The organism is Ruegeria sp. AF2 (genome assembly GCF_056542025.1).
The window spans coordinates 1,084,042-1,195,783 of sequence record NZ_JBQFZC010000001.1 but is presented as its reverse complement, the minus strand read 5'-3'; the positions used below and the strand labels follow the sequence as shown (position 1 = coordinate 1,195,783).

The following is a 111,742-nucleotide window of genomic DNA, read 5'->3' as shown; positions in this document are numbered from 1 at the left end:
GCAAAGCTCTGACGGAAGGTCTCGGTCAGTTCTGCCAAAGGAGCTTCGGAATTGCCGATCTTCACGCTGTCACCGGTAAATCGACCAACCGAGACCAGCGGGACACCGGCCTGACCGGCAGCGATCATCAGCGCCTCGGCTTGATCGAAGTTGCACGCCACAAGATAACGGGCCTGGTCTTCGCCGAATAGGAACTCGGATGATGCATCATCCAGGCAAACGCCGACGCCTGCAGCTTCAGCAAGTTCAAACGCAGCCAGTGCAAGGCCGCCATCGCTAAGATCAGTACATGCTTTGATCATCTCGCGATTGGCACGGATGAATTCCCCGTTGCGCGCCTCTGCAGCCAGATCAACATGCGGCGCGTCTCCGTCCTCGCGGTTGAATACCTCGGCCAGCAGGGCGGACTGACCCATATGGCCGTTGGTTTCGCCGATGACCAGCGCAACATGGCCATCCCGAACTTCGTTTCCGATTATCTCGTCGCTATGAGCAAGAAGACCAACCGCGCCGATGGTGGGGGTTGGCAGGATCGCCTGGCCGTCAGTCTCGTTATAAAGCGAGACGTTGCCCGACACGATGGGCATATCCAGCGCACCAACGGCGGCACCGATACCTTGGATCGCGCCGACGAACTGACCCATGATCTCGGGCTTTTCGGGGTTCCCGAAGTTCAGGTTGTCTGTGGTGGCAAGTGGTTTGGCCCCCACGGCGGTCAGGTTGCGATAGGCCTCGGCCACCGCTTGTTTGCCGCCTTCCACCGGGTTTGCACGGACATAGCGTGGGGTTACGTCGCTGGTAAAGGCTAGCACCTTGTCGGTGCCATGTACGCGGACCATGCCAGCGCCCAGACCCGGCGTGCGAGTTGAATCCGCCATGACCATGGTGTCGTATTGCTCATAGACCCATTGTTTGCCTGCGTAATTGGGTGAAGAGAGCAGGGCGCGCAGACCGTCGATCGGATCGATCTGTGGTACGTCTTCCAGTGGCGCGGACTCAGGGGTCGGTTCCCACGGGCGGTCGTATTCAGGCGCGGTCGAGGACAGTTTAGACAGGACCAGATCGGCTTTGATCTCACCATTGTGCATGATCAGGAAACGGTCTTCGGCAATGGTTTCGCCTACGATGGCAAAATCGAGGTCCCATTTTTCGAACACGGCGCGGGCCTCGGCCTCAAGCTCAGGTTTGAGGACCATCAGCATCCGTTCCTGAGATTCCGACAGCATCATTTCATAGGCTGTCATGTTCTCTTCGCGCTGCGGGACATTCTCGAGGTCCAAACGCACGCCCAGACCACCTTTGTCGCCCATCTCTACAGCCGAGCAGGTCAAGCCCGCTGCGCCCATGTCCTGGATCGAGATCACGGCACCGGTCTGCATCAGTTCCAGCGTTGCTTCCATCAGGCGCTTTTCGGTGAAGGGGTCGCCGACCTGAACGGTGGGGCGTTTTTCTTCGATGGTGTCATCGAATTCGGCCGATGCCATGGTTGCTCCGCCCACACCGTCACGACCGGTTTTTGCGCCCAGATAGACGACGGGCATCCCAACGCCCGAAGCGGCCGAGTAGAAAATCTTGTCACTGTCAGCCAGACCAGCGGCAAACGCGTTCACAAGGCAGTTGCCGTTATAGGCCGGGTGGAACCGAACTTCGCCACCCACGCAAGGCACACCGAAGCAGTTGCCGTAGCCGCCAATACCCTCGACCACTCCGTTCACCAATTGGCGCGTCTTATGGTGGCCTGGCTCGCCAAAGGACAGTGCGTTCATCGAGGCGATGGGCCGTGCGCCCATGGTAAAAACATCCCGCAGGATGCCGCCCACGCCGGTCGCCGCGCCCTGATAGGGTTCGATATACGAGGGGTGGTTGTGGCTTTCCATCTTGAACACCACGGCTTGACCGTCGCCGATATCGACGACACCCGCATTCTCGCCTGGGCCGCAGATAACCTGAGGGCCAGAGGTTGGAAGGGTGCGCAACCATTTCTTGGATGACTTATAAGAACAATGCTCGTTCCACATCGCCGAAAAGATGCCAAGCTCGGTAAAGGTCGGCTCACGCCCGATGATCTCAAGGATCATGTCGTATTCCTCGGGCTTGAGCCCATGTGCGGCAATCAGATCGGGTGTGATGGCGGGCTCTTGCATCTTCTGTCCTGTGTCCAAGTGGGCCGAGATTGCGGGCCTTTTAGGGCAATGGGCCGCTTGAGGAAAGAGCCAAACCCGCACAGGGGTCATCGGGCAATAAAAAACGGAACCGGCCATAAGACCGGTTCCGATTTTAGAGGCGTGCTGATTTGGTTCAGCCAGCGGCTGAAACGTGTCGAAGCCTAAGTGTCAGGCGGGGTTTTGCCCTTTGTTGACCGCATCTGCGGCGGCTGCGCCGGCGGCAGCTTTTTGTTCTTCAGTTATGTTCTCAGCCTCATCCAACCCCGGGATGGCGACGCGCACCTCGCGGCGGGCGAAGTCGATACCATTTGCGTTGAATTCGGCCTTCACGCGGTTAAAGATTTCCTTACGCAGTGTGAATTGCTTACCGGGCTTGGCCATGAACTTGCCTCGGATGATCATACCGACATCGTCGAAGTCGAACACACCCTGAGATTTGAAGGGCTGCAGGAAGCCATCTTTGTGAACCTCGTCCTGCATCATCTCGGCACCGATCTTCTTGAAGATCTTCTTGACCTTGTTGGGGTCGGTGTCGAACGGCACAGTAAATTTCAACTTCATGATCACCCAGTCACGGCTGAAGTTGGTGAGCTTTTGAATCTCGCCATAAGGTATAGTGTGTACCGGACCACGATGGTGGCGAAGCTGCATTGAGCGGATCGAAATTTTCTCGACCGTTCCCATGGTCCCGCCGACATCGACATATTCGCCGACGCGGAAGGCGTCATCGATCAGGAAGAAGATGCCGCCAACGATATCGGCCACCAGTTTCTGCGCACCAAAGCCGATGGCCAGACCCAAAACACCAGCACCAGCCAGCAGCGGCGTGATGTTGATGCCCAGAGCGCTCAGGGCCAGTAGGCCGAAGATCACCGAGATGGTGACTTGTGCGGTAATCCGCAACAAGGGCAGGACGGTCGCCAGACGCGAACCACCCGCGCCGCCACCTTCTCCGCCGGCTTCTTCATCCAGCTCCTCGGCCGCTGTCTGTTCCTTGGCCAGACGACGGTTAATCCACAGAGAGACGATCTCGTTCAGGATGTAGCCGACAGCGATGATCAGCAGGAACTCGATGATTGCGCCGCCAACTTCGGCACCGATACCTGCGGACGCAACATGGCGCAGATCAAGCTGCCAAACACGGGAAATCATGAAGACGACGAAGAGGCCAGCAATCACCCGACCGATGCGAATATAACTGCGCTTGGCCGATCGATAGGCGCGTTCTGCTAATGGCCCTTCGCCCGACATTGGCGGCTGCAGGTGACGCACCAAACCACGTATCAATGTATCAAGTGCAGGTGCAATCAACAGCCAGAACATGGTTGTGAAATGCGCTCCACCGGACAGCACGCGGATCAGCGCCGGGTTGCGTTGTGCCACCAGGAATTCGACCAGCAGCCAAATCACAACCGAAACGCCGATTGCAAAATACGGGTAATACCGCGCGACTTCTTCGTCGAACTGGGTGTGGTCTGGGTCGGTACCCAGCATCATCTGTGACAAACCTTCGCGCGCAGTCCAGGCGATTACGCCAATATAGACGTGGATTGCAGCGTTCAGCCAGAAACCGATGCGCGTCTGATCGCCGGTTACCCCGTTGAGCGCGTTGAACCTTAGTACGAACAAGGTAAAGCCGATAAGGATCAGCAGACCGATCAGGTTGCGATGCAGGTATTTTGCCCAGTGGTCGTCAATGTTTACCAATCGGAATTGTGGCTTTTGCGGCGCAAGAACAAAGCGCGAGACTGCTGCCCCCAGACGCGGCACCCAGATTAGGTAGAATACAAATGGGGCTGCATAGATGATCTGCTCGGGGCTCAGCAATCCTCGGCCAATCGCCCGAATGATGACGTAGAATACGATAAGCCCTGCAATTTCGCGGCAAAATCGGCGGAACAGGTAGTTCACAGCGCCTCTGAGATCAGCGTCACCCGAGGGCTCGGTTGCCTCATGCCAGCGGCGGGTCAGGAAAATGAATAGCTTCTCAGCAATGAAGCCGACTATCAGGACCGAGAGCACCAGCCCCATTAGCGTCAGAACACCAGCGCCCCCCAATTTGTCAGAGAAATTGCTAAATGCAGTGATTTGCGCACTGATGATATTGGGAACTGTGGTCAGAACATGTGTCCAGGATGCAACCATTTCTGCCCAGATCTCATTGAGCTCGGTCAGCGGGTCTTCCTGACCTTCCTTTTCCGCCGCTTGCTTTTCGGCAACAGCGTCAAGGCGTTCCAGAAGGATTGCCCGTACCTGGTCGTCAGACATGCGCGCAACCAGATCATCAACCTGTTCTGGCGTCAGATCTTCGGGAATTTCAACTGTAGCGGTTGTGCTTGTGTCTTGTGCATGAAGTGGCACGGCCAGGAACAAGACTGAAATCATCGCCAACAATAGGCGGAATGAGTGGAACATGAATTAGCCCTCGAACACGAAATTTAGGTGTTTTTTCGGGATCATAGGCCTACGAATTGGATTTTCCCAGTGCTTTCCACTGAATTGCATCAGCCTCGCGCAAAAAAAAGGCCGAGCACTAAGCTCGGCCGTAGTCCAACAGGGAGGTATGAAGATGATGAGCGTTTCAGCATCACCGCCTTCATGTGCTCATTTAGGGATCAGTTTATTAACGATCAAGGTCTATTAGCAGACCCCGGCGTCATGCCCGCTATGCTCTGAGTGCATGGCTACAGCTTGCCCAATTGCCTCAGCTGTTTGCGATGGGCGATTATCTCATCCTGCACAAAGTCCCGAAATGCCGCTATCCGTTTGGAATGACGCAATTCTTCGGGGTAGGCGAGGTAAACCGGGACATCAGCACTTTCGATGTCTGACATGACGGGGACCAGATCCGGGAAGTCCTCAGTCACATAATCAGGAAGTACTCCGATACCCAGATCATGCAGCACGCCCTGAAGAACGCCGAAATAGTTGTTCACGGTCAGCAACGAGCCGGGATTGTATGTCATAAGGTGACGAACCATCGACGCGCTTGCCCCAACCTGAGGGGCTGCGGGCGTTTGGCAGATCAATCGGTGCTTGGAAATGTCTTCCAGCGTTTCAGGCGCCCCACCATGAGCATCCAAATAGCTGCGCGTTGCATAGAGCAGCATCTGCACAGTCATCAGCCGTTTGCGCACGAGATCGGCCTGGCTGGGCTCTTTCATGCGGATGGCCACATCGGCTTCACGCATTGGCAGATCCAACACCCGCTCTTCAAGCATGAGGTCGATATTGAGGTCGGGATACTGTTCATAGAGCTTCGGTAGGCGCGGGGCGAGCCACAGCGTGCCGAACCCGAAGGTGGTGGTCACCCTCAGTACGCCAAATACCTCATCTTCACTATCCCGGATACGCGCTGCAGCGGCATCCAGACGTTTCAGCATAGCTGTCGTAGCATCGAACAACAATTCGCCTTGTTCTGTCAGAATCAGGCCGCGTGCATGGCGGTGGAACAAGGTTGCATCGAGTGATTCTTCAAGCGCGCGGATCTGACGGCTCACCGCGGATTGAGATAAATTGAGCTTGTCTCCCGCGTGTGTGAGGCTGCCAGCGTCTGCAACCGCGTGAAATATTCTGAGCTTGTCCCAATCCATCGCCGCAACTTTCGTTATCCTCGCGCAGCCCTATATGAAACAGGTAACAAATTCCACAATGAAACCCGGAAATCGTTACGGAATAGAGTAAAATCACTATACAGGTCAGTATTTATGACCTAATATGCACGAGAATAAAGCACACTAATCCGACGAGGGGAGACGTCAGATGAGTCAGCCGAAAATTTCACTCAACGACCGGTTCGACCTGTCCAAAAGCCCGGTTCTTCTGAACGGCACGCAGGCACTGGTGCGTTTGATGCTGATGCAAAAAGTACGAGACACTGCGGCGGGATTGAACACAGCAGGTCTGGTCACAGGCTATCGGGGGTCTCCGCTTGGGGCTGTAGACCTTCAGATGTCTCGTGCAGAAAAACAACTTGCCGAAAAGGATGTCACCTTTCAATTCGGATTGAACGAAGATCTGGCCGCAACCGCATTATGGGGCAGCCAACAGGCGGGGCTGCGTGGCGACGGAAAATTCGATGGTGTTTTTGGGCTCTGGTATGGCAAGGGGCCGGGCGTAGATCGATCCGGTGATGTGATGCGCCATGCCAATATGGCGGGCACGGCGCAATATGGCGGTGTATTGATGGCCATGGGCGATGATCACACGGGTGAAAGCTCGACCGTTTTACATCAGTCGGAATGGTCACTGGTGGACATGTATATGCCCGTGGTCAGCCCGGCAGGTGTGCAAGAAATTCTGGACTATGGCATCTATGGATTTGCGCTCAGCCGCTTCGCCGGGGTCTGGGTCGGGCTGAAAACGATGAAAGATACGATCGAAGTGACTTCCGTCGTAGATGGCCGCCCTGACCGGATGCAGCTGGTCACCCCTCAGTTCGATATGCCAGAGGGTGGGCTGAATATTCGGCTAGGTGATACACCGCATCTGCAGGAAGCGCGCGTAATCGACCACAAGCGCTTTGCGGCAGAGGTCTTTTCGCACGCCAACAAGCTAGACAAGAGGGTCTGGGGAAAACCGGGTGCCAAGATTGGGTTTGTGGCGGCGGGTAAGAACTGGCTTGATCTGACTCATGCCATGTCGCTGCTGAACATCAACGCGGATGAGGCCGAACGGCTAGGCATTACCACCTATAAGATCGGGCAGACTTTCCCCTTGGATATGAAGGGCTTCCACGATTGGGCTGAGGGGCTGGACCTGATCGTGATCGTCGAGGAAAAGCGCAAGCTGATCGAAGTTCAGGTCAAAGAGGCTATCTTTGACGACCGTCGTGGGCGTCGCGTTTATGGCTGGTACAAAGGCGGCGCGGGGACGCTGCACCGCGAAGAACTGTTCCCGACCCGAGGGGCGCTTGACCCGATCATGATTGCCGAGAAGCTGGGTGAGATCCTAATCGAAGAGGGGCGCGATACAGATGGCGTTCGTGCCGGACTGGAGGCGCTGTCCGAAGCGCGCCGGGCTGACAATGCGCAGGAAATCGCGGCGCGTTTACCATACTTCTGTTCAGGATGTCCGCATAACAGTTCAACCAAGCTGCCTGATGGCAGCCGAGCCTATGCCGGGATTGGCTGTCACTACATGGTGCAGTGGATGGATCGCGAAACCACCGGTTTCACCCAGATGGGCGGCGAAGGGGCAAACTGGATTGGCGAGGCTCCGTTTTCGACCACACAACATGTTTTCCAAAACCTCGGCGATGGCACCTATAACCATTCCGGCGTGCAGGCGATCCGGGCGGCACTGGCTGCGGGCACAAATATCACCTTTAAGATCCTCTATAACGACGCCGTTGCGATGACCGGAGGTCAGGAGAACGAAGGTGGGCTAAGTGCCGAACGCATCGTCGCCGAGGTCCGCGCGATGGGAGTCAGCAACGTTGCTGTCGTTTACGACGAAAAAGAAGATGTGAATTTTGGTGCGTTGCCTTCGGGCGTTGAGACGTTCGAGCGTTCAAAACTGATGCAGGTTCAGGAAAAATTCCGCGAAATCGAGGGTGTATCGGTCATTGTTTATGTTCAGACCTGCGCAGCTGAAAAGCGCAGGAGACGCAAGCGCGGCACGTTCCCCGACCCGGATAAGCGAGTGTTCATAAATACTGATATCTGTGAGGGTTGCGGAGATTGCGGCGTTCAGTCGAACTGTGTTTCCATCGTACCGAAAGAGACCGAACTTGGCCGCAAGCGTGCGATTGATCAGTCAAGCTGCAACAAGGATTTTTCCTGCTTGAACGGGTTCTGCCCGTCTTTTGTAACCGTTGAAGGGGCGAAAATCCGCAAAGAGGCGACGACCGACCTCGACTTGCCCGATCTACCGGACCCCGTTTTGCCACAGATCAATGGCACTCATAACGTTGTAATTACCGGAGTTGGCGGCACAGGCGTTGTCACAATCGGGGCGGTTCTGGCGCAAGCCGCACAAATCGACGGCAAGGGTGCCGGTATGATGGAAATGGCCGGCCTCGCACAGAAGGGTGGCGCCGTACATATCCATTGCCGTCTGGCCAACCGGCCCGAAGATATCAGCGCGATCCGTGTTGCCACTGGCGAGGCGCATGCGCTGATAGGCGGTGATCTGGTGGTTTCGGCCGGGGCCAAGACGCTTGGCCTCACGCAAACCGGCCAGACCGGCGCTGTTGTGAACAGTCATGAGATTATCACCGGTGACTTCACGCGCGATACAGAATTCACAATCCCCAGCGATCAATTGCAGCTTGCGCTGCAGGCGCGGTTGAAAGACGGGGTGGCCCTTTTCGATGCCACCGATCTGGCGCGAGCCGTGATGGGCGACTCGATCTATTCCAATATGATGGTCTTTGGCGCAGCCTGGCAGCGTGGTCTGCTACCGATCAGTCACCAAGCGATAATAGGTGCTATTGAGTTGAATGGTGCGGCGGTCGAGCGCAACAAACGCGCCTTTGAAGTTGGTCGCTGGGCGGTGACCCACCCCGACGACGTGGCCAATATTTTGCGCCCCAACGTAGCAGAGTTGCCAAAGACCCTCGATCAAGTGATCGATTTCCGCGCTGCGCACCTGATCGACTATCAGAACAAGCGGTTGGCGAAACGTTATCGCAAGCTGGTCGACAGCGTCGAAGATCAACACGTTCGTGAGGCTATTGCCAAAGGCTACCATAAGCTTTTGTCATATAAGGATGAATATGAAGTCGCCCGATTGCTGCTCGACAGTCGCCAGAAGGCGGAGGCCGAGTTTGATGGTGACTTTAAGATGACCTTCCATCTTGCGCCGCCAACCCTGGGGACGAAGGGTGACAATGGACGCCCGGCCAAGAAAGCGTTCGGAGAGTGGTTTCTTGGTCCGTTAAAGGTTCTAGCCAAGCTGAAAGGTTTGCGCGGCACTCCGCTAGATATCTTTGGCTACACGACAGAGCGCAAAATGGAGCGTGCTCTGATCCGCCAGTATGAAAAGGACATGAAAGAGGTTTTGCCCAGCCTGACACCCGAAACCAGTGATGCGATCGCGGCCCTTGCGGCTCTGCCATTGGACATTCGCGGTTTCGGTCCGGTTTTGGTCGCGAATGAAGCCAAGGCTGCGAAACGTCGCGAGGAATTGTTGGCTGTTATTCGCGATGGCGGGCCTCAGATGAAAGCTGCGGCAGAGTGAGGCTTTACAAGCTTGTCATCAAACCTATGCAAAATGGCTACCCGGCCTTATCTAAGCGGCAGCAAACCGGAGTAGCCAATGCCCTCGCGCCATCACGTCGCTCGTGACATCTCTTACGCCCATTCCGCAGAAACGCGGAGCGGGCGTATAGTGATCAAGCTGATGGAAAACACGACCGGTCGTCTGCGTCTTATCCGCCGCGCTGACGGGTATGAGCAGGAGGTCGCACAGGGGCGTGATTTTTGGTCCGTAATGGTGGATCGATATGGGCTGACATTAGATGTGGTGGGTGGTGCGTTGTCGAACATCCCAAAAGATGGGCCATTGATCCTGATTGCGAACCATCCTTATGGCATTCTAGACGGGCTAATGATGGGACACATCCTGTCTCAGACTCGGACAGACTTTCGCATTCTCGCCAATCATGTTTTTCGCAAAGCTGAAGACCTGAACAGCATCGTGCTGCCAATTTCGTTTGATGCCACAAAAGATGCGATGAAGCTGAATCTTGCGACCCGCAAAACCGCTCTGAACTACCTAAGCGATGGTGGTGCAATCGGGATCTTCCCGGGTGGCACCGTCAGCACTGCGGCCAAGCCATTTTCTCATCCGATGGATCCAGGGTGGCGCGGATTTACAGCGCGGATGGTTGCCAAATCCAATGCGACCGTTGTGCCGGTTTTCTTCGATGGACACACCTCGCGTTTGTTCCAGATTGCCAGCCATCTACACAACACTCTGCGGATGGGGTTGCTGATCAAAGAGTTCAAGAAACGTGTCGATACCCCTGTCCGCGTGGTTGTAGGAGACCCCATTGGGCGCGACATTCTGGACCCGCTGGGCAAGGATACGCGCAAGATGATGGATTTCCTGCGCAAAGCCACGTATGAGCTGTCTCCAGAGCCATTGAAGTCTTATGACTATGGCTATGAATTCGAGGAACGGCATCGCGCCTGAAGGGGCAAATGGCAGTAGGTATCTTTGATTCCGGATTGGGTGGTTTGACCGTCCTGAACGCCGCGCAGAAACGTCTGCCCGACGTTGATTTCCTTTATTTCGCGGACAGCGCGCATGCGCCTTATGGTGTGCGCGATGCCGAGGATATCTTTAACCTGACACGAAACGCTGTGCAGGACCTTTGGGATCGAGGCTGCAATCTGGTGATTCTCGCCTGCAATACCGCAAGCGCCGCCGCCCTGCGTCGGATGCAAGAAGCGGGCGTGCCAGAAGGAAAGCGTGTACTGGGCGTATTTGTGCCTTTGATTGAGGCGCTGACTGAACGGCAATGGGGCGACAACTCTCCGCCGCGTGAGGTTCAGGTGCAGCATGTTGCGCTGTTTGCGACGCCCGCGACTGTGTCGAGCCGTGCGTTTCAGCGGGAGCTGGCGTTTCGGGCGATCGGGGTTGATGTCGAGGCGCAAGCCTGCGGCGGGGTGGTGGACGCCATCGAAGAGGGCGACATGATCTTGGCCGAGGCCTTGGTACGCAGCCATGTGGATGCTCTGAAGCGCAAGATGCCGGAACCGCAAGCAGCCATTCTGGGCTGTACGCATTACCCGCTGATGGCAGAGACGTTTCAGCAGGCGCTCGGACCGGATGTGAAAGTCTATAGCCAGGGTGATCTGGTTGCGGAAAGCCTTGCAGACTACTTGCAACGGCATCCGAATATGCTGGGTGAGGGCACTGATGGCTTCCTGACAACGGGTAAGCCGGGCGTTGTGACGGATCGCGCGACTCAGTTCCTCCGACGACAAATCACCTTTGAAGCCGCCTGACCTAGGTCAAGGACGGCGCTTTTCTGATTCCGTAATTCGTTGACCGTCACAGCGGCGGTCACCCCATGTGACACATGAATGAAAGAGGTCTGACATGACCCACAAAATCGCAATTCTTGGCGCTTCTGGTTACACCGGCGCGGAACTCGTGCGGCTGATCGCCGGGCATCCGAGTATGGAAATCAAATCTCTGGCCGCCGAGCGGAAGGCTGGACAGACAATGGCGCAGGTATTTCCGCATCTGCGCCATATGGATTTGCCGGCGCTTTGCAAGATTTCCGAGATCGACTTTAGCCAAATCGACCTGTGTTTCTGCGCTTTGCCGCACAAGACCAGTCAGGAAGTCATTCGCGAACTGCCCAACACCTTGAAAATTGTTGACCTGTCAGCAGATTTTCGACTTCGCGATGGCGACGAATACAAGAAGTGGTATGGGAATTCACATGCCGCGCTTGGGCATCAGGAAGAGGCGGTTTATGGTCTGACCGAGTTCTACCGTGACGAAATCCGCGGCGCTCGGCTGGTTGCCGGGACCGGATGCAATGCCGCGACGGGTCAGTATGTGCTGCGTCCGCTGATATCGGCGGGTGTGATTGATCTGGATGACATTATTCTGGACCTGAAATGCGCGGTCTCGGGCGCAGGTCGGGCGCTGAAAGAGAATCTATTGCACGCAGAACTCAGTGAAGGGGCGAACGCATATGCCGTTGGCGGGACGCACCGGCATCTGGGCGAGTTCGATCAGGAATTCACGGAACTGGCTGGACGGACGGTGCATGTGCAGTTCACACCGCACCTGATCCCAGCCAACCGGGGTATTCTGGCCACAACCTATGTAAAGGGTGACCCGCAGAGCGTGTATGAGACACTTCAATCGGCCTATGAAGCCGAGCCCTTCATTGAGATGCTGCCATTTGGCGAGACGCCCTCGACCCACCATGTGCGGGGGTCGAACTTCTGCCATATCGGTGTCGTTGGAGATCGGATCGAACGCCGTGCAATCGTGGTGGCAGCATTGGATAACCTGACAAAAGGTAGCAGTGGGCAAGCCTTGCAGAACGCCAACCTGATGTTAGGTGAGGATGAAACCCTGGGTCTGATGATGGCCCCCTTGTTCCCGTGAGGACGGTATGAAAACGCTTAAGAAACGTCGTCGTGTACAAGTCATTCTAGTGGCTGTTGCGGCCCTGATACTGGCGACGGGTCTGATCGGATATGCGATGCGTGATGGCATCAACTTTTTCCGCTCACCCAGTCAGGTGATTGCAGAACCGCCGAAACCGACCGAGGTGTTCCGTATAGGTGGATTGGTCGAAGAAGGTTCGATCATTCGCGGGCAGGGTGAGACTGTGCACTTCGTCGTGACCGACGGCGGTGAAAGCGTAAAGGTCGCTTTTACCGGTGTTCTGCCTGATTTGTTCTCGGAAAATCAGGGTATGGTGGGCACCGGAAGTTATGTGAACGGAGTCTTTGAAGCCACTGAAATCCTTGCGAAACATGATGAAACCTACATGCCCAAAGAGGTTGTGGACGCATTAAAAGAGCAAGGCGTTTATCAGGAATCAGGCGATAGCTGAATGCAGCATCGCTGAATGCCATCGGCGCTAAAAATTCTAAACAGAAGAAGCGGGGCGTTGCGTGCGAGAGGTAGGCAGCGCCCTTTGTTTTGCAGTGGTGTTAACGAAATTGTCCGACCGTTTACCAAAGTTTGGCAGAGGGGGCGGCAATGCGGACAGTGCGGCAGATTGCAAAAGGGATCGTGGCGCGGGAAGGTGGTTTTGTGGATGACCCCGATGATCCCGGCGGTGCCACGAAATACGGGGTGACGATCCATACCATGCGCCGATTGGGTCTCGATCTGGACCGAGATGGTTCGGTGACGCAACAAGACGTGCGCATGCTTAGCAAAGCGCAGGCCGTCGATATTTTTCTGGAACACTATTTTGAGAAACCACGCCTTCAGGTGCTGCCGGAAGCCGTACAGGCATCCGTGTTCGACATGTACGTCAATGCAGGAGCTCAAGCGGTGAAAATCCTGCAGAACCTGCTGCGGCAGATGGAGTATGACATTACGGTTGACGGGGTCATCGGCCCTCAGACTGCGCAGGCGAGCCGGGAGGCGGCTAGTCCAAAGCCTCTGGTGTTTCGTGATGCCTATGGGGTCGCAAGACGAAACTATTACTTCCGTTTAGCAGACCGGCGGATGGCTCTTCGTAAATATGCCAGAACACGCGCGGGCGGCAAAGGCGGATGGATCAAGCGTGCGGAAGAGTTTTTATCGCCCAAGTATCATCTGAGCGAGGACGCGTTTCGGAAAAGGGTTTCGGGATGGGTTTGATCTCGGGTTTGTTGGCGCTCTTGTTTGGCGGAGGTCGCAATGTGGTTCGCGAAACTGCGGAAGTGTTTCGCGAAAATGTAGAAAGCGGTGCCGAGCGTTCTGTCGAACTGCGCAGTGCGGCCATGGCGCAATTCGGCACTGAATTCCAAGCCCCAAGCAAAACCAGATTTGATCGGTTCATGGACGGGCTGAATCGCCTTCCGCGACCGGCGCTGGCTTTGGGAACATTGGGTTTGTTTCTGGCCGCCATGATCGATCCGCTGTGGTTCGCAGCACGTATGCAGGGAATTGCGCTGGTGCCAGAGCCACTGTGGTGGCTGTTAGGGGTGATCGTGTCGTTTTACTTTGGCGCGCGGCATCAGATCAAAGCGCAGGATTTTCAAAGAGAAATCAGCGCGACAATGCTGAGGGCGCCTGAGGTGATCGCAAATCTTGAAACGATCCGCGGGTTGCGCGATGACAGTCCGGGTGTCGCCGATACTGGCTCGGACGCATCGTTGGCCGAAGCAGTCAACCAGCCGGATTCGAACCCTGCATTGGAGGACTGGAAGCGGCTACGAAAGACCTGAGGCGCGACATTATGTGCGGTGATCCGAGGCGAATGTGAATGGCACTTGCACCGGTGCCGCAGTATAAGCAGGCCATGATTACAGAACTCGGCCATTTCGCACTTATCTTAGCCTTCCTCGTTGCCATCGTCCAAACTGTGGTGCCGTTGATCGGGGCTGCCAACCGTTGGAACGGGTGGATGGTTTTCGCTGAACCGGCCGCCATCACGCAGTTCATCTTGGCCGCCTTTTCCTTCGGTGCGCTGGTCTGGGCGTTTACCACGTCTGACTTCTCGTTACGGATCGTGGTGGAGAATAGCCATTCGGCAAAACCGATGCTCTACAAGATTACCGGGACCTGGGGAAACCATGAAGGTTCGATGCTGTTATGGGTCCTGATTGTAGCGATATTCGGCGCGATGGCCGCCATATTCGGCGCTGGCTTGCCTCCGACCTTAAAGGCGCGGGTGCTGGCCGTTCAGGCCGCGATCGGAGTGGCTTTCTATGCCTTTATCCTCTTCACATCGAACCCGTTTGACCGACTGCCTGTTCCTCCGTTCGATGGACGGGACCTGAACCCGCTGCTGCAGGACCCCGGTTTGGCCTTCCATCCGCCATTCCTGTATCTGGGCTATGTCGGCCTCAGCATGGCGTTCAGTTTTGCCGTTGCTGCATTGATCGAGGGCCGGGTGGACGCGGCTTGGGGGCGTTGGGTACGGCCTTGGACATTGGCGGCTTGGGTCTTCCTGACGATCGGTATCGCGCTTGGATCCTGGTGGGCCTACTACGAATTGGGCTGGGGCGGGTTCTGGTTCTGGGATCCTGTTGAGAACGCCAGCTTTATGCCTTGGCTACTGGCGGCCGCTCTATTGCATTCCTCCATCGTGGTGGAAAAACGCGAGGCGTTGAAAAGCTGGACGATCTTGCTTGCGATTATCGCGTTTGGGTTTTCTCTGATCGGGACCTTTATCGTGAGATCGGGGCTGCTGACTTCTGTCCATGCTTTTGCCAATGATCCTGAGCGTGGGGTGTTTATCCTGTTCATCCTGATCATCTTTACCGGCGGTGCGTTGACCCTGTTTGCTGCACGCGCGCAGGCGATGGAGGCGAAGGGTGTCTTCGGAATGGTCAGCCGCGAAAGTGCTTTGGTTCTGAACAACATCTTGTTGGCAGTTAGCTGCTTTGTCGTATTCTTTGGCACAATGTGGCCAATGGTGGCCGAGATGGCGTTCGATAGAAAACTCTCGGTGGGCGCGCCGTTCTTCAATGCTGCATTTACACCATTCATGGTCGCACTCGGAATCGTTCTTCCCGTCGGCGCAATGCTGCCGTGGAAGCGGGGCAAGCTAAGCCGGGCGGCATGGTCTTTGCGCTATGCATTTGTACTGGCGGTCACGATCGCGATACTGGTCTGGGTGATGCAGACCGGACGCAGCGCATTGGGACCCGTGGGCTTGTTCCTGGGGGCGTGGATCACCTTCGGCGCCATCGTCGATCTTTGGAGCCGCACTGGCCGCAAAGGTAGTTTTGGACGCCTATTTCGACTGCCCGGCGCAGACTGGGGTAAGGCGGTGGCCCATAGTGGTTTGGGCGTCACCATGTTTGCCATCGCAGGCCTAACCGCTTGGGAAGTAGAGGATATTCGTGTCGCTCAACCGGGTCAGCCTTTTGAAGTGGGGCAGTTTACGTTGACGTTGCAAGATGTGCGTCAGGTACAGGGGCCGAACTATTTCTCAACCATGGCGGATGTGCTTGTTGAGAAGGACGGGCGCTATATCGCGACCCTTAACCCGGAAAAGCGCGACTACCCTGTGGCACGGATGCCGACAACTGAGGCTGCAATCGACTACCGCTTTCTGCGCGATCTATATGTTGTGATCGGGGATCAACAAGCTGATGGCGGCTGGGTGATGCGAACCTATATCAAACCTCTGGCCAACTGGATTTGGGGCGGATGTATCCTCATGGCTCTGGGCGGTGTGCTCAGCCTGTCGGATCGCCGTTTCCGTGTAGCAGCCGGTGCACGGAAAACGCCTGCAAGCGGGGTTCCTGCCGAATGAAGCGCCTGCTTGTTATCCTTCTGCTGATTGCATCCCCCATCATGGCTATTCAGCCGGATGAAGTGCTTGACGACCCGGCGCTCGAGACACGAGCACGGGATATCAGTACCGGTCTGCGCTGCTTGGTGTGCCGGAACGAAAGCATTGACGAAAGCAATGCTGAACTTGCGCGTGATCTGCGTATCTTGGTGCGAGAACGTCTGGTTGCGGGGGATACTGATCAAGAAGTTGTGGACTTCATCGTTGATCGCTATGGCGAATATGTGCTGCTGAAACCTACCGCGACCGGCGCCAATCTGTTGTTATGGCTGTCGGCTCCTGTCATGCTGCTGATAGCGGCCGGCATGGGGTGGAACTTTTTGCGCAAGCGTGCGCAGCATCAGGAAGTAGCGCATTCAGAAGGCCTTAGTGAGGAAGAACAAGAGCGTCTGCGCCGAATTCTGGAAGACTGACGCGCGGTTCTTCTTTTCCTTTTTCCGCATTTGCGTCAGTGTTTTGCAGAACGCTGCGCAGCTGAGGTTTTGCATGGAATACGAAGCGGTCCTTCTGGACATTACTGATAATTTGGCGGTTTTGACATTGAACCGGCCGGATAAGATGAATGCGTTGACGACGCAGATGCGGGCCGAGATCACCTACGCAATGAAAGATGCCACGCAACACGCTCGCGCGATCGTCCTGACCGGTGCTGGACCTGCCTTTTGTTCGGGGCAAGATCTTGGCGACGCGTCGAGCACAGGAAAGATCGACCTCGAACGCGCGCTTCGGGACGAATATGAACCGATGCTTGAGGCTGTCTATGATTGCCCCGTGCCAACTATAGCGGCAGTTAACGGGCCAGCAGCGGGGGCAGGGGCTAACCTGGCACTTTGTGCCGATGTGGTGATAGCAACCGAGAGTGCCTATTTCCTGCAAGCTTTCGCTCGGATCGGTCTGCTGCCCGATGCAGGCGGCACCTGGTTCATGCCGCGTCAGATGGGGTTTGCCAAAGCGATGGGTGCAGCGTTGTTTGCAGACAAGATCAGCGCGCGCCAGGCGGATGAATGGGGATTGATCTGGGAAGCGGTCGCGGATGATGAGTTCGACGCTCATTGGCGCAAGAGAGCTGCGTATTTGGCGAATGGCCCAACCTCTGGGTTTCGCGCGATCAAACAAGCGATCCGGGGAACTTACGATAGAACATTACCTCAGCAACTTGCAGCCGAAGCCCACCTGCAGGGCGAATGCGGACGTACCCGAGACTTTGCCGAAGGCGTCGTAGCCTTTCTGGAAAAGCGCCCTGCGAAATTCGAAGGGCGCTGATCATTCAATCAGGCCCGGCGGCGGCGACGAGTGCGCCGTTCTGGAACGGCCTCGTCCCCAGTGCCATCTGAGGCTGAGGTAAACGGACCAAGCGCCGATACGATCTGATCCAGGGTCGGGCGCTCGCCGCGCGGGCCGTTGTCTAACGCCTCGCGCATTTTGCGCAAATGCGCAGGCATAGTGCCACAGCAACCGCCAATGATCGTTGCACCTGCATCGCGCGCCATGGCGGCGTACTGGCCCATCAGTTCAGGCGTTCCGTCATAATGGATATGACCGTCCACATATTTCGGGATCCCTGCGTTGCCCTTGGAAATCAGTGGACGTTCGTTTCCTTGGGCAGCGAACCCAAGCACCGTCCGCAGTATATCCGAGGCACCAGTGCCGCAATTCGCCCCGAACGCAACCGGAGGATTGGGCAGAGTTTCCACGATCATTGCCAGATCAGAAGATGTAACACCCATCATTGTGCGGCCAGCCGTGTCAAAACTCATGGTGCCGCACCACGGCATATCTGCCAGAGCGAACGCTTCTGCTGCAGCCCGGAATTCTTCCGGCGCGCTTATGGTCTCAAGCCACAGAACATCTGCGCCTCCAGCCTTTAGCGCTTCAGCCTGTTCATGAAACATCTCGACGGCTTCGGCGTGCGAAAGGCTGCCGACAGGTTCCATGATCTCGCCGGTCGGGCCAACAGAGCCGGCCACGATGATCGGGCGACCTGCCTTGTCAGCGACTTCGCGACCCAGTTCAGCGCCAGTACGGTTCAGCTCGGCCACGCGGTTCTGGGCGTCGTGTAACTTCAAACGCGCGGCTGTTCCACCAAATGTGTTTGTCAAAAACAGATCACTGCCGGCATCGACCGAGCCCTGATACAGAGCACGAATCTTGTCAGGCGCATCGACGTTCCACAATTCCGGCGCATCGCCTGATTGCAGGCCCATGTTGAACAGGTTCGTCCCGGTTGCGCCATCCGCCAGAATGACGTCTACGGTTTCCAGAAGGTTGCTGAGCGCGTTTGTCATTGGAGTATTCCAAAATTGGGGCCACAGCCCGTCAAAATATGAGACGCCCCGTGTCTCACGACCGGGGCGTCAAATCAAATTCATAAAACTCATGAAGATCATGAGTTTTGCAGCTCAGGCATCAGGACTCGGCTTCTGCCATCACCTGCTCTTTGGCTTCGACCAGAAGTTCGACCATCTTCTCGCGGATTTTAGCCTCATCGGCGAGATCACCGAGGTATCCTTTGACCGCCTCGACAACATCGTCTTCGCTGACATTTTGCAGGTCCGTGTGGACCAGTTCCTGCCCGTATTTACGCGCCTGTTCCACAGTCTCGCCTTTCAGCGCCGAGGCCCATACAGCCATAAATCGGTTGCGGCGCATCCGAGCGATGAACTGCATCTTTTCGTCATGAGCGAATTTGTTTTCAAACGCGGCTTCACGTTCGTCGAATGTGGTCATTGGTTGGGGACCTCTTGGGTTAGATGTTCTTTTCTGATGATATGACTATACGACGCCCTGTGCGCAAGGTATTTGCGCTGCGTCAAAGCCTCTCGGGGTTGCGAACTTGCGGGAAAGCGGGGCTTGCACTATGAGGGCGCCAACGTGAAGGGACTCATTCCCTTTCCCCAGACTGGAAAGGTCGCTCATGGCGCGTCGCAAGAAGATTTACGAAGGTAAAGCCAAGATCCTGTATGAAGGTCCCGAGCCGGGCACCATCGTGCAGTACTTCAAGGATGACGCCACAGCTTTCAACGCCGAGAAGAAAGACGTGATCGATGGAAAGGGCGTTCTGAACAACCGGTTGAGCGAATTCTTCATGACCGGTCTGGCCCAGATCGGAGTTCCGACGCACTTTATTCGCCGTCTGAACATGCGGGAGCAACTTGTGCGGAATTGTGAGATCATTCCACTGGAAGTGATCGTCCGCAACTATGCCGCCGGATCGATGTCCAAACGCCTCGGTATCGCCGAGGGTACTCAACTGCCGCGCCCGATTGTTGAATACTGCTACAAGGACGATGCGCTGGGTGATCCGTTGGTGACCGAAGAGCACATTGCGGCATTCGGCTGGGCGAGCCAGCAGGATATGGACGATATCCTGAGCCTTGCACTGCGCGTTAATGATTTCATGAGCGGCGTGATGCTGGCGGTTGGTATTCGTCTGGTCGATTTCAAAATCGAGATCGGGCGTGTGTTCGAAGGCGATTTCCAACGACTGATCATTGCGGACGAAATCAGCCCCGATAGCTGCCGTCTATGGGATATCGAAACCGGTCAGAAGCTGGACAAGGATGTGTTCCGCCGTGATCTGGGTAGTCTGACTGATGCATATTCTGAGGTCGCCCGCCGTCTTGGCGTTCTGCCTAAAAGCAATGTCACAAAACCAACGCTGATCAACTGATCCTGTCTCATATCGACAGGGTTGTCCGACAAGCCCAAGCGGGGTATCCCGCGCCCAACGAAACGGATCGATGCGCGGTCCATCAGTGGAGTTCTCGAAAATGAAAGCACGTGTGCATGTGATGCTCAAGAACGGGGTTCTGGACCCGCAGGGCGAGGCTGTGCGTCACGCATTGGGTGCGATGGGCTTTGATCAGGTCGAAGGTGTCCGTCAGGGCAAGGTGATCGATCTGGAACTGGCAGACGGCGCGACCGAGGCGGACGTAACCAAGATGTGCGAAAAGCTGTTGGCCAACACGGTCATCGAACGCTTCGAGATCGAACTGCTCTGAGTTTTCCGACCTAGGAGGGTCCGCCATGCGCGCAGCCGTCATCGTTTTTCCTGGTTCCAACTGTGATCGGGACCTTGCCGTCGCCTTCGAGCAGGCCGGTTTTTCCGTCGATATGGTCTGGCACAAGGATGCCGCGCTGCCCGAGGGTATAGATATCGTCGGTGTGCCGGGTGGGTTTTCTTACGGCGACTATCTGCGCTGCGGCGCGATTGCGGCCCAGTCGCCCATTTGCAAAGCGCTGGCCGCGCATACCGAGCGTGGTGGCTATGCCGTCGGTATCTGCAACGGTTTTCAGGTTCTGACCGAAACCGGAATTCTGCCTGGCGCGCTGTTGCGCAACGCCGGTCTGAAATACATCTGCAAAACGATCGGACTGAAGGTCGAAACCAGCGATAGCGCCTTTACTGAAGGGTACAATGCCGGGGATGTGATCGATATCCCGATTGCGCATCACGATGGCAATTATTTCGCAGACGATGAGACCTTGGCCGAGTTGAAAGATCAGGATCGCATTGCGTTCACATATGCCGAAAATCCCAATGGTTCGCGCGACGATATTGCAGGGATTTTATCGCACAACCGGCGCGTGTTAGGTATGATGCCCCACCCAGAACGGGCGGCGGATTCAGGCCACGGAGGCACCGACGGGACGGCGCTCTTCCGCGCATTGGCCGGGGTGCTGACGCCCGCGTGACTTGAGGTCATCAGTCGGGACGCGTAGCGTCAGTACATGAGCGCGGAAGATCAAGCAGACAGCAAAGGGTTTCTGAACCGGTTTCGCGGCGCGCCTATGGGCTGGCGGCTGCGTCTTGCCGTGTTTTTGTTGCTGCTTGCTACTGTCGCCACAGTGTGGATCACCAACAGTCTGCTAACCAGTCGCTTCACCGAATCGACCAAAAACCGCGCCGAACTGCGGTTAGCCTTGTATTCCGGCAACCTGCTGAGTGAGTTGCGACGCAACGCCATAGTGCCGCAGTTGCTTGCCCGTGACCCCACCCTGATTTCGGCCCTGCAATCCAGCGATTACACGCTGTCGAGCCAGCGCCTGATCTCTTTCGTTGAAGAAATCGGGGCGGCCTCGCTGGTTTTGCTGGATGGGGATGGCCTGACACGTGCTGCAACCGACCGGAACCGGTTGCAGGAAAGCCACCGGAACTCGCCTTACTTCATCGATGCTATCCGGTCGAATGCCACTATATTCTCGGTTATTCCACGTGAGTCCGGCGGTTACAGCTTTGTGTACTCGCGGCGAATCGAGGCGAATGCAGAGATTCTTGGCGTGATCGTAGTCGAAGTTGATTTGCAGAAATTTGAACGCGCCTGGGCTGGTATTTCTGACGCGGTGATGGTCACAGACAGCACTGGTACGATCATCCTCTCGACCGAGCCTCAGTGGCGAGGTCTGGATGAAAGCGGTGCCATGTTGCGCCAACCCCCTCAGAACGCGATCCAGCGCGCAATCCGGGCCACAACCGATTGGAGCGCTTTGCCCCCCGATGCCTATCTTCAGGGCGAGGCTGTGATGCGGATGGAGACCCGCATTCCGTTCCGGGGCTGGCAAATGACTTCGTTCACCACCTATTCATCGATCCGCGAGCGGGTGAACAGCGTTCTGGCGCTTGAGATCATGGCATTTGCGATTCTTCTGGCGCTGACCTTCTATGCGCTCAGCCGCAGAGCAACGTTGCGCATGACCTTGTTCCAGCGCGAGTCGGCGGAGCTTCGCGCATTGAACGTAAGGCTGCAGCGGGAAATCGCTGAGCGTGAACGTGTTGAAAAGACGCTGGAAGTTGCCGAACAAACCCTTGCCCAGAGCTCAAAACTGGCAGCACTTGGAGAGATGTCTGCGGCAGTCAGTCACGAGTTAAATCAACCTCTGGCTGCGATGAAAACTTATCTGGCCGGCGCGCGTCTGCTTTTGCGTCGAAACCGACCCGAAGAGGCGTTAGCCAGCTTTGGGCGGATCGACGGATTGATCGAGCGGATGGGAGCGATCACGCGCCAGCTCAAATCCTATGCGCGCAAAGGTGCAGATGCGTTTTCGCCAGTAAATCTTGGCGAAGCGCTGGCCTCGTCCCTGTCGATGATGGAACCGCAGCTGCGTCAGCGGCATGTGAAGATAACCCAGATTTTGCCCGAAGAACCTGTTATAGTGATGGGTGATCGGATGCGGATCGAACAGGTTATGGTCAATCTCTTGCGCAATGCGCTGGATGCGACCAAGTCTGTGGATGAGCCGGATGTCGAGATCATTCTCGCTGCAGGTGAAACTGCGGTACTGACCGTGCGGGACAATGGCCACGGGATCGAGGATATCGAAAACCTGTTCGAGCCGTTTTATACGACCAAACGCCCGGGGGACGGCGTTGGTCTGGGGCTTGCCATCTCGTCCGGGATCGTGAACGACCATGGCGGACGGCTGACCGCGCGCAACGGCCAACAGGGTGGCGCGGTGTTTGAGATGCAATTGCCCATATTGGGAAGCGACGGCCTTGAGGCCGCGGAATAGAGGAAGTGACTATGGCACAGGCCATGAAAATCGCCATCGTGGATGATGAACAGGACATGCGCCAGTCGATCAGCCAGTGGCTGGCTTTGTCGGGGTACGACACCGAAACCTTTTCAAGCGCCGAGGATGCGCTCAAGGTCTTGGGGCCAGAATACCCCGGGATCGTGATTTCTGACATCAAGATGCCTGGAATGGATGGCATTCAACTGCTGAAAAAGCTGATGGGGGCCGATAGCACGCTTCCGGTGATCATGATCACGGGACATGGCGACGTGCCAATGGCCGTAGAGGCGATGCGTGTCGGGGCGTTCGATTTCCTTGAAAAGCCGTTTAACCCCGATCGCATGTCCGAACTGGCCAAACGCGCCAGCAATGCGCGTCGTCTGACGCTCGACAACCGAGCCCTGCGGCGTGAGCTGTCTGGCGGTACGCAGATCATGAACAAGCTGATCGGTGCCAGCCCCGTCATGGAGCGGTTGCGTGAAGATATTCTGGATCTGGGGCAGGCGGATGGTCATGTCCTGATCGATGGGGAAACCGGAACCGGAAAGACTTTGGTGGCGCATGCATTGCACGCGGTTGGTAGCCGGGCGGGTAAGAAATTCGTCCTGGTTTCTTGCGCAGCACTTGAGGAAGAAGCGCTGTCGAAACGCCTGTTTGGCCCGATGTTGCCCGAGGACACGCAGTTGCCCGCCATCGAAGAGGCCCGCGGCGGTACGCTGGTTCTCGAGGATGTCGAAGCCCTGAGTGATACGCTGCAGGCCCGTCTCTTGAGCGTTATGAATGAGCAGGGCACCCCTGCGGAAACGCGGATCGTTGCGATTTCGAACCTGCAGGAAGCGGGCAAAACCTCAGAAGATGTATTGCGTCCCGATCTGTTCTATCGGTTGGCGGCGCTGCGCATCACCATGCCTCCGCTGCGACAGCGGGGTGAGGACATCCTGACGCTGTTCACCCGTCTGAGCGAACAGTTCGCAGAGGAATATGGCTGCGACGCGCCTCAGGTCAGTGCGCAGGAAGCGGCTCAGCTGCTTCAGGCCCCGTGGCCCGGGAATGTGAGGCAGTTGATCAACATTGCTGAGCGTGCGGTGCTGCAGTCGCGGCGCGGGTCGGGGACAATTGCTTCGCTGCTGATGTCGGATCACGAAGAGATGCAGCCTGTGATGACAACTGAAGGCAAGCCGCTGAAGGAATATGTTGAAGCCTTCGAGCGGATGCTGATCGACAATACGATGCGCCGTCACAAGGGATCGATCGCCTCGGTGATGGAAGAACTCTGCCTGCCACGCCGGACACTGAACGAAAAGATGGCGAAGTACGGGTTGCAGCGTTCGGATTACCTGTGAAAGCGGAGGAGGGGGCTGGCCCCCTCTTGAGCCTGCGGTTCAATTCAACCCCTGGATATTTCTGAACAGATGAAGGGACTCTTCGGCGCGTTCTTGGGTCGCGATGCAGTTTGCCCATTGTCTTTTCCACAGGACTGCTTTTATTGTGATCGAACGGGCCGGGTATTTTGTGCCTGCAAGCTCCGTGTTTTGAGTTTCGCTGCTGAGCTGATGGTGAGGATAGATCCCGCGCGGCGCGGCAGACCGATTATGCCCCAATGGGGCAGATGAACGCCTGAACCCGTCTATGCGGGTGAAAGGAATAAATGGGCGGGCCGCATTTAGACGCGCCTGTCGGAGAAGAACCGCGATGACGCGCGCGCAACGATTGAGTATACGGGCAGGGGGCCAAAGCGCCAGACCCTGCCGCGCGCCGTCCGATATCGCCCGTACAAGACACCTCCCCAAAAGCGCCTGTCCGCCTGGACGGGTCAGGACAACGCGTTTGGCGCGGTGCACCAAGGACACATGGCTAAGAAAATGCTTATCGATGCCACCCACGCGGAGGAAACCCGCGTTGTGGTGGTCGACGGAAACAAGGTTGAGGAATTTGACTTTGAATCCGAAAACAAACGCCAGCTTGCTGGCAACATCTATCTTGCAAAAGTAACACGGGTTGAGCCGTCGCTACAGGCGGCATTTGTGGACTACGGCGGGAACCGGCACGGGTTTCTGGCGTTTTCTGAAATACATCCCGACTATTACCAGATCCCCGTCGCCGACCGTGAGGCGCTGATGGAGGAAGAGCGCGCCTATGCCGAGGCGATGAAGGCGCGGGATGAGGCCGAGGAAACAAAGCCCAAGAAGCGCCGGTCGCGTTCGCGCTCGAAGGCCGCTGACGTCAAGACGGACGATCCGGTTGAGACGCTGGAGGTTTCCTCAGAGCCGACCGGAATGGAAACCATCGATCTGGATGACGGTGAAGAGACGGAGGTGCCCGAAGGGACGTCTCCGATGGAAATCGTTGCCGAGACGCCGGTGGAAGAGCCAGAGGATGCCGCCGAGCCTGTTGCTGAAGAAGCTCCGACCGAAGAAGCTAAGTCCGAAGATGTAGATCAGCAGGCGGAAGCGCCAGAAGAGACTGCTGAGGTAGCGGAAGACGCGCCTGTCGAAGCAACTGATACCGACCAAGAAGAACCTTCGGATGAGGTCGAAGCCAAGTCTGACGAAGAAGAGGCGGAAGCTTCTGGTGACGAGCCCGAGGCGGATGGCGAGACAGAAAGCAAAAGCGCTGACGCGGCTTCGAAAGACGATACCATCGAGTCGGTCGCAGACGAAGACGATAGCGAGGATATCCGTCCTCCGCGCAAGCCACGCCCGCGCCGCTACAAGATTCAGGAAGTTATCAAGGTGCGTCAGGTCCTGCTGGTGCAGGTGGTCAAGGAAGAGCGCGGCAACAAGGGTGCGGCACTTACCACGTATCTGTCTTTGGCGGGTCGGTACTGCGTACTGATGCCCAATACCGCACGGGGCGGCGGAATTAGCCGCAAGATCACCAATGCCGCTGACCGGAAGAAACTGAAAGACATTGCCGCTGAAATCGACGTGCCCACGGGCGCGGGTCTGATCGTGCGCACGGCCGGAGCCAAACGGACAAAATCAGAGATCAAGCGCGACTATGAATACCTGCAACGACTGTGGGAGCAGATCCGCGAGCTGACGTTGCAATCCATTGCGCCTGCGAAAATTTATGAAGAAGGCGACCTAATCAAACGCTCGATCCGCGACTTGTATAATCGCGACATCGATGAGGTTCTGGTTGAAGGCGAGGGCGGGTATCGCATCGCCAAAGACTTCATGAAGATGATCATGCCGTCGCACGCCAAGAACGTGAAGCGATACGAAGACGCGCTGCCGCTATTCGCGCGATATCAGGTGGAAAGCTATCTGGCCGGGATGTTCAACCCGACGGTTCAGCTGAAATCCGGTGGCTATATCGTGATCGGGGTGACCGAAGCGCTGGTGGCGATCGATGTGAACTCGGGTCGGGCGACCAAAGAAGGTTCGATCGAGGAAACCGCGTTGAAGACCAATCTGGAGGCCGCCGAAGAAGTGGCGCGCCAATTGCGTCTGCGCGATCTGGCCGGTCTGATCGTGATCGATTTCATCGATATGGACGAGCGCAAAAACAACTCGGCCGTTGAGAAGCGACTGAAGGACAAGCTGAAAACGGATCGTGCCCGTATTCAGGTGGGCCGGATTTCGGGCTTTGGACTGCTCGAAATGAGCCGTCAGCGTCTGCGTCCTGGAATGCTTGAGGCGACGACCCAGCCATGCCCGTCTTGCCATGGTACCGGCCTGATCCGGTCGGACGACAATATGGCACTGTCAATCCTTCGCCAGATTGAAGAGGAAGGCACTCGCCGCCGTTCGCGTGAGGTATTGGTGCGTTGCCCGGTTAGCATCGCCAACTTCCTGATGAACCAGAAACGCGAACACATCGCGCAGATCGAAGCGCGGTATGGTTTGTCGGTTCGGATCGAAGGGGACGTTCATTTGGTCAGCCCCGACTTCTCGATGGAGAAGTTCAAGACCGCTAGCCGCGTTGTTCCTGAAGCAACTGCGCCGGTGGTATCGGTTGATGCGTCGCTGATGGATATGGTCGACGCCACGGATGAGGACGAAAACGAAGAAGAAACTGCGGTTCAGACCGAGGAAGAGACTAAGCCCAAGCGTAAACGGCGTCGGCGCCGGCGCAAGAAGAGTTCGGGCAATGGTGACGCGCCGGATGGCAATGCAGACGAGTCTGACGCAGACAGTGTAACCGACTCGAGCAACGAAGCTGAGAGCGTCGAGGCCAAGCAGACCGAGGCTGAGCCTGTTGCTGAGGAAGATGCTGAGAAAGCGGCCAAACCCAAAAAGCGCCGGGCACCGCGTCGACGCAAAAAGGATACTGAGGCCACAGTCGAAGCAAGCGAGACGCAGACCGAAGCGGATAATGCGAACTCCGATCCGCAGAAAGAGCCGGTCAATGCTGAGGCCGCCGAGGCTGAACAGCAAGAGCCAGCCGATGAGTCTGAAAGCATCGAACCAGCCGCTGAGCCCGATAGTGCTGATGCACCATCAGAGCTTGAGATCGCCGAAGCAACGTCGGCTTCTGAAGTCGCCAAAGAAGTGCCAGAGGAACCTGCTGAAGCGCCTGAACCGGTTGCCGAAGAATCGACCGTGGCAGCAGAACCCGAAGTCATTGAGGCTGCCACCCCAGAGCCGGTCTTGGAGGCAGTGGCGGACGAACCCGAACCCGCGCCGGCCAAGCCAAAGCGCCGAGGGTGGTGGTCATTGGGACAGTAAGAAAAAGGCGGGCCAACTGGCCCGCCTTTTTGCATTAGCGTGCGTTCCAAAGAAACCTCAGGCCGATTTTTGGATCACATATATCTGATGACCATCCACTGTTTCTTGCGAGACAAGTGTGTGGCCAGATTCGGTGCAGAAATGCGGTACGTCGATAATCGCGGCTGGATCATCGGCCAGCACGCGCAGCATACCCCCCGCAGGCAAGGATTTCAGGCGCTTCCGAGCCTTCAAAACAGGCAGGGGGCACAACAATCCCAACGCATCCAGTGTTTCAATCTCATTGGTCATGGGGCTGAGATATTTCTAACGAGCGATACTGTCCAGCGCGCAACCACGAGGATGTGACCGAATGGCCTCGTGACGAAACCCGCGCGATACCATATGTGCTGAGTCATGTTCGGAATTGAGATCATAGACGCGGGCCTTCTGCCTGCCATGTTTATCGCCATGCTGGGCGGGTTGATAAGTTTTCTGTCTCCCTGCGTGCTGCCGATTGTGCCACCGTACCTCGCGTATATGAGCGGTGTGACTATCAACGAGATGCAGGATGAGGCGCGCGCGCGGCGCAAGGCGACCTTGGCGGCACTGTTTTTTGTTTTGGGTCTATCGACAGTGTTCCTGCTGCTAGGCTTCACAGCCTCGGTCTTTGGGGCGTTTGTACTTCAGAATCAGGTGCTTTTCGCCAAACTCTCGGGCGCTGTCGTCATTGTCTTTGGCCTGCACTTTCTGAACGTGTTCCGTATTCCTTTGTTGGATCGTGAGGCACGCGTTGATACGGGTGACTCCAGCGGATCTGTGTTCGGGGCATATATTCTGGGACTGGCCTTCGCCTTCGGTTGGACGCCGTGTATCGGCCCACAATTAGGTGCAATCTTGTCGCTGGCCGCCTCCGAAGCATCAGTCACGCGTGGCACCGTATTGCTTGGCGTATATGCGGCAGGCCTGGGCATTCCATTCTTGCTGGCTGCGATGTTCCTGAACCGCTCGATGGCGGTTATGAACCGCATCAAACCGCATATGGGCACAATCGAGAAGGTGATGGGCGGGCTGCTGCTTTTTGTCGGCATCATGCTTGTCACCGGTTTGTTCACCGAATTCAGCTGGTGGCTGCTGGAAACATTTCCGGCTTTGGCAAACCTCGGTTAACCCTCTGGCTTTAAACACGGATGGATAGACGCCAGGTCTTACCTTGGCGTCAACGCTGCGCTAATCTTTGGCGCAGAGGGCCGGGTAATGAGCAGTCAGCAATCCAATCCGCAGGTGCGCAAACGCCGGGTGTTTTACATTCCCGGCTACGACCCGATTCATCCGCGCCGATATCGAGAGCTCTACCGCAAAGAGGGGGGCGCCCAGGCTGAGATATCGGGATACCAGATCGATATTAGCGCTAGGACGGGCGAAGGTCCCTACGGCTGGCAGGTGACTTCTCAGCAGGACGGCAGTCCTGTTGATGCAGATGTTCAGGTTCTGGTCTGGTCGGATATCGTGCGTGACAGCATGGCTCAATCGATACCGGCAACCTATCTGCAACTGGCGAGAACCGCCTGGATATATATCTCGACCGGTACGCTTTGGCGGCTGATGCAGCTGCGCAAGGGGCCCGTAATTGCGGCGCTATACCCGGTGGCAATGCTGCTGCTGCAGCTTTTGGCATCGTTGTTGATTGCTTGGGGTTTAGTCGCTGTATTGAAACCACTCGTTGGGTGGTGGTCTTTGGTACCTGCTGCCGGAGCAATCTATGCTCTGATGCAATGGTTCCGAAAGATCGATAATCGTCTGTTCGCTTATTACCTTATGCATGACTATGCCCACTCGGCGAAGCTATACGGCGCGTATTCGCAAGATCTGCAATCGAGGCTGCGGGAGTTTTCTGACCTGATCACCGAGACGCTGGACACAGACACCGATGAGGTGCTGGTCGTAGGTCACAGCTCTGGCGCCCATCTTGGTGTGTCAGTGTTGGCAGATGTTTTACGACGACGGGGCGGTGTACTGGATAAGACAGTCGTATCCTTTCTGACCTTGGGACAGGTGGTGCCAATGGTTTCGTTTCTACCGCAGGCACACACGCTTCGCGCTGATCTTAAATATCTATCCGAACGCGCGGATATGACTTGGATCGATGTCTCTGCACCGGGGGATGGCTGCGCGTTTGCGTTGTGCGATCCGGTCGCGGTCAGCGGCGTCGCTGGCCCCAAAAAGTGCGGGCCGCTGGTTCTTTCTGCGGCCTTCACCCAAACACTGTCCCCCGCGCGATGGCAGCAATTGCGTTGGCGCTTTTTTCGCCTGCACTTTCAATATCTTTGTGCGTTCGATCAACCTGGACTTTATGACTATTTCCGCATCACCGCAGGTCCTGAAACATTGAAGCAGCGGTTTGAAGGGCGCGCGCCATCTCGGTCGCGCATTGAACGGGCGGTTTCGAAATACATTGCGGTGGAAGCATGACGCCCCCAAAGCCCGAAGCACGACCGGATAAAGTCTCGCTGTGGCGGTATCTGCGTCTGTTTCGTCAAGACTTGCTGTCTGCTCAGCCCCAGCGTCTATATCGAGCGTGGATGGCTGAATTCCGAACGCCGTTCTTTCGCTCGTATATGGTCAACCAACCCAATCTGATCCGCGCAGTTCTGAAAGAGCGCCCGGATGCGTTTCCAAAATCAAATCGCATCAGCGAAGGCTTACGCCCCTTATTGGGCCGGTCCGTGTTCCTGACCAATGGCGAAGTCTGGAAACGGCAGCGCAGGATCATTGATCCCGCCTTTGAAGGCGGACGTTTGAAAGATACGTTTCCCGCGATGTTAAATGCGGCGCAGGCTTGTGCGGATCGGCTTTCTGGCAGGGTTGGGCAGAAGGTGGAATGTGAAGAAATCACAAGCCATGTCGCGGCGGATGTGATTTTCCGCACCCTGTTTTCGGTTCCCATCGAACATGAGGTTGCTGCGCAGGTCTTCGATAAATTCAGAATCTATCAGCGCGAACAGCCCTTGCTGAACCTGGCCGCATTCGTTCCGGTTCCAAGCTGGATGCCCCGATTTCATTCTCGCAAAACTCGCCAAACCGCCAGCGAGATTCGGGATCTGATCAGCCGATTGACGGATGAACGCGCTATAGCAATCGAAAACGGGTCGGCCCCCGATGATCTGGCCACCAAGATAATGACGACAACAGACCCGGAAACCGGAGACCGGTTTGATGCGCAGGAAATGGTCGATCAGGTCGCCATCTTCTTTTTGGCGGGGCATGAAACCAGCGCGTCTGCACTGGCTTGGACGCTCTACCTGATGGCGATGCATCCGGACTGGCAGGAAAAGCTGGCTGAGGAAGCGAAAGCTCTGGACATGCCCAAGTTTTCTACCATGTCCCAATTGAAACTTAGCCGCGATGTGTTTCGTGAAGCTTTGCGCCTGTATCCACCAGTTCCAATGATGGTGCGCGAGGCGACATGTCCTGAACGCTTCCGTGATCGGGATATTTCGCAGGGTTCTCAGATCGTTGTAAGCCCCTGGCACTTGCATCGGCACGAAAGGCTTTGGGACCGGCCGGACGATTTCGACCCCACGCGATGGACGACGGAAAACGGAAAGAAATGCCAGCGCGAGGCCTATATTCCCTTTTCGGCTGGCCCCCGGGTCTGCACGGGCGCAGGGTTCGCGATGGTAGAAGGTCCTTTGATCTTATCGATGCTCTTGCGTCGTTACCGATTCGAAACAATACCAGACGAAACGCCGGTACCGGTCGCGCATTTGACCGTCAGATCGAAAGACGGAATTTGGTTGCGCTTGGTTGAGCGCTAACAAACTACCATCGCTCTTCGGCATGCTGTATGCGGATTGAAAATGCGGAATCATATTGAACGGGATTGAGTTATGTCGAAAGCAGAACAGCGCGCGCAGATGTCCGAAGGCGCAGGATTTATCGCAGCACTGGACCAAAGCGGCGGTTCAACCCCGAAAGCGCTGGCTTTGTACGGCGTTGAAGCATCGGACTACGGATCAGACGAAGAGATGTTCGGCGAGATTCAGAAGATGCGCGCGCGGATCATTCTGGCTGACGATTTCACCAAGGATAAAGTGATTGGTGCGATCCTGTTCGAACGGACCTTGGGCGAAGAAATCGACGGCAAGAAGGTCGCGGATTACCTGTGGTCCGAAAAAGGTATCGTGCCATTTCTGAAAATCGACAAAGGGCTTGAGGATGAGGCAAACGGTGTTCAGATGATGAAGCCAATTCCGGGGCTGGCTGAGACGTTGGCCAAGGCAGATGGTGTTTTTGGCACCAAGGAACGTTCAGTTATCCACGAAGCCAATGCTCAGGGCATTGCCGACGTTGTCGCGCAGCAGTTCCAGGTCGCACGCGTGGTCACTGATGCGGGAATGGTCCCAATTGTCGAGCCTGAGGTAAACATCCACTCGGAAACCAAGGCCGAGGCTGAGGACATTCTGAAATCAGAAATTCTGAAGAACCTGGATCAATTGGTCGAGGGTCAGGAAGTGATGCTGAAGCTGACCATACCCAGCCAGGCCAACCTGTATGATGAGGTGGCGGATCACCCGCGCGTCCTGCGTGTTGTGGCGCTTTCCGGCGGATACTCGACCGAGCAGGCCTGCGACCTGCTTGGCCAAAACAGCAAGATGATCGCGTCGTTTTCGCGCGCACTGACCGAAGGGCTGTCCAAACAGCAATCTGACGCAGAATTCAACGCAGCGCTCGGCGGGAATATCGACAATATCTACCGCGCCTCGATCTGATCGCGGGGTAATCTATTCGGGCTTGATGAAATCGCGGCGTAATTGCGCCGCTTTTTCGCGCATGAAACATCCGTTGGCGTGATCATTGATCAACCCCATGGCCTGCATAAAGGCAAAGATCGTGGTGGGGCCTACGAATTTCCAACCGCGTTTCTTCAGATCTTTCGACATCGCGATGGATTCTTTCGATGTGGAAGCGCTTTGCGGGGCGGGTGGCGCCGTAGGCTCGTACCTCCAGACATAAGCGGCCAATGATCCCTCGTCAGCGATTAGGTCCTGCACGCGGCGGGCGTTGTTGATCACGGCTTCAATCTTGCCGCGGTGTCGCACGATGCCTTTATCGTCCAGAAGTCGATTGATATCTGCATCAGAAAATTCTGCTATCTTGTTGAAATCAAAGTTTCTAAACGCTGCCCTGAAATTCTCGCGTTTTGACAGAATGGTGCGCCAACTCAAGCCTGACTGAAAGCTCTCGAGGCACAGTTTCTCAAACAGTCGTCTGTCATCGGAAACCGGATATCCCCATTCGTTATCATGATAGTCAAAGAATTCGGGGGCGGCGTTGCACCACGAACACCGAGGCTTTCCATCTGGGCCTGTTGCCAAATCGTTCATGAATGTACCCTTTTTGTTCTCCGCGAAGATAAGCGACGCGATTGTTTGAAATCAAGTACTCAATCGGTTTGACGATACCAATTCAGAATGAAGACACGAATGGCCGAAGCCAGTCCGGTTTCCGGGTCGCGCTCAGCATCAATATTTGCCGCCAGGACATTGATTGGGATATCTTTTTCCCGCGCGATATCACGGAAGGCTTGCCAGAACTCATCCTCAAGCGAAACGGATGTTCGATGACCTTGCAAGGTCAGGGAGCGTTTGACAGGACGTCCACTCATTCGTCGACCTTGTGACCGTCAAGGTCCCGGCGCTGCCGGTCTTGCTGCAGCTTTACAACGGTCCTGTCGGCTTTGGATTGTCCGTGTTTCGCAGCGTTTGCATCCGCGCGGGCCTTTTTTTCAGCCCGCGCTTTTTCTTTTCGAAACCGGTTCAGGTTAACCGGTTTACCCATCAGTCCTTGGGTCCAATCATATGCTCGGGCCGCACAACCGCATCAAACGTCGCCTCATCCACAAAGCCCAACGCAATCGCTTCTTCCTTAAGTGTTGTGCCGTTCTTGTGCGCTGTTTTGGCGACGGTCGTGGCGTTGTCATACCCGATTGTCGGTGCCAGAGCAGTCACCAGCATCAGGGATTCCTTCATCAGCTTGTCGATGCGTGGCTCGTTGGCTTTGATGCCCAACAGCATCCGCTCGGTAAAGCTGTCGGCTGCATCGCCGAGCAGCTGGATCGACTGCAGCAGGTTATAGGACATCATCGGGTTGTAGACGTTCAACTGGAAATGGCCCTGCGAGCCTGCAAACTTCATTGCTGCGTCGTTGCCCATCACATGTGCGGCCACCTGAGTCAGCGCCTCGGCCTGTGTCGGGTTCACCTTTCCGGGCATGATGGAGGAACCGGGCTCGTTTTCGGGCAGGATAAGCTCACCCAATCCTGAGCGGGGCCCCGAACCCAACAGACGGATATCGTTGGCAATCTTGTAGCAGGAACCGGCGATCGTGGCCAACGCGCCCGACAGGAAGACCATGGCATCATGTGCGGCCAGAGCTTCGAATTTGTTCGGCGCGGTCACAAAGGGCAGGCCGGTGATATCGGCCATATTCTTGGCGACAGCCTCATCCCAGCCGCCATGCGTGTTCAAACCGGTACCCACAGCAGTACCGCCTTGAGCCAGTTCATAGATACCGGGCATTGCAGCTTCTACGCGCGCAATGCCCTGACGGATTTGGTGCGCATACCCGCCGAATTCCTGTTCCAACGTCAACGGCGTGGCATCCTGCGTATGGGTACGGCCGATCTTGATGATACCGGCAAACTCTTTTGCCTTGGCTTCCAGCGCCGAGGCGAACTTCTCAAGCCCGGGCATCAACACATCGCGCACACTCATCGCTGTGGCGATGTGCATCGCGGTGGGGAAAGTATCGTTCGAGGATTGACCCATATTGCAGTGATCATTCGGGTGAACGGGATCTTTCGAGCCAATCTCGCCGCCCATAATCTCAATCGCGCGGTTGGCAATGACCTCGTTCGAGTTCATATTGGATTGCGTGCCCGAGCCGGTTTGCCATACGACCAGAGGAAAGTTGTCGTCAAACTTGCCTTCGAACACTTCACTGGCCGCTTGTATGATCGCGTCGGCGATCTTGGTGTCCAGCTTGCCGATGGCTTTGTTTTCAATTGCACAGGCCTTTTTGATCACACCCAGCGCGCGCACGATGGCGACGGGCTGCTTTTCCCAGCCGATGGGGAAGTTCATGATCGAACGCTGCGTTTGCGCGCCCCAGTACTTATCGGCAGGCACCTCAAGCGGGCCAAAGCTGTCGGATTCAGTGCGGGTTTGAGACATCGGTCGCTCCGGTCTGGTATGCAGTCGTATGCCGTTTACCCGCAGCAAGGCTGTGGCGCAATCGGCCAGTTGAGCGCACCTTAAACTTGGGCCGCGAAAAGGTATAGACGCGGCACAGCTACAAATAATTTCTGTTAGCGAAAACAGTGCCATTGTACGTCGGCGGGCTAAAGTTAAGATGGGACAATAACCCTGACGGAGGCAACCATGCGCGTGTCACTTCTCAAAAGCCCTTTGTATACGCTTGCGTTATTGTTTGCCGCGAGTTTTTGGCTGGCAGTATTTGTGCAACACGCTCAGGCGACGGGAATCGAGCCGTTCGTGGGCGACTATACCGGTTCGGCCGACGTTGTTGATGCGGATGGTACGGCGACCCCTCGGGATATGAGCGTTTCGATTCAGGAAATCAGAGGGGGCTTCAACGTGAGTTGGACCACCACGACTTACAAAGCCGACGGTCGCATCAAGGATGAGAAATACTCGGTTGATTTTCAAAGCTCGGATCGGCCCGATGTTTATTCTGCGGCCATGAAGCGAAATGTGTTTGGCCATGAGGTGCCGCTTGACCCGATGAAAGGGGAACCCTTTGTTTGGGGGCGGATCGAAGGAGATACTCTGACGGTGTTTTCGTTGTTCATAGCCGAAAACGGTGGCTATGAGCTTCAGCAATTTGACCGGACACTAGCTGATGGCGGGCTCGACCTGTCATTTTCCCGGTTTCGCGATGGGGTTAAGTCGCGCTCGGTCGAGACATTCCTTCAAAAAAAATAAACCCCGCATCAAGCGGGGTTTTCTGGGTCATTTCCGGAAGCTGTCCAGCGAGACCACATCCGCATCATGCTGAGGTTCTGCCTCTTCGGCCTCAAGCTCAATCGGGGCTTCTTCCGTCACATGGATCTCTTCGTCCTCGTCTTCTGGGCTTTCAAAGCGCAAGCCAAACTCAACCGAAGGATCCACGAAGGTCTTGATCGCCAGATAGGGGATGTAAAGGGGTTCCGGCGCATCCCCGAAATTCAGCGTAATCGAAAAGCCATCGTCACCGACTTCGAGGTTTTCAAACCAGTGCTGCATGACAATCGTCATCTCGCCTGGATAGCGCTCACGCAGCCAATCGGCCAACTCAACGCCCTCATGCCGTGTATCAAAAGTGATAAAGAAATGATGCGAACCGGGCAGGCCGATTTCGGACACGTCGGTCAGGACGGTCTTGATCAGGCCTCGCATGGCCGTGTGCATCAGATTCCCGTAGTCGATGTCTTGCGACATGGTTGATCCTCGAAAGTGGTTAATCCCAGCATAGTTCATTCGGACGGAAACGAAAGGCTGTGCTGGGCTGTATTGATTACAAAATCTGCATGCCTAGTCCGGCCAGAACCATGATACCAAGTGTGGTTGCTAAACCGGATTTCATACGAAAAATCAACAGGCCAGCCAGAACGGTCAGCACAAGTGCGCTGAATTCAAGCGACGAAGGGTCGGGTAGGGGGAGAGAAACTGGTCCCCAATGCCACCCCGGAATTGAGGTGAACAAGACGTTTAGCCCGAACCACACGGAGAGGTTGAGAATCACTCCGACGACCGCAGCTGTGATTCCGTGCATCGCGGCCCCAAGACGCGGACGCTCGGCGATTCTGTCCAGATGCGGGGCTGCAAGAAAAATCCACAGAAAACACGGTACAAACGTCGCCCATAGAGCGACAATGCCCGCCGCAAACGCTAGCGAGGCGCCTCCGGCAATCTGACCGCTAAGCATGGCCACAAATTGAGTCACCAGAATCAGCGGCCCAGGCGTGGTTTCGGCCAGACCTAGCGCGTCGATCATCTGGTCCGTGCTGATCCATTGGTAGGTTTCGACCACGGTCTGGGTCATATAGGCCAGCACCGCATAGGCACCGCCAAAAGTTACAACCGCAAGGCGGGCAAAGAACCAGCCCAGATCGCTGAGCAGTTCCTGACCGCTCAAAGACAGAACAAACAACGGCCCCAGCCAAAGAATAAGCCAGAAAACCGCTGTGCGAACAGGATTGGCAAGTGTTGGGCTGGTTTGAACGGCAACGGGCTTGTCGTCTTTCGAAGTCACGAATCCCCAAACGGCAGCGCACAGTATGATTAGCGGGAAGGGCAGGTTGAAGACAAAGATCCCCAAAAAGGCTAGGCCCGCGATAACCCGGTGCTCGACGTCTGTAAGCGCTTTCCTCGATAGGTTCCGTAATGCTTGCAGGACGATGATGATCACCGTGGCCTTGATGCCCAAGAATCCGGCTTGAACCAAAGGCAATGTACCATAGGCCGCATAAAGCAATACCAGCAGCGCGATCACCAGAGCACCTGGCAGTACAAACAAACAGCCCGCGATTAACCCTCCGGCCACGCCGCGCAGCCGCCAACCTGCATAAGTGGCAAGCTGCATGGCCTCGGGACCTGGCAACAGCATGCATAAGGAAAGCGCGCGCAGATAGGTCTGTTCGTCCAACCAGGGGCGCTTTTCGACCAGCTCCTGATGCATCAGTGAAATTTGGGCGGCGGGGCCGCCGAAGGACAGCAGCCCGATGCGCCCAAACACCCTGATCAACTCTTGATATGAAGGGGTCATCTGCCGTGACCCGCGGGCCAGTCATGCGTCTCGCCAGACCCATCGCGCGCCCAGCGATAAAGAGCATCATAGATATGCAATCCAGCCTGCAATTGCTGCTGGTCATCCCGATACTGGCGCGACAAGCCGACCGAAAGGGCGAGCAATCCGGCAGCCTCAGGCGCTAGATCGTGCTTGTTTGTATCGGCTGCACGTATGATCGTGGCCATGCGGTTCAGGGGTTCAGAGCGCAGGTTGAACGCTTCCAGCATCATGTCAAAGGTGCATTTGTCGCCGCGATGGCTCCAATCAGTGCCTTCAACATCAAAGGGTGTAGCGTCAAAGCGTTCGGCAACACCTTGTATTTCGGTTGGAGCGACAAAGAGAAACCGCGCATGTGTATCGACAAACCTTCGGATGAACCACGGGCAGGCGATACGGTCGATTTTGGGGCGGTGCCGGGTGACCCAAAGCGTGCTGCCGTTTACAAGCGCGGGCAGGGCCGAGACCGGCACGAATTGCGCCCCCGGAGTATCACGCCAGGCGAACGTTCCACCTTCCAGATACTCGGCCTGAATCCCGTCAGCCTGCAGCCATGAAACGACGCCCTGACTTATTTTTTTGCCCTTCTGACAAATCACGACACAAGGCCTGTCTCCGATCAGTTGTTGGATGCCATCGATATTGTCATAGGGATGGCGAACCGCAGCCGGGATAAGTCTGGGGTCGTCGTGGAAATCGGCGTCTGTACGCACGTCGACAAGCACAGGCGACTGCGGCGTACCGATCAGACGCAAGAGTTGACGGGGTGTAATTGCATTGGGGGCAGCCATTGCATGTTTCCTTGTTGCTTTGGATACATGCGAACTTGGGCTGCCGCCTCACGGGGTGTTCGCAAGCTTACCCCTTGATCCTCTGCTAGCGCGCAAACGCGGGATGGGTCAAGCTTGCGGTCAAGTTTATCAGGCCCAGTCCAACCTTTGCCCGGTCATGCAAACCGGAAGGGTATCCTGTGGGAACTGCCCCAGTTGTTCAAAAAGTGTAATGAAATCAAACTGATTATAGGCCTCGACCATCTTGTCCCCTTTGAAGCGCGCCATGACTTGTCCGGTAACTTCAAGCGGGGCACCGTTATCGGCCCGGAAGGTGCGGACATGCAGAATACCCGAGACCCAATCACCATTTTCGATGATCTTCGGCAGTTCGACTGTGATCTCGCCCAGAACATGACGAAACGCCATGACCAGATCGCGAAAGTCGTCCGCGCCAACCTGCATTTCGGGTATCAACCCTTCGGCCATCGTATCCGGGGCAAAAAACTGATCGATTGCATCGGTATTGCCTTGTTCCCAGACCTCTGAATACCACGCCCTAAGCCTGTCAGAATTCGTCATCTCAGCCCTCCTGTCGCTTGTTCAGGAAGATGGATCAGAGAAATGAATAAACCCTGAATCCCAGGTGAGTTATGGGCATGGAGCAGACATAATCGGTAAAATGCAGGTTTCTGTTGCCAGGTACCTGCGAACCCCGCCTTACGCGGCTAGGCGCAAGGGCTTAAGTTTCGGTCTTGCTACTGCTTACGCAGCAACTGCAACCGGAGCACGATTGTCGTTTGCAATTGTACTAGTTTCGCCGGTAACGGTGGCAGACAGCCGAGACAAAGCTAACCCCTTTAGACGTTCGTCGATCCTATTTCGGCCCCATGATCCTCAAACGAAGGATGTTGGTGGAGCCGCCGGGTACCGCCCCCGGGTCCGATCCGCTTATTACGAGCGCGTTTATGTCCATAGTCCCGAAGGACCCCTCATATATAGGTTAGGACGTGGTCGGATGCAAACCCGGAATGCTAAGGTTGACTTATATCAAATTCAATAAGTTAAGCAGCTCTGTTCATGTTGGCGAGAATAAGCCAAAGGGCCAGAACAAGCTCGATTCCACCAAAAGTCAGCGCCTTGACGAACGGGGGATTATCCAGCGCCAAAGACACAAACCGGCCCAACGCCGCCCCTGCATAGACAACGCCCAGCATGGCATATGCCATCGGTGTGTTGAGCCAGAGAACCACGGCACCTGTCACCACGAACAACCCGCCAACCGAGGCTCGCATCTCACTAAATCCCATGGTGCTTTTGGTGGGGGCTAGGTCCAGCGCGTTGGCTGTGTAGGCCGGGGCCAGAAATCCGAACAAACCAAAGCCGATGGTCAGCAAGGCGGCAATCACGTTAAGGGCTGTGATCATGGACTTTTTTCCCTTTTTGCTCTGCCCGCAGAGTCTAGCGCAGCACTATGTAAAGAAAAGCATCTAAATCGCTGACCACAAGCCTATAACTCCGACCGCGATCAGGCTGAGAGCCCAGACAAGTTCCAGATTGAACCAACTGCGTGACAGAAATTGAAGGCCCAGCCAGCGATAGACGGCGAAGGCCAGAATGCCTCCGCCAAGGATCATGGCGGCTGTGTGAAGTGCAGCGACCGTCAGTACGAGCAGGCCATTGCTCGCCATGATCTGAGAGACTGCGATCTGGCCCGTTTCCAGCTCGTCTGATCCACACAATCCAAGATAAATCGGAACCAACATCAACGCCGCGCCGTGTGCCAGCGCAACGAGGAACGACCAAAGTGCCAATTTGCTTGGCGGTACGCGCGACAACATCCGAGGATGCCGGCGTGTTATCGCGATGTAAACACCCATTGTGATCACAATCAGCGCAGCGCCGATACGAATTTCGCGTTGATATTCAACCAGAACTGCCATCATAGCAAATGGCAGTAGGACCCCCAGCATGGCGACGAAATGACCACCAGCCAGGGCGGTCAATGCACGCCACAAAGCTGATGGCCGTTGTTCCATCAGCGCCGAAGATACCGCAAGCGGCCAGCCCATTCCGGGATTCAGGCCATGATATGCGCCGCTAAGCACAACGGCCAGCCAGAGACCAGCCGTTGATGTCATCAGAGTTTCCAACTCAGACCGATGGGTAGCAGAAACTATCGGTAGAACAGTCTCCACCCTCAAGCCGGATTTGGTGGGCCCGATATCCGTCGGGGAAGTCGACCCAGAACTTCGGATCCAATGTCAGGCCTCCGTTTTCGCCAACATCCGCCTTGACCATCGCAGCCCCGCGTTCACCGGGATAGAACTGATCATCCCAAGTGGAATAAAGCGAATTGGTCCAATATACCCGCTTTCCATCGCGGCTGATTTCAACCATCTGCGGCCCGTAACCAAAGTCTTGCCCGTTGGGATGTTTTGTTTTCTTGACGATCCCCCCGATCTCGACTTTGCCCGCAAGGGTCGGGTTCATCGGATCAGAGACATCGTATTGATGCATCTCACCCGTGCCCCAACAGGCCACATAAAGGTATTTATCGTCCAAGCTGAGATCGATATCCGTGACCAGTGGCGGAACGGCAGAGAAGCCTTTCAGCAATTCAGGCAAGTCATCTGGATCAGCGGGCTGCGGATCGATCGTGATAGTCTTCTTGGCCTCGAAGGTGCCATCATCATTACGCCACCAAGTAAAGATCGCGCCCTGCAGGTTGGTCGTGTCAACCACCACACCACAGAACCCATATTGTTTGACCGGATCGTGAGCGGGCCGGATTTCCAGGGCCATCTGGTGATTTTCACCTAGATCGATGGTCTGAATATTGGTCCGGCTGCGTAGGTTCCAGAAATGGATGCTGTGCCCGTATTTGTTCGAAAGCAGATCCTCGGCCACGATGCCGTTTTCGAATTGCGGAGGCAGTCCCCATTCCGAACTGACCATATAGTCGCGTGGCAGGTTCCACCAGAAATCGTAGTGTTTGTCTTGGATACCTCGCTCGATCTCGTAGCGCCCAATGATCTCGAAGCTCTCGCAATCCATGATGAAAATGCCCGGAGGACCGTCCGTGCCGTCTTCGCCACCGCCTCCAAGCGTGCTCACGTAGATCCCCTCCGGTCCGCAATGGATCGTGTGCGGGCGGGAATATCCAGTTTTTGCAAAAACTTCTTCGGGTTCGATGATCTTGTGTATCTTGGCCTCAAGCGGGTTCTTGACGTCGATAATGTAGATCCGGCTTGATCGTATGCCAGGAACAATGAGGTAGCGGCGTTCCAGAAACGCATGGCCACTAAGCGGTGACAGCGCAGAGGAACAAGCGTTCCACCCAAAATGGTGAAACTCATCGCCTTTCTCTGGCATGATCACTTGATGGACAATTTTTCCGTAATCATCCGAAGTCGGATCCACGTTCACGACGGCCAAACCGTCTGGTTGGGAAAAATCAGGGCTTAGCATCAACGTGAATGCAAGCGTTTCAGTGGGGCCCTCCATCGCCAGTTTGGCTGATGGGTAAAAGGTTGGGTCCGGTCTTTGGTTCATAACGTCCTCCCGTAAGTCATTGATCTTCAATACATGTTGGAAGTTCCGGTCTTAACGCCGGATGTCATGCTGCCTGCTCGGGCACCTCGCCGTCCTTCGTTCCTTTTTGCCTGTGGTCAGGCGGGTTTGCGTCGTCTTTCGGCCACGTCCTGCGCCAGTTGCCGTGTATAGGCCTCAAGTTTGATCAATGCCGCATCGACCGGGCCGGCATCACGCGCTTCCAGTGCGTCTGTGATGTCACTGTGGAGGGCGATGATCTCTTCGCGGGATCGAGCCGTGAACGTAATCATGTTCATCAGAGGTTGCATAGCCTCGACCGCACCGGCCAATTGGTAGGACAGAACGGGGTTGCCCGCGCCATCCACAAGCGCGCGATGAAAGGCGACGTCGGACGCGCAGAAAGCCTCATCTGTGAGACCTGGTTGCGCCTGACGAAAAATCTCGGCCCGCATGGTGGCGAGTTGATCCGCGGTACGACGTTGTGCCGACAAAGCAGCGCATGCACGTTCGAGCGCATAACGCGCTTCGCATGCGGTGTCGAAACTGACTGCGTTCATCGACAGCAGCAGTGTCGAGGTTGTGACTTGTTGGGAATAGGCGTCCTCAAAACTCAGTCGGTTCACAAACGCACCACCCGATGCCCCGCGTTGCGTGCGGATAAGGGACTGCGCTGCCAGGCGTTTCAGTGCTTCGCGAACCGTAGGCCGTGATACTTTGAACTGATCGGCCAACTCAGATTCTGAGGGCAGACGCTCATCTACGATCAGCCGACCCGAGATAATTGCGTCCCGGATCGCCTGAGCAATTTGAGCGGATAGATCTGCAGTACTCTGAGGGTCGATTTTCATGGTTGTTTTCGGCGATGCGTAATTTTTATTTGTCTGACATTTAAAAGTCTGACATTTGAAAAGCAAGAGAGTTGAGTCGGGAGGAGCAAGTGAGTCGCTCAATTTTCCGCAGCGCGCTTTGGTTGGGCTTCTACATCACGATCCTTTGGTCGTGGTGGATGATGGTCTCGATGAGCCGCGATATGGACGTGGACTGGATCGGTCGACCTGGACCGATGGGTCAGGCGATGGCGGCCATGGATCCGCGTATGGACATGTATATGCCCATGGCCGAGTTCGGCCCACTTTTCTGGATGTGGGCGATCATGATGGCGGCCATGATGCTGCCGACTTTGGTGCCCACGTTGCGCAGTTATGATGATCTGATCCGCAGCGCGAACGGTACGCGGGCAGGGTGGCTGGGCGTTCTATCCGGATACTTCATAGTTTGGGTGGGCTTCGCTGCGCTGATCACTGGCCTGCAATTGGCGCTGCTGTTTGGCGGCGCGGTTGATATGTTGGGAATCGCTAAATCGCCATATCTGGCCGCCGGCCTGTTGATCGCCGTGGGTGCCTTTCAGTTTTCTCGGGCGAAAGAAGTCTGCCACGGTGTTTGCCATGCACCGATGACGTATTTTCTGGGCCACTGGAAAACCGGATTCGGCGGCGGTGTACGCATGGGCGTTGGACTGGGTGCGTTCTGTGTCGGTTGCTGCTGGGGCTTCATGGCGTTGGGCTTTGTCGGCGGCGTCATGAGCCTGCTCTGGATGGGGCTGGCGACCCTGTTCATGGTATTGGAAAAACTTCCCCAGATCGGGCACGCCGTGACCCGTCCTATGGGATTCGTCTTGATTGCGGGTGGTTTTGCACTGCTCGCTCATCACATTGTTTACGGAGGATAAGTCGATGGCTAAAAATAGAAAACCGGATGCAGACAAGCTGCCGGTCAGTCAAAGAATTGACAGCCGGATGCCAAATCCCAAGCGGCGTGAGATGAGCCCGACCGATTGGGCGGTTAAGGGTGAACTGATCCTGAATTGTTCGTGCGACGTATTCTGCCCATGCGTGGTTTCGCTGGGTGCACACCCTCCGACCGAAGGGCATTGCCACGCGTGGATGGGTATCGCGATCGACGAAGGCCATTACGAAGGCGAAGATTTGTCCGGTCTGAATGTAGGTCTGCTGGTTGATATCCCCGGACGCATGGGCGAAGGCCAGTGGAAAGTCGCGGCTTATGTGGATGAACGTGCCAGCGGCAAGGCTTATAATGGACTGTTGCAGATATTCAGCGGTCAGGCAGGTGGCACAACCGGGCTGTTCACTATGTTGGTCAGCGAGATCATAGGGGCTGAACGTGCACCGGTTCAGATCGAAAGGGACGGCACCAAACGCCGGATCATGATAGGGCGCAAGATTCAGGGTGAGATCGAAATGCTGGCGGGCAAAGACCCAGAGCACCCGGTGATGGTTTCAAATTCGAAATACTGGATGGGGCCGGACATCATTGTAGCAAAAGGCACGAAATCCAAGGTGCGCGACTATGGTCGCGTATGGGACTTCGGCGGCAAGTCAGCCGAGATCTGCCCGATTGACTGGCACGGGCCTAAGTAATGATAACCGGTGCCTATGCCCGTGAAATGGCGCGATATAACCACTGGCAAAACAACCAGTTAAAGGGCTTTCTCGAAGCTCTTTCAGACGAAGAATTGGCACGGGATCGCGGCGCTTTTTTCGGGTCGATCATGGGAACTGCCAATCATCTGCTTTGGGGGGATTGGATCTGGATTTCCCGGTTTGACAAGGGACCGGGGCCAGGTGGTGGCATTCCTAAGAGTGTCTCGATCTGCACTGGCATGGCCGACTGGCTGCCGCTGCGCGATACGATTGACGCCCGTATTGCGAGATGGGCCAATACGTTGGGGGATGATGTCCTGAGCGGTTCGTTCACGTGGTACTCGGCTGCAAAAGAGAACGACGTAACAAAGCCTTACGGGCAATGCGTCATTCATATGTTCAATCATCAGACGCATCATCGCGGACAATTGCACCAAATGCTGACCGAGGCTGGTTCGCAGGCACCTGTCAGCGATCTTGTCTTTCTGCCAGAGGATTTCTGACATGGCAGTCATCTCACCGAACCGGCGCGTGCGCAAAACCCCATTCACTCCGGGCGTCGAGGCCGAAGGCGTCACAGGGTATACCGTTTATAATCACATGCTGCTTGCGACGGTTTTTGAAAGCATCGAGGCTGATGCGGCGCATCTGAAACAGCATGTTCAGGTCTGGGATGTCTCGTGTGAGCGGCAGGTACAGATCAAAGGTCCGGATGCGTTGCGGCTGATGAAGATGCTCAGCCCGCGCGATATGGACAAAATGCAGGCGAACCAGTGCTATTATGTGCCGATAGTAGATCACAATGGCGGCATGCTGAATGATCCTGTTGCGATCAAACTGGCGGATGATCACTATTGGTTGTCGGTTGCCGATGGTGACCTTTGGCAGTTTGCTCTGGGAATCGTGATTGCGCTGGGGCTGGATGTCGATATTTCTGAGCCGGATGTGTCGCCCTTGGCGGTACAAGGCCCCAAGGCGGACGAGCTGATGACGCGCGTCTTTGGTGATGAAGTCAGGGATATAAAGTTCTTTCGATATAAACGGTTGGCGTTTGAAGATACATCATTCGTCGTCGCCCGGTCTGGCTGGTCAAAACAAGGCGGGTTCGAGATATACGTCGAAGGGACGGATTATGGCATGCCACTATGGGACACGCTGTTTTCTAATGGCCGAGACCTGAACGTGCGGGCAGGTTGCCCAAACGGGATTGAGCGTGTTGAAAGCGGTCTGTTGAGTTTCGGGTCGGACATGCGGCGCGAGAATACGCCCTATGAATGCGGGCTAGCACGGTTCTGCAATTCTCCGCTGGATTACATCGGCAAAGCCGCTTTGGCGGATCAGGCGAAAAACGGTCCACCCCGGCAGATCCGTCCGCTTGTCATTGAAGGTGAGATCGGACCGTGCACCGAATCTTGGCCGCTGATGGCCGGGGGCCGGCAGGTCGGGCAGGTGGCTTCGGCTGCGTATTCACCCGAGTTTGGAGTGAATGTAGCCATTGGAATGGTCGACCGGTCCCATTGGGCGCCAGGTACGCGGATTGAATTGATGACCGAACATGGAATGCGATGGGCCGAAGTGCAGGAAAAATTCTGGCGCTAAGCCCTTGTTTCAGGAACACAGCCGATTGAGGCAATAGAAGGAGTAAGTTCATGTTTAATGCACTTGTCGTTGAAAAAGATGAAGAAAGTGGCCTCGCAAGCGCTTCGGTGAAGCAGATTTCTCTGGATACGCTACCGGATGGAGAAGTGACGATCGCCGTTGAATATTCAACGGTGAACTACAAGGACGGCCTGTGCATGTCGCCCAAAGGCGGTGGTCTGGTGCGTAGCTATCCTCATATTCCGGGCATCGATTATGCGGGCACGGTCGAGCAGTCCTCGGATGCACGCTACAAACCTGGCGACAAGGTCGTGCTGACGGGCTGGCGCGTAGGTGAAGCGCATTGGGGCGGCTATTCACAAAAAGCAAACGCGCGGGCAGATTGGCTGGTGCCGTTGCCGGATGGGTTGGATACACGGCAGGCGATGGCCGTTGGCACTGCCGGGTTCACCGCTATGCTGGCCGTCATGGCGCTGGAGGATCAAGGTTTGCAGCCGGGTCATGGCCCGGTGTTGGTCACAGGTGCCGCAGGAGGTGTCGGCTCGGTCGCGACGGCCATTTTGGCCCATCTGGGCTATGAGGTTGCAGCTGTGACCGGGCGTCCTGAAACCGAAGAATACCTGAAATCACTGGGTGCAACCACAATTGTCCCGCGTGACGAGTTGAACGAGACCACCAAGCGTCCGCTGGAAAGTGAAACTTGGTCCGGATGTGTTGATGCGGTGGGCGGAGCGATGCTTGCCCGCGTGCTGGGGCAGATGAAGTATGGGGCCTCGGTAGCTGCGGTTGGCCTTGCCGGTGGTGCGGCGCTGCCCGCAACCGTGATCCCATTCCTGCTGCGCGGTGTTAATCTGTTGGGCATCGACAGCGTGATGCAGCCATACGACAACCGGGTCCGAGCCTGGAAGCGTATCGCGACCGATTTGCCCATGGATAAGCTTGAGGCGATGGTCCACGCAGCAACCCTTTCTGATCTGCCCCAGTTGGGAGCGGACATCCTGCAAGGTCAGGTAAAAGGGCGCGTCGTGGTAAACGTGAACGCTTGATAGACAAAACAGACAACGGATCGGCCGGAGCATGCATCCGGCCGACCCAATTGTCGGGAATGAGGCCGAAATGCCGGAAACAGTTCTGGCCATTGCCACATTTCGTGACCATGATTGCTATACATCCCATTTGTGATGGCTTAAGACCCATCCGAACATCACCTGAAGACGGGGAGTGAGCAGCATGTCTGATGATTTCGAACTCGATACCGATGATCTGAAACGCCGCATGGACGGTGCCATGGCCAACCTCAGAACCGAATTCGCTTCGCTGCGGACCGGTCGTGCATCGGCTTCAATGCTTGAGCCCGTCATGGTCGATGCTTACGGCGCGATGACTCCGATCAATCAGGTTGGTACCGTGAACGTCCCTGAACCGCGCATGGTAACCGTGAATGTTTGGGACAAGGGCCTCGTCGGCAAAGTTGAAAAGGCCATTCGGGAAAGCGGTTTGGGTATTAACCCGCAACTGAATGGTACCATCATCATGCTGCCGATTCCCGAACTGAACGAAGAACGCCGTCGCGAGCTCGGCAAGGTCGCGGGTCAATATGCAGAAAGCGCACGGGTTTCGATCAGGAATGTGCGCCGTGATGGCATGGACCAGATCAAAAAGGCCAAGGCAGACGGCATGTCCGAGGACGATCAGAAATTCTGGGAAACCGAGGTTCAGGAGCTGACGGATACCATGATCAAATCCGTCGATGATGCGCTCGAGACCAAACAAGCCGAGATCATGCAGGTCTGAGCCTCGGATATGCCAAAGGATCCCGATACCTCTCCGATTGCAGGGCCGCGCCACGTTGCTATCATCATGGACGGCAACGGTCGCTGGGCACAGTCGCGCGGGCGGCCTCGATTGTTTGGCCATCATGCAGGTGCGCGCCGCGTCCGTGAGGTGGTCGAGGCCTGCCCAGGTTTAGGGATCAAGTATCTGACAGTATTTGCGTTTTCGACTGAAAACTGGAAACGCACTCAGGTCGAAGTTGCAGGCCTGATGAGCTTGTTCCGCCGTTACATCGTCAAAGAGACCAAGACCTTGAAAGATAACGGCATTCGGGTCCGTTTCATTGGGGATAGAGTTCGGCTGGATACCAAGCTGACCGAGCTGATGGATACGCTTGAACGCGAAACACAGAACAATGACCTGGTTCATCTAACCGTTGCCTTGAACTATGGCGGTCGTGACGAGGTGGCGCGCGCGACCAGACGTTTGGCACGTGACGTTGCCGATGGCACTCTGCGCCCCGAGGACGTGGACGAGGAAACTCTGCCCAAATATCTGGACACGCGCGTTCTGCCAGACCCCGATTTGGTGATCCGTACCAGTGGTGAAGCGCGGATTTCTAATTTCCTGCTGTGGCAGTCTGCCTATTCCGAGTACGAATTCATCGATACTCTGTGGCCTGATTTCACCGCTGCAGAACTGGAACGGCTGTGCCGCAACTATGGATCGCGTGAACGGCGGTTTGGAGCGGTCCCGGCATGAGTGATGGCCGATGGTCTGATCTGACTGCCCGGGTTTTGTCGGCTTCGGTTCTTGTGACTATTGCGGCAGTCGAAGTTTGGCTAGGCGGCCTGTGGTTTGAGATATTTATCGGCACCGTCTGCGGTCTGATGATATGGGAACTGATCCGGATGATCGACCCAGAACGTCAGGGTGTCGCGATTCAGCTGGCGATACTGACCGGGTTCGCCGTGGTCCTAAGCTATCATCTACCACCGCTATACAAGCTTCCATGTTTGGTGGCCCCGGCATTGGTAGGAGCAGGACAGATCAACCGTGCGCGCGGGATATACGTCCTGTTTGCCCTTTGGATCGCGATGTCGGGGCTGGGATTCATATCGATCCGAGAAAACCTAGGATTTGGATGGATGGTTTGGCTGATCCTTGTGGTCGTGGCCACGGATGTCGCCGGGTATTTTGTGGGCAAAACGCTTGGCGGACCTAAGTTTTGGCCCAGAGTTAGCCCCAAGAAGACATGGTCCGGTACGGTTGGAGGCTGGGTTGCTGCCGCGCTGGTCGGAACAGTTTTTGCGCACTATGCCGGTTTCGGCATTGCTTTTATCGTTGTCTCGGTTCTTGCCTCTATGGCCAGCCAGATCGGTGATATTGTTGAAAGCGCGACAAAACGTGGCTTTGGCGTTAAGGACAGCTCAAACCTTATACCCGGTCATGGCGGGTTTCTGGATCGGTTCGATGGGATGATGGGCGCGTCTGTCTTTGTGCTGCTCGCAGGGCTCATATACGCGCCCGGAGGTATGTGATGCGGAAAGTATCCATATTTGGTGCAACCGGATCAATCGGCCAGAATACGATTGATCTGATCGCGAGACATCCGAATGCCTATGACGTGGTCGCGCTGACCGGTGGTCGCAACATCACGCAGCTCGCACGCGATGCGATGCGCCTGGATGCAGATGTGGCGGTGACTGCGTTTGATGACAAACTGGACGACCTGCGTGACGCATTGGCTGGCAGCGGAGTGCGGGCGGCTGCGGGGCAGGCGGCACTGATCGAGGCCGGGGCGCGACCGGTGGATTGGGTAATGTCCGCAATTGTCGGCTCCGCAGGGCTGGCTCCGGGGATTGAAGCCTTGAAACAAGGGGCGACACTGGCGCTTGCCAACAAGGAAACGTTGGTGTGTGCCGGGCCGCTGGTTCTGGAAACAGCCCGGGCGCATGGTGCAACGCTATTGCCTGTTGATAGCGAACATTCGGCCGTCTTTCAGGCGCTTGTGGGCGAGGATATGGCAAGCGTCGAACGGATTATCATCACCGCAAGCGGTGGGGCGTTCCGGGATTGGCCGCTTGGCGATCTGGCAAAGGCGACTGTTGAACAGGCGTCGAACCATCCGAACTGGAACATGGGACAGCGGATTACCATCGACAGCGCGTCGATGTTCAACAAAGCGTTGGAAGTCATAGAAACCAAAGAATATTTTGGTGTTCATCCATCGAAGATCGAAGTCCTCGTACACCCAGAATCCATCGTTCACGCATTGGTCGGATTTCAGGACGGCGCTTTGATGGCGCATCTGGGGGCCCCGGATATGCGCCATGCCATCGGATACGCGCTGCATTGGCCCGAACGGCGCGATTTGCCGGTTGCGCGTCTGGATTTGGCGCAACTGGGTCAGTTGCGTTTTAATGACCCGGATGAGGCACGCTATCCGGCCTTGCGTCTGGCCCGCGAAGTGATGCAGCGCGGCGGCTTGTCCGGCGCGATCTTCAACGCCGCCAAAGAACGCGCATTGGACCATTTTATCGAAAACCGGATACGATTTCTGGATATGGCTGACACAGTGTCGGCCGTGTTGGAGCGTTTTGAGGCCTCGGACAGCCTGATTGATGCACCATTGACCCTTGATAATGTACAGCAAACGGACCATCTCGCACGGCAGTGGGTCGATGAAACCGTATTGGAACGAGCAGGATAGAACTTTTGGACATACTTTCTTTGATCCCGCAATTTGGCAATCTACTCTATACCATCATTGCCTTTGTTATTGCGCTTTCAGTGATTGTCGCGGTGCATGAATACGGCCACTACATCGTTGGCCGGTGGTCTGGCATCCATGCCGAAGTGTTCTCGATCGGGTTCGGTCCGGTTCTGTGGAGCCGTGTCGATAAGCGCGGCACCCGCTGGCAGGTCGCGCTGCTGCCCTTTGGCGGTTATGTCAAATTCCTGGGGGATGCCAATGCCGCGTCCGGCAAGGACGAAGACGCGATGAGTGAGATCGCCGAACGAACCCCCGAAGAACTGCGCCGTACCATGCACGGCGCCCCGCTTTGGGCGCGTGCGGCGACTGTTGCGGCTGGGCCGGTCTTTAATTTCGTGATGTCGATTCTGGTGTTTGGCCTGATTTTCTGGTCGCAAGGCGTTTCGCGTGAACCTCTGACAGTTGGGGCGTTGCAACCGTTGCCCGGTACGATACAGGGCTTGCAGGAGGGGGATGAGATCATCGCCATCGCAGGCATTCCAACGCCGGATTTCGATGACGCAAGCAACTGGTCAGATTTCATCAATTCACTGCCTGTAGAACCCGAGCTGGACTATACGGTTATCCGCGATGGCGAGACCATTGATGTCGCCGCCCCTTGGCTCTTTCCGCCGCTGATCCAACAGGTTACGCCGCGCAGCGCGGCGATGGATATTCAGTTGCAACAAGGCGACGTGATCACCGCCGTAAACGGTGATCCGATCTTTGCCTTCGAACAGCTCAAGGAACATGTCGAGGGTTCGAACGGGCGCGTATTGCTGTTGGACGTATGGCGCGACGGGGCGGATTTGGAGTTTGCGCTGGCACCCCGGCGCACGGACGAGCCGAAGTCCGATGGTGGATTCATCACCCATTGGCGCATCGGTATCGTCAGCGGCATGATGATCGAGCCCGAGACCGTTCCAGCGGGAATTTGGGATTCGATCAAAGGTGGCGTGAACCAAACCAAGCGCATCATCGAAGGCTCACTGTCGGGAATGTGGCACATGATCACCGGAGCGATCAGCACCTGCAATATTTCCGGGCCGATCGGTATTGCCGAAACCTCGGGCGCTATGGCCAGCCAGGGGGCACAGAACTTCATCTTCTTCATCGCCGTATTGTCAACGGCGGTCGGGTTGCTGAACCTGTTCCCGATCCCGGCCCTGGATGGGGGGCATTTGCTGTTCTATGCGTATGAAGCCGTGTCCGGCAGACCGCCCAGTGACAAGGCGCTGAGGGTGTTGATGGGGGTCGGAATCACACTGATCCTGTCATTGATGCTTTTCTCGGTCAGTAATGATCTGTTCTGCTGATTAAGGCGATCTTGGCACCGTTCCGACGCAAAATTGCCGCAATTCAAGCCTATCTTATTGGGGTGCATCGATAAGTGTAGGCTTGAGTTCAATGACCAAGGCGTTTCAAAAATCCTATCAGAGTGTCAGCGTCCTGTTCCAGTTGAACTGGGATATGCTGCTTAGCTTTGCCGTGACCGCACTGGCCCTAGCTGTTGGTGGTTATCTGCTCGGTTTGTGATTCTCCTGAACATGTCTGACTTACGTGCAACGGCCTTATGGGCCGTTTTTGCTTTTTCGTCTTTTGACATGGCCTCACAATCGGGCTACTCAGCAGCTAAAGGCTGAAAATTCTGGGTAGTGATAAAAATGACTGACAGCAGGCGCACGGGCACATACTGCGGCTCGCGGGGGCGGAAAAGCAACATTTTGTGGCAGGCACTAACGTTCTTTTTCCTTTTTGCTACACCGGGTTTACTGGTTCTGACGCAGCCCGCGCAGGCGCAATCCTACACCATCAACAGCTTCGAAGTTGAGGGCAATCGACGGATCGAGACTTCGACGATTATCGCCCGCACCGGGATCGAACCGGGGCAGACTGTTACGGCAGGACAATTGAATGATGCCTTCCAGCGTTTGCTTGACAGTGGTGTTTTTGAAACAGTCGAACTTACACCGCGTGGCAGTACGTTGGTCATCGCGGTCGAGGAATACCCGACCATCAACCAGATCAGCATCGAGGGCAATCGCCGCGTAAAAGATGATCTCCTGCTCGAAGCGATATCGTCCCAAACCCGCCGCGTATTCACGCCTCAACAGGCCGAAGCGGACGCTGACCTGATTGCCGAAGTATATTCGGCGCAGGGCCGCGTATCCGCGACGGTTATCCCGCGCATCATTCGTCGCAGCGATAACCGTGTCGATCTGGTGTTCGAAGTCGCCGAGGGAACGACAATCGAGGTCGAGCGCGTCAGTTTTGTAGGAAACCGCGCGTTTTCGGACCGTCGCCTGCGCCGCGTGCTTGAAACAAAGCAGGCGAACATTCTGCGGACCTTCCTTCGCGGCGACACCTTCATTGCCGACAGAATTGAATTCGACAAACAGGTGATCCGTGATTTCTACCTGTCACGCGGTTATATCGATTTTCGCGTCAATAGTGCCAATGTCGAATTCACCCGCGAACGGGATGCATTCTTTCTGGTTATGAACGTCACAGAAGGACAGCGGTTCTCGTTCGGTCAGATTACGACCGTCAGTGAGATCCCGGGTGTGGACCCAGCGCCTTATCAGGCGGCTCTGAAAGTCAAACCAGGTGTAATTTACTCTCCGACGGTGCTTGAGAACTCGATCGCGCGGATGGAGCGTCTGGGGCTGAAAAACGGCGTTGATTTCCTGCGGGTCGAGCCCCGGGTAACGCGTAATCCCCGCGATCTGACGTTGGATGTCCAGTTCGTGCTGACCCGTGGCCCGCGTATCTTTGTGGAACGCATCGATATCGAGGGGAACACAACCACCCTGGACCGTGTGATCCGCCGCCAATTCGATACCGTTGAAGGCGACCCCTTCAATCCCCGCGAAATCCGCCAGAGCGCCGAACGTATTCGCGCCTTGGGTTTCTTCTCGGTCGCTGATGTGGAAACCCGCGAGGGATCGTCGCCAAGCCAGGTTATCGTGGACGTGGATGTCGAAGAACAACCAACCGGTTCGTTGAGCCTGGGTGGTAGCTACTCGGTCTCGGACGGTTTCGGGATCGCAATCGGATTGAATGAATCGAACTTCCTCGGCCGCGGGCAAAACCTGGGTATCACGTTGTCGACAGCTCAGGATTCTGAGCAGTACGTTATCAACTTTACCGAGCCTTATCTGCTGGGCCGTAAGCTACGCTTTGATCTTGGGCTTGGTCTGGCCAGCACCAATTCGAGCTTTGCCAGCTACGACACAAAAACAGTGTTCTTCCGCCCACAGCTGAGCTACGCGATCGGTGAACTGTCGGCGCTGCGTCTTCGCTATGGTTGGGATCGCAGCGAAATGACCCAACAGAGCAATGAGCGGAACGGCGCTGTCATCTCATCAGAGATCGATCAGGGGAAACGAACCAGCAGTTCTCTGGGTGTGTCCTACGTATACGATAGCCGTATTGGTGGCCTGAACCCCACAGCGGGCGTCCTGTTCGAAGTCGGCGTGGATGCTGCTGGTCTTGGCGGGGACAATGAATTCTTCAAAACCACGGCACGGGCGATAGCCCAGAAACGCGTCCTCAACGAAGAAGTCGTATTGCGCGCGACGCTTGAATTGGGTGCACTGAACTGGACCGGGGACGATTTCAGCCGCACGCTCGACCGGTTTGTTCTAGGTCCTAGCACATTCCGCGGGTTTGAGCCTGCTGGTATCGGGCCGCGTGACCTTTCGAACGGGCAGGACGATGCCATCGGTGGCAACTACTACTGGGTTGCTCGTTTCGAATCGGACTTCCCGCTGGGGTTGCCCGAAGAACTGGGGCTGCGTGGCGGCGTCTTCTACGATGTTGGCAACCTCTACAATCTCAACAACGTCAACACCGCTGGCGCTGATATTGTTGGTGAAAGCGGTTCGATCCGGCATGTTGTAGGGGTATCCGTACTGTGGGAAACACCGTTTGGTCCGCTTCGCTTCAACTTCTCGCAGGCCCTCAAGAAAGAGGACTTCGATAAAGAGCAAAGCTTTGACCTGACCGTTCAAGCCAGGTTCTGATCGCGAATGATCACCGAAGTTAAGAACATCCTGCAGGGCCCGCTAAGGGCCCTGTGCGTTTTGGTACTGCTAGCTGTAGCAATGCCGCTGGGTGCGCAGCAATTGGGCGTGCCACAAACAGACGTTCTGACAATCTCCAGTGAGCGTTTGTTTGCAGATTCCGCCTTTGGGCAGCGCGTCTTTCGCGAGATTGAAGCCGAAAGCACCCTTTTGGCTGAAGAAAACGAACGGATTGTGGCGCAGTTGAGCAAGGAAGAAAAAGATTTGACCGAAAAGAGGTCAGATCTTTCGGGGGACGAGTTTCGCCCGCTTGCCGAAGCTTTTGACGAGAAAGTTCAATCACACCGTGACGGCCAGCGCGCCAAACTGGACGCATTAGCGCGGCGCGGCGAAGAGGCGCGTGGTCAGTTTTTTGAAATGGCGCAACCGGTGCTGATCGAATTGCTGCGCGAATTTGGCGCCTCGATTGTGATCGAGCGGTCCAATGTGGTTCTAAGCACGGACGCCTCAGATATTACCAACGCTGCGATCGCCAGGATCGATGCCGCAATCGGCGACGGCGCTACACTTGAAAACAATAACAACGAATAGGCTGGCTTGCCCTTGGGTACGGGTATTGCTAACCACGCTTGAAAGAGACATCCAGAACAGGACATCCGCACCATGACCACGGAAACCAAGAGCGCCGACATTCAGCTGATTCAGCGTATATTGCCGCATCGCTATCCGTTTTTGCTGGTCGACAAGGTTGTGGATATCGATGGCTATCAATCAGCGGTGGGCATCAAGAATGTCACCATGAACGAGCCGCACTTTCAGGGCCATTTCCCCGGAACTCCGATCATGCCTGGCGTGACCATTGTCGAGGCGATGGCGCAGACTGCAGGGGTTATGCTGGGTGTCGGCATGGATGTAATCGACAGCGAGTTGCTGATCTATTTCATGAATATCGACAAATGCAAATTTCGCCGCAAGGTCGTACCAGGCGATGTTCTCGAAATGCATGTCGAAACTGTACGCGGTAAGAAAGGTGGCAAGATCTTCAAGTTCAGCGGCCGCGCGACAGTCGAGGGCGAGGTTGCTGCCGAAGCTGAATTTTCGGCCTATGTCGACTGGGACATGGAAAAAACAACATGAGCGGTATTCATCCCAGCGCCATTATCGAAGACGGTGCGCAGATCGGGCAGGGTTGTACGATTGGTCCATTCTGCCATATCGGTCCGCAGGTCCGTCTGGGCGATCGGGTCGAATTGAAATCCCATGTCGTAGTCACCGGCGATACGTCAATTGGTGATGACACAGTGATTTTTAGCTTCGCAGTAGTCGGTGAAATCCCACAAGATAAGAAATTCGGTGGTGAGAACACACGCCTTGAAATCGGTGAACGCAATCGCATTCGCGAGCATGTGACCATCAACACCGGCACGGATGGCGGCGGTGGTATCACCCGGATTGGCGATGACTGCTTACTGATGGCCGGTGTCCACGTGGCGCATGATGTACAAATCGGCAACCGGGTCATTCTGGTGAATCACGCTGGCGCGGCTGGTCACTGTATTATCGAGGATGACGTCATCGTTGGTGGAATTTCGGGCTTGCATCAGTTCGTGCGCGTTGGTCGCGGTGCCATCATTGGCGCGCTTACGATGGTCCCGAATGATGTGATTCCATATGGGCTTGTTCAGGCGCCTCGGGGCGAGCTGGATGGCTTGAATCTGGTCGGTTTGAAACGGCGTGGTGTAACGCGTGAGGATATCTCGGCATTGCGCGCGGCCTTCAAGGAACTTTCAGAAGGAGACGGCACCTTCATGGATCGCGCCACCCGGCTGGGCGAGGATGCAGACAACGAATATGTGCGCCAGATCGTCGAATTTGTGACGGGGCAAACAGACCGTTCGTTCCTGACCCCGAGGAAGTAGGCCAATGCTGGCATTGATCGCAGGAACTGGCGCTTTACCAGACGAGGTGGTCAATTGTCTGCCAAACCGCCCGCTGATCTGCGCTCTGGAAGGGTTTGAGCCCGATACACTGACCACCGACTTGGTTTTTCCATTGGAGCAACTGGGTAGCTTCGTCGCCGATCTCAAAGCCCGCGGCGTGACCGAGATTTGCATGGCAGGGGCAGTGCGTCGTCCGACTGTCAATCCAGCTCGCATTGATGCGGCGACGATGCCGCTGGTGCCGATCCTGCAAAAGGCCATCATGGCCGGTGACGACGGCGCATTGCGCGCGGTCATTGGTATATTTGAGGATGCCGGTTTGACGGTCCGTGCGGCGCATGAGATCGCACCGGATTTGCTGCCGCCTCTTGGCTCATTGACCGAAGCCCAACCTTCTGAAGCTGATCACGCCGACGCAGATCGAGCGGCAGGAATCCTGCGCAACATGGGGACGGCGGATATCGGTCAGGCTTGCGTAGTACTGAAATCCCAAGCGTTGGCGATCGAGGGCATCTATGGCACCGCATGGATGCTGCAATCCTTGACTCAGCGCCCCGACGCGGGCGGTGGCATTCTGTACAAGGGTCCAAAACCAGATCAGGATCGCCGCGCAGATATGCCTGCCATCGGACCCGACACCGTTTCGGGGGCTGTCGCGGCGGGCCTGTCGGGCATTGTCATCGAAAAGGGCGGCGTCATTGTTTTGCAGCGCGACCGCGTGATTGATGAATGCAATCGCCTTGGTTTGTTTCTTTATGTCCGCGAGCGCACGGTCTGATGCGCGTATTTCTGGTCGCCGGTGAACCCTCGGGCGACCGTTTGGGGGCCGCGTTGATGGAAGGTCTGCGTACCCTTTTGCCAGAGGTGCAGTTTGATGGGGTTGGCGGGCCGCTAATGCAGGCGCAGGGGCTGACCAGCCGATTTCCCATGTCCGAACTCAGCATTATGGGGTTGGTCGAGGTTCTGCCCAAGTTCTTTCACCTAAAACGCCGTATCGCTGAGACTGCTCAGGCAGTTCTAGACACGAAGCCTGATGTACTGATCACTATCGACAGCCCGGATTTCTCGTTGCGTGTGGCTAAGCTGGTAAAGGCCTCCAGCGAGATTCGCACGGTCCACTACGTTGCCCCCAGCGTCTGGGCCTGGAGACCGGGGCGCGCAGACAAGATGGCGAAAGTAATCGATCACGTCCTTGCGCTGTTACCCTTTGAACCGCCTTATATGGAGCGGGCAGGGATGGAGTGTGACTTTGTCGGCCATCCGGTTGTGAACGAACCCATTGCGTCCGATCAGGATATCCAGCGATTCCGCGCGGCTCACCATCTGGGCGACGCGCCCATCGTGCTGGCATTGCCCGGCTCCCGACGGGGTGAGGTCGAGCGGCTGGCTCCGATCTTTGGCGCTGCTTTGCAGGAATTTCTGAGAGACCGTCCCGGTATGCGCGTGGTCGTGCCCGCAGTTGCACATATGGTTGATGCGGTCGCCGAACAGGTTCGGAACTGGCCGGGGAATCCGATAGTTGTTGATCCGCAGGAATTGCCCTCGGACGACGCGCAAGCGCAGAAACGGGTAGCGTTTGCCGCAGCTGATCTTGCATTGGCTGCATCCGGCACGGTCTCATTGGAACTGGCCGCGCAGGCAACACCGATGGTGATCGCCTATAACCTCAACTGGCTGACCACGCTGATCGCAAAACGAATGGTTAAGCTGGACACCGTCACACTGGTCAATCTGGTCTCGGAGACACACGCAGTACCCGAATGTCTGCTGGATGAATGCCAACCGGACAAGATCGCTTCGGCGTTGGAACAGGTGGCCGCCACCCCCAACGCCCAACATCAAGCCATGGCGACGACGATGGAGCGTCTTGGTCGCGGTGGCGAAGCACCGGGTTTGCGTGCGGCAAGGGCCGTTTTGGACAGAATGAAATCGTGATGCTGGATCACACGATCTTCGCTGCTTCGGCCTTCATGGCGCAGGTTTTGACCAATCTCGACAACCTCGCAGCGCTTGTTGCGCTGATGATGGTGTCTGGCCCGCGCCGGACCGTTGCGGGCTTCCTGCTGGCGCAGATGTTAATCATCGCGGCCGCCTTATTGTTGGCCTTGGGTGTCGATGATGTTGTGCCACATTGGGCTGGATATCTGGGCGTGATACCACTTGGCCTCGGGCTAATCGGAGTTGTCCGCCAGTTCCGGGGACCGGAGACCGAGGAGGCCCCTCAAATATCCACGGGTGCTTCGACATTCGTCACCATGCTGCTGTTCATAAGCCTGTCGATGGACACGTTCGCTGTGCTTGCGCCGCTATTGGCAGACTCGGCCCCCAGCTATCGGATTGCGGGTGTCACCGGCGCGGTGGCAGCAGCGCTGACGCTGACCATGCTGGGGCTTTGGGGTGCACAATCCCCGATCATGACCGGCGGTTTCGCACGTCGGCTTGAGAAACTGGTGCCTTATGTAATGATTTGTGCCGGGATCTATATCCTCAGCAACTCGTGGACTGACGCGATTTAGTAACCGCGCCAGATCCAGCCGCCGCCAAAGATACGGCTGCCATCGGTTTCGTAGAACACACAAGCCTGACCCGGAGAGATACCTTCTTCGGGCGTCAGCAATTCAACCTCGGCTGTTGTTTCCGATAGGGGGCGAATAATCGCCTCACGCGGGGGGCGGGTCGAGCGGACTTTGACCGAAACATGCCATTCGTTCTTTGACGTGAACGGTTCGTCACCCAGCCAATTGATCTCGCGCACGGGAACGGTTCTTGTGGCCAACATCTCTTTGGGGCCGACAACAACCTGTTTCTTGTCCACATCCAGCTTGACCACATACAAAGGTTCGCTGAGACCACCGATACCGAGCCCACGACGCTGACCGATCGTATAGTGAATCACCCCGTTATGCTGCGCCAGAACGCGGCCATCGGCGTGTACGATCTCACCGGGTTCTGCGGCTCCGGGGCGCAGTTTTTCGATCACGCTGGCATAGTTTCCGTTGGGCACAAAACAGATGTCCTGGCTGTCCGGCTTGTCTGCCACCGCCAGCCCGTATTGCGCGGCCATTTCGCGCGTGGCGTCCTTGGAGGGCAGGTGGCCTAGCGGGAAACGCAGGAAATCCAACTGTTCCGGTGTGGTCGAAAATAGGAAATAGGACTGATCGCGATTTGCATCCTCAGCACTATGCAATTCGGCCCCGTTTGCGCCCATCTTGCGCTGAATATAATGGCCCGTGGCCATGCAGTCGGCCTCAAGGTCCTTGGCGGTCTCAAGCAAGTCCTTGAACTTCACCCGTTCATTGCAACGGATGCAGGGCACCGGAGTCGCGCCGGCAAGATAGCTGTCGGCGAATTCGTCGATTACAGCGTCCTTGAAGATATTTTCATAGTCCAAGACGTAGTGAGGGAACCCGCGTTCTTCCGCCACGCGACGCGCATCGTGGATGTCGATCCCCGCACAGCACGCGCCTTTCTTGGCCAACGCCGCACCGTGATCGTAAAGCTGCAGAGTAACACCTACGACATCATAGCCTTGATCAGCGAGATGGGCCGCCACAACAGAGCTGTCCACACCGCCGGACATGGCCACGACAACCCGCGTTTCCGAGGGTGGTTTGGCAAAGCCAAGCGAGTTCAGCGGGGTCTCGGTATCGAGGGCCATAGGCGGTTCCTGTCCGGGTTAAGAAAGACCGGCAGAATATAAGAAAATTCTAGACACTCTCAAGGGGCGGTTTCACGCCCTTTTAAGTAAGCTGGGTGCAGCTTTGTCGCAGCAGCAGAAGGTATGAGAGATGTATTTGCACAAAGTGGAAGGTCCAAGGTCGGTCACCCTGCCGGACGGGAGCGTGCTGACACGCGCCGATTTGCCTCCTGCGGATACGCGGCGCTGGGTGGCGTCGCGCAAGGTGATCGTCGTGCGCGGTGTACTTTATGGGTTGATTTCATTGTCTGAAGCCAAAAAGCGCTATGGCATCAGCGATGAAGAGTTCAACTCGTGGGTCTCAGCAGTTGCTGAACACGGGATCGATGCGTTGAAGGTGACGGCCTTAAAAAAATATCGACAACTTAAAGGTGAAAGTGAATAAGTGATTCAACGGTAACGTCAGATTAACCATTTTTATTCAGGCTCAAATCAGTTGAAGAATTTGACCTAAATTGGAGCAGTGAACATGCGCATACTTCTTGTCGAGGATGATCCAACCACGTCCAAAAGCATCGAACTGATGCTGACACACGCCAATCTCAACGTGTATGCGACGGACCTTGGCGAAGAAGGCATCGATCTGGCCAAGCTATATGATTACGACCTCATCCTGTTGGACTTGAATCTGCCGGATATGAACGGCCATGAAGTATTGCGCCAACTGCGCATAGCACGGGTAGAGACACCGATCCTGATTCTGTCGGGCGCTGATGACACCGAAAGCAAGATCAAGGGATTCGGATTTGGAGCAGACGATTATCTGACCAAGCCTTTCCATCGCGAAGAGCTGGTGGCGCGCATTCATGCGATTATCCGCCGCTCTAAGGGGCATTCTCAATCCGTGATTCACACCGGGCAGGTCGCCGTAAATCTGGATGCCAAAACCGTAGAGGTGAACGGAAAAACCGTACACCTGACAGGCAAGGAATATCAGATGCTGGAACTTCTGAGCCTGCGGAAAGGAACAACACTGACCAAAGAAATGTTCCTGAACCATCTCTACGGCGGCATGGATGAGCCCGAGCTCAAGATTATCGACGTCTTCATCTGCAAGTTACGCAAGAAACTCAGCAATGCGACCGGTGGTGAGAATTATATCGAGACGGTCTGGGGCCGTGGATATGTCCTGCGTGATCCGCAAGCCAACAACATGGGTGAAACCCGCATGGCCGTGGGTGCCTAATCTGATCTGATTGCTACCGTCGATGGTCCGGGGCGGTAAATCCACTCGCGTGTCAGCACAACACTAGACCTGACCATGGCCTCGTCCTATCACTGGTTTTCAAGACGACGTGACAGGGCGGGGCCATGAGCGATACCACAGCAATCGCAGATCTGACAGAAGATGAAGCTCGGGAAGAATTGGCCCGGCTCGCCAAGGAATTGCTGCGGGCAAACCAGCTTTATCACACTGAAGATGCTCCAGAAATTTCGGATGCCGACTATGATGCTCTCAAGCGTCGCAATGCCGAGATCGAGGCGCGATTCCCCGAACTGAAACGCTCCGACAGCCCTACTGAACAAGTGGGCGCACGCGTTTCAGATGGGTTTGCAAAAGTGACCCACGCCGTGCGTATGATGTCACTGGGCAATGCGTTTGATGACACGGATGTTGCCGATTTTGACCGCTCGATCCGCAAATATCTGGGACTGGGAGATGAGGCACCGCTCGCCTATACAGCTGAGCCCAAAATCGACGGCCTGTCATTATCCCTACGGTATGAGCAGGGTGAACTGATGCAGGCTGCAACACGTGGTGATGGTGAGACCGGTGAAAACGTTACCGCAAATGCGCGTACGCTTTCCGATATTCCACACCGAATTGAGGGTGCACCAGACGTTCTTGAGGTTCGCGGCGAGGTATACATGTCTCACCATGATTTCGAGGCTTTGAACGCACGTCAGGTCGAAACAGGTGGAAAGACCTTTGCAAATCCGCGCAATGCTGCGGCTGGTTCGCTCCGTCAACTGGATTCCGAAATAACACGATCTCGCCCGCTGAAATTCTTTGCCTACGCCTGGGGTGAATTGTCTGCACCGCTGGCTGAGACTCAGTTGGGCGCAATTGATCGCCTCAAAACCTTGGGGTTCAAGGTCAATGCGCTGACAAGGCGTTGCTCAACGACCTATGAGATGTTGAAACATTACCGTCAGATTGAAGCTCAGCGCGCGACCTTGGGCTATGACATTGATGGGGTCGTATACAAGGTCGATGATCTGAGTCTGCAGGCCCGGCTGGGTTTCCGATCTACCACGCCCCGCTGGGCAATTGCGCACAAGTTTCCTGCCGAACTGGCTTGGACGCGGCTTGAAGCCATCGACATTCAGGTGGGTCGTACAGGCGCGCTTAGCCCGGTAGCGCGGCTGCATCCGGTAACCGTTGGCGGGGTAGTTGTCTCGAACGCGACCCTACACAATGAAGATTATATTGCAGGGCGGGACGCCAAAGGCGGAGTCATTCGTGAGGGCAAGGATATTCGCGTTGGAGATTGGGTTCAGGTCTATCGGGCCGGGGATGTGATCCCGAAAATCTCGGATGTTGATCTGTCGAAACGACCCGATGATGCGCGGCCCTTTGCTTTCCCGACGAAATGCCCGGAATGTGACAGCGACGCGATCCGGGAAGAGGGGGATGCGGTCCGCCGCTGCACAGGGGGGCTGATATGTCCCGCGCAGGCGGTTGAAAAACTCAAACATTTCGTATCGCGCAAGGCGTTCGATATCGAAGGGCTTGGCGCAAAACAAATCGAGATGTTTTATGGCGATCCTCTTCTGCCAATAAACACACCCGCTGATATATTTACATTGAAAGATCGCGACGCCGAAAACCTGGCCCGATTGAAAAACCGCGACGGCTGGGGCGAGACATCGGCCAGCAACCTGTTTGCAGCGATCGATGACAAGCGAACCATACCGTTTGCCCGTCTGTTGTTCGCTCTGGGGATTCGTCATGTGGGCGAAGTTGGTGCACGAGATTTGGCGTTGTTTTATCGGGAATGGGATGTAATGGCGGCCTCCATTGATACGGCCCGGCCTGCCGCGCTTGCGCAGCGTGCAGCCGATGAAGCGGAAGACGCCGAGAGAATCGCGGCTACTGCAGAAGCGAGACGCGCGAAAGTTAAAGAAGTTCGGGATGCGGCTTTCGTGCGAATGGATGTTTCGACAGATGCCGCCAGCGCCTGGGCTGATCTGATTGGTATCGACGGAATCGGCGCCACGCTCGGGTTGTCACTATCTGATGCGTTTGCCAATTCGGAGGAACGCCAAGCATTTGATGATCTGCGTAAACATCTGACGGTTGTTCCACCAGAGGCTCCTGCGTCAGACAGTCCGGTCGCAGGAAAAACCGTCGTGTTTACGGGAACGCTTGAAAAGATGACACGCGCCGAGGCCAAGGCCCGCGCCGAAGCGCTGGGGGCCAAGGTATCCGGCTCGGTCAGTCAGAAAACTGATTTGCTCGTGGCGGGCCCGGGCGCAGGGTCCAAGGCGAAAAAAGCGGCTGATCTGGGCATCGAAACCTTGGATGAAGATAGCTGGCTTCAACTGATTGGCGATCTATGAGCGGCAGGCCTGAACAGCTCTTTCCGCTGTTTGCGGGTCTTGAAACACTAGATGGTGTGGGGCCGAAGACCGCGCAGCTTCTGTGCCAATTAGGGATCGATTCACCGCGCGATGTATTGTTTTCGCTACCCTATGCGGTGATTGACCGGCGGCGACGCGATACGATTCAGGGCGCCGACCTTCCGACGACTCTGACTGTTGAGGTGACGATCGGCGCGCATCGAGCACCGCGGAACAAAGGGGGCGCATATCGCATTCATGTTGAAGACAGTCAGGCGGATTTCCAACTGGTGTTTTTTCATGCCCGAGGAGACTATCTGAAGAAGCTGTTGCCGGAGGGCGCACGCCGGGTGGTATCGGGAAAGCTTGAGCTGTTCGATGGCATGGCTCAGATGGTACACCCCGATCATATGGTCGCGCCTGAAAACGCAGGCGAATTGCCCGAGTTTGAGCCGGTTTATCATCTGACGCAGGGTGTAACGCAAAAAACTGCCTATAAAGCTGCTCAAAGTGCGTTGGCGCGAGTACCTGCATTGGCCGAATGGGCCGACCCCGCTCAGGTGGCACAACAGAATTGGCCAGATTGGACAACTGCTATTCACGCGGCGCATCACCCACAAGGGGCGGACGACGTAGCACCTTTTGCGCCTGCGCGGGAACGTCTGGCTTACGATGAGCTGCTCGCACATCAACTGACGCTGGCCCTGGCACGACAGCGTGAGCGTAAAGCGCGAGGGATCGTCAGTCTCGGCACCGGTGCTTTGCAATCCAAGGTGCTGGCAAGCCTTCCATATCGACCAACCGGAGCGCAGACACGCGCGATCGAGGAAATCTCGGCAGATATGGCCGCTGAGACGCGGATGAACCGGTTGCTTCAGGGCGATGTGGGGGCAGGAAAGACTCTGGTAGCATTTGTTTCGCTGCTTATAGCCGTCGAAGCTGGCGGGCAGGGGGTGATGATGGCCCCTACCGAAATCCTTGCCCGGCAGCATCTTGAAGGGCTGCGACCATTGGCAGAAGAAGCCGGAGTTGTGCTGGAAATCCTGACAGGGCGCGACAAGGGGGCTGAGCGTCGAGCGAAGCTGGCTGCGCTGAAGCAGGGAGATATTCAGATATTGGTCGGAACCCACGCGGTGTTTCAGGACGATGTTGAATTCAAAGCCCTAAGGCTGGCCATCGTTGATGAGCAGCACCGTTTTGGCGTCCGCCAACGCATGGAGCTGTCCGAAAAGGGCCAACGCGCGGATGTGCTGGTGATGACCGCTACGCCCATCCCGCGCAGTTTGGCGCTTGCGCAGTACGGCGATATGGACGTCTCGGTGCTGGATGAAAAGCCGCCGGGTCGTAAACCGATCAAGACCGCAGTCGTCAGCACGCAACGCATGGACGAAGTTGTGGCCCATCTGCGCGGTGCGATTGATGCAGGCAAACAATGCTATTGGGTGTGCCCATTAGTCGATGAATCCGAGGTCTCGGACCTGACTGCAGCTGAAGAGCGTTTCAAACGGTTGCGCGCGATCGTGGGGGACGATGTGGTGGGTCTGGTACACGGCCAAATGCCGCCCGCCGATAAAGACGCCGCAATGGCGGCGTTTCAGAGTGGTAAGACCAAAGTCCTTGTCGCTACTACGGTGATCGAGGTTGGGGTGAACGTGCCCAACGCCACGATCATGGTGATTGAGCGGGCAGAGATTTTTGGTCTGGCGCAGTTGCATCAGCTTAGGGGCCGAGTTGGACGTGGTGAAGATGCCTCAACCTGTTTGTTGATGTATCAGCCACCGCTTAGCGAGGGTGGTCGCAAACGGCTGGAGGTACTCCGAGAAACTGAAGACGGCTTCCGCATTGCCGAGACCGATCTGCAGATGCGCGGTGCGGGTGACTTGATCGGAACCGCACAGTCTGGCCTGCCAAAGTTCCGGATAGCTGATCTTGAAAGGCAAGCTGGGCTGATGGCGGTGGCGCAATCAGATGCGCGCGCTTTGCTGTCCGCAGACCCCAAATTGACCTCGGATCGGGGGCAGGCTGCGCGTGTTCTTCTGTGGCTTATGAAGCAGGATCAGGCGATCCGTTTGATATCAGTGGGTTAGACCGAAAATCCCACTAAGTTCACAAATGTTCTCAAAAAGTTCTTTACCGACTCGTTAAAATATGAGAACAAAAGGTCAACAAAGGATTAAACCTGACCGGAGGTGAGACCATGCTGAGCCAGATCAAAACTGCCTTTACCCGTTCACAATCCACGATTTTGCAGGATGCAGCGGGCGCGGTTTCACTGGTTGTGATGCTGGTGGTTGCCCTTCACCTGCCAACCGGGTTCTAAGCCTTTCTGCCTGCGATCTCGTGCCGATCACACCGCGCTTGTCTCCCCGTCATAGTCAAGGGTGACCTGCCTGTCCCATTTCCCTTGAAGGGGCCTGCCTCGGCCCCGTGCGGTGATCCGGACCCTACATGAGAAACGCATGACTTGCCGCCGCCCTTTCCGCCCGGAAGGTGCGGCGGTTCTTTTTACAGCTGTCCGGTTTTGATGATTTCGATCGTGGCGGATAGAACTGAATTTACGGCGACAGATGCAAGGATCATCCCCATCACGCGGCTGATGATCGCTGCGCCGGAATGCCCGATCATCCGAATGATCGGCTCGGCCAGCAGCATCAGCACAAACGCTATGGCAATAACGACCAGCATAACCAGTGCAGTGATGCTCTGATCGGCAACGCTGTATCGGTTGTTGTCCGTTAGAACCACTATCGCCAGCATCGCGCCCGGTGACGCAAGCGAAGGGACGGCCAAAGGGAATATGGCCGGATTGGTCTTGTGCATTTTGTCGTCCAAGTCTTCTTCGGCCTGGCGCTGCTCGATCACCTGTTTGCTTTCGCCAAAGATCATGGTCAGAGCGAAGAGAAACAGAATAATTCCGCCTGCAACCTGAAACGAGTTTAGGCCGATATCCAAAGCCTCGATCACAAGTTGCCCGAAGATCAGAAAGAACAGCAGAATGCCTGCGCTGACCAACGCGGCCAGTAAAGCGGTTTTACGACGCGCACCCGTCGCGATCCCAGCAGTGACAGCGATAAAGACGGGGATGGTGCCGATCGGGTCGATCACGACCCAGAGCGTCACAAAATGTTCCAGCAAATTGTTCACGTTAGCCCCCCCAATCATTGGGGGCACCCTATACGGCTTTGTATGGAAAAGCCAATCAGGCGCAGTTGGCTTGTTCGGCCTGCTCCATCGCCTCGGCGGTCGCGTCAAGCGCCAGCAGGATTGACGCGTGGCGGTTCTTGTAGTCCCGCGCGGGCATCAGAACTTCGAGCCCGTCAAAGGGCGCCTCGGGGGCAGGGCCGTCTTTCTTCAGCATTGCGGAAAGCTGATCACGTGCGGTTTCGACCTGCGACCGCGTCGCTCCGATCACGGAACTGCCCACGACAGAGGCCGAGGCCTGACCCAGCGCACAGGCTTTTACGTCCTGCCCAAAGTCCGCGATCCGCCCGTCTTCAAGCTTGACGTCAACAGTTACAGTCGATCCACACAAAGGGGCCCGTTTCTTCACCGTCGCATCGGGATTATCCAAGCGATCCAGATGCGGAATATCCGCAGCTAGCGCCAAGATGCGCCCGGAGTAGAGCTTGATCAGATCGGTTTCGCCGCTCATGGCTTTCCCTCGTTGTCCATTCCCCATACATAATGGCGGGATTCTAGGATGCAAAAGGTTTTTGCGATGGCTGACGCAGTCTTGTTCGATCCGTCGACACTGAAATTTAACGAGGCGGGTTTGATCCCCGCGATCGCACAGGACGAAGCGACGGGCGAGGTTCTGATGATGGCCTGGATGAATGTCCAATCCATCGAGCGCACGTTGGGAACCGGACGGGTTACGTATTGGTCGCGGTCGCGACAGGCGTTCTGGATCAAGGGCGAAAGCTCAGGCCACTTTCAGGCCCTGGTGGATTTTCGCGTCGATTGCGACAGGGATTGCCTGCTGGTCGTGGTAAACCAAACGGGGCCAGCCTGTCACACCAATCGGCGAAGTTGTTTCTACACGGCCGTCCGCGATGGGACCGAAGTCGAGCTCATGAAGCCGATGGAATAGTGGGGCCTCTGATGGTGGTCAGGTCAAATGCCCACCATCTCTCTGATTTCAGCAGGAGATGCTCCTTGTTCGCGATAAAGCGAGATGGCGCGTGCGTCGTCACGTTTTGCGAGGCGTTTGCCGTTGTTGTCCCGGATCAGACGGTGATGATGATAAACAGGTGTCGGCAACCCAAGCAGCCCTTGTAAAAGGACATGTATCTGCGTGGCATCGAACAAATCCTCGCCCCGGACCACATGGGAGATGTTCTGATCCGCATCATCAACCACGACGGACAGGTGATACGAACTGCCCATATTGCGCCGAACGAGAATGATATCGCCAACCGCGTTCATGAGGTTGTGCGCATCAAGCTCATGCGTTCCCAAATACTTCGCACCAGTTTCACAAAATCCACGAAGTTCGGATGCCTTGATTGCCTTGTGCATGTTCAGGCGCAGAACATCACCAGCTGAAGCATCCGACAAAGGGCGGTCGCGGCACGTGCCTGGATAGATGCGCCCGTCAGGTCCGAACTGGGGTACACCTTCCTGCGGAGCACCGGCCGCAGATTCGATATCGGCACGATTGCAGCTGCAAGGGTAGACCAGGCCCGTGTTTTTGAGAATCTCCAATGCCTCTCTGTATCGCGGCAGCCTGTCCGACTGGCGCATCACCGGGTGCGGCCAGTGCAGTCCAAGCCAGTGCAGGTCGTCGTAGATCTGGGTTTCCCAACGAGACCTGGATCGCGATTGATCAATATCTTCGATCCGCAAAAGAAATGATCCACCCGCAGCCCGTGCCTGATCAAACGCAAGAAGCGCGGAATAGGCATGCCCTAGATGCAGCGGACCTGTTGGAGATGGTGCGAAACGCGTTGTGAATGTCACGTTTTTTCAACAACATAAACGTCAGATTTCATGTCCATACCCGGTAGGTGCGGACCGTATTCGCGGAATAACAGCCTTGCGTGACCCATGTCCAGCCAGTCGTTCAGCCGCCCGGTGTAAGTGCGGTCAGCCAAAGTGTGATCGTTGAAGGAAAACGCCAGATATCCGCCACGTGGTAGCGCGTTCATAAGTAGATCAAAGGTTTCAGGCGGCGCGGCACCAACACCGATGACGCCAATGCATGTTATGGCTGAGTAAGCTTCGGCCTCAATGGGGTTGGGATCAGTAACTTCGAAGTTTATCAAGTTGCGATAAACCCCCTTGGCAGCGGCACCTTCCAGCATCTTTGGTGTTGGATCCATCCCATCGATGACACGAAAACCCGCCTTGCGAAGTGCTAAACCCGACAACCCGGTACCGCATCCGTAGTCCAGCACCGGCACATCAGCATCTGAGACAAAGGATTTCAATGCTGCCGCAACACGGTCCGGGGTGACATATCCGTGCTCACCGACTTCATCATCGTATGAGGCCGCCCATTTTTGGTAGTGATCGTGCGTTTCCTGGGCAGAATTCAGATTGTATGTGTCTTTCAGAAACTTATCGCTCATACCTTACATGTTAGGCGCAGGCTGGGGGCGACGTCCAGTCAACACTGCTTTACCCAATCGCTCCAGACTTCCTTTGCGCGATCGGTATAGGCCTTGTAGCGGTCCTTGCGGCCTCGGCGCCCCCCCTTCAGGCCGTCGACCGGGCGAAACAGACCGAAATTCACGTTCATCGGCTGGAAGGTCTTGGCTTCGGCGCCGCCCGTGATGTGGTGAATCAATGCGCCCATCGCACTGTCTTGCGGTACGTCGGGAAGGGATCGGCCCAGTATTTCGGCAGCGGCCAAACGGCCTGCCAAAAGGCCCATCGCTGCGCTTTCAACATAGCCTTCCACCCCCGTGATTTGCCCCGCAAAACGAATATTTGGCCTAGACTTGAGCCGCATCTGCGCGTCCAGCAAAGTCGGAGAGTTGATGAAAGTGTTGCGGTGAATGCCACCCAATCGCGCAAAGCTGGCATTTTCCAGACCCGGTATCATACGAAATACCTCGGTCTGCGCTCCGTATTTCATCTTGGTTTGAAAACCGACGATATTGAACAACGTGCCCAAGGCATTGTCGCGCCGCAATTGGACGACGGCATAAGGTTTTACGTCCGGTTGATGCGGATTTGTCAGGCCAACAGGTTTCATCGGGCCATGGCGTAAAGTTTCACGACCGCGCTCGGCCATAACCTCGATCGGCAGACAGCCGTCGAAATAACCAGCGGTCTCTCCCTCGTGGAATTCGGTCTTATCTGCAGCCAGCAGCGCATCAATGAAGGCTTCGTGCTGGTCACGATCCATCGGACAGTTGAGGTAGGCGGTGCGCTCTTCCTCAGTCTCGCCCTTATCGTAGCGTGACTGCATCCAGGCTTTGCTCATATCAATGCTGTCTGCATAGACGATGGGGGCGATCGCGTCGAAAAAGGCCAGCGCCTCGGCACCAGTTTCTGCGCGAATGGCTTCCCCCAATGCGGGCGAGGTCAACGGCCCGGTTGCAAAGATCCACTTTCCGTCTTGGGGTAGACTGGTAACTTCTTCCGCTGAGACCGAGACCCGTGGATGGGCCTTCAGCTTGGCAGTTACGGCTTCGGCAAAAGGATCACGGTCAACCGCAAGCGCGCCACCCGCAGGCAGGCGATGGCTATCTGCGGTCGTCATGATCAACCCGTTTGCCGCGCGCATTTCCCAATGCAGCAAGCCGACTGCGTTCTGTTCATCATCATCCGATCGGAATGAGTTCGAACACACCATCTCGGCCAGATTGCCGGTCTGGTGTGCAAACGTGCCCACATTAGGACGCATTTCGTGGATCACAACATCCACGCCCATTTCCGCTGCCTGCCAGGCGGCCTCGGACCCGGCCATGCCGCCGCCCACGATATGCAATGTCTCTGTCATGTGCTGCCAAATAGGGCAGAGCAGCGCCATGCGCAATGCGCAGTAATCGCTTTAGTTCTGAGGGGGATTCTTGGGGTCGCCGCTGCGGGAATGTCAACGCCGGTGAGAGAAACCAGCTTGGAGGGACCTTCCGCCCACGGCGACCCAAAAGTATGGTCAGGCCTTGGCCTTGACCCAGCTTTGCCACAGTGTCGCCCTTTTGAAAAGTGAAAAAATGCGAACAGTCGGCAAAAATGTATTAAATAATTGCGTTACTGGTGCCAATCAGGCGGGCGCTTTTCGATAAAGGCACTAATCCCTTCCTCAGTATTCCGGTCCATCATATTCTGTGCCATTACCTCGGCGGTATAATCGTATGCCTGATCAGTCCGCATTGTAATCTGTTGATAAAAAGCGGTTTTACCGATTTTCACGGCACTGCTGAGCTTGCCTGCCAACTTCTCGGCCAACGCATTGGTTTCATCTTCCAACAAGTTCTCGGGAACCGCTCGATTGATCAGACCCAGCTCAGCCGCGCGTTCGGCGGTGATAAAATCACCGGTCGTGAGCATTTCAAACGCCTGTTTCCGCGGTATATTCCGGCTGAGAGCCACCATCGGAGTGGAGCAGAACAAGCCGATATTGACACCATTTACGCCGAACCGTGTGCCCTCGGCCGCGATTGCCAGGTCACAGGTTGCTACAAGCTGACACCCTGCGGCAGTGGCGATCCCGTGCGCTTGGGCGATCACGGGTTGGGGCAGGGACTGAATGGACATCATCATCTTGGCACATCGGTCGAACAGATCCTGAAAATAGGAAAGCCCACCATCGGGTGCCTGCCGCCCTTGGGTCATCTGTTTCAGATCGTGCCCCGCGCAAAACGCTTTCCCCGCACCGGAAAGAACAACAACACGAATCGACTTGTCTTCGCGCAGCGCATCGAACTCTGCCTGCAGGGCCGCCAGCATTTCATCGCTGAGGGCGTTCAACCGCTCAGGCGCGTTCATTCGAAGCCGTGCGATCGCACCTGTATCGTTACGTTCCAGAATTGCCATCTTGCCCTCCCGCTGGCGTTCAGGCCAACTCTAGGCGGGCAGAGCGACGAGGGGAAGCATGTCATTAGCACTGAATAAACAAGAATTGACGGAATACCTGGCGCAGGTGTTCCCACAGGTTCATAGCGACTTTGTCGTCGAGGATCTGAGAGAAGCAAACATCACCATGCGCCTGAGGGTCGAAGACCGTCACCTGCGCCCCGGAGGCACAGTATCTGGTCCTTCCATGTTCGGGCTGGCCGATGTCAGTGTATATGCAATGGTTTTGGCACGGAAAGGTCGGCAATCTCTGGCTGTCACGACCAACAGTTCTCTGGATTTCTTGCGCAAGCCGGAAGGCGGGGCGGACCTGATTGCTGAGTGTAAGTTGTTGAAATTAGGTAGAACGCTGGCTGTCGGGGATGTGCTGATTTACTCGGAAGGCTCTGACAAACCCGTCGCGCGGGCCAGCATGACCTATTCGCTTCCTCCAGAAGGCTCAGCCGCTGCTGCCTTTGGGTAAAAAAGGCCGGGGATAAACCCCGGCCAGGAAGAGGTCCCTTAGATGGGACTGGGGATAGTCTATTTCATCCAGAAATAGCGGCTGACTTCTGCATCTGCCCGATGGCGGGTCAGCCCGACATCGCGGAGCAGCCTGTCATCCAGCTTACCTAAGTTTACCCGGCTGCGGCGGCGTTGTTCCCATTGTGTGACCGACGCCGCAAACCGCACGGCCAGCGCGGCGATCAGCGGCAGCCGGGGGCTGTCGTTCAGCAGCAAGAGGGCGGGGTTGTGCATTGCGCGTGTCATCTTGGGTATCCTTTCAAATTGTATTGACACAAAGTAAATATGCTCGGTACACTGCCTTGATACATTCAGCATTGTGTCGAAATCAAAGGAAGAATTGTAATGGATGCAATTTGGCCAGAGGCGTTACCGAAATCCAAAGGTCCAAAATATACTCTGGTCGCTGACACGATCCGAAAAGCGATAGAAAACAAAACACTGGAGGTTGGAAAGAAACTGCCTCCGGTGCGGGAACTGGCGTATCGATTAAAGATTACACCAGGCACTGTCGCGCGCGCCTATACGATCCTGACCGATGAAGGTTTGCTACAAGCCGAGGTCGGTCGTGGTACATTTGTAGCCCCGCCGAGATCGCCCATTCTGGATGATGTCTGGTCGCGGCAGCTACATCTGAGGGACGACAAATATGAATCCAATGTCAGCCTGTTCAGCCCACGCTTGCCGGATGTGGGGCAGGTGACATTAATCCGCGAATGCCTTGAAAAGGTTGCAAAAGGCGATCCGCGGATGTTTATGAACTATCCGACCCGAGATGCCTACCTACCCGTGCGCCAGGTTGTGGCCGACTGGTTGTCAGATCTTCCTCTGGGCTCAATTAATGCAGATGACATTGTACTGACACATGGTGGGCAAAGTGGCATTTGCGTTGTGTTCCAGACCGTTCTAAAAGATCCGAAACCCATCGTGTTGGTTGAGGACTTGTCTTATGCCGGGTTCAGACGGGCAGGTGAGTTGATGCGCGCCGAGGTTGTCGGGGTAAAAATGGACAAATGGGGCATAAGCCCCGATACGCTGGACCACATCCTCAGGCAGACGAAGGCGCAGGCGATCTGCGTCTCACCCGAAGTGCAGAACCCAACGGGCGGGCATTCACCTTTGGAGCGGCGCAAAGAAGTTGTCGAGATTGCGCGAAAGCATGAATTACAGATCATTGAAGACGATTGCTATCGCATGGGCGAGGCCCGCGCGCCCAGCTATCGTGCTTTGGCACCCGAACGGGGCTGGCATGTTTCGTCAATTTCGAAAACTCTCACACCAGCATTACGGGTAGGTTTCGCCATCGCACCGAAAGAGCAGAGCGTCGATCTGCGGCGTTCTGCAGAATACGGGTATTTCGGGCTCGCCCAGCCTTTGGCTGAGTTGACGCGGTTGCTGTTGGGACATCCAGAGGCGAGGCAACTTGCAAAAAACGTCCGTACCAAGATGGGCGAATATGTACGTGTGGCGGTAAACGCCCTGGGCGGCTTCGATCTAAACTGGGATTCTGAAATTCCCTTCGTCTGGCTTCATCTGCCTTCCGGTTGGCGGTCTGCTGCGTTCAGCCGGGCGGCCGAGCGGGAAGGTATTCAGCTGCGATCGGCCGATGAATTCGCGCTGCGGGATGGTCGCGCGCCAAATGCCGTTCGTATAGCGGTGAATGGGCATGTCTCGCTTGAGAAGTTCGAAGATGCCATGCTGCGCCTGCGCGCGCTGCTGGATAACCCACCCGAACAAATAAGCGTCTAGCCGTTATTGCACCGGGGAAGGGTCGCCGAAAAAGCCCGACAAATGTGCAATTTTACCATCGGCATCGAGACGAATGAAATCATGTCCGGCCACCATAATGGAACCATCGGGAGCAACCATATGCCAGGTGAAGTGGACCACATCATGGTGTGAATTCGGCTCACTGGTCAGCTCAACTCGGCCCTTTGTATCACTCAGAACCGCTCCGATATGGGCATTGAGTTGATCTCTGCCGGAAACTTCTGCAGTTGGATCGACGTAACGACCAGTTTGTGTAAAACACTGCTCAAGAAGGCTCAGTCGCCTTTCGGGATCGGTCGACTGCCATGCCGCACCATAGGCAGCGATAACCTGTTCCAATTCTTGCATTGCCACCTCCGACATTGGATGATCTTGGTTGAGTCTAGCTTAGCTAAACTACGTAAAGTTGGATATGCCGAAGAAATTTTGGGGTAAAATAATACCTATTTTATAAGTTATTGTTATTGATAGATATATTATACTTTGCCTGTATTGACCTGCATAACTAGTAGGTCTAAACCCCCTCCATCGAATTCGGGCCGCTCCGCCAAGGGGCGGTCTTTCACATCAAACAGGACTATCCTGCCATGAAAACCTTTTCTGCAACACCTGCAGACATCGACAAGAAATGGATCCTGATCGACGCCGAGGGCGTTGTTCTGGGCCGTCTTGCCTCGATCGTCGCCATGCGCCTGCGTGGCAAGCACAAAGCGTCGTTCACACCCAACATGGACATGGGCGACAATGTCATCGTGATCAACGCTGACAAAATCCAGATGACTGGCAAGAAGCGCGAAGAGAACTTCTACTGGCACACTGGCCACCCGGGCGGCATCAAGTCGCGCACCAAGCAGCAGATCCTTGAGGGTGCACACCCCGAGCGCGTCGTGACCCAAGCGGTCAAGCGCATGCTGCCGGGCAACCGTCTGGCGCGTCAGCAGATGACCAACCTGCGCGTTTATGCTGGTGCCGAGCATCCTCATGAGGCGCAAGCGCCCGAAGTTCTGGACGTTAAGTCCATGAACAAGAAAAACACCCGGAGCTAATGACCGATGGCTGATCAGATCAATACTCTCGAAGAGCTGAGCGCCGTCGCAGGCGTTGAAACCGTGGCCGAAGAAGTTATCGTACGTGAACCCGTACGTGACGAGCTGGGTCGTTCCTACGCCACCGGCAAGCGTAAAGACGCTGTTGCCCGCGTCTGGATCAAGCCGGGTTCCGGCAAGGTCACCGTGAACGGCAAGGATCAGGACAAGTATTTTGCGCGTCCCGTTCTGCAGCTGATCCTGCGCCAGCCGTTCCAGGTTGCTGGTGTGGAAGGTGAGTTTGACGTTGTTGCAACCGTCAAAGGCGGTGGCCTGACCGGTCAGGCCGGTGCGGTCAAGCACGGCATCTCGAAAGCGCTGCAACTGTACGATCCCAACCTGCGTGGCGCTCTGAAAGCCGCTGGCTTCCTGACCCGCGACAGCCGCGTTGTGGAACGTAAGAAATACGGTAAGCGCAAAGCGCGTCGTTCGTTCCAGTTCTCGAAGCGTTAATCGCTACGGATACCGAATTGGAAAGGGCTCGCAACTGCGAGCCCTTTTTCCTTGTTCGGTTTATTCTTCGTAAACCAGTTTCCACGCACCATTTTCGACGACGCTGACAAATACAGAGTCAGCACCCTGATGGTCATCGGGCCCATAGGTGATCTGGTTGCCGACCAACTCATCCATGTAATCCAGAGATTCCATCGCGGCGATGAAGCTATCATGCGTCAGATCAGGACCTGCAGCTTCAAGCGCTTTGACCATCATCTCGGCCGCTGAATAGCCCAGCATTGAAAATCCGACCGGGTCTTCGCCCGTAGCCTCTTTGTATTCAGAAATAAATGCTGCCGGGGCTGGCTCTTCGGCGCGCGCCCAGAGATCCAGCCACGAGGCCGCCGCATAGAAACCGTCGGTCACACCACCGGGCACCTGCGCCACCACGGTTAGGAAGCTGGCAGAGGTGCCGAGGAACTTCATGTCGGTCAGGCCCATTTTCTTGGCCGTTCCAACAACAGTGATTGCCTGACGCACGCCGAGCGCCATCGTGACGATGTCACAACCTTCTTCTTTAAGCTTGCTCAAGGACCCCACGAAATCCGTCTCGTCCGGTTTGTGGGTGGTCTCAGCGCCGAAAGTGATGCCAGCCTCTTCGGCTCCGGCTTTGCTGCCTTCCAGAATTTCCTCACCGAAATCAGTAGGCAGGTACATGGTGCAAACGGTTTGCGATCCAAATTCACCGTTCAGATACTTCACCCCAATCCGAGCTTGATCGTAATAGGTCGAGAACGAGGTGAACTTGTTCTTCATCGGCTCTTGCAGCATTTGCCGCGCGGCGGTCAGAGGGGCGACGTTGGGAATACCTTTCGGGTCCAGCAGCTTGAACCCAGCAACATTCATCGGCGTACCCAGCGACTGCAACATCGCGAAAACCTTGTCACGGTTCAGCAGCTTGTTATAGCCCTGCATCGCGCGTGGCATCTGATAGCCGTTATCCTCGACGACAAAGCGGATCTTGCGGCCATGCACGCCACCCTCGGCGTTGACGCGATCAAAGACCACATTTGCGCCTTTGGTGGCCGGAACGCCCACGGCAGCGAAGATGCCGCTGAGGTCGTTGACTGAGCCAATGACGATCTCGTCATCTGTCACGCCTTGTGTTTGCGCCCAGCTGATCGTGGCGGATGCAGTCAATGCCGTCGCTGCGGCAAGGCCCTTAAATAAGTGTTTCATACTTCTCCTCCCTGTTGGGTCGCCCCTTAACTAATTGTACATATCTTCAATGAGATGTGCGTGTTTCTTTTCCACCAGACCACGTTTGAGTTTCATAGTCGCCGTCAGCTCCTCATCTTCGGCAGTGAGCAACACGTCGATCAGCCGGAAATCCTTGATCTGTTCGACCCGCGCAAAGTCCTTATTGACCGCTGCGATTTCCTCGCCGATCAGCTCCGTCACTTCGGACGCAGCACAAAGGGAAGAAAAGTTCGAGAAGGGGATCTTGCGCTCTTGTGCGAATTTCTCAACATTTTCCTGATCGATCATGATTAGCGCCGTCAGATACTTGCGCCGATCCCCGATGATCACCGCGTCCGAGATATACTGGCTGAACTTCAACCCGCTCTCGATCTCTGCGGGCGTGACGTTCTTACCGCCCGCAGTGATGATGATGTCCTTGAGACGCCCTGTGATGGTGACAAAACCTTCCTCGTCGATATGCCCCATATCCCCAGTGCGCAGCCAGCCGTCGCAGGTGAAGCTTTCGGCTGTTTTGGCATTGTTGCGCCAGTAGCCCTGAAAGACGTTCAGGCCTTTGACCTGAATTTCTCCGTCATCCGAGATGCGCAGGTCGTTGCCAGGAACAGGTTTCCCAATGGTGCCGATCTTGTTGGCCTCAAGCGTGTTCAGCGCTGCTATGCCGGCGGTTTCAGTCATACCGAAGCCCTCGACAATGGGCACACCAATTGCCCAATACCACCTGAGCAAATCGGGAGAGATCGGCGCTGCACCAGAGCCGCCTCGGCGGAGACGATCTAAGCCCAGCATCCGGCGCAGGTTGCGCAGAACAAGCCGATCCCAAAGCCAGAACTGCATAGCGATCGGTGCTGGAACAGGTTTGCCTGCAAGGATAAATTCGGCCCGCGCCATTCCAGACTTGAGCGCCTGTGCAAAGGCGAAGCGCCCTGTGGGCGTTGCTTCTTTCGCCATGAACATGACCTGCGAGTAGATCTTCTCCCACACGCGCGGGACGGCAGTGAAGGTGGCGGGAGAGACCTCTTGCAGGTTGGAGAACACTGTCTCGGGGCTTTCAGCGAAATTCACAGTAGTCTTCATCGCAAGCGGGTAGTAGATCGACACGTCGCGTTCGAGGATATGACAGAGCGGCAGAAAGCATAGCTGTTCGTCGGTTGATTGGGAGGGCAGGGAATGCGCCCCTGCCTCTATCGCGGCCATGATGTTCTCATGGCTTAGCATGGCGCCTTTGGGATTACCGGTGGTACCTGAAGTATATATGAGCAGGGCGGTGTCTTGTGACGTGGTTTCAGCGATTTCTGCTTCGAATGCGCCGGGTTCATCGAACTCAGCCTGCTGCCCCAGAGCATACAAGTCCTCGATCATCATGCATCGCGGATGATCCAGGTCGTGCAGGCCTTCATCCTCAAGGATAATGACCTTGAGCAGATCGGGCAGATCCGCCTCGACTTCGAGGAACTTGTCCAACTGCTCTTCATCTTCAACGATCAGAAACCGGCTGCCACTGTCATTGATCAGGTATTTTAACTGGCTGGCCGAATCTGTGGTGTAGACGCCCGAAGCAATCCCTCCGACACACTGGATGCCCATGTCGAACCACGCCCATTCCTTGCGGTCTTCGGACAGGATCGAGACAACCTCGCCACGTTGCAGACCCAGCTTGCGCAGGGCCAGCCCGATCCATTTGGCGTGTTGCCAGTAGTCGGCCCATGAGTAGGATTTCCAGATGCCGAAGTCCTTCTCGCGATGCGCCGTACGCGGTCCCAGTTCGGCACAGCGTTTCTGGAATAACTCGCATATCGTGACACAGCCATCGACTCGCAGGGGTCTCTGACCGGGCGTAGCGTTGAACTGCACACCGTTGATACTGGTCTGAGGGGGCAGGGGGCTTGCGTCCATCCAGCTCACCTCCACGTCTTTTTGCGTTTCCAGCGGCGGTTTTCTCGCGCGCCTTCTTCCTGAACGCCCAGATAGAAGTTCTGAATGTCCTCGGATTGCAGCAAGGTTTCAGCCGCACCATCCATAACGATCCGTCCGATCTCCATTACATAGCCATGATGGGCGAGTTCCAGTGCCGCATTGGCGTTCTGCTCGACCAGCATCATTGTCATGCTCTGTTCGTCATTCAGGCGTTTGAGAATGCCAAAAATCTCTTGCACCAGCAGCGGCGATAGGCCCAGCGAGGGCTCATCCAGCAGCATGATACGCGGGTTAGCCATCAGGCCGCGCCCAATCGCCAGCATCTGCTGTTGCCCGCCGGACAGAGTGCCAGCCTCTTGATTGCGGCGGTCTTTCAACACAGGAAAGTAGGAAAACACCAGATCGCGGTCATGATCGATCTGTCCTTTATCCGACAGGGTATAAGCCCCAAGGTTCAGGTTCTCGTCGACGGTCAAAAGTGGAAAGACCTCGCGTCCCTCGGGCACATGGACGATGCCTTTTTGCACGACCTTGTGAGGTTCCGATCCCTGTATTTGCTGACCGTCAAATGTGATTGAACCTTTTTCGGGATCCATCACGCCTGAGATTGTTTTCATCAGCGTTGTCTTGCCCGCGCCATTTGCGCCCAGGATTGAAACGACCTGCCCTCGATGCACGTCCAATGACACGCCACGAATGGCCATGATCGGGCCATAAAAGCTTTCAACATTGCGAATGCTAAGGATCGGTTGGTTCATGAAGCTTTGCCCAAATAGGCCTCTACCACAGCAGGATGAGATTGAACTTCGGCTGGGGTTCCAAGGGCAAGCTTCGCTCCGTCGGCCATGGCAAGAACCCGGTCGGATACGCCCGAGACCAGACCCATATCATGCTCTACCATAAGCACGGTAATGCCCATCTGACGCCGGATGTCATCGATCCACCAACGCATATCTGTGGTCTCTTCCACCGATAGGCCCGAGGCGGGTTCATCCAACAGCAGGAGTTTTGGATCGGTGGCCAACGCTCGAGCGACTTCGACCACCTTACGCACGCCATAGGGTAAGCCCGAGATCATCTTGTCACGAAAGGCCTGGAGGTCGAGGAAGTCGATGATCTCTTCAACCTTTTCTCGGTTGTCGATCTCCTGCCTGCGAGCTGAGGGCGAGAACAGAATTTCCGAGATCAGATTGGTTTTGCGGTGCCGGTGGCGCCCGACCAGGAGGTTCTGCAAAACGGTCGCATGTTCGAACAGTTCAATGTTCTGGAATGTCCGCGCGACGCCATAGGCCGCGACACCCGAGGGCTTGATACGCAGCAGATCATGCCCGTCAAAGTGGATCGCCCCTGCATAAGGATCATAGAAGCGCGAAATCAGGTTGAAGACCGTTGATTTGCCGGCGCCGTTGGGACCGACGATGGCGAACACCTCACCTTCTTGCACGTTGAAGGACAGATCATCCACAGCAGTCAGACCGCCGAATTTCAGGGTAACGTTTTCAAACTCCAGCAAGCTCATCTCAGACGCTCCGTCTTGAGATAGGACTTTTGTCTTTTGAACATGTCCTTGCGGTAGAAGGGGAACAGTTCGAACCACGTCCGGATTTTTAGCCATCGACCATACAGACCCATCGGTTCGAACAGGATGAAGGCGATCAGGATCATGCCAAAGATGCCGAATTCGAGCCCCGGAATGGCGACCGTATTACCACCAAACAGGGCTGCTGCGTATTCCTTTGAAATCGACAAAAACTGCGGCAGGAAACCGATCACGATTGCGCCCAAAAACGCGCCATGGATTGAGCCCAGACCTCCGATAACGATCATCATCAGCAATTGGATGGAAATTACGACACTGAAGGTCTCGTTATTGAACGCCCCAGAGAACATACCCATCAAAGCGCCTGCTAGTCCGGTGACGGCGCAGGAGAGGGCGAAAGAGATCGTCTTGGTGCGCGCGATATCCACACCCATCGCCTGCGCTGAGACCTCAGAGTCTCGTACGGCGATGAAGCTGCGGCCCAAGGGCGCGCGCAATAGGTTGATATAGCCCAGTGTCACGATAACGGCGACGGCCAGCACCAGCCAGAAAAACGGGGCCGGGGTGGCCCAACGATCGACCAGATGTCCGAAGATTTCGACACCACCCAGATATTTACCCGCGACACCTCCGGTGACGGGTTCGGCCAGAACGATGATGTCGTCCATGAGCACAGACAGAGCCAGGGTGAAGATCGCAAGATAGATGCCATGCAAGCGCAGCGCAGGGATGGCGACGGTTGCTCCGACGATGCCGGTCAACAGACCCGCCAGAGGGAAAGCGATGAGGAATGGTACTCCAGCCTCGATCAGGATAACATTGGCATAGCACCCAACGGCCAGAAAGGCGGCATGGCCAAGGCTGGCCTGCCCGGTATGGCCGGTTAGGATCATCAAGCCCAAACCTGCGATGGCCCAGATCAGGACATTGGTCAGTTCTCCAAGATAGAAATCATCCAGCCACCACGGCGCAGCGGCTACGACCGCCAACAGGATCAGATAGAGGCTAAGCTGATAGCCATCCTTCCACGGGCGAATGTCCTGCATATAGTTTGTTTTGAAAACAATCCGCATGCGATCAGACCTTCTTGACCCGCACCTGGCTGAACAGCCCATGCGGTCGAAAGATCAGAACTGCCAGCAACAGCGCATAAGGCGCGATCTGACTGTACCCGGCTGCGATATAGCGGCTAGCGAAGGGCTCAATCACGCCGACGATTAGCCCGCCGGCCAAAGCGCCGGGCAGGCTGCCGAACCCGCCGATCACAGCTGCTGCAAATGCCTTGATCCCCAGAAGCCCAGTTGTGGGATCGACCGAGCCTTTGGCCGCGAACAAAATTCCGGCAATCCCGGCGACAACTCCGGCCAATGCCCAGATTAAGCCCTGAACCCGCTTGACCGGGATCCCCATGTAATAGGCCGCCAACTGGTTTTGAGACGCACCTTGCATGGCAAGCCCCAGCTTGGTCTTGCTGAAGAACACATAAAGACCCCAGGTCAGTAGGACGGTGACAACAATCACGGCCACGTCCTCCATCCCCAGCACAAGACCACCGAACCGGATTTCCTTACCAGCCAATGGGTTCTGCAGCGTTTGCGGCTCGTGCCCCCAGATCAGACCAGCTGCAAACCTGATCACAAAGCCCAAGGCGATGGTTAGGATCACCACGGCAGTCTGACTTTCGCCAAAGACGCGGCGGATGATCAGCCGATCGATCAGATACCCAAGTGCGCCCATAATCCCCAGTGAAATCGGTAGCGCCAGCCAGAAGGGCAGCCCCATATATTCCGTATTCGTAAGGCCAATGGTGACAAACGCACCCAGCATCATGAAATCGCCCTGCGCAAAATTCACTGCCTCGGTGGCTTTGTAAATCAGTACAAAGCCAAGGGCGATCAGGCCGTAGACACAACCATTCGCCAGCCCGCTAATCAGCAGCTGTGCGTTATCCAATCTCACCCTCCCTAAGCCGGTTAAGTCCGGCGCTTTGTTCTACTATGGAGTGATTATCACCTTCCCGTCACTCTTTTTCAGAGCATCCGCCAGATTTGGCAGCACTTCTCGTAGCGAAAGCCGTGCGGAAACATCTGTGCGCCAGCGCCCATCTGCAAATCGCGCCTGCACTTCGCTGACAACTCGCATTTGATCAGCCGGGGGTGTGTCCATCATCCAGCGGGTCAGCCAGAAGCCCTCGATCCGTTTGCTCATGAAGATCAACTGGCCCATCTGAGTCAACTTCGGCATTTCCGTACTGAGTTTCCCATAGCAAACCCACCGCGCGCCATTGGGCATCGCGCAGAACACCTGCTCTGACAGTTGGTCGGCAACCGCGTCGAGAAAAACACGAGGTTTCAGATCTGCACTGATCGTGGCAAACCGCGTCGGCGCATCCGTATCGCTGGTCACGACCACCTCTGCCGCACCCAGGCCTTTTAACATCTCGACCGTTTCGGCGCGCCGCACCAGAGCGATCGGTTTCAACCCAAGATCCCGTCCAAGGCTGCACATCAACTTACCAAGCTGGCTGGTGGCGGCAGAGACTACAAAAGCCTCGCCCTCAGCCCGTGCGATATCCACCATCGCCATTGCGGTTAGCGGGTTTACGATCTGCGCCGCCCCGTCTTCATCCGAGATTTCGGGGCGCAAGGGGATACACATCTGGGCCTGCGTCACAACATATTCGGCCCAAGCACCAGAGCCTGCTGCCACAAAGGCCACGCGCTGATCCAGCAGTGCGTCAGCCCCGGTACCGGTGGCAACAACATCTCCGCACCCCTCGAACCCTGCTGCGGCGCCTTTGACCCGCGGCTGACCATATTCCCCTTTGATGAAATGAATATCTGACGGGTTCACCGAGGCTGTGCGCAGTTTGATCAAAACCTGTCCCGCCTTGGGCACAGGCAAAGGCAGCTCGGCCTCCGCTAACCAGTCCGAGGCATTCTCCAGCGTCGGTCCCGTGGCTGTGCCGGAATATCCGTCCTGCGTCTGAACAACGGCAAACATGGTGTCGGGCAGGGTGGTCATCGTTCGATCCTTCTTTGATGCGAGTTCAGCACGAGGCCTTCATCGTCACAATGTAACACACTGACAAAAGGTTTTATTTTTTCAAAACAATCTCAAGAAAGCAATCAAACACGGTGAGCTATGTCAATTGGGTAATGCCGTAAAGTGACGCAAATTAAGTCGCATCCCGACCGGGTGAACCAGCCCTCTTGGGGCTGGTTCTAGAATTGATCACTGCTGCGTCATCAGATTGCGCAGATCCTGTATCTTCGCGACAACCAGCTCAGGCGACGCTTTGATCTCGTCGAGGATCTTCATAACCTGTGTTTTGATGTCCTGAGACAAGGCGCTTTCCTGAACTGACGTGACGATTGCGTCATAGTCGAAATTCTGCGCGGTCAGCATGCCGTCCTGAACCCACGAGTTGAACAGTTCCTGTCCCTGACCGGCAAGCGCTGCGACCTGATCGCCAGCTGCTGAGGCTGCATCATTGGCCTGCTCGGTCAAAGATGTAGCAGCGTCGCTGGCCTGTTCCGATACCGAAGATGCAGCTTCCGAGGCCTGATCCGCAATCGAGGACGCAGCCTCGGATGCTTGTTCAGTCGCCGCCTCAACGGCATTAGCAGCGCCCTCTTGTATTGCCGAGGCTGCTTCACCAACCGCCTCTGAGGCATCTTCAGCCGCCGATTGCAACTGCTCGGCAGGGGTTGGTTCAGGTTTTGTGGCGAAATAGTAAGCGCCTCCGCCGATAACGGCGATGGCTACGATAAGTAAAAGACGCGACATTGGATGTCTCCTTCAAATGATGTGTCGCTCAGATGGGGTTAAGGTACGTTAAAGCAAAGGGGAAAACACGTGAGTTTGCAGCATATTGCGGGTTTGAGCCACACTGCGCTGATTGACACTGCAGGCAGTGGCAACATCATGCCATCCATTGCAGGAATCGCAACACAAGCAAAGAAACAGCCTTGAAGGATGAATTGATTTATGGCGGAGAGACAGGGATTCGAACCCTGGGTGGGCTTGCACCCACAACGGTTTTCGAGACCGCCCCGTTCGACCACTCCGGCACCTCTCCGCGGGGGTCTGTGAGGGGGGGATTTAGTGGTGAACGGGCAGGGGTGCAAGCAGAAAATACCGGATTTTGACGATAGTGGGATTTTCCATTGCCAGAGGTAAGAAAACACCTAGGCTGATATGTATGACTTACTTTATACGCCAGTTCACAATCAGCCTCATCCTTCCAATTTTCTCGCTAGGTGTCATGGCCCCGCCATCTCAGGCCGCCAGTCAGGATCAGATTGAGGCGTTTCTGACCACGACAGGGTTTGACGTTGCCTTGGAAAGCATAGCGCAGGCCTCTGCTTCGGCCCCGCAGATGCTGGGTATCGACCCTGACGGTTTCGGATCGGATTGGGCGCGTCTGACCGAAGAGGTGTTTGATACCGCTTTGATGCACGAAACGGCCGTCTCAATCCTTGAACAGACGCTTAGCGAAGAGGCGCTGGTCCACGCGGTCTCGTTTTACGCCTCGGAGTTGGGGCAAAGACTGGTCGTTGCTGAAAACGCCGCTCATATGGATGACGATGATGATGCCAAACAACTGGCCGGGCAAGAAATCGTCTCGAAGTTGATAAAAGAAGGCTCATCTCGTGTTGAAAGCCTGAAACGCATGAACCGTGCGGTGGACGCCAGCGGAACCTCGCTGCGCGCGCTGCAAGAGATCCAGGTGCGGTTTTTGCTGGCGGCAAGTGCGTCTGGCATTATCGACATGCAACTGAGCGGAGATGAACTGCGCGCGATGATCCAACGCAATGAAGGTGAGTTGCGTCGATCTCTGCAACTGTCAGCTTTGGCAGGGGCGGCTTACACCTACCAGGATTTCTCGGATGAGGATGTCGACGCCTATGTTGACGCTCTGGAACAGCCTCTGATGCAGGAGGTCTATGAGCTGTTGAATGCGATCCAATATGAAATCATGGCGATGCGGTTCGAAGTATTGGCCGCCCGCATGGCCGAATTGCGCCCGGCGCAGGATATCTGATGCGAGTTTTAGCTACGGCACTCTGTTTGACGATCTGGGCGCTGCCTCTGGCCGCAAGCGAGCGTGCTGAAAGACTGATGCATGCGATGCATATTTTGGATTTTATGAAAATTCTTAGTGAAGAAGGTGTGGCGCAAGGGCATGCAATCAACGAGTCGATGCTGGGCAGCTCAGGAGGAGCCTATTTTTTGGCGCAAGTTGAGGATTTGTACGATCCGAGCACGATGCACCATCAACTTTCGCTGTCGGTTGGCGAGATGATGTCCGATGTGCAGCTAGAACAAGCTTCGATCTTTTTTGAAAGCGAACTGGGGCAAAGCATCGTTTCTCTGGAAAACTCGGCGCGCCGGGCCATTGCAGATGACGCGATCGAAGAGATGGCACGCAGCGCTTACGAACAGGCTGATCGCGAGGGCATGTTTTTTCGTCTTGTAGATGAATATGTGCAGGTCAACGACCTGATCGAGAAAAATGTGCAAGGCACCATCAGCGCCGATTATAGTTTTTACCAAGGACTTGCCTCCGGGCAAAGTGCCCTGTTCGACGATGCATCCGTGTTGCAGGAACTGCTATCTCAGCATGAGAACACCAGGGCGGAGACAACTGAATGGATGTACTCGTTCCTTTTATTGGCCTATCAGCCGTTGAACGAGTCTCAGATGCGAGAGAACATCGCCTTTTCCCGCACCGATGCGGGTCGGGCCTTGAATTCCGCCTTGTTCATAGGTTTTGATGAGATGCTAAACGGCATCTCTTACCAGCTTGGGCAATCCGTCGCGCAAGCCATGAAAGCGTCGGATCTCTGAGCCGCAGATTTTCGGATCTCAAAGCTGCGGATTTTTGGTTGACTTTCTTCATGAATGCTTCGATAAGCGCGCATCCCGGCCGGCTTTCCGCGCCGGGTATCGTTATTCTTTGACCTGATGGCATGTGCCAAAGGTCATTCACACAGCCCGAAAAGGGCGCGCTGTTCGAGGTGGCGAAAGCCAGTAACACCCAATCGGGGACCACAGAACGCGGTTAGACAAAGGAAAGACGCATGTTTGCGGTCCTCAAGACTGGCGGCAAGCAGTACAAGGTTCAGGCGGGCGATATCCTCCGCGTTGAAAAACTGGCTGCCGACGCAGGTGAAAAAGTTCAATTCAACGATGTTTTGATGCTGGGCGGTGACGCTCCGGTTGTTGGTGCACCTTTCGTTGAAGGCGCAGGCGTACAGGCCGAAGTGATCGAACAGATCAAAGGTGACAAGGTCATCAAATTCGTCAAGCGCCGTCGTAAGCACAGCTCGAAGCGTACTGTTGGCCACCGTCAGAAGCTGACTCTGGTCAAAATCACCGACATCCTGTCGTCGGGCGCTGACAAGTCGGGCATTAAAGCCGCAACCGGTTCGGCTCCGGCTGGCGAAGCCGCTCCCGCAGCGAAAAAGCCTGCCGCCAAGAAAGCGGAAGCCAAAGCAGAGGCACCTGCCGCTGCTGCTGCCGCCGATGATCTGACCAAGCTGAACGGTGTCGGCCCTGCCGCTGCCAAAAAGCTGGTTGAGGCCGGTATCGAGAGCTTTGCCGCTCTGGCCGCCTTGTCGGACGAGCAGATTGCTGCTATCGACACCGTCAAAGTGAAACCCGAATGGGTTGAGCAGGCCAAAGAACTGGCCAAAGGCTAAGGAGAGAGAGAATGGCACATAAAAAAGCTGGCGGTTCCTCCCGTAACGGTCGCGACTCAGCAGGTCGTCGCCTTGGCGTGAAACTCTATGGTGGCCAGGCCGCCATCGCAGGCAACATCATCGTGCGTCAGCGCGGCACCAAGTTCTGGCCGGGCGAAGGCGTAGGCATGGGCAAAGACCATACCATCTTTGCAACTGTCGATGGCGCCGTGAAGTTCCATAAGGGACTTAAAAACCGCACCTTTATTTCGGTCCTGCCAGTGGCGGAGGCCGCAGAGTAAGCCGAAACCCAGAAGGTTTAAGAAAAATTCATGGGGGACCGGCACAAAGTGCCGGTCCCTTTTTCGTTTTAACGTAGTCGTGATCACCAGAACCGATGACAGTCGCAACCACCAGTTTCCTGATTTTTGCCGCTTCGCAGGTTGGCACGCCGGGACCGGCCAATATGGTCCTGCTGGGAACAGGTGCGCGTTTTGGCTTTCGGTCGGCACTGCCCTTTGTGGGCGGGGTCATTCTGGGTAAACAGCTGATCATCTGGCCGGTTGGTTTTGGCCTGATGCAAGTGGCCGATCAGGCGCCGTTGGTGTTCGAGACACTCAAATATGCTTCTGCTGCATATATTTGCTGGCTCGCGTGGAAAATTGCCAATCTGCGGCTTTCCCGAGGTCAATCGGATAAGCAAGTGCCCGGTTTTCTGGCGGGGTTAATAGTGCATCCTCTTAACCCTAAGGCTTGGGCAATGATTATCGCAGGCTTCACCGGGTTTGTGGCAACAGGAACACCCAGTTTTGAGGCAACCCTCACGATCGCTCTCTGTTTGTTAATCTGCCAGATCGTATTGCACCCGATCTGGACATTTGCAGGAGATCGGATCGCCCATGCGGTTGAAGGTCGGCCTGCGGAAAAATATCTGATGTGGACGTTAGCCAGTTTGACTGTTGCGTCCGTACTTTTTGTGTTGTTCGGAGGAGGAACGCACTCATGAAAATTGAGGCAATAATAAATCAGCCGGTCATTGAAACCGAGCGGTTCGACCTTCGCCCTCTGCGTCGGTCGGATTTGGGTCTCATTGAGCACTATGCAGGCGATGAGCGTGTGGCGCGCATGACGACATCGATCCCGCATCCATTGCCGCCCGGCTCGATTGAAGCGTTTGTGATGCGCGCGATGGCCGAAGACCGGGACGAGGATGTCTGGGCAATGGATGCCACAAAGGATGGTGGCCCGGAGCTGATCGGACTGATTTCATTGACCCGGCTGGATCGCAACCAGTCCGAGGTCGGCTATTGGGTCGCCCCGGTGTATTGGAACACCGGCATTGCATCGCTGGCCGTTGAAACGCTGGTCAACGCCAATCCGCTGGAAAACGCGACCATGTTCGCCAGCGTGTTCCAGGACAACCCGGCCTCGGCCCGGGTTCTGACCCATTGCGGGTTCCAGTATCTTGGCGATGCGGAAACCTATTCGGTGGCGCGCGATGCGAATGTGCCCACCTGGACCTATACAAAGAAACTCTGACTTGTGGCCGATGGGGCCTTTGCAGTAGGGGACAGCTATGAAATTTCTCGATCTTGCAAAGGTCTACATCCGGTCCGGGGCCGGAGGTGGCGGCTGCGTCAGCTTTAGACGTGAAAAGTACATCGAATACGGCGGACCCGATGGTGGGGACGGCGGTAAGGGTGGGTCTGTTTGGGCCGAGGTTGTGGACGGGCTGAACACCCTGATCGACTTTCGCTATCAACAGCATTTCTTCGCCAAGAACGGCCAACCCGGTCGCGGTCAGCAGCGCACGGGTAAGGATGGTGACGACATCATCCTGCGCGTTCCCGTCGGAACCGAAATTCTGGACGAAGATGAAGAGACCGTGATTTGTGACCTGACCGAGGTTGGTCAGAGATTTTTGCTGGCAAAAGGCGGCAACGGCGGCTTTGGCAACCTGCATTTCAAATCCGCGACCAATCAGGCCCCGCGCCGCGCCAATCCGGGGCAGGCGGGGATCGACCGCACCATCTGGCTGCGGCTGAAGCTGATTGCGGATGTGGGTCTTTTGGGCATGCCCAACGCCGGGAAATCAACTTTCTTAGCTGCCACATCCAATGCACGGCCCAAAATCGCCGACTATCCCTTTACTACGCTGCACCCCAATCTGGGCGTTGTCGGTGTCGATAACGTGGAGTTCGTCGTTGCCGACATTCCAGGTCTGATCGAAGGCGCGCATGAGGGGCGTGGAATCGGTGACCGGTTTCTTGGCCACGTAGAACGCTGCGCGGTACTGTTGCATCTGGTCGACGGCACCTCGGAAACTGTGGTCGAAGACTATCGCACAATCATCACCGAGCTTGAGGCCTATGGCGGAGAGCTGGCGGATAAGCCGCGTATCACCGTATTGAACAAGATCGACGCTCTGGACGATGAGGAACGCGAACTGATCAAGGCCGAACTGGAAGAAGCCGTTCGCGGCCCGGTCATGACCATGTCAGGCGTTGCGCATTTGGGCGTGACCGAGGTGCTGCGGTCCTTGCGGGCTCAGATCGATGAAAACCGCCTGCGCCAGAAACCCGCCGAGGAGGCCACGCCTTGGCAACCCTGACCCATGCCCGCCGCCTGGTGGTCAAGATCGGATCGGCCTTGTTGGTCGACCGGGATACGGGATTGCTCAGGTCGGATTGGCTGAAATCGCTGGCGCAGGACGTGGCTTGGCTGAAAGGGCAGGGGACAGATGTTGTTCTGGTCTCGTCCGGGTCAATCGCGTTGGGTCGAGGTGTACTTGGCCTGCCGATGCAGAATCTGCCGCTGGAACAGTCACAGGCCGCTGCGGCGGTTGGACAAATCCGGCTTGCCCGTGCGTATGAAGAAGCGTTGACGCCGCATGAGATCAAAACCGCTCAGGTGCTGGTCACGTTGGAAGACAGCGCGGATCGGCGGCGTTATCTGAATTCCCGTGCAACGCTGGAAACGCTGCTGAGCCTGGGTGTTGTTCCGATTGTCAACGAAAACGATACAGTCGCCACGGATGAGATCCGGTATGGCGACAATGACCGGCTGGCAGCGCAAATCGCCGTGACCATCGGCGCGGATCAGTTGATCCTGCTTTCAGATGTCGACGGGTTCTATTCGGGCAATCCCAACGAGGACACGACAGCCACCCGATATGACGTGATCAAACAGATCACGCCCGAGATCGAGGCCATGGCAGGTGACGCGGGATCGGGGCTGTCAAAGGGCGGCATGAAGACCAAGCTGTTGGCTGCCAAGATGGCAACCGCAGCTGGCTGCGATATGGCGATAACTGAAGGATCACCCCTGAACCCGCTGAAAACGCTTGAAAATGGAGCGAGCTGCACTTGGTTCACGGCCACGCTCGATCCGCATGCAGCCCGGAAACGCTGGATTTCGGCGATGAAACCGCGCGGAGAGATCGTGATCGATGACGGCGCGGCAAGGGCGCTTTCCAATGGCAAAAGCCTGTTGCCCGCTGGCATTGTCGAGGTCACGGGTGATTTCGGTCGCGGCGATCCCGTCGCTGTTCTGGATGCGCAGGCGCGGAGGCTGGCACAGGGGCTAAGTCGCTATACCGCGCAAGAGGCGGATGCGATCAAAGGACGTAAATCGTCTGAAATCGAGGCGACGCTAGGCTATCCAGGCCGCGCGGCCCTGATCCACCGGGACGATCTGGCGCTGTAAGGGCGTGATTTGATAAACTGAGACCGAAAGGCGCTTGAGATGAAGGATTTCGACAACATTCCCGCAATGATGGCCGACCTTGGTGCGCGCGTCAAAGCAGCCTCGCAAGAGCTTGCTTTTGCCACCGCAGAACGCAAGCACGCTGCGCTGATCACAGCCGCAGACGCCGTTTGGCACAAACGTGCCGACATTATCGAAGCGAACAAGAAGGATTTGGAGTTCGGGCGAGAAAAGGGTTTGAGCCCCGCGATGATGGACCGCCTGATGCTGGATGAAGCACGCGTTCAGGGCATGGTTGACGGACTGCGCACCGTCGCCGATCAGACCGATCCTGTGGGTGAGGTGTTGGCCGAATGGGACATGGCCTCGGGCCTCAACATTCAGCGTGTGCGCACGCCATTGGGTGTGATCGGCGTGATCTACGAAAGCCGTCCCAACGTGACGGCGGATGCGGGTGCATTGTGCCTGAAATCCGGGAACGCCGTGATCTTGCGAGGCGGGTCTGAGAGCTTTCATTCGTCAACCGCGATCCACGCCTGTCTGGTTGAGGGGCTAGCAGCTGCTAGCTTGCCCGAAGACGCCATTCAACTGGTGCCGACACGCGACCGGGCTGCGGTGCAAGAGCTTTTGACCATGACTGATTATGTCGACGTCATCGTTCCTCGAGGTGGCAAAGGATTGGTGGGTCTTGTGCAACGCGAGGCGCGCGTGCCCGTCTTTGCGCATCTCGAAGGCATCGTTCATATTTATGTTGATAAAGCCGCCGATCCCCAGAAGACGCTGGATGTTGTGTTGAATGCCAAAACTCGGCGCACCGGTATCTGTGGCGCGGCAGAATGCTTGCTGATCCATCAAGACGTTGCAGAAACACTGGGCCGTGATCTAATCGCTGCTCTTCAAGCTGCGGGTGTTGAAGTGCATGCCGAAGGCGTTTTGGCCAATGAGAACACCATTCCTGCGTCGGATGATGACTGGGGCAAAGAGTACCTAGATAGTATCATCGCTGCACGGCCCGTCGCAGATATCGACGCCGCGATTGCGCATATCCGGCAGTTTGGCTCAAGCCACACCGATTGTATCATTACCGAGGATTCCGTGGCCGCCGAGCACTTTTTCGAACGGCTTGACAGCGCAATCCTGATGCATAACGCCTCGACCCAATTCGCGGATGGCGGTGAGTTTGGCATGGGTGCTGAGATTGGTATCGCCACCGGCAAGATGCACGCGCGCGGTCCTGTCGGTGCCGCTCAGTTGACCAGTTTTAAGTATCTGGTACGCGGAAACGGGACCACGCGGCACTAAAACCGCAGTGTCACCTGGGTTGCGGTCGTTTCTACCGTGATTCTGCGACCCATCGTCGAGGCTGTATCCGGCAGCAGGGCAAATTGAACCTGCGCCGGGCTTACTTTTTCGGTAAATCGCCCCGAGCCAATCCCTTTCCACAGTCCCGTATTGAGGTTCAGCTTGTCAGCAACGCCAGTCACCGTCCATGCGTCGCCCTGAGTTTCGATTTCCACTTCGCCGCCGAAGGGCATCGCACTTTCACAGCACATCACAGCCAGAAACGCGAGTTTAACCTGATTGCGCGGGACAGGTTCGGTCAGGTTCCAACTGATCCTCAGACGCCCGGCCTTTTCCACATCTTTAAGAAGCTCGACCACTTCGGTGCGACCCAATGGCTGATCGCTTGCTGATCCAAAGGCAACGCGGAAAAACCGGATGCGGGCGCCTGCACTGCCAACGCTGCCTGAAATCAGCTCCATTTCAGGGCCTTGGACTGCGCCAACCATCTCCAACAGCTCAAGCCCGTTGGTAATTGCCCCAATGGGGCTGATCAGATCATGACAGATCCGAGAGCCGATCAATTCGGCCAGGTTGACGTCTGACGCGCCCATGCGTACCTCCTGCTGCATCTGCCTTGGACCCGGAGGCCCGATATGACAGATCTGAATGCCATTCTTGCACCGGGCATGTTTGTCCGCCACCCCGATTTCCCCGATTGGGGCGTTGGACAGGTGCAGTCCAATATCGGAGGCAAGATCACCGTTAACTTTCGCGAGCAGGGGAAAGTGGTGATCGACGGGACACGCATAGCCCTGATGCCGGTCTTTGATCCGTGAAACTGGTTTAGGAAAGGTTAACAACTCGGGCAAAACGCGGGCTTGTTGCCTTTGGCCGAGCAATCGCGTTATCAGCGCGCAACAGCGATCGATGGAATTTTCTTGATGCCCGACGAAGGCCCCTCATTCACTGTCAAATTGGCCAATACCGAGGTTGAACTGCGGGCGGCCCAACGACTGCGCTACGACGTGTTTGTTCAGGAATTGGGCGGTGGCGGCGAGATGGTGGATCATGAGGCGAGGCTCGAGAAGGATCGGTTCGATCCATACTTCGATCATATGCTCGCCATCGACGATTCATCTGGAGAGGTGATCGGCGTCTATCGACTGCTTCCTGGTGAGCGAGCGGCCGAACTGGGGCAATTCTACTCCGAGGATGAATACGATCTCACCGTCCTGAAACAAAGCGGGCGCAAGCTGTTGGAGCTTGGACGCTCGTGCGTGCATCCAGATTATCGTGGCGGCACGGCGATGTATCATCTGTGGAATGGTCTGGCTGCATACGTCACCGAGCGTGATATTGAGGTCTTGTTCGGAGTCGCGAGTTTCCACGGAACCGACGTGAGCAAATTGGCGCAGCCGCTGTCGATGCTGCATCACAACCACCTTGCCCCGCTGGATTTGCGGGTTCGGGCCCAGCAAGATGTATTTCGATCAATGGACCTTTTGGCACCCGACGCGCTGGATCGGCGCGCGGCGATGGTTCAGGTGCCGTCTCTCATCAAGGCCTACCTTCGCCTCGGTGGATTCGTGGGCGAGGGGGCATTTATCGATCATGCCTTCAACACAACCGATGTGTGTCTGATCCTTGACACAGCCCGCATGAATGAGCGTCAGCGGCGTATTTATGGTGGAGCATAACCCTGTGAGCGACCCATCGTGGCAGAGTGAAGACGCTCCTGATCCAATTGAGCTTGGTTTCTTAGGTTGGGTCCTGGTGATACTTCGCGGTCTGCCGCTGGCCCTTCTGGTTTTTGGGGGGCTGTTCGTCTTATTGGCCATACGTTTCATCGAACGACCGCTTTATGGCGTTCAACGGCCGGTGACACCGTTCATTTCTCAGTTCGTTTGTCGCAATGCATTTCGAATTCTCGGGATCAGATTTCGCACCTCTGGCGCGCTCATGCAGGAACGCGGCGCTGTGGTTGCAAACCATACGTCGTGGTTGGATATCTTTGCGCTGAATGCCCGTAAGCGCGTGTATTTCGTATCGAAAGCCGAAGTTGCAAAATGGCCCGGCATCGGCTGGCTGGCACGCGCGACGGGTACGGTCTTTATCGAACGTGATCGCAAGAAAGCCCGCGAGCAGACCCGGATTTTCGAGGAACGTCTGAAAGCCGGGCACAAGCTGTTGTTCTTTCCAGAAGGCACCTCGACTGACGGACAGCAAGTTTTATCTTTTAAAACAACACTCTTTGCCGCGTTCTTCACCGAAGAATTGCGGGAATTCATGTATGTTCAACCGGTTTCGGTCATCTTTCACGCTCCCCAAGGTCAGCCCGATAGGTTTTATGGCTGGTGGGGCGACATGGATTTCGGACCGCATTTGCTTAAGACTTTGGGGGCACGTCGACAAGGCACCGTGGAATTGATCTACCACGCGCCAGCCAAGGTTAGCGACTTTGAAAACCGCAAAGCTCTGGCAGCCCATTGCGAAGACGCGGTACGTCATGCGCATTCACTGGCGCGGCTTGAAAAATAGGGGCATTTGGCCCTTGCACTGATGCTAAACCTGCCGTATACGCGCGCCATTCAAACCCGCAGGCGGGGTTTGGGCTTTTTGAGGGAGACATCCTTATCTGGCCCGCCGGTTGGAGCATCCGCTTCTTTCACCCCCGCCGAGGCGTAAACCGGAAAAGGAAAGTAAAGCATGGCTCTTCCCGAGTTCACCATGCGTCAGCTGCTGGAAGCTGGCGTTCACTTTGGTCACCAGACACAGCGTTGGAATCCCCGCATGGGCCCGTTCATTTACGGCTCGCGCAATGGCATCCACATCATGGACCTGACTCAGACCGTTCCGATGCTGGATCAGGCTCTGCAGGCTGTTCGTGACACAGTCGCAAAAGGTGGCCGCGTTCTGTTCGTAGGCACCAAGCGTCAGGCAGCTCAGCCGATCGCAGATGCCGCTGAAAAGTCGGCTCAGTACTACATGAACCACCGCTGGCTGGGCGGCACGCTGACCAACTGGAAAACCGTTTCCCAGTCGATCAACCGTCTGAACCAGATCGACGAAGCCATGGAGTCGGGTGCCGAAGGCCTGACCAAGAAAGAGCGTCTGGGCATGGAACGTGACCAGGCCAAGCTGCAGGCTTCACTGGGCGGTATCCGCGAGATGGGTGGCGTTCCGGATCTGCTGTTCGTCATCGACGTCAAGAAAGAAGCACTTGCTATCGCCGAAGCCAACAAGCTGGGTATCCCGGTTGTGGCTGTTGTCGACACCAACTGCTCGCCCGATGGTGTTGACTACATCATCCCCGGCAACGACGACGCAGCGCGCGCAATCGCTCTGTATTGCGATCTGGCCGCACGTGCAGCTCTGGACGGCATGACCGCTCAGATGGGTGCTGCTGGCGTTGACCTGGGTGCATTCGAAGAAGCTCCGGTTGAAGAAGTCGTAGCCGAAGAAGCACCCGCTGAAGAAGCCGCGCCGGAAGTCAAAGCCGAAGCGTAAGCTGCCCGTCACATAAATGACATATGGGGCAGGGTAGACCTGCCCCAATTCCGTTTGAATTGAGGAGAGCCAAAAGATGGCAATCACAGCAGCAATGGTAAAAGAACTGCGCGACTCGACCGGCGCAGGCATGATGGACGCAAAAAAAGCGCTGACCGAAACCGGCGGCAACATGGACGAAGCCGTTGACTGGCTGCGCACCAAAGGCCTGGCCAAGGCGGCCAAGAAATCGGGCCGTACTGCAGCGGAAGGTCTGGTTGCTGTTCACGTCAACGGCGGCAACGGTGTTGCAGTCGAAGTGAACTCGGAAACCGACTTCGTTGCGAAAAACAGCGAATTCCAAGAGATGGTCGGCAAGATCACCTACGCAGCCGAAGGTGTTGATGACGTCGACGCGCTGCTGGCTGCCGATCTGGGCGGCAAGTCTGTTGCAGATACCCTGACCGACAAGATCGCCACCATTGGTGAAAACATGTCGGTCCGCCGTATGTCGAAACTGTCGGGCGATACCGTCGTGTCCTACGTTCACAACGCGGCGACAACCGGCATGGGCAAAATCGGCGTTCTGGTTGCTCTGTCCGGCGGCGATGAAGCCTTCGGCAAGCAGGTTGCAATGCACATTGCAGCGGTGAACCCGGCGGCCCTGTCCGAGGCGGACATGGATCCGGAAGTTGTCGAGAAAGAGAAGCAGGTCCAGATGGACATCGCCCGCGAATCCGGCAAGCCCGAGCAGGTGATCGAAAAGATGATCGTCGGTCGCATGAAGAAATTCGTCGCCGAAGCGACCCTGCTGAACCAGGACTTCGTTGTGAATCCTGACCTGACCGTTGAAGCGGCCGCCAAAGAAGCGGGTGCCACCATCACCGGTTTTGTCCGCATGGAAGTAGGCGAAGGCATCGTGGTCGAAAAAGAAGACTTCGCAGCCGAAGTTGCCAAGGCAGCTCAGGGCTGAGATTTCTTGCAGCCTCGGATTGAGGCTGCGACAAACACCGAACCCGGTTGCATAGTGCAGCCGGGTTTTTTCGTACCGAAGGTCGATTGACGACTGAAACCAATGTTTGTGCAAGATGGTGAATTGAGGGGCCCTGCATGATGGGGATGGAAGGGCCCCTCAATAATCCCGACAAAGAGACGTGGACGAATAGACGCCTCGGTGTCAGAGCGATCAGAGAGCTTTGGTATTACAAAGATCCGATCAAAACGTTCCCTGGCTAAAGCCACCACTCACGGAACAATATCAATTTGCAATTTTATCGGGAGATTCGGAAAGTCATGTATTCCTTACCCTAGGTCAATTTGATGCTAATTAGCATCAAAATAGGGTCATGCTTCCATCACAAACATCTGATTCTGCAACGCGGCCTTCAACACGGCCTGTGCCGTTGTTTCAACCGAAAGCGCTTCGCGCGCGAGTCTCAGATGTTTTTCCACCGTTGCCGAAGTCAAACCCATCAATAGCGCGATGTCTTGCGTGGTCTTTCCGTCGCCGACCCATTGCAAAGCTTCGCGCTGGCGTTTGGTCAGCGCGCGGTTCGGGGCATGATATGGCAAGGTCAGGATTTTGAGATGGGCAACATTGTTCATCAGAAGGATGTCGTCGCCGTGCTCGTTCCAGACCTCGTCCATCTCCTCCTGGCTGTGATTACGTGCCGCAAGCGAAATCGCCCCTTTGGAACGCATCGACACCGAGTTGAAGCTGACCGTATAACCTACTGTAATATCGCGCGACTTATTGAACTCGAAAACCCGAAGCTCTTCGTTCGACATGACCCCGCTGGACATCATGTCCTGTATCATGCTCCAACTTGCAGCGCCTTCGTTGTTCAGCGCCCATTTCAGCATGGGGGCGTGAAAATACAGGCCGGATTGAAGGAACCCTTCCAAGTAATCCGAGCAGTGATTAGTCAGGATTACAAAGTCTTCTGGATCGCCGAGCGAAGTCGCCGTTCGGTATTGCGTATACCCATACAACAGCCGGTCGAAGCCATACTTTTCCATCTGGCGGCAATGTGCATCCCAAAGCTCTTCCAGAGTTTTCGTGTAGCTCAGAAAATTCAGATACTCTTTGAGGGTCATCCTGTGTCCCTCTCAGCCAGATGCGCGGCAATCGCGTTCAGTGCAAGAACATAGCTTTGCGCGCCAAAACCACAGATCTGTCCAATCGCGACTGGTGCGATATGCGATTTGTGACGAAACGCCTCGCGCGCGTGGATGTTAGATAAATGAACTTCGACCACGGGTACTTCGGCCGAAGATATCGCATCCATCAGCGCAATCGATGTATGCGTGAATGCGCCTGCATTCAGTACTATGCCATCCTGAACGCCGCGTGCCGCGTGGATCGCATCAATCAGCGCGCCTTCGTGATTGGATTGGAGATGGGTTATGTTTTGACCCAGCGTTTCACCATGCGCAACGCACAGGTCCTCGATCATCTGCAACGTCGTTGCGCCGTAGACCTCGGGTTGCCGTGTACCAAGCAAATTCAGGTTCGGACCATTCAGAACCAGGATATTGTGCATATTCAAACTGTCCCCATCTTCCTTTTTTCATAAACATGAATTTAAAGGTCGTCCAGCGACCTTCGCTCTTATGGGTAGAGCTTCATTGACGCATGCAGGTTGCTGGATCGGCTCAATCCCATCCTCTATTCAATTATCTTCCATCGTGACCACAACTTTACCGAGAGCCTCGCGCCGTTCGAGCATGCCAATTGCCTCTGCCGCTTGGGTTAGCGGAAATCGTGCACTGATACGGGGTGAAATCTTTCCCGATCCATATAGGCGGAACAACTCGGCCAGGTTTTGTGCGTGCCCCTTCGGGTCGCGAAGTACGGACGCACCCCAGAACACCCCGACGATCTGACAGCCCTTGAGCAAAGTCAGGTTCAGCGGAATGCTGGGGATGCCGGCAGGAAAGCCAACAACCAGATAACGCCCGCCCCACGCCATACTTCGCAAGGCGGGCTCAGCGTAGTCTCCGCCGACCGCGTCGCAGACCACATCCAAACCTTCGCCCAGGGCCAGTGCCTTTATCTCGGCGGACAGGGCCTTTTGCGCTTCGCGGTCCAGATCGCGTGGATAGATCAGCGTCTGGTCTGCGCCAAAATCTCTGCAAAACAATGCTTTGTCTTCAGACGAGACCGCCGCGATCACATGTGCCCCCATCGCTTTGGCTAGCTCGATCGCCGCAGACCCAACGCCACCGGCGGCCCCCAGAACAAGTACTTTTTCGCCGGGCTTAAGTAGCGCACGGTCCTTGAGGGCGTGGTATGAAGTGCCGTAGGTGAAGACAAAGCTAGCCGCATCTTCAAACGGCATCACGTCGGGTATCTTGACGGCAGTCGCTGGTTTGAGCTTCAGATGCGTGGCGAACCCTCCGTGCCCTGTCAGCGCCAGAACCCGATCACCAGGCGCGAAGTCTGCAACGCCTTCTCCGACCGAGACAACTTCTCCGGCGATTTCACCACCTGGCGCAAAGGGGCGGGGTGGTTTTATCTGATAGAGGTCCCGGATCATCAGCGTATCAGGGAAGTTCACCCCGGCGGCGCGGATACGCATTACAATTTCATCTGACTCAGGGGTTGGATCGGGCAGGGTGGTCAGTTCCAAACTCTCGGGGCCGCCTGGTGTGACGCTGAGTAATGCCTGCATGTTTTTCAATTGCCTCTTGCTTCACCTGTTTTGAAATCGTTGGATTGTCAGCACGTATTGTCAAGAAGACCCCACGCCAGAATCCCAGATCGCCTGAATGGAGTGCACATGACGCCCGAGACTTTGTTTTCGCTCAGTGGAAAGACGGCACTGGTAACTGGGGGTGCCACCGGTATCGGCCGAATGGCGGCCGAGGCGTTGGTACGTGCCGGGGCGCATGTGTTGATCGCTTCTCGCAAAGGCGAGGCATGCGAGGAGGTTGCAACAGAGTTGAACGCTCTGGACGCGCCAGGTTCGGCAGAAGGGTTTGCTGGCGACATCAGCAGTGAGGCGGGTGTAGATGCGTTGGTGGATGAAGTCAAAAACCGCACTCAAGCGATTGATATATTGATGAATAATGCAGGTGTGTCTTGGGGCGCGCCGATGGGGCAGTTCCCTCATTTCGCTTGGGACAAAGTCATGTCGGTTAATGTCGCAGGCGTATTTGATCTGACCCAAAAATTGCTGCCACTTCTGATGAAATCCGCAACCGACGAGGATCCTGCGCGGGTCATCAATGTAGGTTCGGTCATGGGTGAAGTTCCGATGGGTGACGGGGCCTACAGCTATTCCGCGTCCAAAGCGGCGGTTATTCACCTGTCCAAAATCATGGCTAAAGAATTGGCACCATACAGAGTCACGGTGAATGCGCTGGCCCCGGGACCATTCGTATCGCGCATGACGGCCTTTGCCACCGAAGACGAAACCAAGCGCGCGCGCGTCGGCAAAGGTGTTCCACTGGGCCGGGTTGGCCAGGCCGAGGATATCGCTGGTTGCATGTTGTTTCTATGCGGTCGCGGAGGCAGTTATGTCACTGGCGCGGTCATCCCTGTCTCCGGCGGGATAAATGTGCAGACCGGTGGCAATATCTTTGCCGATGCCCTTTAGCCGTGGGTTCATACGCAGGCTGAATATATGACACACACTGAAAACACTTTGGATATCAAGTCCGTCGACGCTTATCTAAACACGCATCTTGTTGGGTATCATGGCCCTCTTGAAGCTACAAAATTCACCGTGGGTCAGTCGAACCCAACCTATCTGCTGCGTACGCCGGCCAAATCCTATGTTCTGAGACGCAAGCCGCCGGGCATATTGCTGAAATCCGCACATGCAGTGGATCGGGAATTTCGCGTACAAGCAGCGCTGGCTGGTAGCAAAGTGCCCGTCCCGCAAGTACACCTGCTTTGTGAAGATGACAGCGTCATAGGCTCTGCCTTTTACGTGATGGAGCATCTGAAAGGGCGCACATTTGTCGACCCTGTCATGAAAGGCGAAAACAATGCGACGCGCACGGGTGTGCTGAAAGAGATGAACCGCGTACTGGCCGAACTGCACATGGTCGATATCGATGCGGTGGGTCTTTCGGATTTCGGACCTCCAGGCAACTATTTCGAGCGGCAAATTGCTCGCTGGACCAAACAATATCGCGCCTCTGAGACCGAAAAAATCGCCGAGATGGATCAGCTGATCGCCGGGCTTGAGCGCCAGATCCCCGAGGATGATAATCAAAGAACACTGGTTCATGGGGATTACCGCATCGACAATCTTATGTTCGAGGCGCATGGCACCGCCTGCATCGGAGTGCTGGATTGGGAGCTATCGACCATCGGCCATCCATATGCCGACCTGGCGGCCGTCATCATGCAGTGGCAGCTGCCCCCGGGCAAGGAGGGACGGGGGCTGGCTGGCGTAGATCGGTTAAGCCTTGGGCTACCGTCCGATCAGGACTTCATCACCGAGTATTGCGCGCGCCGCGGCCTAACGGGGATTGAGAATTTTGGCTTCTACCTTGCTTTTAACTTCTTTCGGATGGCCGGTATTCTGCAAGGTGTCTACAAGCGGGCCTTGGATGGAAACGCGTCAGACCCGGCACGCGCTAAGGCTTTCGGTGCCTATGTGCCTGTCTTCGCCCAACACGGATTATCTGCGCTGCAAAAAACGTAGGCAGTATTCTCGGCGCACTTCAACAAATCCAGCAAAAATCGGCAGAATTCGCTGTTGCCTAGGGTCTTACGAAGGCAAGATCGGCCTGATCAAGATGGAGTTGCCTCATGGGATTTGATCCGACCGCGCAGACCCACATCCGCCAATGGATGCACAGATATGTTGAGCAGAAGAAATACGCAGGCAGCGCCCTTCTGATCCACCAGAACGGGCAAGAGGCATTCTTTCACGCATGTGGCCGCCGCTGCATTGAAACCGACCTCGCGTTCCAGCGCGATAGCCTGGTTCGGATCTATTCGATGACTAAGCCTGTGACGTCCGTTGCTTTGATGATGTTGGTGGAACAAGGGTTGTTTCATCTAGATGCCCCGGTTTCCGATTTCCTGCCAGAGTTTGCAACGATGCAAGCCTTGGTCCCGGGTGCAACGCAGTTGAACCAGACCGAGGACGCGCCGACACCCAGCTTGCATCAATTGCTGACGCACACCAGCGGGCTGAGCTACCCGTTCAATCCCGGTGTGTTACCCGAGGCTATGGATGCGTTTGATCTAATCTTTTCTCCGCAACAGGGTCTGCTGGCAGATCGGGTCAAAGTGCTGGCAGAGTTACCGCTGGCGTTTCAGCCGGGCAGCCGCTGGGAATATTCGGTAGGGATCGACGTGATTGGCCGCGTGATTGAAGTCGTATCAGGCAAACCGCTGGACGTGTTTCTGACCGAACACATCTTTCGACCACTTGGGATGAGTGAAACCGCGTTTTCAGTGCCTGAAGGGGCAGGGGACCGATTTGCCTCGCTCTACACCCCGCTCGAAGGCGATGCCATGGCGCTGAATGCCGCAAAATCGGGTGGCGAAACACTGCGGTTGGTGGATCGGGCCGGAGAGTCCCCGTTTGAGGCGGCAACGACCTTTTCTGGCGGTGGCGGATTGATCAGTACCATCGACGATTACAGCAAGTTCGCCGAGATGTTGCGAAACAAAGGAACCGCAAATGGCGCGCGATTGCTCGGGCCGAAGACTGTAGAATTCATGTTTCGCAACCATTTACCGGACGATATTGCATCCATGGGTCCACAAAGCTTTGCAGAGCAACCCATGGAAGGCACAGGCTTTGGCATCGGAGGCGCGGTGGTATTGAACCCGGCGAGCACCCGAGCCCCAAGCTCGGTTGGCGACTATGGCTGGGGCGGGATGGCCTCCACCTATTTCTGGATCGATCCGGTCAACGCGATTTCAACAGTGTTTTTTACACAGCTCTCTCCATCCAGCTCTTATCCATCCCGAGCCCAGTTAAAGGCGCTGGTTCACGCGGCGCTCGTTGAACGATCGGTGTTTGAGTGATACCGGAAAAGGCCAAGACGCCGGAGAGCCCCGAATGACCGAAGCCGAACGCATATTGCTTGATCTGCTGAATATCGAACCGCTCGAGGTCGATTTGTTTCGCGGAACCGGTTCTGGTGGTGAGACACCAACGCGTATCTTTGGCGGGCAGGTGATCGCGCAAGCGCTTGCCGCAGCGTACAGGACGGTCGAGGATCGTTTATGCCATTCCTTGCACGCCTATTTCATAAGGCCCGGAGATCCGTCAATTCCGGTTATATATCAAGTGGATCGCGCGCGCGATGGAGGTTCTTTTACAACCCGCCGCGTGGTTGCGATCCAGCATGGCAAGCAAATTCTGAACATGTCAGCTTCGTTCCACAAGCGGGATGACGGATGGGAACATCAGCATCCGATTCCGGACGTTCAAGCGCCCGAGCACCATCCATCGCGTGACGAATTGCGCGAAAAATACCTGGATCGCGTTCCCGAAAAGCTGAAAGCTGAATTGCTGCGCGAGCGCCCGATCGAAGTGCGCGAAATCGATCCGCTGGACCTGTTTGCACCCGCAAAGGCAGATGACAAGAATCACGTCTGGTTTCGCATGGGCGCAGCGAACCACGCGGACACCGTCACACAACATCTTCTATTGGCCTATGCCTCGGATATGAGCTTGCTCAGTTCCGGAATGCGGCCCCATGGGCTGAGCTGGTTCACTGGTGAAATTGATGGGGCCAGTCTGGACCATACAATCTGGTTTCATGCGCCCGTGCAGTTTCAAAACTGGCATCTGTATTCGATGGAATCGCCGTGGACAGGGCAGGGGCGCAGCTTCAATCGGGGTTCGATCTTCTCGCAGAATGGCGAATTAGTTGCATCCGTCGCGCAAGAAGGCCTGCTCAGAAGACGGAAACCGCGCTAAGAACTGCCAGCAAACCTTTGATTAAGCTTCATCATTCCACCTAACCATCGGTCGTAATCTTCTGTTTTTAAACGCATATAGTCAAGCACTTGTGGATGCGGAAGAATCAAGAAACGTTCATCCGCCAGCGCCTCGACACAGGCTTGGGCGACCTCATCAGGTTCAATTATTCCGTCAATCGCGGCGACCGAATCCTCATGTCCACGTATCATCTCGGACCGAACGGCCTGCGGACACAGAACCGAAACCCTGAGACCTTTATCGCCATAGGTCATCGCGATCCATTCAGCAAAACCCACAGCCGCATGTTTGGTTACGCCATAAGGGGCTGCGCCGGGTTGATTGAGCAATCCAGCCGCTGAAGCTGTGATCATCAAATAACCACCACCACGCGCAACCATCCTTGGGATCAGGTGCCGCGCGGTCCAGACATGAGACATAACGTTGATCTGCCAGATGCGGTCCCATTCAGCATCCGGCACTTCAAATCCACCTAGGGTGAGTATTCCCGCATTGGCACAGAATAAATCAATCGGAGCGATCGTATCCTCGACAGTCTCAATCAGATTTCGAATATCACTTTCCTTGGACACATCACAGCTGAGTGCATCACCGCCAATTTGCGCCGCCACGGCCTGCGCGCCGGCAAGGTCGATATCGGCGCAGACTACATGCGCACCTTCTTCTGAGAACCGCTTGGCAAGACCTTTACCTATGCCATTTGCAGCGCCAGTGATGACGACGGTCTTCCCAATCAGAACCATTGCTTAGCTCGTGTCTTACTTCTCAAACACAGCGTAACATATTGGCAAGCCACGACCAATGTGTGTTCTATAGTCGTGGCTCGCTTCCTATTTTTTTACATAATACCGATTATACGATTAATAGATGCAATCTCAGTAAAATGCCTGTAGCCCGGTTTGCGCCCGCCCCAGGATCAATGCATGAACGTCGTGCGTGCCCTCATAGGTGTTGACTGTCTCAAGATTGATCATGTGACGCACCACCTGGAACTCAAGTGAGATACCGTTGCCGCCGTGCATGTCACGCGACATCCGCGCAATGTCCAATGCCTTGCCGCAATTGTTACGTTTGATGATCGAGATCATCTCGGGCGCAGCTTCAGCCTGATCCATCAGACGGCCGACGCGCAAGCTTGCTTGCAGTCCCAAAGAGATTTCGGTCTGCATCTCTGCCAGTTTGCGTTGAAACAACTGGGTCTGCGCAAGTGGTCGATTGAATTGTTTACGATCCAAGCCGTATTGACGCGCTGCGTGCCAGCAGCATTCCGCGGCCCCCATCGCACCCCAGCTGATACCATAGCGTGCGCGGTTCAGGCAGCCGAACGGTCCCTTGAGACCCTGAACATGTGGAAGCAAAGCGCCCTCGTCCACCTCAACGCCATCCATGACAATTTCACCTGTGATCGAAGTACGCAGGCTCAGCTTGTTCTCGATCTTCGGTGCGCTCAGGCCCTTGGTGCCTTTATCCAGCACGAACCCACGAATCTTGCCGTCATGCGCATCTGACTTGGCCCAGACCACATAGACATCTGCGATCGGTGCGTTTGAAATCCACATCTTGCTGCCGGTCAGACGATACCCGCCATCAATTTTCTCGGCGCGGGTCTTCATCGCCGCCGGGTCCGAACCCGCATCCGGCTCTGTCAGGCCAAAACACCCAATCCATTCGCCACTTGCCAGTTTCGGCAGATATTTGCGACGCTGTTCTTCGCTGCCATAGGCGAAAATCGGGTACATCACCAACGAGCTTTGCACCGACATCATCGAGCGATAGCCGGAATCCACCCGCTCAACTTCCCGCGCCACCAGTCCATAAGATACGTAGCTCGCACCGATCCCACCATATTCTTCGGGGATTGTCGTGCCCAACAGCCCCATTTCACCCATTTCACGAAAGATCTCGGGATCGGTTTCTTCGTTTGCAAAAGCCTTGGTGACACGCGGCTGCAATTTCTCCTGGGCGTAAGCGCGCGCGCTGTCGGCAATCAGGCGTTCATCCTCTTCCAACTGGTCCGACAAGCGAAACGGGTCGTCCCAGTTGAAACGTCCAAGGTCAGGCGCATCTTTTGCGCGCAGGACAGGCTTTGTATCTGGAGCGTTCATTTTGCTTCTCCGACTTGAATAGATTTGCGCAACTATAACCTGAGAAATATTCAAAAAACAGCGAGACATTTGCATTGTTTCATGATCAAAACGCATAGATGGACACCAAGCGCCCTATCCTGCCGCCTATATCCGCGCTGCGCGCGCTTGAAGCTTTGGATCGCCTTGGATCAGCCTCGGCAGTCGCGGATGAAATGGCACTGACGCAAAGCGCGGTCAGTCGGCAACTGCAGACGCTTGAAGCGCATTTGGACGCAGAATTGGTCAGCCGTGATCGCAAGCGATTGTCACTGACAAAGGCTGGACAGGACTATGTACAAGAAATTCGGCCAGCCTTGTCTCAGATCGCGCAGGCGGCGCTGAAACTGCACATTTCCCCTGTCGGTGGGACATTGAATCTGGCGATTCTGCCGACATTCGGAATGCGCTGGCTGGTACCGCGTCTGCCGGATTTCGCCCGCCGCCATCCGGATATCACAATCAACATGACCACGCGGTTGCGACCGTTTAGTTTTGCTTCGGAACCCTTTGATGCGGCTTTACATTTTGGGGAACCTGATTGGCCTGGAACTGATCGCTTGCTATTAAGTGTCGAGCGGGTTTTGCCCGTCTGCGCGCCCGAGCTTTTACCCAAAGGCACTCCGACGTCACCCCGCGATCTGCTAAAACTGCCGCTGCTGCATATCCAGACAAGACCGCGCGCCTGGCAGGACTGGTTTCAACAGATGGGTGTCACGCACCCGCATCCCCTGCCCGGCACCGTCCACGACCAGTTCAACACCATCAACCAAGCCGCGCTGCACGGCCTGGGTGTTGCCCTATTGCCAAACTATCTGGTGGAACAAGACCTTGCGACAGGTAGGCTGGTTGCAGCCTTCCCTGACGCGATAGAGACGATGGGGGCATATTATCTGGTTTGGCCGCGCGAAAAATCGGATGACGGATCATTGCGAGAGTTTCGACACTGGCTTGCTTCTCAGGCCCAGACCGAAGAAGCACTGCCACGTTAGCCGAGCGCGTATCCTGCCCCGCGCACAGTGCGCACCGGATCTTCACCGCCATGTTGGGTCAACGCTTTGCGCAGACGACCGATATGAACATCAACAGTACGCGTGTCGACGTAGATATCGCGGCCCCATACGCGGTCAAGCAACTGCTCGCGGCTCCAGACCCGGCCGGGCTTTTCCATGAATGTGCTCAGCAACCGGAACTCGGTCGGGCCCAGTTTTAACAGCTTGTTGTCGCGGCTGACCTTGTGGGTCTCAGAGTCCAGTATGATATCGTCAAACTCCAACCGGATGCCCACGGTCGCTGGACGGACTCTGCGCAATTGTGTCCGTACACGTGCCATCAATTCGACAACCGAGTAAGGCTTAACCACATAATCATCGGCACCGGTTTCAAGGCCGCGCACTTTATCAACCTCTTCCGAGCGCGCCGACAGCATGATGATCGGAATTGATCGGGTGTCGGGCCGCGTTTTCAGGCGGCGGCAAACCTCGATACCGCTGAGATTGGGCATCATCCAATCCAAAACGATGATATCCGGGCGGTCTTCTTCGACCAGCAACAAAGCTTCGTCGCCATTAGCGGCACGGATTACCCGGAACCCTTCGGCGTCCAGATTATAGGCCAGTACCTCTCTTTGGGCCAACTCATCCTCAACAACCAGTACCGTCGGTTGATCAGCGGACATGACTGAGATCTCCTAGATCGTTTGCGACGTGTTGTCGGCTTTGGGGCGCGCTTCGCTGGGTCTCTCGCCGGTGACGAGATAGACGACCTGCTCGGCAATGGCGGTGACGTGATCGCCCATGCGTTCGATATTTTTTGCGATGAAATGCAGGTGCATGCACGATGAGATATTGCGCGGATCCTCCGCCATGAAGGTCAGGAACTCGCGAAACAGGCCGTTATACATCTGGTCCACTTCCAGATCCCGCTCGATCACGTCCTGCGCCAGCTCAGCATCACGCTGGATATAGGCATCCAGCGCGTCGCGCAGCATCCGCTCGACCTCGCGCGCCATTCGGCGCAGAGCGGCGGCACTGCCGTTGATTTCGCCGGCATTCACCAGAACGGTCGTTCGCTTGGCGATGTTCTTGGAGTAATCTCCAATCCGTTCAAGGTTGGTCGCAACCTTCAGAACGGACAGCACCAGCCGCAAATCGCTGGCCGTCGGTGCACGCAAGGCAATCAGGCGCGCGGTCTCTTCGTCAATCAGTTCTTCCAGTGCGTCGATAGCTTTGTCGCCTTGACGCACTTCATTTGCCAGTTCTTCGTCGCGGGTCTCCAGCGACCGGGCCGCGCCCATAATGGCGGCTTCGACCAGTCCACCCATCTTCATGATGTGTGCTTGGATGGCCTCAAGGTCGCGGTCGAACGCGGATGCAATATGTTGTTCGCTCATTGCAGTTATCCTGTGCTCAGCCAATCCGGCCGGTGATGTAACTTTCGGTTCGGGGATCTTCGGGGTTGGTGAAGATCTGCCCGGTTTCGCCAAACTCAACCAAGTTGCCCAAATGGAAAAACGCTGTCTTCTGACTGACCCGCGCAGCCTGCTGCATCGAGTGGGTCACGATCACCACTGAATAGCGTGAACGCAGTTCGTCGATCAGTTCTTCAACCTGTGCTGTCGCGATTGGGTCGAGCGCCGAACAGGGTTCGTCCATCAATAGCACCTCAGGCTCGGTGGCTACGGCGCGCGCGATGCAAAGACGCTGTTGCTGACCACCAGAAAGGCCGGTACCGGGGGCATCCAGACGATCCTTGACCTCATCCCAGATCGCACCACGACGCAGGGATTTCTCTACGATTTCATCCAGTTCTGCCTTATTCTTGGCAAGGCCGTGGATACGCGGACCGTAAGCCACGTTGTCATAGATCGATTTGGGGAACGGGTTCGGTTTTTGAAAAACCATGCCGACCTTGGCACGCAACTGTACCGGATCTACGCGCTTGTCGTAAATGTCTTCACCGTCCAGCAGGATATCACCCTGCACCCGGCAAATATCGATTGTGTCGTTCATCCGGTTCAGACAGCGCAAGAAAGTGGATTTACCGCAGCCAGAGGGTCCGATGAAAGCCGTCACAGTCTTGTCTTCGATATCGACGCTCACGTCCTTGATGGCGTGGGTCTCACCGTAGTAGACCTGAACCTGCTTGGCGTTGATCTTGATGTCTTTGGAGTCCACGGTTCTCTCCACTCGTGTCATATCGTTCATTTTAAACCCCTCCTACCAGCGGCGTTCAAAGCGGCGGCGCAGGATGATAGCGATGATATTCATGGTCAGCAGGAACATCAAAAGGATGATGATGCCACCCCAGGCTTTCTCGTAAAAACCCACATCGGCGCGTGCGGCCCAGGTGTAGATCTGTGCCGGCATGGCCGAGTTCGGCTCGGTGAAGCCCGCCAAAAAGCCATCGGGATAGCCTCGGGCGACAAAGCCCACCATGCCGATCAACAGCAACGGAGCAGTTTCACCCAGCGCCTGCGCCAGACCAATGATGGTACCAGTCAGGATACCGGGCGCGGCCAACGGCAGCACGTGGTGGAAGACGGCTTGCATCTTCGAGGCCCCTACCCCCAACGCCGCGTCGCGGATAGACGGGGGAACCGCCTTTAGCGAGGCTCGGGTCGAGATGATGATCGTTGGCAGGGTCATCAGCGTCAGCACCAGACCACCCACCAGCGGTGCCGACTGCGGCAGGTGCATGAATTGAATGAACACTGCCAGCCCCAGGATACCGAAGACGATGGACGGAACGGCGGCCAGGTTCGAGATATTCACCTCGATCAGGTCGGTAAATTTGTTCTGCGGCGCAAACTCTTCCAGATAGATCGAGGCGGCGACCCCAATGGGCAGCGATAGGCACAGCACCACCAGCATCATGAAGAACGAGCCAACAACTGAGGCACCAATACCCGCGCCACCGGGGTTATCCACGCCCGAGTCCGCACCAGTGATGAACGGCCAGTTGAATGCCTGTTTGATGATCCCTGCCTCTTTCAACGCGTCCACCAGATCCAGATCGCTGAGTTGCAGGAAGCGGCTGTCCTGCAGGGTGTCACGAGACACCCGACCCTTGAAGTAGCCATCCACACGGCTTGAAGCCGCCAGATCGAACATGATCGGCTCACCCAGCTTGCTAGGATTATCGGCATAGGAGGTTCGGATCGTACCGCCGATTTTGCCCAACAGACGCTCGATGGCATCCTGATCGAAATCCACGGTGATGCCACTTTCGGCCAGTTGTTCATTCAGTTCCGCAATGAACAGATTGGAGTAGGCCTTTGTCTTGAACATCGTGCCTTCGGCTTCATCGCGCTGCGCTTCGCTCAGCGTGAATTCTAAACTGATAACTGTGCGCTGGAAGGCCGGGATGCCCTGCGACAGGATTGAGGCAAACAGCACAATCAGAAAGAACAATCCGGTCGCGATGGCGACGATCCCATAGGCGCGAAAACGCTTTTCAGCAGCCGCGCGTTTTTTGGTCCGGGCATCGGATGCAGTCAGCGAGGTCGAGGTGTTTTGCATGCTGGCGTCGGTCATTCGTACTGCTCCCGATACTTGCGCACGATATAAAGGGCAAAAACGTTCAGCCCCAGCGTGAGGATGAACAGCGTCATGCCAAGCGCGAAGGCGACGAGGGCCTCGGGCGAGGCGAAATCGGCGTCGCCTGTCAGCTGGCTGACGATCTTGGCGGTGACGGTGGTCATGGCCTCGAACGGGTTCAGGTCCAGACGCGCGGCGGCCCCTGCCCCCAGAACCACGATCATGGTCTCACCGATGGCGCGCGATGCCGCCAGCAGGATCGCGCCGACGATTCCGGGCAAGGCTGCGGGCAAAACGACTTGTCGGATGGTCTCTGACTGCGTGGCCCCCAAACCGTAAGAGCCATCCCGCATCGCTTGCGGCACTGCGTTGATGATGTCATCGGAAAGCGATGAAACGAATGGGATCAGCATGATGCCCATGACCAGACCGGCGGTCATCACGGCCGTACCGGCTTTCATCCAGCCCAATCCGTCATCCCCGAACACGCTCAGCAACAGCGGACCAACGGTCAGCAGGGCAAAAAGGCCGTAAACGATGGTCGGGATACCGGCCAGCACCTCAAGCATCGGTTTAGCGATCGAGCGCACGCGCGAAGAAGCGTACTCGCTGAGATAAATCGCAGCGAAAAGACCGATTGGCACGGCGACCAACAACGCCACCAACGAGATATAGAACGTGCCCCACAGCAAAGGGATGATACCCAGATCTGATGCCCCACCACGGCCCGAGAAACTGGGCGCCCAGGTAGTACCGAAAAAGAACTCTGATGCCGGGTAAAGCTTGAAGAACTCCCACGTATTGAAAACCAGCGAAAGGACGATGCCGACCGTTGTCAGGATCGCAATCGACGCAGCCGCCAGCAGCAACACACGAATTCCCTGCTCAACCACATTGCGGGCACGGTATTCAGAATGCGTCTGGAACCAACTGAACACAGCCCCGGCCAAGGCGACCAGTATCACAGCGGCGGACATGATCGCGTAACCGGTTGAATTTATCGCCCGATAGGCTTGAGCTGCATGCAAAACCGTCTGCGTGATGTCCGAGGTTACGACTTGACCCGCGTCCTTCAACTTTTGGGTCATCTCGGAAATATCCGCCCGCGCATCCTGTGCGAGCGTTTCGGTGAGATGTCCCTGCGCAACGGCACTGTCCAGACCATTTGCGGTCCGACGCACCTCGGCCATAACAAGACTGCGCGACGATCCTTCCTTGATCGCCGTTTCGGGAACCATCTCCGAGACCTGAGAGTTAACGTAGAGCGGCTGAACCAGCAGCCAGACGATCAACAAACCTAAGGCGGGAACTATGACTTTCAGTGCGACGTTAGCGCCATAAAACGAGGGAAGAGAATGCAGATTGCGGCTGTCCCCTCCGGCACTTTGCAAGGCGCGCATTCGCCCCAAAACATATCCGACTGCCGCGATCGCAAGCACGATCAGAATGAGCCAAAGAATTGGCATGACGCCCCCATAGGTCTTGATCGGGATTAGGGAAAAATTGGGGGCGACAGAAAACGCCGCCCCCAGTCAATTCGATCGGGGTGAGGGATTAGCTGCCCGAACCCAAGGTTACTTCGTTGGCAATCGCGTCCTGCGTTTTTGCCAGTTCAGGATCGGCAACCAGACCGTAGTTGGCCAGCGGGCCCGAGGGACCAGCAATTTCTTCATGAGTGAAGAACTGGGCGTATTCTTTCAGACCGGGGATCACGCCGATATGCGCTTTCTTGACGTAGAAAAACAGCGGACGCGAGACGGGGTATTCACCCGACGCGATGCTCTCGGTCGACGGTGCGATACCACCCATCGTAGCCACTTTCAGCTTGTCGGTGTTGTTCTCGTAGAACGCCAGACCAAACACGCCGATACCATTGGTGTTGGTGTCGATGCGGGCCAGAGTTTCGGTGTAGTCACCGTCGATATCGACCGATTTGCCGTCGGTGCGCACGTCCAGGCATGCATCTTCGGCGTCATCTTCGCTTAGGCCGCCCGCGACCATGGCTTCCATCGCGCCCGTCGCTTCACAACCTGCCAGCAGAACTTTGTCTTCGAACACTTCGCGGGTGCCGTGCTTGGTGCCCGGGATGAACATCGCGATTTCCACATCCGGCAGGTCAGCGTTGAACTCGGCCCAGCTGTTGAAGCTGTTGTCGACCAGCGCGCCATCTTTCATCACTTTCGATCCGATGGCGTTGTAAATATCCGCAGGCTCAAACGCAG

114 protein-coding genes, 1 tRNA gene, 1 other RNA gene and 1 pseudogene (2 of these 117 running past the window's edge) are annotated in these 111,742 nt (G+C 56.0%); 68 read left to right on the top strand and 49 right to left on the bottom strand.

Going from position 1 to position 111,742, the window contains the following annotated elements:
• The 3 genes from purL to ACR0NM_RS05895 form a co-directional block, all read right to left on the bottom strand.
• Positions 1-2,144 carry the 5' portion of a phosphoribosylformylglycinamidine synthase subunit PurL gene (gene purL, locus ACR0NM_RS05905; RefSeq protein WP_170393178.1) on the bottom strand. It extends 16 nt beyond the left edge of the window, so only the first 2,144 of its 2,160 coding nucleotides appear in the window; it begins with the start codon at positions 2,142-2,144; the stop codon falls past the left edge of the window.
• Between the two features lie 189 nt (positions 2,145-2,333).
• Complete coding sequence (locus ACR0NM_RS05900; protein WP_480613611.1) at positions 2,334-4,580, bottom strand: mechanosensitive ion channel family protein; 2,247 nt, start codon at positions 4,578-4,580, stop codon at positions 2,334-2,336.
• Positions 4,581-4,849: 269 nt separating this feature from the next.
• Positions 4,850-5,758, bottom strand: coding sequence for a LysR family transcriptional regulator (locus ACR0NM_RS05895; protein WP_170393176.1), 909 nt, complete (start codon positions 5,756-5,758; stop codon positions 4,850-4,852).
• A gap of 169 nt (positions 5,759-5,927) precedes the next feature.
• Here ACR0NM_RS05895 and ACR0NM_RS05890 point away from each other — a divergent pair, with 169 nt between their 5' ends.
• The 10 genes from ACR0NM_RS05890 to ACR0NM_RS05845 all read left to right on the top strand — a co-directional run bounded on the left by ACR0NM_RS05890 (position 5,928) and on the right by ACR0NM_RS05845 (position 17,370).
• The gene (locus ACR0NM_RS05890) at positions 5,928-9,347 is read left to right on the top strand and encodes an indolepyruvate ferredoxin oxidoreductase family protein (RefSeq protein WP_480613609.1); all 3,420 of its coding nucleotides are present in this window, start codon (positions 5,928-5,930) and stop codon (positions 9,345-9,347) included.
• 78 nt (positions 9,348-9,425) lie between these two features.
• Positions 9,426-10,304 (top strand): lysophospholipid acyltransferase family protein, encoded by an 879-nt coding sequence (locus tag ACR0NM_RS05885; RefSeq protein ID WP_170393174.1) that lies wholly within the window; start codon positions 9,426-9,428, stop codon positions 10,302-10,304.
• An 8-nt stretch (positions 10,305-10,312) separates the two neighbouring features.
• The gene (gene murI / locus ACR0NM_RS05880; protein WP_170405556.1) at positions 10,313-11,122 is read left to right on the top strand and encodes a glutamate racemase; all 810 of its coding nucleotides are present in this window, start codon (positions 10,313-10,315) and stop codon (positions 11,120-11,122) included.
• Positions 11,123-11,216: 94 nt separating this feature from the next.
• Positions 11,217-12,245, top strand: coding sequence for an N-acetyl-gamma-glutamyl-phosphate reductase (gene argC, locus ACR0NM_RS05875; RefSeq protein ID WP_480613607.1), 1,029 nt, complete (start codon positions 11,217-11,219; stop codon positions 12,243-12,245).
• A gap of 7 nt (positions 12,246-12,252) precedes the next feature.
• Positions 12,253-12,699, top strand: coding sequence for a cytochrome c maturation protein CcmE (ccmE, locus tag ACR0NM_RS05870; protein WP_170405562.1), 447 nt, complete (start codon positions 12,253-12,255; stop codon positions 12,697-12,699).
• Positions 12,700-12,848: 149 nt separating this feature from the next.
• Positions 12,849-13,460, top strand: coding sequence for a holin-associated N-acetylmuramidase (locus ACR0NM_RS05865; protein WP_170610499.1), 612 nt, complete (start codon positions 12,849-12,851; stop codon positions 13,458-13,460).
• On the top strand, positions 13,451-14,029 hold the full coding sequence (locus ACR0NM_RS05860; protein WP_170421443.1) for a holin family protein: 579 nt from the start codon (positions 13,451-13,453) through the stop codon (positions 14,027-14,029). The genes ACR0NM_RS05865 and ACR0NM_RS05860 overlap by 10 nt, the downstream gene beginning before the upstream one ends.
• A gap of 74 nt (positions 14,030-14,103) precedes the next feature.
• Positions 14,104-16,068, top strand: coding sequence for a heme lyase CcmF/NrfE family subunit (locus ACR0NM_RS05855; protein ID WP_170563485.1), 1,965 nt, complete (start codon positions 14,104-14,106; stop codon positions 16,066-16,068).
• A complete protein-coding gene (locus ACR0NM_RS05850) occupies positions 16,065-16,520 on the top strand; it encodes a cytochrome c-type biogenesis protein (RefSeq protein WP_170405571.1) in 456 nt (151 codons plus the stop codon). The genes ACR0NM_RS05855 and ACR0NM_RS05850 overlap by 4 nt, the downstream gene beginning before the upstream one ends.
• Before the next feature lie 73 nt (positions 16,521-16,593).
• Positions 16,594-17,370: an enoyl-CoA hydratase-related protein gene (locus tag ACR0NM_RS05845; protein ID WP_480613604.1), complete on the top strand. Its 777-nt coding sequence runs from the start codon at positions 16,594-16,596 to the stop codon at positions 17,368-17,370.
• Positions 17,371-17,378: 8 nt separating this feature from the next.
• On the opposite strand, the gene bmt is transcribed toward ACR0NM_RS05845, so the two are convergent.
• Together bmt and ACR0NM_RS05835 are read right to left on the bottom strand one after the other, a co-directional pair.
• Positions 17,379-18,392: a betaine--homocysteine S-methyltransferase gene (bmt, locus tag ACR0NM_RS05840; RefSeq protein WP_170510072.1), complete on the bottom strand. Its 1,014-nt coding sequence runs from the start codon at positions 18,390-18,392 to the stop codon at positions 17,379-17,381.
• 121 nt (positions 18,393-18,513) lie between these two features.
• Positions 18,514-18,834, bottom strand: a complete 321-nt coding sequence (locus ACR0NM_RS05835) for a DUF1476 domain-containing protein (protein WP_170393165.1) — start codon at positions 18,832-18,834, stop codon at positions 18,514-18,516.
• A 187-nt stretch (positions 18,835-19,021) separates the two neighbouring features.
• On the opposite strand from ACR0NM_RS05835, the gene purC reads away from it, so the two are divergent.
• The 6 genes from purC to ACR0NM_RS05805 all read left to right on the top strand — a co-directional run bounded on the left by purC (position 19,022) and on the right by ACR0NM_RS05805 (position 27,293).
• Positions 19,022-19,777 (top strand): phosphoribosylaminoimidazolesuccinocarboxamide synthase, encoded by a 756-nt coding sequence (purC, locus tag ACR0NM_RS05830; protein WP_170393164.1) that lies wholly within the window; start codon positions 19,022-19,024, stop codon positions 19,775-19,777.
• Between the two features lie 100 nt (positions 19,778-19,877).
• Positions 19,878-20,108 (top strand): phosphoribosylformylglycinamidine synthase subunit PurS, encoded by a 231-nt coding sequence (gene purS / locus ACR0NM_RS05825; protein WP_010439914.1) that lies wholly within the window; start codon positions 19,878-19,880, stop codon positions 20,106-20,108.
• Positions 20,109-20,133: 25 nt separating this feature from the next.
• Complete coding sequence (gene purQ, locus ACR0NM_RS05820) at positions 20,134-20,802, top strand: phosphoribosylformylglycinamidine synthase subunit PurQ (RefSeq protein ID WP_170393163.1); 669 nt, start codon at positions 20,134-20,136, stop codon at positions 20,800-20,802.
• A gap of 36 nt (positions 20,803-20,838) precedes the next feature.
• A complete protein-coding gene (locus ACR0NM_RS05815) occupies positions 20,839-22,617 on the top strand; it encodes a sensor histidine kinase (RefSeq protein ID WP_480613602.1) in 1,779 nt (592 codons plus the stop codon).
• A gap of 11 nt (positions 22,618-22,628) precedes the next feature.
• Entirely contained in the window at positions 22,629-23,963 is a 1,335-nt protein-coding gene (locus tag ACR0NM_RS05810) for a sigma-54-dependent transcriptional regulator (RefSeq protein ID WP_170393162.1), read from the top strand.
• A gap of 507 nt (positions 23,964-24,470) precedes the next feature.
• Entirely contained in the window at positions 24,471-27,293 is a 2,823-nt protein-coding gene (locus ACR0NM_RS05805) for an Rne/Rng family ribonuclease (RefSeq protein WP_480613600.1), read from the top strand.
• Positions 27,294-27,350: 57 nt separating this feature from the next.
• On the opposite strand, the gene ACR0NM_RS05800 is transcribed toward ACR0NM_RS05805, so the two are convergent.
• Positions 27,351-27,584, bottom strand: coding sequence for a sulfurtransferase TusA family protein (locus ACR0NM_RS05800; protein ID WP_480613598.1), 234 nt, complete (start codon positions 27,582-27,584; stop codon positions 27,351-27,353).
• Between the two features lie 105 nt (positions 27,585-27,689).
• On the opposite strand from ACR0NM_RS05800, the gene ACR0NM_RS05795 reads away from it, so the two are divergent.
• From ACR0NM_RS05795 to ACR0NM_RS05780, 4 genes are all read left to right on the top strand, one after another.
• Positions 27,690-28,442 (top strand): cytochrome c biogenesis CcdA family protein, encoded by a 753-nt coding sequence (locus ACR0NM_RS05795; RefSeq protein WP_170393160.1) that lies wholly within the window; start codon positions 27,690-27,692, stop codon positions 28,440-28,442.
• Positions 28,443-28,529: 87 nt separating this feature from the next.
• A complete protein-coding gene (locus ACR0NM_RS05790) occupies positions 28,530-29,744 on the top strand; it encodes a hypothetical protein (protein WP_480561539.1) in 1,215 nt (404 codons plus the stop codon).
• Positions 29,741-31,090, top strand: a complete 1,350-nt coding sequence (locus tag ACR0NM_RS05785) for a cytochrome P450 (protein ID WP_480613596.1) — start codon at positions 29,741-29,743, stop codon at positions 31,088-31,090. Before ACR0NM_RS05790 ends, ACR0NM_RS05785 begins: the two co-directional genes overlap by 4 nt.
• A gap of 72 nt (positions 31,091-31,162) precedes the next feature.
• Entirely contained in the window at positions 31,163-32,044 is an 882-nt protein-coding gene (locus ACR0NM_RS05780) for a fructose bisphosphate aldolase (protein WP_480561536.1), read from the top strand.
• A 12-nt stretch (positions 32,045-32,056) separates the two neighbouring features.
• Here the strand turns inward: ACR0NM_RS05780 and ACR0NM_RS05775 are convergent, their stop codons facing one another.
• From ACR0NM_RS05775 to fumC, 4 genes are read right to left on the bottom strand one after another with little or no spacing between them, the layout of a single operon-like run.
• On the bottom strand, positions 32,057-32,659 hold the full coding sequence (locus tag ACR0NM_RS05775; protein ID WP_480561535.1) for a DNA-3-methyladenine glycosylase I: 603 nt from the start codon (positions 32,657-32,659) through the stop codon (positions 32,057-32,059).
• Positions 32,660-32,718: 59 nt separating this feature from the next.
• Positions 32,719-32,940, bottom strand: coding sequence for a ribbon-helix-helix domain-containing protein (locus tag ACR0NM_RS05770; protein ID WP_170393155.1), 222 nt, complete (start codon positions 32,938-32,940; stop codon positions 32,719-32,721).
• Positions 32,937-33,113, bottom strand: coding sequence for a DUF4169 family protein (locus ACR0NM_RS05765; RefSeq protein ID WP_170393154.1), 177 nt, complete (start codon positions 33,111-33,113; stop codon positions 32,937-32,939). Before ACR0NM_RS05765 ends, ACR0NM_RS05770 begins: the two co-directional genes overlap by 4 nt.
• A complete protein-coding gene (gene fumC, locus ACR0NM_RS05760; RefSeq protein ID WP_480613594.1) occupies positions 33,113-34,507 on the bottom strand; it encodes a class II fumarate hydratase in 1,395 nt (464 codons plus the stop codon). The genes ACR0NM_RS05765 and fumC overlap by 1 nt, the downstream gene beginning before the upstream one ends.
• Positions 34,508-34,714: 207 nt before the next feature.
• Between fumC and ACR0NM_RS05755 the strand changes: the two genes are divergently transcribed.
• Complete coding sequence (locus tag ACR0NM_RS05755; RefSeq protein WP_480613592.1) at positions 34,715-35,278, top strand: hypothetical protein; 564 nt, start codon at positions 34,715-34,717, stop codon at positions 35,276-35,278.
• A 27-nt stretch (positions 35,279-35,305) separates the two neighbouring features.
• On the opposite strand, the gene ACR0NM_RS05750 is transcribed toward ACR0NM_RS05755, so the two are convergent.
• The 9 genes from ACR0NM_RS05750 to ACR0NM_RS05710 form a co-directional block, all read right to left on the bottom strand.
• Positions 35,306-35,773, bottom strand: coding sequence for an SspB family protein (locus tag ACR0NM_RS05750; RefSeq protein WP_480613590.1), 468 nt, complete (start codon positions 35,771-35,773; stop codon positions 35,306-35,308).
• Between the two features lie 76 nt (positions 35,774-35,849).
• Complete coding sequence (gene chrA, locus ACR0NM_RS05745) at positions 35,850-37,100, bottom strand: chromate efflux transporter (protein ID WP_480613588.1); 1,251 nt, start codon at positions 37,098-37,100, stop codon at positions 35,850-35,852.
• Positions 37,097-37,912, bottom strand: a complete 816-nt coding sequence (locus ACR0NM_RS05740) for a chromate resistance protein ChrB domain-containing protein (RefSeq protein WP_480613586.1) — start codon at positions 37,910-37,912, stop codon at positions 37,097-37,099. The genes chrA and ACR0NM_RS05740 overlap by 4 nt, the downstream gene beginning before the upstream one ends.
• Positions 37,913-38,041: 129 nt before the next feature.
• Positions 38,042-38,473: an ester cyclase gene (locus ACR0NM_RS05735; RefSeq protein ID WP_170393148.1), complete on the bottom strand. Its 432-nt coding sequence runs from the start codon at positions 38,471-38,473 to the stop codon at positions 38,042-38,044.
• A 99-nt stretch (positions 38,474-38,572) separates the two neighbouring features.
• Positions 38,573-38,919: a transfer-messenger RNA gene (ssrA, locus tag ACR0NM_RS05730) on the bottom strand.
• Positions 38,920-38,955: 36 nt separating this feature from the next.
• A complete protein-coding gene (locus tag ACR0NM_RS05725) occupies positions 38,956-39,318 on the bottom strand; it encodes a DUF4345 family protein (RefSeq protein ID WP_170465381.1) in 363 nt (120 codons plus the stop codon).
• Positions 39,319-39,381: 63 nt separating this feature from the next.
• Entirely contained in the window at positions 39,382-40,032 is a 651-nt protein-coding gene (locus ACR0NM_RS05720; RefSeq protein ID WP_170421484.1) for a hypothetical protein, read from the bottom strand.
• A gap of 13 nt (positions 40,033-40,045) precedes the next feature.
• Positions 40,046-41,446, bottom strand: a complete 1,401-nt coding sequence (locus ACR0NM_RS05715; protein ID WP_170393145.1) for a selenium-binding protein SBP56-related protein — start codon at positions 41,444-41,446, stop codon at positions 40,046-40,048.
• A gap of 116 nt (positions 41,447-41,562) precedes the next feature.
• Positions 41,563-42,294, bottom strand: a complete 732-nt coding sequence (locus ACR0NM_RS05710) for a FadR/GntR family transcriptional regulator (RefSeq protein ID WP_170732135.1) — start codon at positions 42,292-42,294, stop codon at positions 41,563-41,565.
• An 89-nt stretch (positions 42,295-42,383) separates the two neighbouring features.
• On the opposite strand from ACR0NM_RS05710, the gene ACR0NM_RS05705 reads away from it, so the two are divergent.
• The 18 genes from ACR0NM_RS05705 to ACR0NM_RS05620 all read left to right on the top strand — a co-directional run bounded on the left by ACR0NM_RS05705 (position 42,384) and on the right by ACR0NM_RS05620 (position 58,495).
• Positions 42,384-43,175, top strand: coding sequence for a DUF2182 domain-containing protein (locus ACR0NM_RS05705; RefSeq protein WP_170562820.1), 792 nt, complete (start codon positions 42,384-42,386; stop codon positions 43,173-43,175).
• 4 nt (positions 43,176-43,179) lie between these two features.
• On the top strand, positions 43,180-43,884 hold the full coding sequence (locus tag ACR0NM_RS05700; protein WP_170393142.1) for a DUF1326 domain-containing protein: 705 nt from the start codon (positions 43,180-43,182) through the stop codon (positions 43,882-43,884).
• Positions 43,884-44,390 (top strand): DinB family protein, encoded by a 507-nt coding sequence (locus ACR0NM_RS05695; RefSeq protein ID WP_480561530.1) that lies wholly within the window; start codon positions 43,884-43,886, stop codon positions 44,388-44,390. Before ACR0NM_RS05700 ends, ACR0NM_RS05695 begins: the two co-directional genes overlap by 1 nt.
• Before the next feature lies 1 nt (position 44,391).
• Positions 44,392-45,486 carry a dimethylsulfoniopropionate demethylase gene (locus ACR0NM_RS05690; protein WP_170393140.1) on the top strand — a complete coding sequence of 365 codons (1,095 nt, stop codon included), beginning with the start codon at positions 44,392-44,394 and terminating at the stop codon, positions 45,484-45,486.
• Between the two features lie 50 nt (positions 45,487-45,536).
• On the top strand, positions 45,537-46,532 hold the full coding sequence (acuI, locus tag ACR0NM_RS05685; RefSeq protein WP_170510026.1) for an acryloyl-CoA reductase: 996 nt from the start codon (positions 45,537-45,539) through the stop codon (positions 46,530-46,532).
• A gap of 184 nt (positions 46,533-46,716) precedes the next feature.
• A complete protein-coding gene (frr, locus tag ACR0NM_RS05680; RefSeq protein WP_170393138.1) occupies positions 46,717-47,280 on the top strand; it encodes a ribosome recycling factor in 564 nt (187 codons plus the stop codon).
• Positions 47,281-47,289: 9 nt separating this feature from the next.
• Positions 47,290-48,021 (top strand): isoprenyl transferase, encoded by a 732-nt coding sequence (locus tag ACR0NM_RS05675; RefSeq protein ID WP_480613583.1) that lies wholly within the window; start codon positions 47,290-47,292, stop codon positions 48,019-48,021.
• Positions 48,018-48,800: a phosphatidate cytidylyltransferase gene (locus ACR0NM_RS05670; protein ID WP_480613581.1), complete on the top strand. Its 783-nt coding sequence runs from the start codon at positions 48,018-48,020 to the stop codon at positions 48,798-48,800. The genes ACR0NM_RS05675 and ACR0NM_RS05670 overlap by 4 nt, the downstream gene beginning before the upstream one ends.
• On the top strand, positions 48,800-49,972 hold the full coding sequence (gene dxr, locus ACR0NM_RS05665; RefSeq protein ID WP_480613579.1) for a 1-deoxy-D-xylulose-5-phosphate reductoisomerase: 1,173 nt from the start codon (positions 48,800-48,802) through the stop codon (positions 49,970-49,972). The genes ACR0NM_RS05670 and dxr overlap by 1 nt, the downstream gene beginning before the upstream one ends.
• Positions 49,973-49,977: 5 nt before the next feature.
• Complete coding sequence (rseP, locus tag ACR0NM_RS05660) at positions 49,978-51,330, top strand: RIP metalloprotease RseP (RefSeq protein ID WP_480613577.1); 1,353 nt, start codon at positions 49,978-49,980, stop codon at positions 51,328-51,330.
• A 91-nt stretch (positions 51,331-51,421) separates the two neighbouring features.
• A complete protein-coding gene (locus ACR0NM_RS05655; protein ID WP_255612105.1) occupies positions 51,422-51,550 on the top strand; it encodes a hypothetical protein in 129 nt (42 codons plus the stop codon).
• Between the two features lie 128 nt (positions 51,551-51,678).
• Complete coding sequence (bamA, locus tag ACR0NM_RS05650) at positions 51,679-54,039, top strand: outer membrane protein assembly factor BamA (RefSeq protein WP_170393133.1); 2,361 nt, start codon at positions 51,679-51,681, stop codon at positions 54,037-54,039.
• A 6-nt stretch (positions 54,040-54,045) separates the two neighbouring features.
• Positions 54,046-54,630: an OmpH family outer membrane protein gene (locus ACR0NM_RS05645; protein ID WP_170595681.1), complete on the top strand. Its 585-nt coding sequence runs from the start codon at positions 54,046-54,048 to the stop codon at positions 54,628-54,630.
• Positions 54,631-54,702: 72 nt separating this feature from the next.
• Complete coding sequence (gene fabZ / locus ACR0NM_RS05640) at positions 54,703-55,176, top strand: 3-hydroxyacyl-ACP dehydratase FabZ (RefSeq protein ID WP_170393131.1); 474 nt, start codon at positions 54,703-54,705, stop codon at positions 55,174-55,176.
• Positions 55,173-55,958 (top strand): acyl-ACP--UDP-N-acetylglucosamine O-acyltransferase, encoded by a 786-nt coding sequence (gene lpxA, locus ACR0NM_RS05635; protein WP_170405636.1) that lies wholly within the window; start codon positions 55,173-55,175, stop codon positions 55,956-55,958. Before fabZ ends, lpxA begins: the two co-directional genes overlap by 4 nt.
• A 4-nt stretch (positions 55,959-55,962) precedes the next feature.
• Positions 55,963-56,757 carry a UDP-2,3-diacylglucosamine diphosphatase LpxI domain-containing protein gene (locus ACR0NM_RS05630; protein ID WP_170595679.1) on the top strand — a complete coding sequence of 265 codons (795 nt, stop codon included), beginning with the start codon at positions 55,963-55,965 and terminating at the stop codon, positions 56,755-56,757.
• Positions 56,757-57,914 carry a lipid-A-disaccharide synthase gene (lpxB, locus tag ACR0NM_RS05625; RefSeq protein WP_480613575.1) on the top strand — a complete coding sequence of 386 codons (1,158 nt, stop codon included), beginning with the start codon at positions 56,757-56,759 and terminating at the stop codon, positions 57,912-57,914. The genes ACR0NM_RS05630 and lpxB overlap by 1 nt, the downstream gene beginning before the upstream one ends.
• Positions 57,914-58,495: a cadmium resistance transporter gene (locus tag ACR0NM_RS05620; protein WP_480613573.1), complete on the top strand. Its 582-nt coding sequence runs from the start codon at positions 57,914-57,916 to the stop codon at positions 58,493-58,495. Before lpxB ends, ACR0NM_RS05620 begins: the two co-directional genes overlap by 1 nt.
• On the opposite strand, the gene mnmA is transcribed toward ACR0NM_RS05620, so the two are convergent.
• Positions 58,492-59,637: a tRNA 2-thiouridine(34) synthase MnmA gene (mnmA, locus tag ACR0NM_RS05615; protein WP_170595674.1), complete on the bottom strand. Its 1,146-nt coding sequence runs from the start codon at positions 59,635-59,637 to the stop codon at positions 58,492-58,494. The genes ACR0NM_RS05620 and mnmA overlap by 4 nt on opposite strands.
• 130 nt (positions 59,638-59,767) lie before the next feature.
• Between mnmA and sciP the strand changes: the two genes are divergently transcribed.
• The 5 genes from sciP (at position 59,768) to ACR0NM_RS05590 (ending at position 65,560) form a co-directional block, all read left to right on the top strand.
• Complete coding sequence (gene sciP, locus ACR0NM_RS05610; RefSeq protein ID WP_170393125.1) at positions 59,768-60,061, top strand: CtrA inhibitor SciP; 294 nt, start codon at positions 59,768-59,770, stop codon at positions 60,059-60,061.
• Between the two features lie 84 nt (positions 60,062-60,145).
• The gene (ctrA, locus tag ACR0NM_RS05605) at positions 60,146-60,862 is read left to right on the top strand and encodes a response regulator transcription factor CtrA (protein WP_170393124.1); all 717 of its coding nucleotides are present in this window, start codon (positions 60,146-60,148) and stop codon (positions 60,860-60,862) included.
• A gap of 125 nt (positions 60,863-60,987) precedes the next feature.
• Positions 60,988-63,240, top strand: coding sequence for an NAD-dependent DNA ligase LigA (gene ligA / locus ACR0NM_RS05600; protein WP_480613570.1), 2,253 nt, complete (start codon positions 60,988-60,990; stop codon positions 63,238-63,240).
• On the top strand, positions 63,237-65,327 hold the full coding sequence (gene recG, locus ACR0NM_RS05595) for an ATP-dependent DNA helicase RecG (protein WP_480613568.1): 2,091 nt from the start codon (positions 63,237-63,239) through the stop codon (positions 65,325-65,327). The genes ligA and recG overlap by 4 nt, the downstream gene beginning before the upstream one ends.
• 110 nt (positions 65,328-65,437) lie before the next feature.
• On the top strand, positions 65,438-65,560 hold the full coding sequence (locus tag ACR0NM_RS05590) for a hypothetical protein (RefSeq protein ID WP_255612104.1): 123 nt from the start codon (positions 65,438-65,440) through the stop codon (positions 65,558-65,560).
• A 185-nt stretch (positions 65,561-65,745) separates the two neighbouring features.
• Here ACR0NM_RS05590 and ACR0NM_RS05585 read toward each other — a convergent pair whose 3' ends face one another.
• Positions 65,746-66,384, bottom strand: coding sequence for a MarC family protein (locus tag ACR0NM_RS05585; protein ID WP_480613566.1), 639 nt, complete (start codon positions 66,382-66,384; stop codon positions 65,746-65,748).
• A gap of 55 nt (positions 66,385-66,439) precedes the next feature.
• A complete protein-coding gene (locus ACR0NM_RS05580; protein WP_480613564.1) occupies positions 66,440-66,892 on the bottom strand; it encodes an iron-sulfur cluster assembly scaffold protein in 453 nt (150 codons plus the stop codon).
• Between the two features lie 48 nt (positions 66,893-66,940).
• On the opposite strand from ACR0NM_RS05580, the gene hisI reads away from it, so the two are divergent.
• Complete coding sequence (hisI, locus tag ACR0NM_RS05575) at positions 66,941-67,330, top strand: phosphoribosyl-AMP cyclohydrolase (RefSeq protein WP_170735072.1); 390 nt, start codon at positions 66,941-66,943, stop codon at positions 67,328-67,330.
• Between the two features lie 23 nt (positions 67,331-67,353).
• Here hisI and gluQRS read toward each other — a convergent pair whose 3' ends face one another.
• The 4 genes and pseudogenes from gluQRS to ACR0NM_RS05555 form a co-directional block, all read right to left on the bottom strand.
• Positions 67,354-68,199 carry a tRNA glutamyl-Q(34) synthetase GluQRS gene (gene gluQRS / locus ACR0NM_RS05570; protein ID WP_170393118.1) on the bottom strand — a complete coding sequence of 282 codons (846 nt, stop codon included), beginning with the start codon at positions 68,197-68,199 and terminating at the stop codon, positions 67,354-67,356.
• The gene (locus ACR0NM_RS05565; protein WP_170595665.1) at positions 68,196-68,810 is read right to left on the bottom strand and encodes a class I SAM-dependent methyltransferase; all 615 of its coding nucleotides are present in this window, start codon (positions 68,808-68,810) and stop codon (positions 68,196-68,198) included. Before ACR0NM_RS05565 ends, gluQRS begins: the two co-directional genes overlap by 4 nt.
• A gap of 38 nt (positions 68,811-68,848) precedes the next feature.
• Complete coding sequence (gene trmFO / locus ACR0NM_RS05560) at positions 68,849-70,189, bottom strand: methylenetetrahydrofolate--tRNA-(uracil(54)-C(5))-methyltransferase (FADH(2)-oxidizing) TrmFO (protein WP_170405674.1); 1,341 nt, start codon at positions 70,187-70,189, stop codon at positions 68,849-68,851.
• 251 nt (positions 70,190-70,440) lie between these two features.
• Positions 70,441-71,235 (bottom strand): annotated as a pseudogene (locus tag ACR0NM_RS05555) (enoyl-CoA hydratase); the annotation flags it as partial.
• A gap of 49 nt (positions 71,236-71,284) precedes the next feature.
• On the opposite strand from ACR0NM_RS05555, the gene ACR0NM_RS05550 reads away from it, so the two are divergent.
• Complete coding sequence (locus tag ACR0NM_RS05550) at positions 71,285-71,728, top strand: PaaI family thioesterase (protein WP_480613561.1); 444 nt, start codon at positions 71,285-71,287, stop codon at positions 71,726-71,728.
• A gap of 59 nt (positions 71,729-71,787) precedes the next feature.
• Here ACR0NM_RS05550 and ACR0NM_RS05545 read toward each other — a convergent pair whose 3' ends face one another.
• On the bottom strand, positions 71,788-72,015 hold the full coding sequence (locus ACR0NM_RS05545; protein WP_170393113.1) for a YjiS-like domain-containing protein: 228 nt from the start codon (positions 72,013-72,015) through the stop codon (positions 71,788-71,790).
• 99 nt (positions 72,016-72,114) lie between these two features.
• On the opposite strand from ACR0NM_RS05545, the gene ACR0NM_RS05540 reads away from it, so the two are divergent.
• Positions 72,115-73,518 carry an aminotransferase-like domain-containing protein gene (locus ACR0NM_RS05540; protein WP_480613559.1) on the top strand — a complete coding sequence of 468 codons (1,404 nt, stop codon included), beginning with the start codon at positions 72,115-72,117 and terminating at the stop codon, positions 73,516-73,518.
• A gap of 3 nt (positions 73,519-73,521) precedes the next feature.
• On the opposite strand, the gene ACR0NM_RS05535 is transcribed toward ACR0NM_RS05540, so the two are convergent.
• Positions 73,522-73,887 (bottom strand): nuclear transport factor 2 family protein, encoded by a 366-nt coding sequence (locus ACR0NM_RS05535; RefSeq protein ID WP_480585020.1) that lies wholly within the window; start codon positions 73,885-73,887, stop codon positions 73,522-73,524.
• 239 nt (positions 73,888-74,126) lie between these two features.
• Between ACR0NM_RS05535 and rplM the strand changes: the two genes are divergently transcribed.
• Positions 74,127-74,585 (top strand): 50S ribosomal protein L13, encoded by a 459-nt coding sequence (rplM, locus tag ACR0NM_RS05530; RefSeq protein WP_039536983.1) that lies wholly within the window; start codon positions 74,127-74,129, stop codon positions 74,583-74,585.
• 6 nt (positions 74,586-74,591) lie between these two features.
• Positions 74,592-75,077 carry a 30S ribosomal protein S9 gene (gene rpsI, locus ACR0NM_RS05525; RefSeq protein WP_010440030.1) on the top strand — a complete coding sequence of 162 codons (486 nt, stop codon included), beginning with the start codon at positions 74,592-74,594 and terminating at the stop codon, positions 75,075-75,077.
• 60 nt (positions 75,078-75,137) lie between these two features.
• On the opposite strand, the gene ACR0NM_RS05520 is transcribed toward rpsI, so the two are convergent.
• From ACR0NM_RS05520 to ACR0NM_RS05480, 9 genes are all read right to left on the bottom strand, one after another.
• Positions 75,138-76,298: an ABC transporter substrate-binding protein gene (locus ACR0NM_RS05520; RefSeq protein ID WP_170625921.1), complete on the bottom strand. Its 1,161-nt coding sequence runs from the start codon at positions 76,296-76,298 to the stop codon at positions 75,138-75,140.
• Between the two features lie 30 nt (positions 76,299-76,328).
• On the bottom strand, positions 76,329-78,215 hold the full coding sequence (locus tag ACR0NM_RS05515; protein WP_170646029.1) for an AMP-dependent synthetase/ligase: 1,887 nt from the start codon (positions 78,213-78,215) through the stop codon (positions 76,329-76,331).
• A 5-nt stretch (positions 78,216-78,220) separates the two neighbouring features.
• A complete protein-coding gene (locus tag ACR0NM_RS05510; RefSeq protein WP_170405694.1) occupies positions 78,221-78,994 on the bottom strand; it encodes an ABC transporter ATP-binding protein in 774 nt (257 codons plus the stop codon).
• Positions 78,991-79,755, bottom strand: a complete 765-nt coding sequence (locus ACR0NM_RS05505) for an ABC transporter ATP-binding protein (RefSeq protein WP_480613556.1) — start codon at positions 79,753-79,755, stop codon at positions 78,991-78,993. Before ACR0NM_RS05505 ends, ACR0NM_RS05510 begins: the two co-directional genes overlap by 4 nt.
• Positions 79,752-80,849 carry a branched-chain amino acid ABC transporter permease gene (locus ACR0NM_RS05500; protein WP_170421566.1) on the bottom strand — a complete coding sequence of 366 codons (1,098 nt, stop codon included), beginning with the start codon at positions 80,847-80,849 and terminating at the stop codon, positions 79,752-79,754. Before ACR0NM_RS05500 ends, ACR0NM_RS05505 begins: the two co-directional genes overlap by 4 nt.
• Positions 80,850-80,853: 4 nt before the next feature.
• Positions 80,854-81,729, bottom strand: a complete 876-nt coding sequence (locus ACR0NM_RS05495; protein WP_170393104.1) for a branched-chain amino acid ABC transporter permease — start codon at positions 81,727-81,729, stop codon at positions 80,854-80,856.
• A 42-nt stretch (positions 81,730-81,771) separates the two neighbouring features.
• Positions 81,772-82,800: an alcohol dehydrogenase catalytic domain-containing protein gene (locus ACR0NM_RS05490; RefSeq protein WP_223118057.1), complete on the bottom strand. Its 1,029-nt coding sequence runs from the start codon at positions 82,798-82,800 to the stop codon at positions 81,772-81,774.
• Positions 82,801-83,010: 210 nt separating this feature from the next.
• Positions 83,011-83,565, bottom strand: coding sequence for a hypothetical protein (locus ACR0NM_RS05485; protein WP_170421572.1), 555 nt, complete (start codon positions 83,563-83,565; stop codon positions 83,011-83,013).
• A 202-nt stretch (positions 83,566-83,767) separates the two neighbouring features.
• Positions 83,768-83,857, bottom strand: a tRNA-Ser gene (locus tag ACR0NM_RS05480).
• Between the two features lie 123 nt (positions 83,858-83,980).
• On the opposite strand from ACR0NM_RS05480, the gene ACR0NM_RS05475 reads away from it, so the two are divergent.
• From ACR0NM_RS05475 to ACR0NM_RS05435, 9 genes are all read left to right on the top strand, one after another.
• The gene (locus ACR0NM_RS05475) at positions 83,981-84,823 is read left to right on the top strand and encodes a DUF2059 domain-containing protein (protein ID WP_480561510.1); all 843 of its coding nucleotides are present in this window, start codon (positions 83,981-83,983) and stop codon (positions 84,821-84,823) included.
• Positions 84,823-85,629, top strand: a complete 807-nt coding sequence (locus ACR0NM_RS05470; protein ID WP_480613554.1) for a DUF2059 domain-containing protein — start codon at positions 84,823-84,825, stop codon at positions 85,627-85,629. Before ACR0NM_RS05475 ends, ACR0NM_RS05470 begins: the two co-directional genes overlap by 1 nt.
• Positions 85,630-85,862: 233 nt before the next feature.
• On the top strand, positions 85,863-86,483 hold the full coding sequence (locus ACR0NM_RS05465) for a 50S ribosomal protein L21 (protein ID WP_170683875.1): 621 nt from the start codon (positions 85,863-85,865) through the stop codon (positions 86,481-86,483).
• 11 nt (positions 86,484-86,494) lie between these two features.
• Positions 86,495-86,764, top strand: coding sequence for a 50S ribosomal protein L27 (gene rpmA, locus ACR0NM_RS05460; protein ID WP_010440093.1), 270 nt, complete (start codon positions 86,495-86,497; stop codon positions 86,762-86,764).
• A gap of 95 nt (positions 86,765-86,859) precedes the next feature.
• A complete protein-coding gene (locus tag ACR0NM_RS05455) occupies positions 86,860-87,468 on the top strand; it encodes a LysE family translocator (RefSeq protein ID WP_170509934.1) in 609 nt (202 codons plus the stop codon).
• Complete coding sequence (locus ACR0NM_RS05450; RefSeq protein ID WP_170393085.1) at positions 87,465-88,001, top strand: GNAT family N-acetyltransferase; 537 nt, start codon at positions 87,465-87,467, stop codon at positions 87,999-88,001. The genes ACR0NM_RS05455 and ACR0NM_RS05450 overlap by 4 nt, the downstream gene beginning before the upstream one ends.
• 37 nt (positions 88,002-88,038) lie before the next feature.
• Entirely contained in the window at positions 88,039-89,073 is a 1,035-nt protein-coding gene (obgE, locus tag ACR0NM_RS05445) for a GTPase ObgE (protein ID WP_170393084.1), read from the top strand.
• Complete coding sequence (gene proB / locus ACR0NM_RS05440) at positions 89,061-90,167, top strand: glutamate 5-kinase (protein WP_170393083.1); 1,107 nt, start codon at positions 89,061-89,063, stop codon at positions 90,165-90,167. The genes obgE and proB overlap by 13 nt, the downstream gene beginning before the upstream one ends.
• A gap of 39 nt (positions 90,168-90,206) precedes the next feature.
• On the top strand, positions 90,207-91,469 hold the full coding sequence (locus ACR0NM_RS05435; protein ID WP_480613552.1) for a glutamate-5-semialdehyde dehydrogenase: 1,263 nt from the start codon (positions 90,207-90,209) through the stop codon (positions 91,467-91,469).
• Here ACR0NM_RS05435 and ACR0NM_RS05430 read toward each other — a convergent pair.
• Positions 91,466-92,062, bottom strand: coding sequence for a histidine phosphotransferase family protein (locus tag ACR0NM_RS05430; RefSeq protein WP_480613550.1), 597 nt, complete (start codon positions 92,060-92,062; stop codon positions 91,466-91,468). The two genes, ACR0NM_RS05435 and ACR0NM_RS05430, sit on opposite strands and share 4 nt — an antisense overlap.
• A gap of 42 nt (positions 92,063-92,104) precedes the next feature.
• Here ACR0NM_RS05430 and ACR0NM_RS05425 point away from each other — a divergent pair, with 42 nt between their 5' ends.
• The 5 genes from ACR0NM_RS05425 to tsf all read left to right on the top strand — a co-directional run bounded on the left by ACR0NM_RS05425 (position 92,105) and on the right by tsf (position 95,910).
• On the top strand, positions 92,105-92,287 hold the full coding sequence (locus tag ACR0NM_RS05425) for a DUF3553 domain-containing protein (RefSeq protein WP_170393080.1): 183 nt from the start codon (positions 92,105-92,107) through the stop codon (positions 92,285-92,287).
• A 105-nt stretch (positions 92,288-92,392) separates the two neighbouring features.
• Positions 92,393-93,148 (top strand): L-ornithine N(alpha)-acyltransferase, encoded by a 756-nt coding sequence (gene olsB / locus ACR0NM_RS05420; RefSeq protein ID WP_480613548.1) that lies wholly within the window; start codon positions 92,393-92,395, stop codon positions 93,146-93,148.
• A complete protein-coding gene (gene olsA, locus ACR0NM_RS05415; protein ID WP_480613928.1) occupies positions 93,135-93,989 on the top strand; it encodes a lyso-ornithine lipid O-acyltransferase in 855 nt (284 codons plus the stop codon). Before olsB ends, olsA begins: the two co-directional genes overlap by 14 nt.
• Positions 93,990-94,157: 168 nt before the next feature.
• Complete coding sequence (gene rpsB, locus ACR0NM_RS05410) at positions 94,158-94,958, top strand: 30S ribosomal protein S2 (protein ID WP_170405761.1); 801 nt, start codon at positions 94,158-94,160, stop codon at positions 94,956-94,958.
• Positions 94,959-95,034: 76 nt separating this feature from the next.
• Positions 95,035-95,910 carry a translation elongation factor Ts gene (gene tsf, locus ACR0NM_RS05405; protein ID WP_170393077.1) on the top strand — a complete coding sequence of 292 codons (876 nt, stop codon included), beginning with the start codon at positions 95,035-95,037 and terminating at the stop codon, positions 95,908-95,910.
• 371 nt (positions 95,911-96,281) lie between these two features.
• Here tsf and ACR0NM_RS05400 read toward each other — a convergent pair whose 3' ends face one another.
• From ACR0NM_RS05400 to ACR0NM_RS05390, 3 genes are all read right to left on the bottom strand, one after another.
• Positions 96,282-97,034 (bottom strand): autoinducer binding domain-containing protein, encoded by a 753-nt coding sequence (locus ACR0NM_RS05400; protein ID WP_170393076.1) that lies wholly within the window; start codon positions 97,032-97,034, stop codon positions 96,282-96,284.
• On the bottom strand, positions 97,031-97,480 hold the full coding sequence (gene aroQ / locus ACR0NM_RS05395; protein WP_170509909.1) for a type II 3-dehydroquinate dehydratase: 450 nt from the start codon (positions 97,478-97,480) through the stop codon (positions 97,031-97,033). Before aroQ ends, ACR0NM_RS05400 begins: the two co-directional genes overlap by 4 nt.
• Before the next feature lie 129 nt (positions 97,481-97,609).
• Positions 97,610-98,611, bottom strand: a complete 1,002-nt coding sequence (locus tag ACR0NM_RS05390; protein ID WP_480613546.1) for an NADPH:quinone oxidoreductase family protein — start codon at positions 98,609-98,611, stop codon at positions 97,610-97,612.
• Positions 98,612-98,719: 108 nt separating this feature from the next.
• Here ACR0NM_RS05390 and ACR0NM_RS05385 point away from each other — a divergent pair, with 108 nt between their 5' ends.
• From ACR0NM_RS05385 to ACR0NM_RS05370, 4 genes are all read left to right on the top strand, one after another.
• On the top strand, positions 98,720-99,538 hold the full coding sequence (locus ACR0NM_RS05385) for an SDR family NAD(P)-dependent oxidoreductase (RefSeq protein WP_170393073.1): 819 nt from the start codon (positions 98,720-98,722) through the stop codon (positions 99,536-99,538).
• 27 nt (positions 99,539-99,565) lie between these two features.
• Positions 99,566-100,597 carry a phosphotransferase family protein gene (locus tag ACR0NM_RS05380; protein ID WP_480613544.1) on the top strand — a complete coding sequence of 344 codons (1,032 nt, stop codon included), beginning with the start codon at positions 99,566-99,568 and terminating at the stop codon, positions 100,595-100,597.
• Positions 100,598-100,704: 107 nt separating this feature from the next.
• Positions 100,705-101,937, top strand: coding sequence for a serine hydrolase domain-containing protein (locus ACR0NM_RS05375; protein WP_480613542.1), 1,233 nt, complete (start codon positions 100,705-100,707; stop codon positions 101,935-101,937).
• 34 nt (positions 101,938-101,971) lie between these two features.
• A complete protein-coding gene (locus tag ACR0NM_RS05370; RefSeq protein WP_170625906.1) occupies positions 101,972-102,838 on the top strand; it encodes an acyl-CoA thioesterase in 867 nt (288 codons plus the stop codon).
• Here ACR0NM_RS05370 and ACR0NM_RS05365 read toward each other — a convergent pair.
• Together ACR0NM_RS05365 and ACR0NM_RS05360 are read right to left on the bottom strand one after the other, a co-directional pair.
• Positions 102,835-103,602, bottom strand: a complete 768-nt coding sequence (locus ACR0NM_RS05365; RefSeq protein ID WP_170625905.1) for an SDR family oxidoreductase — start codon at positions 103,600-103,602, stop codon at positions 102,835-102,837. The two genes, ACR0NM_RS05370 and ACR0NM_RS05365, sit on opposite strands and share 4 nt — an antisense overlap.
• A 132-nt stretch (positions 103,603-103,734) precedes the next feature.
• Positions 103,735-104,964, bottom strand: coding sequence for an acyl-CoA dehydrogenase (locus ACR0NM_RS05360; RefSeq protein ID WP_170393068.1), 1,230 nt, complete (start codon positions 104,962-104,964; stop codon positions 103,735-103,737).
• A gap of 98 nt (positions 104,965-105,062) precedes the next feature.
• Between ACR0NM_RS05360 and ACR0NM_RS05355 the strand changes: the two genes are divergently transcribed.
• Complete coding sequence (locus ACR0NM_RS05355) at positions 105,063-105,974, top strand: LysR substrate-binding domain-containing protein (RefSeq protein WP_480613540.1); 912 nt, start codon at positions 105,063-105,065, stop codon at positions 105,972-105,974.
• Here the strand turns inward: ACR0NM_RS05355 and phoB are convergent.
• From phoB to ACR0NM_RS05325, 6 genes are all read right to left on the bottom strand, one after another.
• Positions 105,971-106,660, bottom strand: coding sequence for a phosphate regulon transcriptional regulator PhoB (gene phoB, locus ACR0NM_RS05350; protein ID WP_170393066.1), 690 nt, complete (start codon positions 106,658-106,660; stop codon positions 105,971-105,973). The two genes, ACR0NM_RS05355 and phoB, sit on opposite strands and share 4 nt — an antisense overlap.
• A 12-nt stretch (positions 106,661-106,672) precedes the next feature.
• Positions 106,673-107,374: a phosphate signaling complex protein PhoU gene (gene phoU / locus ACR0NM_RS05345; protein WP_170393065.1), complete on the bottom strand. Its 702-nt coding sequence runs from the start codon at positions 107,372-107,374 to the stop codon at positions 106,673-106,675.
• 16 nt (positions 107,375-107,390) lie between these two features.
• Positions 107,391-108,188, bottom strand: a complete 798-nt coding sequence (pstB, locus tag ACR0NM_RS05340; RefSeq protein WP_170393064.1) for a phosphate ABC transporter ATP-binding protein PstB — start codon at positions 108,186-108,188, stop codon at positions 107,391-107,393.
• Between the two features lie 12 nt (positions 108,189-108,200).
• Positions 108,201-109,517 carry a phosphate ABC transporter permease PstA gene (pstA, locus tag ACR0NM_RS05335; protein ID WP_480613538.1) on the bottom strand — a complete coding sequence of 439 codons (1,317 nt, stop codon included), beginning with the start codon at positions 109,515-109,517 and terminating at the stop codon, positions 108,201-108,203.
• Positions 109,514-110,986 (bottom strand): phosphate ABC transporter permease subunit PstC, encoded by a 1,473-nt coding sequence (gene pstC, locus ACR0NM_RS05330; protein ID WP_170735029.1) that lies wholly within the window; start codon positions 110,984-110,986, stop codon positions 109,514-109,516. The genes pstA and pstC overlap by 4 nt, the downstream gene beginning before the upstream one ends.
• An 88-nt stretch (positions 110,987-111,074) precedes the next feature.
• Positions 111,075-111,742: the 3' portion of a substrate-binding domain-containing protein gene (locus ACR0NM_RS05325; RefSeq protein ID WP_170393061.1), read on the bottom strand. It continues 373 nt past the right edge of the window; the window shows 668 of its 1,041 coding nt (coding positions 374-1,041); the start codon falls outside the window, past its right edge; it ends in the stop codon at positions 111,075-111,077.

Coding starts and splice junctions, on each gene's coding strand:
- ACR0NM_RS05900 (WP_480613611.1), bottom strand. CDS start 4,580: ATGTTCCACTCATTCCGCCTATTGTTGGCGATGATTTCAGTCTTGTTC.
- ACR0NM_RS05895 (WP_170393176.1), bottom strand. CDS start 5,758: ATGGATTGGGACAAGCTCAGAATATTTCACGCGGTTGCAGACGCTGGC.
- ACR0NM_RS05890 (WP_480613609.1), top strand. CDS start 5,928: ATGAGTCAGCCGAAAATTTCACTCAACGACCGGTTCGACCTGTCCAAA.
- ACR0NM_RS05885 (WP_170393174.1), top strand. CDS start 9,426: ATGCCCTCGCGCCATCACGTCGCTCGTGACATCTCTTACGCCCATTCC.
- murI (WP_170405556.1), top strand. CDS start 10,313: ATGGCAGTAGGTATCTTTGATTCCGGATTGGGTGGTTTGACCGTCCTG.
- argC (WP_480613607.1), top strand. CDS start 11,217: ATGACCCACAAAATCGCAATTCTTGGCGCTTCTGGTTACACCGGCGCG.
- ccmE (WP_170405562.1), top strand. CDS start 12,253: ATGAAAACGCTTAAGAAACGTCGTCGTGTACAAGTCATTCTAGTGGCT.
- ACR0NM_RS05865 (WP_170610499.1), top strand. CDS start 12,849: ATGCGGACAGTGCGGCAGATTGCAAAAGGGATCGTGGCGCGGGAAGGT.
- ACR0NM_RS05860 (WP_170421443.1), top strand. CDS start 13,451: ATGGGTTTGATCTCGGGTTTGTTGGCGCTCTTGTTTGGCGGAGGTCGC.
- ACR0NM_RS05855 (WP_170563485.1), top strand. CDS start 14,104: ATGATTACAGAACTCGGCCATTTCGCACTTATCTTAGCCTTCCTCGTT.
- ACR0NM_RS05850 (WP_170405571.1), top strand. CDS start 16,065: ATGAAGCGCCTGCTTGTTATCCTTCTGCTGATTGCATCCCCCATCATG.
- ACR0NM_RS05845 (WP_480613604.1), top strand. CDS start 16,594: ATGGAATACGAAGCGGTCCTTCTGGACATTACTGATAATTTGGCGGTT.
- bmt (WP_170510072.1), bottom strand. CDS start 18,392: ATGACAAACGCGCTCAGCAACCTTCTGGAAACCGTAGACGTCATTCTG.
- ACR0NM_RS05835 (WP_170393165.1), bottom strand. CDS start 18,834: ATGACCACATTCGACGAACGTGAAGCCGCGTTTGAAAACAAATTCGCT.
- purC (WP_170393164.1), top strand. CDS start 19,022: ATGGCGCGTCGCAAGAAGATTTACGAAGGTAAAGCCAAGATCCTGTAT.
- purS (WP_010439914.1), top strand. CDS start 19,878: ATGAAAGCACGTGTGCATGTGATGCTCAAGAACGGGGTTCTGGACCCG.
- purQ (WP_170393163.1), top strand. CDS start 20,134: ATGCGCGCAGCCGTCATCGTTTTTCCTGGTTCCAACTGTGATCGGGAC.
- ACR0NM_RS05815 (WP_480613602.1), top strand. CDS start 20,839: ATGAGCGCGGAAGATCAAGCAGACAGCAAAGGGTTTCTGAACCGGTTT.
- ACR0NM_RS05810 (WP_170393162.1), top strand. CDS start 22,629: ATGGCACAGGCCATGAAAATCGCCATCGTGGATGATGAACAGGACATG.
- ACR0NM_RS05805 (WP_480613600.1), top strand. CDS start 24,471: ATGGCTAAGAAAATGCTTATCGATGCCACCCACGCGGAGGAAACCCGC.
- ACR0NM_RS05800 (WP_480613598.1), bottom strand. CDS start 27,584: ATGACCAATGAGATTGAAACACTGGATGCGTTGGGATTGTTGTGCCCC.
- ACR0NM_RS05795 (WP_170393160.1), top strand. CDS start 27,690: ATGTTCGGAATTGAGATCATAGACGCGGGCCTTCTGCCTGCCATGTTT.
- ACR0NM_RS05790 (WP_480561539.1), top strand. CDS start 28,530: ATGAGCAGTCAGCAATCCAATCCGCAGGTGCGCAAACGCCGGGTGTTT.
- ACR0NM_RS05785 (WP_480613596.1), top strand. CDS start 29,741: ATGACGCCCCCAAAGCCCGAAGCACGACCGGATAAAGTCTCGCTGTGG.
- ACR0NM_RS05780 (WP_480561536.1), top strand. CDS start 31,163: ATGTCGAAAGCAGAACAGCGCGCGCAGATGTCCGAAGGCGCAGGATTT.
- ACR0NM_RS05775 (WP_480561535.1), bottom strand. CDS start 32,659: ATGAACGATTTGGCAACAGGCCCAGATGGAAAGCCTCGGTGTTCGTGG.
- ACR0NM_RS05770 (WP_170393155.1), bottom strand. CDS start 32,940: ATGAGTGGACGTCCTGTCAAACGCTCCCTGACCTTGCAAGGTCATCGA.
- ACR0NM_RS05765 (WP_170393154.1), bottom strand. CDS start 33,113: ATGGGTAAACCGGTTAACCTGAACCGGTTTCGAAAAGAAAAAGCGCGG.
- fumC (WP_480613594.1), bottom strand. CDS start 34,507: ATGTCTCAAACCCGCACTGAATCCGACAGCTTTGGCCCGCTTGAGGTG.
- ACR0NM_RS05755 (WP_480613592.1), top strand. CDS start 34,715: ATGCGCGTGTCACTTCTCAAAAGCCCTTTGTATACGCTTGCGTTATTG.
- ACR0NM_RS05750 (WP_480613590.1), bottom strand. CDS start 35,773: ATGTCGCAAGACATCGACTACGGGAATCTGATGCACACGGCCATGCGA.
- chrA (WP_480613588.1), bottom strand. CDS start 37,100: ATGACCCCTTCATATCAAGAGTTGATCAGGGTGTTTGGGCGCATCGGG.
- ACR0NM_RS05740 (WP_480613586.1), bottom strand. CDS start 37,912: ATGGCTGCCCCCAATGCAATTACACCCCGTCAACTCTTGCGTCTGATC.
- ACR0NM_RS05735 (WP_170393148.1), bottom strand. CDS start 38,473: ATGACGAATTCTGACAGGCTTAGGGCGTGGTATTCAGAGGTCTGGGAA.
- ACR0NM_RS05725 (WP_170465381.1), bottom strand. CDS start 39,318: ATGATCACAGCCCTTAACGTGATTGCCGCCTTGCTGACCATCGGCTTT.
- ACR0NM_RS05720 (WP_170421484.1), bottom strand. CDS start 40,032: ATGACATCAACGGCTGGTCTCTGGCTGGCCGTTGTGCTTAGCGGCGCA.
- ACR0NM_RS05715 (WP_170393145.1), bottom strand. CDS start 41,446: ATGAACCAAAGACCGGACCCAACCTTTTACCCATCAGCCAAACTGGCG.
- ACR0NM_RS05710 (WP_170732135.1), bottom strand. CDS start 42,294: ATGAAAATCGACCCTCAGAGTACTGCAGATCTATCCGCTCAAATTGCT.
- ACR0NM_RS05700 (WP_170393142.1), top strand. CDS start 43,180: ATGGCTAAAAATAGAAAACCGGATGCAGACAAGCTGCCGGTCAGTCAA.
- ACR0NM_RS05695 (WP_480561530.1), top strand. CDS start 43,884: ATGATAACCGGTGCCTATGCCCGTGAAATGGCGCGATATAACCACTGG.
- ACR0NM_RS05690 (WP_170393140.1), top strand. CDS start 44,392: ATGGCAGTCATCTCACCGAACCGGCGCGTGCGCAAAACCCCATTCACT.
- acuI (WP_170510026.1), top strand. CDS start 45,537: ATGTTTAATGCACTTGTCGTTGAAAAAGATGAAGAAAGTGGCCTCGCA.
- frr (WP_170393138.1), top strand. CDS start 46,717: ATGTCTGATGATTTCGAACTCGATACCGATGATCTGAAACGCCGCATG.
- ACR0NM_RS05675 (WP_480613583.1), top strand. CDS start 47,290: ATGCCAAAGGATCCCGATACCTCTCCGATTGCAGGGCCGCGCCACGTT.
- ACR0NM_RS05670 (WP_480613581.1), top strand. CDS start 48,018: ATGAGTGATGGCCGATGGTCTGATCTGACTGCCCGGGTTTTGTCGGCT.
- dxr (WP_480613579.1), top strand. CDS start 48,800: ATGCGGAAAGTATCCATATTTGGTGCAACCGGATCAATCGGCCAGAAT.
- ACR0NM_RS05655 (WP_255612105.1), top strand. CDS start 51,422: ATGACCAAGGCGTTTCAAAAATCCTATCAGAGTGTCAGCGTCCTGTTC.
- bamA (WP_170393133.1), top strand. CDS start 51,679: ATGACTGACAGCAGGCGCACGGGCACATACTGCGGCTCGCGGGGGCGG.
- ACR0NM_RS05645 (WP_170595681.1), top strand. CDS start 54,046: ATGATCACCGAAGTTAAGAACATCCTGCAGGGCCCGCTAAGGGCCCTG.
- fabZ (WP_170393131.1), top strand. CDS start 54,703: ATGACCACGGAAACCAAGAGCGCCGACATTCAGCTGATTCAGCGTATA.
- lpxA (WP_170405636.1), top strand. CDS start 55,173: ATGAGCGGTATTCATCCCAGCGCCATTATCGAAGACGGTGCGCAGATC.
- ACR0NM_RS05630 (WP_170595679.1), top strand. CDS start 55,963: ATGCTGGCATTGATCGCAGGAACTGGCGCTTTACCAGACGAGGTGGTC.
- lpxB (WP_480613575.1), top strand. CDS start 56,757: ATGCGCGTATTTCTGGTCGCCGGTGAACCCTCGGGCGACCGTTTGGGG.
- ACR0NM_RS05620 (WP_480613573.1), top strand. CDS start 57,914: ATGCTGGATCACACGATCTTCGCTGCTTCGGCCTTCATGGCGCAGGTT.
- mnmA (WP_170595674.1), bottom strand. CDS start 59,637: ATGGCCCTCGATACCGAGACCCCGCTGAACTCGCTTGGCTTTGCCAAA.
- sciP (WP_170393125.1), top strand. CDS start 59,768: ATGTATTTGCACAAAGTGGAAGGTCCAAGGTCGGTCACCCTGCCGGAC.
- ctrA (WP_170393124.1), top strand. CDS start 60,146: ATGCGCATACTTCTTGTCGAGGATGATCCAACCACGTCCAAAAGCATC.
- ligA (WP_480613570.1), top strand. CDS start 60,988: ATGAGCGATACCACAGCAATCGCAGATCTGACAGAAGATGAAGCTCGG.
- recG (WP_480613568.1), top strand. CDS start 63,237: ATGAGCGGCAGGCCTGAACAGCTCTTTCCGCTGTTTGCGGGTCTTGAA.
- ACR0NM_RS05590 (WP_255612104.1), top strand. CDS start 65,438: ATGCTGAGCCAGATCAAAACTGCCTTTACCCGTTCACAATCCACGATT.
- ACR0NM_RS05580 (WP_480613564.1), bottom strand. CDS start 66,892: ATGAGCGGCGAAACCGATCTGATCAAGCTCTACTCCGGGCGCATCTTG.
- hisI (WP_170735072.1), top strand. CDS start 66,941: ATGCAAAAGGTTTTTGCGATGGCTGACGCAGTCTTGTTCGATCCGTCG.
- ACR0NM_RS05565 (WP_170595665.1), bottom strand. CDS start 68,810: ATGAGCGATAAGTTTCTGAAAGACACATACAATCTGAATTCTGCCCAG.
- trmFO (WP_170405674.1), bottom strand. CDS start 70,189: ATGACAGAGACATTGCATATCGTGGGCGGCGGCATGGCCGGGTCCGAG.
- ACR0NM_RS05550 (WP_480613561.1), top strand. CDS start 71,285: ATGTCATTAGCACTGAATAAACAAGAATTGACGGAATACCTGGCGCAG.
- ACR0NM_RS05545 (WP_170393113.1), bottom strand. CDS start 72,015: ATGACACGCGCAATGCACAACCCCGCCCTCTTGCTGCTGAACGACAGC.
- ACR0NM_RS05540 (WP_480613559.1), top strand. CDS start 72,115: ATGGATGCAATTTGGCCAGAGGCGTTACCGAAATCCAAAGGTCCAAAA.
- ACR0NM_RS05535 (WP_480585020.1), bottom strand. CDS start 73,887: ATGCAAGAATTGGAACAGGTTATCGCTGCCTATGGTGCGGCATGGCAG.
- rplM (WP_039536983.1), top strand. CDS start 74,127: ATGAAAACCTTTTCTGCAACACCTGCAGACATCGACAAGAAATGGATC.
- rpsI (WP_010440030.1), top strand. CDS start 74,592: ATGGCTGATCAGATCAATACTCTCGAAGAGCTGAGCGCCGTCGCAGGC.
- ACR0NM_RS05520 (WP_170625921.1), bottom strand. CDS start 76,298: ATGAAACACTTATTTAAGGGCCTTGCCGCAGCGACGGCATTGACTGCA.
- ACR0NM_RS05515 (WP_170646029.1), bottom strand. CDS start 78,215: ATGGACGCAAGCCCCCTGCCCCCTCAGACCAGTATCAACGGTGTGCAG.
- ACR0NM_RS05510 (WP_170405694.1), bottom strand. CDS start 78,994: ATGAACCAACCGATCCTTAGCATTCGCAATGTTGAAAGCTTTTATGGC.
- ACR0NM_RS05505 (WP_480613556.1), bottom strand. CDS start 79,755: ATGAGCTTGCTGGAGTTTGAAAACGTTACCCTGAAATTCGGCGGTCTG.
- ACR0NM_RS05500 (WP_170421566.1), bottom strand. CDS start 80,849: ATGCGGATTGTTTTCAAAACAAACTATATGCAGGACATTCGCCCGTGG.
- ACR0NM_RS05490 (WP_223118057.1), bottom strand. CDS start 82,800: ATGACCACCCTGCCCGACACCATGTTTGCCGTTGTTCAGACGCAGGAC.
- ACR0NM_RS05485 (WP_170421572.1), bottom strand. CDS start 83,565: ATGTCGCGTCTTTTACTTATCGTAGCCATCGCCGTTATCGGCGGAGGC.
- ACR0NM_RS05475 (WP_480561510.1), top strand. CDS start 83,981: ATGACTTACTTTATACGCCAGTTCACAATCAGCCTCATCCTTCCAATT.
- ACR0NM_RS05470 (WP_480613554.1), top strand. CDS start 84,823: ATGCGAGTTTTAGCTACGGCACTCTGTTTGACGATCTGGGCGCTGCCT.
- ACR0NM_RS05465 (WP_170683875.1), top strand. CDS start 85,863: ATGTTTGCGGTCCTCAAGACTGGCGGCAAGCAGTACAAGGTTCAGGCG.
- rpmA (WP_010440093.1), top strand. CDS start 86,495: ATGGCACATAAAAAAGCTGGCGGTTCCTCCCGTAACGGTCGCGACTCA.
- ACR0NM_RS05455 (WP_170509934.1), top strand. CDS start 86,860: ATGACAGTCGCAACCACCAGTTTCCTGATTTTTGCCGCTTCGCAGGTT.
- ACR0NM_RS05450 (WP_170393085.1), top strand. CDS start 87,465: ATGAAAATTGAGGCAATAATAAATCAGCCGGTCATTGAAACCGAGCGG.
- obgE (WP_170393084.1), top strand. CDS start 88,039: ATGAAATTTCTCGATCTTGCAAAGGTCTACATCCGGTCCGGGGCCGGA.
- ACR0NM_RS05435 (WP_480613552.1), top strand. CDS start 90,207: ATGAAGGATTTCGACAACATTCCCGCAATGATGGCCGACCTTGGTGCG.
- ACR0NM_RS05430 (WP_480613550.1), bottom strand. CDS start 92,062: ATGGGCGCGTCAGACGTCAACCTGGCCGAATTGATCGGCTCTCGGATC.
- ACR0NM_RS05425 (WP_170393080.1), top strand. CDS start 92,105: ATGACAGATCTGAATGCCATTCTTGCACCGGGCATGTTTGTCCGCCAC.
- olsB (WP_480613548.1), top strand. CDS start 92,393: ATGCCCGACGAAGGCCCCTCATTCACTGTCAAATTGGCCAATACCGAG.
- olsA (WP_480613928.1), top strand. CDS start 93,135: ATGGTGGAGCATAACCCTGTGAGCGACCCATCGTGGCAGAGTGAAGAC.
- rpsB (WP_170405761.1), top strand. CDS start 94,158: ATGGCTCTTCCCGAGTTCACCATGCGTCAGCTGCTGGAAGCTGGCGTT.
- tsf (WP_170393077.1), top strand. CDS start 95,035: ATGGCAATCACAGCAGCAATGGTAAAAGAACTGCGCGACTCGACCGGC.
- ACR0NM_RS05400 (WP_170393076.1), bottom strand. CDS start 97,034: ATGACCCTCAAAGAGTATCTGAATTTTCTGAGCTACACGAAAACTCTG.
- aroQ (WP_170509909.1), bottom strand. CDS start 97,480: ATGCACAATATCCTGGTTCTGAATGGTCCGAACCTGAATTTGCTTGGT.
- ACR0NM_RS05390 (WP_480613546.1), bottom strand. CDS start 98,611: ATGCAGGCATTACTCAGCGTCACACCAGGCGGCCCCGAGAGTTTGGAA.
- ACR0NM_RS05385 (WP_170393073.1), top strand. CDS start 98,720: ATGACGCCCGAGACTTTGTTTTCGCTCAGTGGAAAGACGGCACTGGTA.
- ACR0NM_RS05380 (WP_480613544.1), top strand. CDS start 99,566: ATGACACACACTGAAAACACTTTGGATATCAAGTCCGTCGACGCTTAT.
- ACR0NM_RS05375 (WP_480613542.1), top strand. CDS start 100,705: ATGGGATTTGATCCGACCGCGCAGACCCACATCCGCCAATGGATGCAC.
- ACR0NM_RS05370 (WP_170625906.1), top strand. CDS start 101,972: ATGACCGAAGCCGAACGCATATTGCTTGATCTGCTGAATATCGAACCG.
- ACR0NM_RS05365 (WP_170625905.1), bottom strand. CDS start 103,602: ATGGTTCTGATTGGGAAGACCGTCGTCATCACTGGCGCTGCAAATGGC.
- ACR0NM_RS05360 (WP_170393068.1), bottom strand. CDS start 104,964: ATGAACGCTCCAGATACAAAGCCTGTCCTGCGCGCAAAAGATGCGCCT.
- ACR0NM_RS05355 (WP_480613540.1), top strand. CDS start 105,063: ATGGACACCAAGCGCCCTATCCTGCCGCCTATATCCGCGCTGCGCGCG.
- phoB (WP_170393066.1), bottom strand. CDS start 106,660: ATGTCCGCTGATCAACCGACGGTACTGGTTGTTGAGGATGAGTTGGCC.
- phoU (WP_170393065.1), bottom strand. CDS start 107,374: ATGAGCGAACAACATATTGCATCCGCGTTCGACCGCGACCTTGAGGCC.
- pstB (WP_170393064.1), bottom strand. CDS start 108,188: ATGAACGATATGACACGAGTGGAGAGAACCGTGGACTCCAAAGACATC.
- pstA (WP_480613538.1), bottom strand. CDS start 109,517: ATGACCGACGCCAGCATGCAAAACACCTCGACCTCGCTGACTGCATCC.
- pstC (WP_170735029.1), bottom strand. CDS start 110,986: ATGCCAATTCTTTGGCTCATTCTGATCGTGCTTGCGATCGCGGCAGTC.